Consider the following 115,343-nt stretch of genomic DNA (forward strand, 5'->3'; position numbering starts at 1 on the left):
GAATAACGGTACTGAGACCGTCGTTACCGCCCGATAGGCGTATTAAGATCAGAATATTATCGGTTTCGGCACCTGCAATTGCAGCGGTCAACGGAGACGGGGCAGATGCGGTAAGCATATTACTGCCCAGCATCATTGAGCCAGAACCCGCGATTCCCAAAGCCTGTAAGAAGGAACGTCTGCTCCAATATTTATGCTCCTGATCGTGATCGTCGTTATTGTGATTATTGGGGATATGATGATTGTTACACATAATAGTAGGTTTTATTTTAGTTGAAACTCAGGTTGTCTGGCAATATGCTGTATCAGAAGGTATACTTGTAATGGTACTTCCGCACTCATATCTAGCATCCATAAAGATTGTCCTCCCGGAATATAATCGGGGCTGTAGTACTCCTGTACAACTCCTTCTACCTCTGCAAAGGCAGAAAGTGCATTGCCATATTCATCGTCCAAAATTCCTTTTGGAAGTAGTTTGTTCACAATAGCCCGGGTAACTATATCCGGATTACTTGTACCGCTATTGGCCGGACCTACCGCATCCATGGCGAAAGTCCTGAACTGTTCCTGGTTGTTTTGATAAAAACCTTCCAATATAATTTCGATAGAAAGCCACCTACCTATAATAAAGTTGGTGTTTATCCAACTTCTGTCTCTTTGCCAACCGGCCACGTCTACGGGGTCAAAAAGATTCTGACTCAATAGTCTACTGGCATCTATGGCGTTTACAACGAAGCTATCGTCGTAAGCAAAGTTTGTTTCTTTTACTACGTTCAAATAAAAATCGAACGGGCTCTTAATAATTACTCCTATGGCCTCATCGTCAAAAAAGTGTTGACTCTTGAACAACTGGCTCAATACAGGGGCAATTTCAAAATTATTGGCAACAAAAGTATTTGCCAATTGTTGAATGATCACTTGGGCGTTGCCCGCATCATCCGTAGAATCGGGGTGCACAAAAAACTCATATAGTTTCTTGCATATAAACCCGCCTATTTCATACGGGCGTTCTTCAAACAAAATATCAATGACATCGTCATAACCCCAGTTGCCGGTCCTACCTAATATGGTTTTTGGACCTGCATCAAATGCGGTAGCGTCAAAAGTTACGGGGGTACAATCTACATCACCTCTATTTACATAACCAGATAGCGCCTTGGCGGTCTCAATGATATCTTCTTCGGTATAGTTGTTACCTTCGCCCAAGGTAAAAAGCTCATAGAGCTCACGGGCGTAGTTTTCATTGGGGTTGCTACCATTATTATAAGCGCCATCCAAATAAAAGAGCATGGCGTTGGTAAGTCCCATTTCACTGATAAAGGTCTTAAAATTGCCTATGGCGTTTCGCTGAAGGCAATCCGTATAGTAATAAAGGAATGAATTACAGTTATAGACATCTGTTTCAGTTACTAAATGATTACTCCAGAAAAAGCTAAGCCTTTCTCGTAGGTTGTTGTTTAACAAAGCATTGGTATAGCTTATTTTCCATTCCTCGAGCTGGTCATTTCTCAACTGTCTTGCGGCATCTTCGTCCGCAGGGTAGTTGGCTGCTGTCCAATCTGCCCAAGCGGGGGCAGGAAGCACGGGTAAAGTTAAAGCTTCATTGATCAAGGTATCCACCAAGGCGTCGGCCGTTTGGCCGATAGCAGCATTAATGGTCTGCACAGATGCACTGAAACCTAACCTCCTATACAAATGCGCCGCTTTCTCCGCATCTAACGGAACGGTATATGGCGCTAGGGTAGAGGTATTGCAATTAATGAAAAATTCCATAGTTTTTGGGGCATTAATAAGTTCATAGCTTTGGGGGCTACATTAAAACGCTCGAATACGTGGTATAGTATGGAAGACCATGTATTTTCACATTCGTTACGGCCAATTTACGATGTTGTGTTTGATTCAGACGATGAAATGTTAATTTATTCGATGAACTGCAGGTTTTTTTAAATATTTGCTGAATATTCATGGGAAAACACAACGAATTTGGAAGAAAAGGGGAGGATTTAGCGGCCGAATATCTTGTAAAACAAGGGTATAAGATTAAATATCGAAACTACAGATATCTGAAAGCGGAAATCGATATTATAGCTCAAAAAGAAGAAATTTTAGCCATAATTGAGGTGAAATCCAGAAGCTCCGACTATTTTGAAAATGTAGCCGATACCGTAACCGAAAAAAAAATTAAATTATTACTTACGGCAGCGGATCATTATGTAATAAATCAGGATCTGGACGTGGAAGTACGCTTTGATATAATTACCGTCCTTAAAAATAAAAATGGATTTGAAATTGAGCACTTAAAAAATGCTTTTTATCATTTCTAAAAATTTGTTTTATTTGTAACAATTTGTTATTTTTGCTTCAACAAGCCCTTTGTACAATGAAAACAATATCCTCTGTTGTAGAACAATACATTAAAAAGAAACCTTTTTTGCAAAGTGCCCTGGCGCAGGGCATTATTAACCTAACATCTTTATCTAGGATCGTTAGACCCGAAATTGAGGAAGAACTTGGAAAAGACATCAGAAATGGTGCTATTGTTATGTCCTTAAAACGGCTGTCGGATGATTTGGAGTTTAGGGCTACCCATAAAATTATAAAAGTCCTCAAAAATATTGGGGAGATAACGGTACGTTCTTCGCTAACCGATTATACTTTTTTGGCTTCCGACTCCATCTTGGGCGAGCAAGCCAAACTTTTGGAGGAAATAAATGCCAACCAAGATGTGTTCTATACATCATCGCGTGGCGTAAATGAAATAAACATAGTGATCAGCAATAGTTTGGACAGTATTGTTGAGGAACTTTTTAGAGGGGAAAAATGCACCCAAAAAGCGGAAAACCTGTCGTCTATCACCGTAAAATTACCTGCGGAAAATGTCTCGGTCCCTGGAATATATTATTTTATATTTCAACGTTTGGCTTGGGAAGGCATTGTACTTTATGAGGTTATTTCTACAACCAATGAATTTACCATATTGGTCAATGATGAACAGGTAGATATTGCATTTAAGACCATTAAGGATCTAAAAATGCTCTAGTGCCCTTCCAAAAAAGAAAGCACCTCATCATAGCTGCTGGGTTTGCCTAATATTTCCTTATCCTTATCCAAGATAAAGTAGGTAGGTGTTTGTTGAATTCCGTACAATTTGGCATACTCACTGTCCCATTTGCCCAACGCAAGGGCATGTTCAAAACCGGAGAGTCTCTCTTTTTCCAATTTCCATGTCACCTCATCGTCTTCCAAAGCAATTGCCAAGACCTTGGATCTATTATTGTCCGCCAAGCCCTGTTGAAGTTTTGGTAGCTCGTTAAGGCAGTGGGAGCACGTACTGCTCCAAAAAACCAGAACGTAGTATTCTGCCCCTTTTAGCTCGCTTAACTTTTTGGTTTTACCGGTATTTTCCCAAACCACTTCTGGGGCCCGCGACCCTCTGCGGGTTCTGTTATGCAATGTTATCTGATCGATCAATGCTGTATTGTCCATCTTGCTTGCCAAGTCCTTTAAATGTGAATGGTATAGCAAATCTGCGGTGGAGTTATAACCGTTGGCAGTACTTTGTTGCCACAATTTGTAGTACAGATCAAGGATGTATTTCTCATCAACGCCCTGTAGTTGGTTTGCCACTTCGTCAATATTATTTTGCATTTCCCTTTCCTGCGCTGTCTTCGATAATTGTCCTAGCGGAAGTGCGGTAAATACATAATTGGCTACTTTTTCATTTAGAAAACCGGAGGCCAAGAGCACAGGGTCCTGAAAATCCAAATTGTCGAAATAATGTTCTTTGCGCTGTTTCACATAAGTTTCTATGGCTCCCAAATTTTTGGGCAAATATGTTTTGTTGGCTTTAATAAAATGATGGCAAAGCAGTCCTAGTGATTTTTCCTCATAGCTACTTTGAATATCACCCAGATTATTTACCAACAACAAAAATTCTTCTTCTTTGTTTTTTCTGGCCCGATAAAAGTTGACCACTTTCCTTTCCGCATCTTGTACTTCCCAAAAATAATCTTTGAGGGTGGTGTTTTCTTCCGAAGCTAAAAAGGTTAGTCCAGCTTGTTCACTAAATGTAAATGTGGTGTCCTCCTTGCCGTTATAAAGAATGTCAAAATAAAATTCATCTTGCGGCACGGCATACACCAATCTGTACGTCCCCGGCAAGGCGTTTTCTGGTAGTTGCATCGTAAACTCGCCTTTTTTTATAGCTGTGTCCGCTACGTAAGTTTGGGAGCCAGGAGTTAGTCTGTATGCAATTAACCAGGTATAGTCCCCTGCTGGTGAAAAAGTTCCTTTTATAGTCTGTTGTGCTTGTAGCGAAAGGGTAAATAAGAAAACCATCACCCCTGTTATCATTCTGTACTTTGTCATACCATTATCAATTCAAAAACCGCACCAAAATAATCGTTTTTACCGATTAAAAAAGGTGTTCTACGAAACGACCTCATTTTCGCGAACAAATGGGTTTAAAACGCTCAAGGCCTTTTTTACGGAACTAACCTGTTCAAAGACCAAGATCAGTCTTAAGCCGTTCCTCGTTTGTTTTTCCTTCATTTTACAAAGGCTTGCATTGGCTTGTACAAATCCTAGCACCTTGGTAAAAGTGGCACTTTGGTAAAATTCCGATTGCTGGTCTGCCACAAAATAACCAAGTAATTTGCTTTTTTTCATTACTATTTTTTCCAGACCTATGCTGTTTGCTATCCATTTTATCCGCACCGAGTTTAAAAGATCTACTACCTGCGTTGGCAATTCACCAAATCTATCGATCAGTTCACGCTCAAACTTTTGAAGTTGAGGTTCTTCCTTTATCCCGTTTAACTGGGTATAAAGATTTAGTCGTTCTGTAATGTTATTCACATAATCGTCCGGAAAAAGCAGTTCAAAATCTGAATCTATTTGGGTGTCTTTAACAAAGGTTGTAACTGGCCCTTCAACCTCTTCGTACAATTCTTTAAACTCATTTTCCTTAAGTTCTGCTATGGCTTCGGTAAGTATTTTTTGGTAGGCATCAAATCCTATCTCATTGATAAAACCACTTTGTTCGCCTCCCAACAGATCGCCTGCGCCGCGTATTTCCAGATCTTTCATTGCTATATTGAAACCGCTTCCCAGTTCGGTAAACTGTTCCAAGGCCTGTATCCTTTTTCTGGCATCGGTGGTCATCATGTCATAGGGTGGGGTAATAAAATAGCAGAAGGCCTTTTTATTGCTTCTGCCTACGCGGCCCCGCATTTGATGCAAATCACTTAGACCAAAATTGTTGGCATTGTTAATGAAAATGGTGTTGGCATTGGTTACGTCCAAACCGCTTTCTACAATGGTTGTAGATACCAATACGTCAAATTCACCGTTCATAAAGGCCAGCATCAATTGCTCCAATTTTTTGCCTTCCATTTGGCCATGGCCTATTCCAATTTTAGCATCGGGTACCAAACGTTGCACCATTCCGGCAACTTCGGTAATGTTCTCTATTCTATTATGTATAAAAAACACCTGTCCGCCCCTTTGGATCTCATAGGTTATGGCATCCCGGATTATTTCTTCGTTAAAACGGGTAACCCTACTTTCTATAGGGTAACGATTGGGAGGTGGCGTGTTTATAACAGATAGGTCCCTAGCGGCCATAAGACTAAATTGTAGGGTACGAGGAATAGGGGTGGCGGTAAGGGTAAGGACATCCACATTTTCTTTGATCGATTTTAGTTTGTCTTTAACGGCAACACCAAATTTTTGTTCCTCATCCACAATAAGTAACCCCAAATCTTTAAATTTTACATTTTTGTTCACCAACTGATGTGTTCCAATAATGATATCGACCTTTCCTGAAGCCAAATTCTCCAAGGTTTCCCTACGTTCTTTTGTGGTTCGGAACCGGTTTAGGTAATCTACCGTTATGGGCATATCCTTAAGTCTTTCCTTAAAGGTTCTGTTATGCTGAAAGGCCAAAATTGTTGTAGGCACCAAAACGGCTACCTGTTTACCGTTGTCCACTGCTTTAAACGCAGCACGGATTGCCACTTCGGTCTTTCCAAAACCAACGTCCCCGCAGATTAGGCGGTCCATGGGCCGTTCACTTTCCATGTCTTGCTTAATGTCCTCGGTGGCTTTTGTCTGGTCTGGAGTATCCTCATAGAGGAAAGAAGCTTCCAGCTCGTGCTGCAGGTAACTATCGGGATTGTATTGAAAGCCTTTTTCCAACCTTCGCTTGGCATAGACTTTTATAAGATCGAAAGCAATTTTCTTTACCCTGGATTTGGTCTTCTGTTTTAACTTTTTCCAAGCGGCCGATCCCAGCTTATAAATTTTGGGTACGGCACCGTCCTTTCCGTTGAATTTAGAAATTTTATGAAGGGAGTGTATGCTTACATAAAGAATATCTCGCTCGCCATACATTAATTTTATGGCCTCTTGTTTTTTGCCTTCGACATCTATTTTTTGAAGTCCACCAAATTTACCGATACCGTGGTCTATATGGGTAACGTAGTCACCAATTTCCAACTTGTTCAGTTCTTTAAGGGTAATGGCCTGCTTTTTAGCGTATCCGTTTTTGAGATGAAACTTAAGGTAACGCTCAAAAATTTGATGATCTGTGTAGCACACGATTTTAAGGGTATCATCTATAAACCCTTGATATAGTGGAAATACCAAGGTTTTATAATGTACTTCTTGCGCTACTTCCTCAAAAATGTCATGAAAACGTTTGGCTTGTTGTTCCGTTGCACAAAAGATATAATTGGTGAAGTTTTGGTTGTGATTTTCATTTAGATTGTTGATCAGCAAATTGAACTTCTTATTGAAAGAAGGCTGCGGCTTTGTACGAAATGTTATGGTATCGGATTTTTCCTGGCCCTCATCAAAATTGTTTTCCAAGGATACCAAACCAAAATCTTGTAGTTGGGTTTTTAATAGTTCCGAATTGACAAAAAGTTCTCCAGGGGTTGCGTGTTTAATCTCTTTGGAAAGTTTATCGAACGCTATATGTGCCTTTTCAAAGAACGAATCCAGTCTATCGTAGAGCAGACCAAGGTTTTTAGCAAAGACAAGCGTATTGGGCGAAATGTATTTTAGAAAGCTTTCCCGGGTTTCTTTTAGAAATTTATTTTCCACATTGGGGATAATGCCAATTTTTTTCACCCTGGATGTGGACAATTGTGTTTCCACGTCGAAGGTACGGATGCTATCTACCTCGTCTCCAAAAAACTCTACCCGATAGGGCTCGTTATGTGAAAAAGAGAAAACGTCCACGATACCGCCGCGAACGGAAAATTCTCCAGGTTCGGTAACAAAATCTACTCGCTTAAATTGGTATTCGAATAAAACCTCGTTCAAAAAATCCAAGCTCAAAGTATCATTAAGCTTAATTTTTAAAGTGTTGCTGTTCAATTCCTTTCGGGTAACCACCTTTTCGAAAAGAGCATCCGGATAGGTTACAATTACTGCGGGTCTCTTTTTGGAGTTGATGCGGTTAAGTACTTCGGCCCGCAGCAGCACATTGGCGTTATCGGTTTCTTCAATTTGATAGGGTCTACGATAACTCCCAGGGTAAAAGAGTACGTCCCTTTCGCCTAGTAATTGCTCTAGGTCATTTAAGTGATAGGCCGCTTCTTCCTTATCGTTTAAGACTACCAAAAAAGGGGCTTCCATTGCCTTAAAGGCATCGGCAATAACAAAGGAAATTGCAGAACCGGTTAACCCTTTTAAATTGATGTGTTTTTGATTTTGGGCAAGGGATTCCCTCAGTTTCTGCTGTTGCGGAGACTTTGAGAACAGTTGTAGAAGGGTAGACTGGGTCAACCGTTAAAATTTGTGCAAATATAAACACTCTTGCTTACTAACAAAAGGAACCTTGCCGGTTGATCACAAGTTTAAAAACAAGCTAACAATTTATTAAAGTCTTCTTCAGAATTGTATACGTTACAAGAGACCCGTATTGCTTGGCCTCGATAGGAAACGTAAATGTTCTGATCTAACAACCGTTGTTTAATTGTCTCTAGGTCCATAGTGTCTGGTAGGTACACTCCAAAAAGGTGGTTGGCCCTGGACGATTCTTCCTCTACAAAACAATTCTTGGTCCTCAGTTGGGTAATGGCCTTTGTTGATATGGAGGCACAGTAATCTTGTATGTTGGCAGGCTTCCATTCCAATAACTGCTCTATAGATCTTATGAGCATGGGAACGGTAATAAAATTACTGGATTCCCCCATGGAGTATCTACCCGCCTTTGGTTGAAATTGATCTTGGTAACTGGTCAACTCCGAAAAATTTTCGCTATACAAACGGTTCATCCAACTATCTTCAATAGGGTTGCCTTCATTAAAGCGATCGCTGTAATAGGCCACGCCAAGTGAATAAGGCCCTAACAACCATTTGTAACCTCCACAAACCAGAACATCTGGCTCATACTCTTTTACAGAGAAGGGGAGTGCACCTACACTTTGGGTGCCATCGATTACCAGAAGGGCATCTACTTTTTTTGTTTTTTCGCGGATGTTTTTTAAATCAAAAAGAGAACCATCTGCCCAGTGTATATGGGGCATGGCCACAACGGCTGTCTTTTGGGTAATGGCATCTAAAATTAGCCGGTTCCAGTTTTTTGTACGGTCTTTAAAGGATTGGGGTGGCGCAATGACGTTGATCCGGGCGCCATACTTCTCCGCAGCTCTTTGCCAGGAATAAACGTTACTTGGAAACTGTTCATCTACCAATATAATTTCGTCACCGGGATTTAATTTTACATTATTGGCCGCGGTGGCAATACCGTAAGAAACGGAAGGAATTACGGCTACATTCCTGTAATCCGCAATATCCGTCAACTCTGAAAATCGCTGTTTTAGTATCTCTTGTTTGCTAAAGAAATCTGTTGCGCCAATGGTATAAGGTTCGTTTTTTCGTTTTAGGTTCTCTATCCCTATCGTTTCCACGGTTTTCAACTGTGGGGCCATGTAAGCGCCATTTAAATAGGTTGCTTTATTGGAAATACTGAAAAGATGCTTCTGGTTTGTTAACATAGAATAGCTTTAATCTGACACTAAAATTACCTCATTTTTTGTAATGGCGTATACTTTGTTTTTCTTATTGGGTTTAAGCACATGGTTTCCGGTAAATTCGCCAAAAGCGGGAAGAATAAGTTGTTGTGGACTTTTAAAAAAGCAAGCAAGTTTTAAAGACTGTCTGCCAGATCCTTTGAGTCTGACCGCCGGATGAATATGTCCGGAAAAATTGTAAAGTCCTTCCCGTGTTTCCGGATGGTGGGTCAATAAAAAAAGGTCCAATACCAATTGTTCTAGCACGGTTATGCCCAATGCCTCGTACCTTAGGGGAGAGATTATATCATGGTTGCCCGATACCAACGTAATATGGGCTTGGGTCTTGGCTACCCATGCCTCAAACAAATGCCACTCCTTATTCATGGCGGAATGGAACAGATCGCCCATAAAACAGATTGCCTTTGGATTAAAATAGGTGGCTACCTCATCCAACAGTTCAAAGTTTTTTAGGATGGCTTTACCCGGGACTGCTGATCCGTACTTTCTAAAGTGCGATATTTTCCCAAGATGAACATCACTGATCAATAACATGGATTTTTCTTGCCAGTATAGGGCTCCCGTTGGATGCAGTATAAAGTTTTGATTTTGTATCTCAATAGTCTGGGTCATGCTTCAAAATTAGGAAAAGTTAAAGACCCGATTATTTTTTAGTTAGGAGCGCGGTCATTCTTCTAATTCTATCGGCCAGTTTTTCACTCGATAGCTTTTCGCGTAGTCGATCGGTAATGATTGGAAATGAAAAGGGCGTGGGGTTTTCACAGGCTTTCCATACAATCTCTTGTTGGTTTATCCTTTCTAAAGCCATCCTTAACCTACCCTCCTCCAATTGATGCTCAAAAGTTTCCGTAAAGGCCTGTCGGTACAACAAATTATCGGGTTCGTAATCTTTGAAAACCTCAAATAAGAGTTGTGAGCTACTTTGTAGGTGTTTCATTTTAACCCCTTTGTCCGGATAACCGGTAAACACCATACCACTGATAACAGCAATGTCCCGGAATTTCCTTCGTGCCATTTCCGTGGCGTTTAAGCTTTTTTGAAGGTCGTCCAATAAATAATCGTTGGTAAAAAGATCATTGTCCAGTACCTGCTGCATATCAATTTCTTGATCGGACAGAAGTTCAAACCCGTAATCATTGAAGGCCAGGGAAAAAGTAATCGGGGCCAAGAGGCTTATACGGTAACCCAATAGGCTTCCCATGGCCTCATGTACAAACCTACCTTCAAAGGGATAAAAAATATAGTGATATCCGTCTCTGGTCTTAAAAGACTCTATCAAGAATTCATTGGGGCGTGGTACAATGCTCTCTGCCCGTTGTTGTTCAAAAAGAGGATGAAGCGATCTTATCTCTTTGGATTGCAAACTACGGTCTTCGGAAGCCGAGTATAGCTCATTGCGCAAAAGTTCCGACATTTGTGCGGAAAGGGTAAGCCTGCCACCCATCCAACTAGGTACCTTCTTCGTTTTTTTGGAAGAATTCCGAACATGTACCTGCATGTCTTTTATTCGTATAAACTCCAAATTTCTTCCGGCAAAGGTAAACACGTCCCCTTTCGTTAATTTGGAAATAAAAAATTCTTCAATAGATCCAATATACCCCCCCTTTTGATATCTAACCGACAAATTGGCGTCGCCAACAATGGTCCCTATCTGAAAACGATGACGCATCGCAATACCCCTGTTGTTTACCTTAAATCTGCCGTCTTCGGCTACTTCTACCTTCTTATATTCATCATAGGATTGTAAACTTTGACTGCCAATTACCACAAAATTCAAAAGCCATTGCCATTGATCTAATGAAATGTCCTGAAAACAAAAAGTTTCTTTTATTTCCTTAAATAGCTGGTTGGGATAAAAACCATCCGAAATGGCAAGGGTTACCAGATATTGTACAAGCACATCAAAACTGTTGAGGTAAGGAATACGATCTTCAACAGCTTTTTGTTTTACTGCTTGTTGTAGGGCCGAGGCCTCTACTAATTCTATGGCATGGGTAGGTAAGAAGTAAATTACACTTTCCTTTCCTGGCCGGTGACCACTTCTGCCAGCACGTTGAAGAAAACGGGCTACACCCTTTGGCCCCCCAATTTGCACAACGGTTTCTACAGGGGCAAAATCCACTCCAAGGTCCAAGCTCGATGTGCAGACCACCGCTTTAAGACTTTCGTTTCTAATGGCCTGCTCTACCCAAAGTCGGGTTTCTTTATTGATACTACCGTGGTGCATTGCCATTTCTCCTGCATATTCGGGGTGTTTCTCCAAAATTTTCTGAAACCAAATTTCGCACTGGCTTCGGGTGTTTGTGAACAACAAGGTGGTTTTACTGCCATTGATTATCGGTACCACCTCTTCCAACAGGTGAAGGCCTAAATGACCCCGCCAAGGAAAGGTTTCCATTTGTTTGGGAATAATGCTTTTTACCGTAATTTTTTTGTTGAGATTAGCTTTTATAAGGGTCGAATTTTGAAGCGCATCGGAGGTAGGCCCAAGTAATACCTGCCTGGCTTGATCTAAATTTCCTATGGTCGCCGAAATGCCCCATATCCGCAAATTTTTTGAAATATTTTTTAAGCGAGACAGACCCAACTCCATCTGTACACCCCGTTTGGTGCCCAGAAGCTCGTGCCACTCGTCCACCACGATCGCGGAACAATTTTGGAACATTTTATCATAGCCTTTGGTTGCCAGTAGTAACTGCAGGCTTTCTGGGGTGGTTATCAACAGATCGGGCATTTGTTTTCTTTGTTGTGCCCGTTCCTTGGTAGACGTATCACCGGTGCGTATCCCTACAACAAGTTTGGTGCCCAGATCCAAACTAACCCTTTCTGCCGATTGCCTTATTTCTTGCGAAAGTGCCCTTAAGGGGGTAATCCATATCGCTTTTAACCCCTTTCTGTGCTTGGTTTTATAATTGGGGTTGTCCTTTATATAATTTAGAACAATGGGGAACCATAGGGCATAGGTTTTACCGCTGCCTGTAGGGGCGTTTAGCAAACCATGCTTACCCTGTAAAAAAGCTTTCCAGGTTTGTTTTTGAAAGGTAAAAGGTTTCCAACCTTGCTTAAGGAACCATTGTAGTGCTATGTCGTAAAGTTGATCCCTGTTCATAATGGAGAAATACCTTCCTTATAGCAATAAATACTTTTAAACATAAAATCTAGAAGTAGTTCCCCCATAGCAAGGTGAAGTTAACAATTTCCGATTTAATTTACTTGTTCTTGATGTCTAGTTTAGACTTAAAATAATCATCGGGTTTTAAAACTATGACCTTTAAAAAAATTATATTTGTCGTTAAATTAAACAGAACAGAATGTCTTTTAAAGATTTGTATTACCATAGTGGTCAAAGAAAGAATTTGGCCCATTTTGCCGCCCTAACATCTTTAGCCGCGGTTAACGGTGAAGTTAAACCTGAAGAATTGAAACTTTTGGACCGTTTTGCACAAAAATTGCATATTTCCGAGGAAGAGTATAAAAAAGTCATGAAAGATCCTACGCAATATGCCATAGAGCCCGAAGCAGATTCCAAAGAAAGATTAAAGCGTTTTTACGACCTTTTCAGAATTGTACATGCAGATATGGTGGTTGATGAAGGAGAACGAAATCTGATTCGAAAATATGCGATTGGAATGGGTTTTAAAAGTGAAGAGGCCGAGGTTTTGATTGAGCGGTCCATTGCTATTTTTGGGGGCAATATAGATTGGGACGATTATCTATATATGATCCAAAAAGAAAAAGAGCGAAACTAGTATTGGGTTTACCCGTTAAGGCCGATAAATTCCTCTACTTTTTCAACCATATTTCTACTACCGCAAAAGAAGGGAACCCTTTGATGGAGTTCAGTAGGCTCCAAGTCCAAAATACGTCGGTATCCGTCGCTGGCTTTACCATTGGCCTGTTCGGCTATAAGTGCCATAGGATTGCACTCGTAAAGCAACCTTAGTTTACCATTGGAAGCCATACTGCTCTTGGGATACATATAAATTCCTCCCTTTATCATATTTCTATGGAAATCCGAAACCAAGGAACCTATGTATCTAGAAGTATAAGGCCTATCTCCTTCTTCTTTTTGGCAGTATTTGATATAGTCCTTTACCCCTTGCGGAAAATGAATATAATTGCCTTCGTTTACCGAATAGATTTTACCTGTTTCCGGAAATTGCATATTGGGATGCGATAGATAGAACGTTCCCAAGGCCGGGTTAAGCGTAAACCCGTTTACACCATCCCCGGTTGTATATACCAACATGGTAGAAGTACCGTAGATAATGTAGCCCGCCGCAACTTGGTTTTTCCCAGGCTGCAAGAAATCTTCCATGGTAACGGGAGTGCCTATAGGGCTTACTCTGCGGTAAATGCTAAAGATGGTACCTACGGACACATTAACATCTATATTGGAAGAACCGTCCAAAGGATCTATCAAAACCACATATTTGTTTTGATGTTGTTCATCATTACTATTTATGGTAATGTAGTGGTCTTCCTCTTCCGAGGCTATTCCGCACACAATTTCGCGATTCTTTAGGGTCTGTATAAATTTTTCATTGGCCAACACATCCAATTTCTGTTGATCTTCGCCCTGCACGTTGGTGTCCCCGGCAGCACCCAAAATGTCGATCAACCCTGCCTTGTTCACTTCGTGGTTCACTACTTTGGCCGCTAAGCGTAGCGCGTTGATTAACTTGGACAATTCACCCGAAGAATATTGAAAGGAAGACTGATTCTCTATAATAAATTCGCCAAGGGTTCTATTTTTCTTGTCCATTTTTGGGAGCATGTTTTATTTGGGCACAAATATCGTTTTTTTTGTTAAACTATAACGATTTCGTGAATCATTAGTTTTTTAAATTTATAACTTTGTGTTTTATTTGTAACAACCATGAGCTATACAATTAGAGATGCCCGGGCAGAGGATATGCAGAGGGTGTTAAAACTAGTGCAAGAACTTGCAGAATTCGAAAAAGAGGAGAATGCCGTAGAAATAACTACGAACGACTTAATTCGGGATGGCTTCGGCCTAAAACCCTTGTTTCATTGTTTTGTTGCAGAATCTGACGGTGAAATAGTGGGTACGGCACTTATATACCCCCGCTATTCTACCTGGAAAGGCCCAATAATCCATCTAGAGGATTTAATAGTCACTAAAGAAATGCGAGGCAGCGGATTAGGCAGCGCTTTATTGACAGAAGTAATAAAGTATGGACATAATCTAGGGGTTAAGCGTATATCTTGGGAGGTGTTGGACTGGAACGAACCAGCGATTAACTTTTACGAGGCGAAAGGAGCAAGGGTATTAAGGGATTGGGATGTTGTTCATATGGATGAGGGCGGAATACAAAATTTTATAAATAATTTATGAGGGTTTTTAAATTTGGCGGGGCATCGGTGAAAGATGCCAATGGCGTAAAGAATTTAGTAAAAGTATTGCAAGAAGTGGGTCATGAGAACACTTTGTTGGTAGTTTCTGCCATGGGCAAAACCACTAACGCCATGGAAAAGATAGTTAACACCTATTTTGAGGATAACGCTGCCTGTACCGAGGTAATTAGGGAAGTAATTACATATCACAATTCTATTTTAACAGAACTATTCAGTAACAACCAGCATCCTATATTTAAACAGATCACAGATTTGTTTAACGAGGTACGAGGCTTTTTGGCGTGGAACAAATCACCTAAATACAGTTTTGTATATGATCAGGTCGTGGGTTATGGAGAATTGGTGTCTACCAATATTCTAAGTGCCTATCTTAACGACATTGGTATAAAAAACAATTGGTTAGATGTCCGTAATTTTATAAAGACAGACGATAGCTATAGGGATGCCCATGTAAATTGGGAAACTACCCAAGAACGGATTTCCAAGGATATAGATAGAAGTACCCTAAATATTACCCAAGGATTTTTAGGAAGCGATGACAACAACTTTACCACTACCTTGGGTAGGGAAGGGTCCGATTATACGGCGGCCATTTTTGCATACTGTCTAGACGCCAATTCCGTAACCATTTGGAAAGATGTACCCGGAGTGCTCAATGCGGATCCAAGGTATTTTGAAGATACACAACTTCTGAATAAAATATCGTATAGGGAGGCTATTGAGCTAGCTTTCTATGGTGCTTCGGTAATACACCCAAAGACGCTGCAACCATTGCAACGAAAAGAAATTCCATTGCAGGTGAAGTCGTTTTTAAATCCAAAGAACGCAGGTACGGTGGTGGGTAAAGGAATTGGTATAGAACCAGAAGTCCCATGTTTTATAGTGAAGAAGAACCAGGTGCTAATGAAACTATCTTCCCTGGATTTTTCCTTCATTGTGGAAAACAGCATCAGCGAACTTTTTAAAATGTTGCACGATTATAAAATGAAGGTAGATTTAATACAGAACTCCGCCATTAGTTTTTCGGTTTGTGTAGACAATAGATTTGATAGGTTGCAAGGGTTGTTAGATGAGTTAAAAGGCAGATTTAAAGTAGTTTGCCATGAAAATGTTTCGTTGTATACCATTAGACACTTTAATTCAGCGGCAATAGCCTCCTTGCAAAATGGACGAGAAATTTTGTTGGAACAACGGGGAAAAGAAACCGTTCAATTAGTAGTAAAACAATAAAATTCCATTTCATATCCAACGGTTAAGTAGGTGCCATCTGCCGTTTTTGCTATATTTACCGTTATCTAATTTCTAGATACCATGGGTTTAGTAACCGCAAAGGAAGTAGCCAGGGCAATTAACCTACACAAGTACGGCTTTGTAGGGACTTTTATCGGATGGATCTTGATGAAGGTCACCAAAATTTCCGGCATCAACCGTTTTTATGATAATCATAAACATTTAGAGGGAATCGATTTTTTAGATGCCATCCTGGAGCATTATGAAATAGATTTTGAAATCCCGGAAGAGGACTATAGACGCTTACCCAAGGAAGGACCCTATATAACCATCTCCAACCATCCCTTGGGTGGTATCGATGGGGTACTTTTACTAAAATTATTGCTACAACAGCGGTCCGATTTTAAAATCATTGCAAACTTTTTATTGAACAGAATAGCACCCATGGCACCTTATATAATGCCTGTGAATCCTTTTGAAAACCATAAAGATGCCAAAAGCAGTATCGGTGGGTTTAAAACTGCCCTACTTCATTTAAGGGAGGGGCATCCGTTGGGTATTTTTCCTGCGGGGGAGGTCTCCACTTATAGGGATGGAAAATTAATTGTAGATAGACCTTGGGAAGAAAGCGCCTTGAAACTCATCAAAAAAGCTAAAGTGCCCGTAGTACCTATATATTTCCATGCCAAAAACAGTAGGTTGTTTTATCGGTTGTCTAAGATCAGCGATGTGTTCAGGACCGCCAAACTTCCTTCGGAAGTGGCTTCCCAACGGAATAGATCTATTAAAGTAAGGATAGGGCAGCCGATATCCGTACAGACGCAGGAAGAAAATGAGAGTTTGGAGGAATTTACGGAGCTACTCCGAAAAAAAACCTATATCCTGGCCAATGCCTATGAAAAGGAAAGGCTAATAGATATGGTGCCATCGAGCCTAAAAATTCCAAAACCGCCAAGAAAAATTGCCTCGGCCGTAAGAACCGAGGTCATTGAAGGGGAGATTGAAAAACTGAGGGAAAAAGATTGTCGACTGTTGCAAAGCAAAAATTATGAGGTTTTTTTGGCAACGGAGAACGACATGCCATTTATCCTTAAAGAAATCGGTCGGCAACGAGAAGTAACTTTTAGGGCTATTGGGGAGGGCACCAATAATGCCATAGATTTGGACGAATTTGATTCTTACTACTATCATTTGTTTCTTTGGGACGATAAAGAAAAAATGATCGTTGGCGCCTATAGAATGGGTATGGGAGCAGACATTTTTGATAAATACGGTATTGATGGTTTTTACCTTCAAGACCTATTTAGAGTAGAACCAGAGCTGCATGGTATGATGTCCCAATCCATAGAAATGGGTAGGGCCTATATCATAAAAGAATATCAGCAAAAACCTATGCCCTTGTTCTTATTATGGAAAGGTATTGTACATACCACCCTAAGGCACCCGGAGCATAAATATCTTATTGGAGGGGTAAGTATCAGCAATCAATTCTCCAACTTCTCCAAATCGCTTATGATCGAATTTATGAAATCGCATTATTGGGATCCATACGTTGCGCAGTACATAAGACCAAAAAAGGAATTTAAGGTAAAACTTAACGATGCCGACAAGGAGTTTGTTTTTGATGAGACCCAGGCAGACCTTAACAAGTTTGATAAATTGATAGATGAGGTAGAGCCGGGAAGCCTTCGTTTGCCGGTATTGATCAAAAAATATATAAAACAAAACGCTAAAGTGGTGGCTTTTAATGTGGATCCACTCTTTAACAATTCCGTAGACGGTTTAATGTACATTAAAATTGCCGACTTACCAGAAAGCACAGTAAAGCCTGTGATGGAAGAGTTTCAGGCAGAACTGGAGCGGAAATTTATGGAAGCACAGACCAACGGCGATACTTAGGCCAATTCTTCAGTGATAAATTTTTGGCAGAACTGCTTAATTTCGTTTCGGGCCTTCAAAAAAGCATCATGTTTTTCTTCTTCCGTTCCTACTACTTTAGAGGGATCAAAAAAATTATGATGAATCCGTTTTGCATCCTTTGAGGGGATGTATGGACAATTTTCTTTAGCATGGTCGCATACGGTAATAATATAATCCCAGATAATTCCATCATATTCCGTTACATTGTTAGATGTATGATGGGTTATGTCTAAACCATCCTCTTGCATAATGGCCACGGCACCCGGATTTAAACCGTGGGTCTCTATCCCGGCACTATAGATGTTAGCTAATCCATCTTGTAGATTTTCCATGTAACCATGGGCCATCTGACTTCTACAGGAATTTCCTGTGCACAATACCAATATGTTTTTCATTGCTTTATTTTTGTTAAGAGATGCCTATTTTTTTACTTCTTCGCTCAAACAATAAATTATCTTTCCATGCCCCATTTAACTTGCCTATACGTTCTCGTTTACCGATAAACCTAAACCCCATTTTCTCGTGTAGTTTAATACTACCTATATTTTCTGGAAATATACCCGATTGCAAGGTCCATAATCCACAGACCTCACTTTCATCGATCAAATGTTTCATAAGCAGTTTGCCCACGCCCAGGCCCCAGGCCTGTTGTGCTACATACACACTTACCTCGGCCACCCCTCCGTAAACACACCTACTGGATACGGCCGACAGGGCCGCCCAACCCACAATGGTATCTTGTATAGAGGCGACCATTCTGCATTTCTTTAAATGGGCCTTGTCCCATGCATCAAAACTTGGAACCTCTTGTTCAAAAGTGGCGTATCCTGTAGCAATACCTTCCAGATAAATGGTAGCAACAGCTTGCCAGTCTTCTTGGCTCATTTCACGTATAAGGGTGTGGGACATTTTGTTCCTAACTATTTAATGTGCGAAATTTAGCAACAACCACTTCCGGGAGCGCAAGAATTTGCCGCGCTTGTTTCCAACTCGGGAACACCGCAGGTTTCTTTGGCCTTGCAATCTGTTTTTTTTACGCCCAGTTTTATGACAAGTGCATCATTGTTCAGCTGAAAGTCGTTAACAAAGAGTTGGGCGGTATGGAAGCTGGCGTTACTATATTCGAACTTCACCTCGGTGTCCATTTCCATTGGTTTTATCTTGTTTACTTTTTGAAGGATTCCTAGAGCTTTATAGGCAGACATATATGTTGTCTTTTCTATTTCGGATGGACTCTCCCAAAGCTGTATAATAGTCTCTTTCCAAAAATCTACCCCGGCCCCGCAGTCTACGGAGTCTATGGTCACATTCTTTACTTCGGTGATATGGTAATTGGCACCAACGGTTTGCCCTGGTTTATATTCAAAAAGTAAGCTTTTGTTTTGATGTTCTTGTAGCAGTGCTAATAATTCCTTGGTTTGCATAATGTATTGTTTATGTGATTGCGATTAACAACAGTTAAACTTTGTTTTATTAAAAAAGGTGTTTAAAAGGTCTTGTATTGCCTCCCATTTTTCTAGGTTGATGCAGTAACAGATCTTTTTGCCCTCAATTTCGCCTTTAATAAGGTCTATACTTTTCAGTTCCTTTAAATGCTGGGAAATGGTAGGCTGGGCCAAACCAATTTCTTCAACGATATCGTTGCATATGCAGGCCTCCTGATTGCTGATGTATTCCAATATGGCAATCCTTGCCGGATTTGCCAGGACTCGGAATATGGTGGCCAATTCATTTTGCTTGGCGTTGAATATTTGTGTTTTGGTTATACCCATTTCGTATTTATATATTGCAATATTACGATAATAGAACGAATAAAAAAAGCCAGATCAAAAAAATCTGACTTTTATGTTTTTAGAACCAAGGTTTTTTACCTACTTGATAGGTGTTATAAAAATCCTCATCTGACTTGGTAATATAGATAATACCTTCTATGAACCCAATAAGTCCAGGAATCCAAAAGAAAAAGGCCCCAACCACCAAACAGGTAGTTGCGTAACCTACAAGGGTTACCGCAGCCATTATAATACCTTCTTTGTTATATCCCAAAATAAACTTATGTACACCTAGGGAACCGAATAAAATTCCAAGGATACCCGCCAATATTTTTTTATTGTCGCCCCCGGCATCTTTTAATCCTTCGGTGAACTCATTAGCGGTTTTTTTGGCTTCTTCCTTAAAATCGCCTGCGGCTTCCTTAGCATCCTCCGCCGCATCTTGAGCAGCTTCTTTGGCATCTTCGAACGCATCTTCGGCTTTATCGCCCAAATCTTTATCTTCGTCTGACATTGCTTTTGTTTTTGGTGGTTAATATCAGCTTAAATGTAACAATTATTTTTATCGGTATAAAATTTTTATTCAACTGATCATGAAATGGCAGAAAGCAGCTACAACACTCATGACATTTCTTTTTTTATTGCTCTGGGCCGCCAGATAAACAAAATGTAAAAGATAACTTCTAAGGTAAAGGGTTAAATTAAAGGAAAGCTTTGTCCACAGGTTCCCAAAGTTCCAGTTTATTGCCTTCGGGGTCTAAAATCCATCCAAACTTTCCATAATCGTACGTTTCCATTTCACCTACTACGGTAACGCCTTCCTCTTTTAAGACTTTCAATAGCTCTTCTAAATTTTCTACCCTAAAATTCATCATAAACTCTTTTTCGCAAGGTGCAAAGTAGTTGGTGTCATCATTAAAAGGACTCCATTGTGTTGAGCAATCGTTTCCTTCTTTATCTTTCCACCAAAAGGTCCAGCCGTATTGATCCGTTGGAATTCCCAAATGCAGTTTGTACCATTTTTTAATGGCATCGGGGTCTTTGGTCTTAAAGAAAAACCCACCTAGGCCTGTAACTCTGTTTTTCATGATATTTAATTGTTTTTAGTTGCTTTTTCGTATAAAATTATCCATTCCTTGGGCGTTATCTTGGTGCAAAGCTCTCCGATAAGGGCAAATGGAATTGCCTTGATATTTTTAAAGCGAATACAGCTTTTGCCCATATCCAATTTACTGGTTGTATGTTTTGCATACGCTTTGGTAAACCATGCCAAAAGGGTTTTGTCTGAGTACACTCCCATATGATAAACGGCAATATAATTTTTTTGTGAGGCCAGGTTCATAAAGGGCAAGGGTAACTTGGGATCGCAGTGATAACCATTGGGGTATAGACTATGGGGAATTACATACCCTATCATTCCATAATTCATGGTCTCATTAAAACCGGTCGGGAGATTTTCCAAGATTGTTTTTCGCAATTTTCTTATTGCGGGTTTTCTGTCTTCCGGAAGTTCCTCTATGTAAGCTTCGGGCGTGGTTGCATTGGATCTCATAGTAAGTCTTGTTTTAATTTTTGTTCTGTAATATAAGTGCCGATAGCAACGAAATTATCAGTCCAATAATCATTACGGTAAGGAACATGATCATGGCCATAAACCCGCTTCCGTAATCTGGGATTTCTCCCTTGTATCCTTCCTGGCGCATTACTGCGGTGTATTCTTTAAAAAAATCTGGATTTATAAGTGTGGTGTAAATAAAGTCGGCCAACGCTATTCCGGCAGCGGTGAACAAAGAAATCAATAGGCCTATGACCACTGCTTTGGTGAAGGTTATTGTGCCTCCATTTTCCTTGTCCCTAAAATGTTTAATGCCAAAATAAACAAAACTAAGGGATGCTATCATGGTTGCATATCCAATAACCTCGCCCCAGGAATAATCCACATCCTGACCAAAATAGAGTCCGGAAAGAAACACCAATAGAGCAAATACAAAACCGTAAACGCCGAACTTAATTACCGTATTTTTCATATTTTTTGAATTTAGTACTGGTGGTTAAAACTATTAAAATGAGGGTTTATGGGCCTCATACTAAAGTACTAAATTGTAAGCTGACCGAAGAAAAGTTATATGATCTGCATGGTTTTGGCTATCTGAATGGCCTGTGTTCTTCGTTTGGCATTGAGTTTTACCAACAGATTGGATACGTGCGTTTTTACGGTACTTTCCGAAACAAAAAGGTGGTCGGCAATTTCCTTGTTGGACAATCCCTTGGAAATCTCTTGCAGCACCTCATATTCGCGCTTGCTTAAAGCCAGGGCCTTAATTTTTTCGTGGTTTATTTGGCCTGTAGGCAATTGGTTTTTTTGAAGGCTTTTCTTGTGCAAAACCACGCCTACAACAAAAAACACAATGGCTACCATAGCTATAGCAAATTCAAACTTTAAACTACCACTAACAATAGAATACTTGCTTATTTGGAATAGCAATAACAACGCAATGATCAATAACCCAAAGGTGAGTACGGTTTTTTTCACGTACTAAATTTAGCAAAATTCAACCTTTATTTTATCCACTATGGTTTGGGCAAGTTTTTCTTTACTTTCTATTGTCCATCCGGCCACGTGGGGAGTTAGCAGTACATTTTCTGCTTGCAATAGGTATTTAAAGGCTTCGGGCAGATGAGATAGGGTTTCGTTGGTGGTTTGTGATGTATCTAAGGTATGGAACATGTTTTCGAACGATTTTTTTTCATATTCCAGCACGTCCAATCCTGCGCCCAAAACTCTTCCAGATTTTAACGCTGCTACTAAATCTGCCGTCACCACGCATTTGCCCCGAGCGGTGTTCAATAGCCAAAAGGGGTTCCGAAAACCTTTGATAAATTTGGCATGTATCATTCCCAAGGTTTCCGAGGTTTGGGGAACATGTAGACTAAGCACATTCGTTTTCTGTTGTAATTCCATAATACCCACCTGCCTGGCATTTTCATCCCCAACGCCTCCTATGATATCATAACAAATAACATCAACGTTAAAACCTCTGAGTTTTTGGGCAAAGGCCTTTCCGGTATTGCCGTATCCTATGATACCCACGGTTTTCCCATCGAGTTCCAATCCACGGTTACCTTCCCTATCCCATTGGCCATTGCGAACCTCATGATCCGCTTTATTGAGTTTGTTGAATAGGGAGAGCAACATGCCCAGGGCATGTTCTCCAACAGCATTGCGGTTGCCCTCTGGGGCTGCGGCCAAAAAAATGTTCTTTGCCTTTGCATACTTCACCGCTATGTTTTCTAGGCCTGCCCCTACACGTCCAATGAATTTTAAATTAACGGCTTTGTCCAAAAAGGCCTCATCTATGGTAAACCTACTTCGGATAATCAATCCATCATAGGAATGGATTTTTTTTCCCACTTCTTCTTTAGAGGAGGCATAATCCTCATCATTTACAAAGCCTAAAGCGGTCAATTGTTCAATAAGTAGCGGATGGTTGGTATCCAAATGAAGTACTTTCATGCTAAGATTAAATCTTTGGGTAAGACGTTTGTGTCATTTCATGGTTCACCTCACCGGTATGCGCTGTACTCAACTTTTCAAAAAGTAGTAAGTGTACCTCCTCATCGTTCTTTGTAGCGGGGCAATGTTCAACACCTTTTGGTACTACAATAATTTCACCTTCTTTTACGATTTCTGTGTGATCCCTGAATTGCATATACAGGGTGCCTTTTAGGACTTGGAAAAGCTCGTCCTCATCCTTATGGGCGTGCCATACAAATTCGCCCTTAATCTTAGCAAGGATCACCTGCATATCATCTACCACGGCAATTTGATGTGGGTGCCATTGCTTGGTAAAGGCAGCATGTTTTTCTTTTAGGTTTATAGGTTTCATTTAAAAATCAATTATGGAATAATAGTGGGGGTTAATATCCGAATAATTGCGCTTGTCCTCAAACAAAAAGCACTTTTTAATCAATATTTCGCACTTACCCGCCCTCTAGATTCCATAAATGGAGTTCACTTACGTGCGCTTAACATTTTTAGGATCCATATACCTATTGCGATCCTTACTATAGGTTGAAGGTAAGGGTATATCCATTGGTACCACCCATCTACTATTGGGTTTAAAAAACTTAGTCCAAGGTAGTACCTCCCAAATGAAAATAGGCTAAATAATCCTATGGACACAAGGGCGCCGCCAATCCATTTTGACAGTCCGTTCTCTTTAACAAATGCCAGTCCGTAGAGCAGGCTTCCCAGACCAAAACCATAAATTACCAGAAAGTATTTACTGTCCGAAATTCCGTCTGCAGCTTTTATCAGTGTAAAAAATGTGTTTTTAGAGGTTTCGTCGGCGGCATGGAGATAACCAGGGCGCCAAATTTGGTTAAGGCTATCTATGAGCAGCGCTTGTTGAGACATTTCCGTATAGGCCCATGCGATGAGGAAAAGCGTACCTATTATTATTTGGAAAGGGTATTTTTTATATAACAAAAAAGCGATACCCAAGCTTGCCAAAATATTCACTTGCGGGTGTATAAAGAGTATCCACAATTTGCCGATATAAAGGCCATTTTGATGTAGCATAATGCTCGATTCAAAATCGGAGGCCGAAGGATTTGGCAAAAATATTAGCAAGGTGGTGGTAAGTGCTCCAAGGAAAGAGCAAATAGCCGCTGTCTTTAAGAAAAGTGTCTGGTTTGTGCTGGCCATTTCCGATAAATGGTTTTAAGGGTTGATAAATTACCTAAATCCCCAAAATAAGTTTGGCAATCCAAAAATAGATCAAGATCCCAAAGATATCGTTGCTCGTTGTTATAAACGGACCTGTTGCAATGGCAGGATCTATGCCTCGCTTGTCCAAAAACAGGGGAATAAACGTTCCTATAATTCCGGCAACTATAATAACCGCTACCAATGATAGGGATATGGCCAGGGCCGTATTAAAATCTCCGTTCCACCACCAGGTGAACAACAATAATATCATGGCCAAAATTAGGCCGTTTAGTGTTGCCAAGAGCATTTCTTTGATAAGGCGGTTGCTAACACTTCCCTTTAAATCATCATTGGCCAAACCTTGGACAATTATGGCGCTAGATTGCACCCCTACGTTACCTGCCATAGCCGCAATTAACGGGGTAAAGAAAAACAAAATAGCATGTTTGCTTATCATCTCTTCAAAACCGCCCATAATGGCTGCGGCTCCCACACCTCCTATAAGTCCTAAGAATAACCAGGGTAAACGTGCACGTGTTAACTCCCAAATATTGTCATCGGCTTCCACTACCTGCGAGATACCTGCCGCTAGTTGGTAATCCTTGTCCGCTTCCTCTTTGATAACATCCACAATATCGTCTATTGTAATACGCCCTACCAACCTACCCATTTCATCTACTACGGGGATAGCTTCCAAATCGTATTTAGACATAATTTTGGCTACCTCTTCGGAATCTTCATTTACATTTACCGAATCTACCTTGGAGATGTAAACGTCTTTAATATGGGTTTTTGTGGAAGTGGTGAGCAAATCTTTCAGGGACAGTCTGCCCAGAAGAACATCGTCATCGTTTACTACATAGATAGAATGTACCCGGGTTACATTTTCTGCCTGTTCGCGCATTTCCTTTACACAGGTAAGCACGTTCCAGTTTTCGTTGACTTTTACAAGTTCCTTGGCCATGAGTCCACCAGCCGAATTCTCATCATAACGAAGTAGGTCTACGATATCCTTGGCATGATCTCTGTCCTCTATCTCCGAGATTACTTCCTGTACTATCTCGTCCGGTAGCTCTGCCACAATGTCGGCAGCATCATCGGTGTCCAATTCCTCTAGTTCTCCTGCAATTTCCTTAACCGAAAGGTTGTTTAAGATGGCTTCCCTTACGTCATCGTCCAACTCGGTAAGTACGTCCGAGGTTTTATCGCTATCCAGGAGTTTTATAAGGTAGGTTGCGTCGTCTTCATTGAGTTCATTAATGATCTCTGCTACATCCGCATAATGAACCTCCTCCAAAAGGCCCTCAAGTTTTGTATTCTTTTGGTTCTCTATGAGTTGCTCTATTTCAGCTATCAGTTCTTCTGTGAGCTTAAAGGGTATCATGCGCTATCTTCTTGGTCAGTGCAATGAAATCGGCCACGGCCAATTGCTCCGGACGACGGTCAAAGATAGCATCTTCTTTTAGATTATCGGAAAGGTTAAATGTTTTTAAACTGTTGCGCATTGTCTTCCTGCGTTGGTTGAAGGCTGTTTTTACCACCCTAATGAATAACTGCTCATCACAGCCGAGGGTATAGTTCTCTTTTCTGGTTAACCGGAGCACTCCCGATTGTACCTTGGGAGGGGGGTTAAACACGGAAGGTTCTACGGTAAAGAGATATTCGGCCTTATAATAAGCCTGTACCAATACAGAAAGGATGCCGTAGGTTTTATTGCCCTCTGTCTCACAAATGCGTTGGGCCACCTCTTTTTGGAACATTCCGGAAAACTCTGGAATCTGTGCTTTAAGTGTTAGCATCTTAAAGACAATTTGCGAAGAGATATTGTACGGAAAATTACCGGTAATGGCAAAAGGTTGGTTGCCAAATATTTTTTTAAGGTCGTACTTCAGAAAATCGGCCTCCATAACAGTGAATTTGCCAGCTTTGCTCATTATATCCGGATACTCCAAGGGAAAACTATCGTTTAGATACCTAATGGATTCGGCATCTAGGTCCATGGCCACTAAATCAATATCATTTCGTAAAAGGTATTTGGTAAGTACGCCGGTCCCGGGGCCTATTTCAATTACATTCCTATAGCCGCTAAAAGATAAGGTATCCGCAATTTTTAAGGCGATGTCCTCATCAGTAAGGAAATGTTGGCCCAAGTGCTTTTTGGCCTTTACCGGACTATCTTGTCGCCAAGTGGTATGTTTACGCCGCGTACCTTTGTTATGTCCTTTCTTGCCCATGGATGTTTTGCGGTTTGCCTAAATTGGTTTTTCAATATATACCCAAGCTTGGTTGCCAGAGTTGAGCGTAACCTTAATTCTTTGATATGCTCCTCCCTCGTATGCATCTGCCCGTAAAAGTTCGTTATGTGTAAGCGTATATACTTTGCCGATTATTTGATCCGAAGGGTCATTGGAATTCACTATTACCGGATAAATATCAGCTACTTTTTCTTGGGATAGGGTATATCCAATAAGGCTGTCTGGATGCGCTTTTGGTTTTCTTAGAAAAACGTCTTGTTGAACCATTTCGTCCTGAAGGGTTCCGTAAACAAAAAGATGTTCTGTAGCACTTGCGGGTACCACCTCATGATCACTTATTACTTCCAGTTCCGTTCTAAAGGCCACAAATTTGCCCGCGAAAAGTGTATTGCCCTCTTTACGCATGTGCTCGGCATCTTCTTTATAATAACGTTCCAGAGTTTCTCTATTGGGCGCGGTATATTGTATGGAATAGGTAATGCCGCCCATTTCTTCTTCTACAAGCACCCTACACATTTTTGCCTGGGTAAATTTGCCTGTTGCCAATACATTGGGGATATGCACATTTCTCATCCACTTAACCCATTTATCGTGCACGGATTCTTCAATATTTATGGTAACGTTATAGATATGTATCATACTTAATAAATACGATATTCGTGATTTGTAGTTTAATGATCAAAGATGGTCTTAAAGCTGTTTAACCCCGGCTCTAAATCTAATTAATGGCATCTCCCCTTAATATCCGATAATTTCTTTTGGCCAGTGGAAAATAATAACTGTCCTGATGGTCATATATGATCTTTTCATAATGACTTTTGGCCTTTTCAGGTTCGTTAAGCACATTTTTATAGAGCTCGGCGAGTGCAAAAAGGGCATCATCAGCTAAAATATCGAAGGCATAAAACTCAACAATCTTTTGATAATTAAATTTTGCGGCCTCATAATCTTTGATGCGTTCCAAAAGCTGCCCTTGCTTTAACAATGCTTCATCCTCTATTTTTTCGCCTTTATGGTTTTCTAGTATATCATTGAGTTCTTCTATGGCCTCTTTTGTATTATTTTGATAGGCCAGCAGATCTGCCCTAGCATATTTTTTTAGTGCTGTTTGGGTAGAATCTTCCAGTGAATTGTCGGAGATCAGTAAACTAAGTTGCATGGCATCATTGGCTATAAGTTGGGAAGTAGAACTTCGTAATACTTTGAGCTGGGTAAGTGCCCAATCGAAATCTCCTTTGTAAAAACTTGTCTGTGCTACTTTAAACCGGGCATTTTGGCCAAGCACATCGTTCTTAAGATCCTTTTGGGTCTGCGAAAAGTAGATCAATGCCTGGTTAAACTTCTTGTCGAAAACCAGAATGTCTCCGAGAGCCATTTTTACATAGCCTCTATCAAACCTGTTCAGAGACAATTCCAGGCTTTTTTTCAGGATATTGATCGCCTTTTCCGGATTTCCTTTTTTGAAGGTCAAAAAATTGGCATACGCTATTTGCAAGCGCAATGATCTGCTTTGGTAACCATAATTGGCCAATAAGGTTTCAAAAGTTTTTTGGACTTCGACCAGTTTTTTGTCGTTGGCATCCAAAAGCTCAATATCTATTAAATTTAGCTTGGCTTTAAGAATGGTACCCAGGTCATTACTTTTTTCCGCTATATATTCAAAGATGTCCTTGGCCATTTCTGGTTCCTGATCTTCCATGGCCAAATTCCCTAAGCCTTCCAAACGTTGCATGGAGTTTTCATCCGATCTTTTGTAAATAGCCTTCTCTTGGCCAAAGGCACTGTTATATTGTTTTTGCTGAACAAAAAGCCAACTGAGGAGTTCGTTCCAAAGCAAGTCCGGATCTTTTTGTGCTTTTTGAAGCAATATTCTCTTTAATTTTATATTGTTCTGGTTGTCCGCATCCGAGGTAACAAAATCACTAATGTTTCTAAGTACATTGGATGTTGATGATCTGCCTAAGCGAATAAGTTCTAAATAGGATTCGTACATTTTTTCAATATTGCCCTGCTCACCGTAAATCCTGGCCAATTGAAAATTATAATCTAGGTCCGGATTTAGCCGCATGGCCTTGGAATATGCTTTTATGGCATAATCCAATAACACGTATTTATGAAATCTGAAACCAATACCGTATCCATAATTTGGGTTTTCTTCTATTTTATTAAGGGCCTTTTCGTAGTATTCGGCAGCTTTTTGGGGAAGGTCTTGCAGACTGTAGTTATGCCCCAGCTCTATCAATAGTGTAGGATAGGTATTTTTTTCGCTAATTTTTTTTAATAGGAAGGTCTCTGCCTTTGTATAGTCTTCCAATTGCTGATAGCAAAGTACAAGACCTTCGGCATAATCCGTTCTACGCGGATTTTTTTTGACAAGCTTCTCATAAAAGACCAGCGCCTTTTTGTATTCGCCATCGTTTATATATTGTTTTGCCAGAAAATCGTCTTGGGAAAACAACGCTTGCATGGAGCAAAAAGCAAGAATAAACAGAATTATTCGCAATCTCGATTTTTTTCAAAGATACGCAGATTGTAGAAAGTTAGTGTTAAGGGTTTTACAAAGAAATATCCATAGATATTAATTTGGGAGGTGTCTTTCCTAAGGATTGTTCAGTGCAAGCCCATATTTTAGGGTACTTTGGAGTAGATGAACTACTATGGTCAGTCTATTCTTTCAAAACCGGTATAGGGTATCAATACCTCTGGGATTTGTATGCCGTTCCCATCCTGATAGTTTTCCAAGATTCCGGCCAAAACCCGTGGTAGGGCCAGGGAACTACCATTTAGGGTATGCGCCAACTGCGTTTTTCCGCGTTCATCTTTATACCTAAGTTTTAACCTATTACTTTGATAAGTCTCAAAATTAGAAACCGAACTAATTTCTAGCCATTTGTCCTGTGCTGTAGAAAATACTTCAAAATCATAAGTTAAAGCGGCCGTAAAGCCCAAATCACCACCACACAATCGTAAAATTCTATAAGGCAGTTTTAACTCGTTAAGGATTTCCTTAATATGGTTAACCATGTTGTCCAAAGCGGTGTAGGAGTTATCAGGATGTTCTATCCGCACTATTTCTACCTTGTCAAATTGGTGCAAGCGGTTCAATCCCCGCACATGCGCGCCATAACTACCGGCCTCTCTCCTAAAACACGGGGTATAGGCCGTACAACAAATTGGGAAATCCTTTTCACTCAAGATCTGATTGCGGAACATATTGGTAACGGGTACTTCAGCAGTGGGAATTAAATAAAGGTCATCTGCCTTTACATGGTACATTTGCCCTTCTTTATCTGGCAATTGCCCTGTGCCATAACCCGAAGCTTCATTTACCAGGTGTGGCACCTGCATTTCGGTATAACCGGCCGTGGTATTTTTATCTAGAAAATAGGAAATCAATGCACGTTGTAATTTTGCGCCTTTACCCTTGTATACGGGAAACCCCGCACCGGTGATTTTTACCCCAAGCTCAAAATCTATGATATCGTACTTTTTTGCCAGTTCCCAATGAGGTAGGGCTTCGGCCGTTAACTTAGGAATATCCCCTTCCCTAAAGATTTCTTCATTGTCTTGTTCCGAACTTCCCGCAGGGACAGATTTATGCGGTACATTGGGGATTTGATACAGTAAGTTTTGAAGCTCTTCCGCGGCTAGGTTTAACTCTTCGTTAAGCGATTTGGAAACTTCCTTTAGATTACCTGTCTGTGCTTTAATTTTATTTGCTTCCTCAGTTTTACCACTTTTGAAAAGCATGCCTATTTCCTTGGATAGCTTATTGGCATCTGCCAGTGTATTGTCTAATTTAGTTTGTAGGGAGCGACGCTTTTCGTCTTGTACTAGAATGGCCTCTACTAGGGGAGCAGCCTCTAGGTTTCTCTTTTTCAGAGCTTCTATTATATTGTCTTTTTGTTCGCGTAAGGCCTGGAGCTGCAACATTTACTTTCTGGTTTAAGGGGCAAATTTAATGCTAATTGGTCAATGTATCAATGCTATAGTGAAACAAATGATATGGTTTTAGAATGATAGGACAAGCAGTGGAAAACTACTCCGCTCCGTTTTTGGTCTTTTCGGATGGAAGAATCCATTCATGATGGCCAAAATGGTTCCAAGGTTCACTGGCAAGATCAATTTTTGGATCTATAAGTGGTTGGTAGGGCTTACCGTTAATGCTTGCCTCGCAATTTACATATACGGCAATATCCTGCCCTTTTTTGGCATGCTCTTTTTTTAGATATTGCGCAAACTGCCAAATAAAATCGGGATGGGAGCCTACTTTTCTCGCTTGCTTTTTTGTAAGGTAGTCGTGGATATTTATCCGTTTTTTTTCTCCATTTTCTTTGTTAACCAGCTTAAATTGTATGTTTCCCGATCTACTTCTTAGCATCATGCGCCAACTCATACGATGTCCTTCCTCTGTCCAGAGTACGTCATCTTTTATGAAATGATGCCTTATGGGAAGTATCAGTTGTAGTACAAAATATCCGCTAAGACCTACCAACCATAAATTTTTGTGTTTAGGGATAATAATTTTATCCTCTGTATAGGGCTTCTTCTTTTTAAAGAACAGCTTGCGTATGCTTTCTGCTTCAAAAAAGAATACGGTAAATGCCAATGCCAAATATGGAAAAATACCGATTTGAAATACAATGGAGTTGAACAAATGGAAGACGATGGAAAAAGCAAAGGCAATTTTACGGGTAGGTTTCCAAAGTAGTGCCGGAACGATCAATAAATCGAACAGTATGCCAACGACTCCTACGGTATAGATTACCCAAGTTTGTTGTAACAGCTCTCCGATAACGTAATAATGGGCCCTGCCTTGCATCAGTATTTTAATAATGCTAAAGTCTAGCCAATCGCCATATAATTTTGCTATGGAAGCATAAGTGTAGACCACAAAAAGTTGCAATACCACGGCCCATTTTACGTAGCTGGGCATATAATCTTTCCTTATAGTAGCATTTTGCCTTGCGTCTAGGGAATACGAGGTATTTGCGGGCATAAATATCATGATAAACGAAATCAGTGCCAACAAATAGTAGTGATTGTTATAGGAGGTTTTTTGCATTAGATAAACCGCCGTCCAGAGTAGAGTGAAAGATATAATGCTGAAACGGTATTTATACCCCAAGGAAATAAATATCCCAAGGGTGCCCATAGCAAAAAAGTAGAAGTACATACCATTGCCCGGAAGGGGTTGTAACCATTCGAAACCAATGAAGGTAAAGGTAAAGGAAGGTTCTATAAGTGTTCTTCTTACCCAACCGGTTAAAATTGCCCCGTAACATTCCAAGCTTATCAGTATCCCGAAAAAGATCCGGAAAATAATGAGGGAGCTATTGTCAATATTTCTAAAAAGAAATCGGTTTAACATCGGACATTTCGTATTATGGTTTGCCTATCAATGACAAGGAGGTAATCTTATCTTTCTGCAATTGTATCTTAAGTTCCTCTACGGAATCAAATTTGTGCTCATCACGAATTCGATTTAAAATATCTATTTGAATCTTTCTTCCGTAAAGGTCTTCATCAAAATCGAAAAAATGAATTTCTATACTTTTCCTGGTGCCCGAAACTGTAGGGTTAAAACCAATATTCATCATACCGTGTACTTCAGAACCATCTAAAACGCTCTTTACAAGGTAAACCCCAATTTTTGGAATAAGTTTATAGGTTTCCTCTATATGAAGGTTTGCTGTTGGGAAATTTAGTTGTCTTCCCAGTCCTTTGCCCCTTTGTACCGTTCCGGTAAGCATATAATCATACCCCAAATAACGGTTGGCGGTTTTAACGTCGCCGGCTAACAATGCTTTTCTAATTTTTGTGGAGCTTACGGATACTTCGTCTACTTCCTGTGCAGGAATTTCCTCTACCTCAAAATCTAAGATACCTCCAAAAGCGATCAAATCGTTTATATTGGCGTTTCTGTTTCTTCCAAAGCGGTGGTCGTAACCTATGACTATTTTTTTTATCCTTAAATCGTTAACAAGGATATCTCTAACAAATTCGGTAGCCGAAAGTCTAGAAAATGCTTTGGTGAAGGGATGTACAATTAGATAATCCAAGCCCGTTTTTTCTAAAATCTGGGTCCTTTCGTCTATAGTGTTCAAAAGCTTTATATCGGCATCTTTTTGAAGGACCATTCTCGGATGAGGGAAAAAAGTAAGTACCGTAGCCTTTAAATTTAAAGCTTTGGCATCATTTATGAGACGTTTTAGCAGTTGCACATGGCCAACATGAACACCATCAAATGTACCAATGGTGATAGCCGTTGCATGCTTTTTGTCGTATTTAGAAATGCTTTGGACTGTTACCACTTAAATTAAATAAGAAAAAGGCTTACATTTGAATCTTTATAAAAACCCAAGATGATTACAAAATTACGTCTTGTTTTTCCAATAACCATATTTTTTGCCTGCTTTTACGGGTTTTCCCAAACCAACTACTGGAGTCCCCAAATTTCGCAAAATGCAGTAACGGCAAATTCCCTAAAACGGTTAGATTTTAAAAAGGCGAAAGTCTTCTCTTTGGAAAAAGAAGCATTTGCTAAACAACTGTCATCTTCAGCTTCCTCTAAACAAGCATCAAAAGTGGTCTATTTCCCGGATGAAGAAGGGAAATTGATACCATTTCAAATTTCCGAGGCACCGGTTTTATCCCCACAATTGGCAAAAAAATACCCCCAGATAAAATCTTATGTCGGGTATGGTGTAAACGATAGGAAAAACAAAATACGGTTCAGTGTATCCCACAATGGTATACAGAGTATGATGCTGCACGCAGATAGTAGAACCACTACGTTTATGCAAAAAGTGGCGAAACAAGGAAGTAACTACGTGGTCTACAATAGGGATGCCGGGCTTAACTCGGATACCAATTTTATCTGTGACACCAAATCGGGTGTAGAAAAAAGTCTTACGGGCAAGGGGAGTACCCTTAAACTGGTAGATGATCAAACGCTCAGAAAATATAGAATTGCGGTCTCTGCCACAGGAGAGTATACACAACATCATGGTGGGACCATTGCAGATGCCTTAGCGGCCATAAATGCTACACTTACAAGGGTAAACGAGGTCTTTGAGACAGATTTGGGCGTTACTTTGGAATTGGTGCCAAATAATGATTTGGTAATATTTACAAATGCGCTTACCGACCCCTATAGTGGAAACCTCAATGCCGAGGTACAAAATGTACTTACCTCCACAATTGGGGAAGCCAATTATGATGTGGGGCACCTTTTTAATAAGGATAATGATAACGGTAATGCCGGGTTTATAGGATCTGTATGTAGGGATAACCAAAAAGGGAGTGCCTTTTCCTCTGGTACCGTACCCGAAGGAGATAAGTTTGATCTAGATTTTGTATCGCACGAGCTTGGTCATCAATTTGGGGCCAACCATACCTGGTCTTTTGAATCGGAAGGCACGTTGGTGCAGGCAGAGCCGGGCAGTGGTACCACGATCATGGGGTATGCAGGTATTGCACAGGCCAATAATGTAGCACCTAATGGGGATGATTACTTTCACTATTACAGTATTTTTCAGATAATTGAGTATTTGGAAACCACCAGTTGTGCTGTAGAAACTCCCCTAACGAACAATGCGCCTATTGTTGACCCTATAGGGAACTATATCATTCCAAAATCTACGGCCTTTGTTTTGTCCGCATCCGCCACGGATGTTGATGGCGATATACTCACCTACGCTTGGGAACAAATAGATGATGGCGTAGTAACAAATACTTCTTTTGGACCTACCAATCCAAGTGGCGCCAACTTTAGGTCCCAAAGGCCTTCATTGAGCCCGCAACGGTATTTTCCGCAATTATCTAGTGTTATATTGGGCAATCTTACCCAATCTAATCCAAGCATCAATTCTGCTTGGGAAACAGTTTCCGACGTAGAGCGCGAAATGAAATTTGCGGTTACGGTAAGGGATAATGCCAGTGGAGGAGGGCAAGTGGCTTCGGGCTTTACCGATGTAAGTGTCATAAATGGTGCAGGGCCCTTTGCCGTTACTTCCCAAGCAACCGCTGTTTCTTATGTAGCTGGTACAACACAAGACATTACTTGGGATGTTTCCAATACGAACAGCACACCAATAAATGCTGCTACGGTAGATATTTATTTGTCGGTGGACGGAGGTGTAAGCTTCCCAACGCAATTGGCAACAAATGTACCCAATGATGGATTACATGCCGTTTTATTGCCAGGTGTGGCTACCGCTGCTGCAAGAGTTATGGTAAAAGCAAGCGATAACATATTTTTTGCGGTCAACGCGGCCAATTTTAGCATTACAGCTTCCCAGGTAGTACTGAATTTTTCTCAATTGGAATTCTCAGCCTGTCAGCCAGATGATATTGTGGTCCCTTTTAACTATGAGACCTTCCTAGGGTTTGCAGAAGAGGTTACCTTCTCTGCAGTTGGTACACCTGTGGGCATGGGTGTGGTCTTTTTGCCGGCTACCGCTACTGCCAATAACACTCCAGTTAGCATCACATTTTCCAATACCGCTGGCGTGACTGCAGGGAATTATCCGGTTCAAATAACCGCAACCTCCGCCAGTGTTAGTGAAACGGTGGAAATAGATTTAAATATATATAACAATACCTTTAGCGATGTGGTTTTAAGCGCTCCTGCAGATGGGCTTTTAGATACAGGTATAAAGCAGGTTTTTCAATGGGAGGATAGCCCTAACGCTACGGCCTATGACATTGAAATAGCTACCGATGCCGGATTTACCAATATTATAGAGTCTACATCCGTAATATTCAATTTTTATTTAGCTTCAAACTTAATAGAGCAGACTACCTATTTTTGGCGGGTTAAACCTAAAAATGATTGTGGCGAGGGTACTTTTGGAACTCCTTTTAGTTTTACCACTATCGAAATTAGTTGCGATGCTAAATCTGCCTCAGGATTACCCGCAGCCATTTCTGCAATAGGCACACCAACGGTTATTTCTAAAATAGCCTTTTTTGAGGATTTGACCATTGCCGATGTAAATGTAAATTTAGATATTACACATACGTTTCTGGCCGATTTGGAGATAAGTTTAACTTCTCCCTCGGGAACAACGATAATACTTACGTCGGGCTCTTGTGGTAATTTGGCAAATATAAATGCCACTTTTGATGATGAAGCCCCAAGTTTTGTATGCGGTGGTACCCCGGGGATCAGCGGTATTGTAAAACCTTTGGGATCATTGGCTTCACTGGAAGGAGAATCCTTGTTGGGCGAGTGGATATTGCAAGTTAAAGATAATGCTGCCGTAGACGGCGGGGCGTTAAATTCCTTTTCCTTGGATGTATGCGTTGAAGGTGTATTTAGACCAGATTCTGATAATGATGGGGTATTTGATGATGGAGACGATTTATGTCTGGGAACTCCCAAAGGTACTGAAGTGGATTTAACAGGTTGTCCGGTTTATAGATTCCCTAGCGATAATTTTTCCGTAGCCATACAAAGCGAAACCTGTAGGAACAATAATGATGGATTGTTGGAAATTGATGCTACGGACACGTCCATTACCTATTCCGTAACTGTTGATGGAAACGGCGTAAATGTAAGCGAGGACTTTACAGAGAGTTATACACTGGCAAACCTTACCGCTGGCACCTACAATGTATGTATTACAGGTACGGACGGGGCAATAGATTATGAAGCGTTTTGTTTTGATACCGTTATAAATGAACCGGCTCCCCTAGATGTAACGGCGGTAGTAACACCAAGCGGCAAAGTGGCATCTTTAACCTTAAATGGCGGTGGTCTGTACAATATTGAACTGAATGGTGTGGTTACCCAAACTACGGATTCGGAAATAACAGTGAATCTAAAAGAAGGGGTTAATACCTTAAAAGTCACCACTAACCTGCCCTGTCAGGGAGTTTATGAAAAACAAATATTTACGGCTAACGAGCCTATTATTTACCCCAACCCTGTAGAGGATATTGCAAAAGTGTTTTTAGGGGCGGGCAATGGGGCGTTTAACCTAACCATATATACTGCTGATGGTAGATTTGTTGGCACAAAAACGTACAGTGGTAATAGTAGTGAGGTCGATTTGGATTTTACCGGGTTACCTTCTGGGATGTATTTCATAAGTTTTGATGGTAGTTCCGTTAAAAGGACTTATAAAGTGATAAAGCGATGAAGAAACCTTTGATCTTTGCCATACCGTTTTGTTTATTTCTGCTATCCTGCGGCGGCGGTGGCGATGATGCCCCTCCACCATTGCCCCAAAGTGCGGTTTTGGAATTTCCGTTTCAAAACTCCGAATGTACAACAGGTGTTAGCTTAAACGAAACTACAAGTCAAGTAGAGTTTAGATGGCGAGCCGCAACAAATACCGATTTGTACGAATTACGTGCCATAAACCTCAATACAAATATAACACAGACTATTAGTGTGCAAACGCTGTTTGCCCAGCTTCCCTTGGAAAAGGGAGCACCTTATTCTTGGATCGTTGTCAGCAGAAATTCTGAAGCAAACGGAACGGCAACTAGCGAAACATGGCAGTTCTACAATGCAGGTTCACAGACTACCTATGCTCCTTTTCGGGCGCAAGCAACAACGCCTACTTCTGGTACTACGGTATTTAAAGATATAAACAACGAAGTACTGCTCAGTTGGTCTTCAGCTGACGTGGATAACGATATAGAGGGATATGAACTTTACTTTTCCGAAGTTACCCCGCCCACAACCTTGGTAGCTTCCCCTGCCGCTGCCACTACAGAATTTAAAGTTAGTGTAACCTCCGATACGGCTTACTATTGGCGTGTGGTTACCCGCGATGCTGAGGGCAATACCTCAGATTCCGGGGTTTTTGAGTTTAAGGTGCAGTAAAATGTTTAAGTACCGTTAAAGACATTCATAGTGGTCTTTACTCCTGCAAAGACGAAAGATCGTAACAGATCCGTAGATTTTTTTAAGCGTTCCGATAAGGTCTGCAATTCCTCATCGGTCCATTCACCAAGCACGTAATCTACCTGTTTTCCCTTGCTGAAATCCGAGCCTACGCCAAAACGAAATCTATTATAGACCGAAGTCTGTAATACCTGTTGAATATCCTTCAGTCCGTTGTGACCACCATCACTGCCTTTAGTTTTTAGTCTGAGGGTGCCAAAAGTGAGGTTAAGATCATCGGTAATGATCAAAAGGTTTTCTTGCGGTATCTTTTCCTTCTCCATCCAATACTTAACAGCTTTTCCGCTGCGGTTCATATAGGTAGAGGGTTTTAACAGCAAAACCGCCTTCCCTTTTATTTTTGCCCGGGCAATGGTACCGAGCTTTGCAGTCTCAAAGGAAAGCGTTTCTTGCTCAGCTAGGGCATCTATTATTCTAAAACCGATGTTGTGTCTGGTATTTGCGTATTCATTACCTATGTTTCCCAAACCTACAATCAAAAATTTCTTCATAACATCCGTTTCTTCAACTATACTTTTTTCTTTAAAAAATAATTTTAAAAATCGGAACATAACGGCAGCTTCATGTGTATAAAAATACAAAAGCATCCGCCATGGCGGATGCTTTTAGTTATGATTATTTAGACGAAATTAATCGTTACTCTCTGCAGCGGCCTCTGTAGCAGGTGCTTCAGTACCTTCTGCGGTAGTCTCAGCTCCTTCAGTTGCTTCAGCTCCTTCCACTCCTTCTTCTTCCTCTTCTTCCTCAACAACAATAGCAGCACGAGCGGTTTTAACCTGTACTACAACCGTAGTGTCCGGGTGAAGAATTGAAAATTCGTCATTTAATAATGTGGATACGGCTATGTTATCACCAATTTTCAATTTTGAAATATCGATGTCAAAGAAATCGGGTAACATATCTGGCAAGGCCTTGATTGCCAATTTTCTTTTTCTGAACAACAGCCTTCCACCATTCTTAACACCTGGAGAATTACCTACCAGCCTAACAGGAATGTTCATGGTAACCTCCTTGTCCTTGAAGAGTTGGTAAAAATCGATATGCAATATTCTGTCCGTCACCGGATGAAATTGTATATCCTGCATTACGGCATCTACTTTGGTACCACCTTCCAAATCAATTGCAACGGTATGCGCATTTGGAGTGTACACTAAATTTCTGAACGCTAGTTCATCTGCTGAAAAGTGTAATGGTTTATCCCCTCCGTATACTACGCAAGGAACCTTTCCAGCATTACGTAGGGCTTTTGTTGCCTTCTTGCCCACGCTTTCTCTTTCTGATCCTTTGATTGTAATTGACTTCATTGTATATATTAAATTAAACTTTGTTTTTACATTAAAAATTTGGACGCTATAGAGGTGTTATGGTGTACTCTATGCATTACATCTGCAAATAAGTCTGCACAACTCAATACTCTTATTTTTTTGCTCTCCCTGGTAGTTGGGATAGAATCGGTAACGATAAGCTCCAATAGTTGGGAGTTTTCTATTTTTTCGTAGGCATCTCCCGATAGTAGGGCGTGTGTTGTAATTGCCCTGACACTTGCAGCACCCCTTTCCATCATTAAGTCGGCAGCTTTGGCCAAGGTACCTGCGGTGTCTACCATATCATCTACCAATACCACGTTCTTGCCTTTTACATCCCCAATAAGTTCCATATGCGATATAACATTGGCCTTGGCACGTTGTTTATAACAGATAACCACATCACTCCCCAATGCCTTGGAATAGGCGTAGGCTCTTTTAGAGCCACCCATATCTGGGGAAGCAACGGTTAAATTGTCTAAATTCAGATCCTTTAAATAGGGCAGAAATAAGGTTGATGCAAACAAATGATCCACCGGTTTTTCGAAAAAACCTTGTATCTGATCTGCATGCAAATCCATGGTAATTATCCGAGTTGCCCCTGCGGCTTCCAACATTTTTGCCACCAACTTTGCAGCAATGGGAACCCTAGGTTTGTCTTTTCTGTCTTGTCTTGCCCATCCAAAGTATGGCATCACCGCTGTGATATGTCTGGCAGAAGCCCTTTTGGCAGCATCCAACATCAACAACATTTCCATTAAGTTTTCCGAGCTCGGATTTGTAGAACCTATGATAAAAATTCTTGCGCCTCTCACAGATTCTTCAAAGGAAGGCTGAAACTCCCCATCGCTATATCTAGAAAAAATAACATTGCCTAAATCTGTTCCATAAGAGGCTGCTATTTTTTTTGCCAAGGCTGCACTCTGGGTACAGGCAAAAATTTTAGGTTCGGGAACTGTATAGGACATGCTTAACGTATTGTTATTTAGTTTATTAACGGCCCTCCGGATTAAGGAGGTGCAAATTTAAAAATTTATTTGGGTTGCTAAAGGATAAAAGTTGATATTTTTTGGCTGAAGAAGGAAATATTTTTTAGTTTTGCGGTCCCTATTGTAATAGGAGGCCAAATATGGTATGCCTTGGTGGCGGAATTGGTAGACGCGCTGGATTCAAAATCCAGTTTCGAAAGAAGTGTGGGTTCGATTCCCACCCAAGGTACCAAAAAGCTTAGATGAAAATCTAGGCTTTTTTTATGCTCAGGTACAATATAGGTACAACAAATCACTGTTTTAGAGGGTCATTTGGAATTGTATATTTTGATGTCTTTTAATAACAAAATTTATTAAAGAGTATAATAAGGCGTCCCTTAAAATCTTAGTTTTACCGAACTTGATTCTTACACTTTTAATAGTTGTCAAAGACATTCTATTGGTCATTCAATCCGAGTTTGGACCTTACCATTTTTAAACACGCTATTTATTTTCAAGGTATTGCTAATCGATTCTATAGGATTTGCATCTAAAAGTACCATATCCGCAACTTTACCTTCTTCAATAGATCCGAGTCGATCTTCAACTTCTAACATTTTAGCGGCATTTAAAGTTCCCATCTTGATTATTTGCGCAGGATCCATACCACCTAGTTCCAATAGTTGCATTTCTTCGTGCAAGCTATACCCAGGTAAAATGAAATCATTTCCTGTATCCGTTCCAAGAACCATGTTCACTCCATTCCTTGTTAGCTGAATAAAATCCTCCACCTGAAAGCCTATTACTTGTTTCAGCGTAGGATCATCAAAGCCGTAGTATTCCTGAAAGAATTTCACAAATTCCTCGGCACGAAAAATATAGTCCGGATTGTTCACTTTTTCGAATTCTTCCGGAGGATAGATTTCTTTAAGGCCTTCCACATCAAACCATTCAGGGTTTTTAGGGTACATCATGCTCTTGTCTAACATTAAAGTGGTAACCCATGAAATACTGTCGTTATATATACTTTGAATCAGTTCTTTGTCCTTCTCGAAATCCAAATCTACACCGGTATAATGCAACAAGTTCTTGATTCCGGCGTCAATGGCCATTTTAAGCTCATGATTATCACTTACGTGTGCGAATACCCTAGTTCCGTTCTGTAAAGCCTCTTTGTTGACATGATTTACAAATTCTTGTGGCATACGTTCCACGAAGGGAGGATAAGGTCCATCTTCGATGGTCAACTTGATGCCTGATATGGGATATTCCGAGACGCTCTTCACCAATTCGGAAATCTGCGCGGTATCTTTCAAAATGAAGAAAGACTCTCCCTCTTTCCAATTGTTACCGGTATACGTCTTGACCGGGTGGCTACCTTCTACAATGAAATGTTGACTAGTGTGGAACACCCTGGGCCCCGGAACGGAATCCTGTTCGCCCATATCACGCATTTGACGAAAATAATCATTGGTGCAAGTGCTTCCCCCGGTTATGAGTACCGAGGTTACTCCATAATGCATGAATCTTGGGAAATCTGCTTTATAATCTCCAGTATGCGCATGACAATCAAAAAAGCCTGGGACAAGGTACTTACCCTCTCCATTGATAACGTTCTTTTGCTCATTTGATCCGAGGGCGACCTTATCAATTTTTGCGATTTTGGAATCCTTGATATAGATATTCACATTTTCTTGTAAGTCTTTCCCGGTGCCGTCGATTAGGTTGACCTTCGAAATGACCAAATCATAATTCGTTTTGGCCGCTACCTCCTTTTTGCAAGAAGCACCAATGATCATCGATATTATGAGAATGATATGTGTTGGTACGTTCAAAAGTTTTTTCACGACTCGGTTTTCACTTTATGTTATTTTTATAAATCTTACCTTCCTTCATAACAAATTCGACATTTTCAAGCACGGTAATGTCTTCCAAAGGATTTCCCTTAACGGCGACGATATCCGCCCATTTTCCTTCTTCGATGCTTCCCGTTTTATCTTCAATTCCTATAAGCTGGGCAGCTATAATCGTAGCCGATTTTATGGCATCGATTTCGGTCATTCCAGCTTGAACCATCAAATTGAATTGCTCTGCATTACGCCCATGTGGGTATACCCCCGAATCTGAACCGAAAGCCATTTTCACACCTTCGTTATAGGCTTTCTGAAAATTGTTAAGAAATCGAGTATATAATTCATTGTTACTCTCCCCTAACTTTCTATCACTATAATCTTTGTTCAGTTCGATATGGGAGTAATGGGCCGCAAGTAGATCCATCACAAGATAAACACCCTGTTCCTTCATCAATCTGATGGCTTCTTCGTCCATCAAACTTCCATGTTCAATTGAAGTAATACCCGCTTTTACGGCATTCTTTATTCCATCGGCTCCATGGGCATGGGCCGCTACTTTTAAACCTTGTTTCTTTGCTTCATCTACGGCTGCTCTAATTTCTTCTTCGGTATAAGTAGCAGCTCCCGGTATGGACCCGCTCGTCCCAAAACCACCCGTCGCCGTAATTTTTATAAGATCGACTCCCTGTTTGATATGTCGGCGCACTTGTTTTCTTACTTCATCAACTCCATCGGCAATGGCTGCAGGATTCTCCTTTAATTGGAGATGGGGGGCCATCCAGCTCTCCCAATCCCCGTGGCCCCCGGTCATTGTGATGGCCGGACCGCTGACATACATTCTAGGTCCTGGGATCATTTCCCTGTCGATAGCATCTCGCAATGCGACATCGCTATAGAAAATACCCCAAATGTCCCTGACCGTTGTAAACCCTGCAACGAGCGTTTTTTTTGCATTTACTGTGCCCATTATACCGTAGTTGGCAATCGGCAGTTCCCATTGATCTATGGATTTATCATAAGAGTTCAACACTAAATGGGCATGGCAATCGATGAGCCCCGGAAGAATGGTGTATTCAGAAAGGTCTATAATGTTTTCATAATCATCTTTGGTGTCTGCTCCATCGACCTTAACGATCTTTCCAGCCTCTATTAGGATAAGTACATCTTTAGTTATTTGGCTTTTTTCCACATCGACCATGGCACCCGCCAGAATTACATGGGTAGGTGTCGATTTTAGGGGTTTGCTCTGCTGCGATAGTGTTTTGGAGCTAAATAATAAAATAGACAGTATAAGGAAAAAATTTCTGGTGAAATCCACAATGAGAATATTTAAAAGTTCTACTATTGGGGGAAGAAACAAACAAGGTATTAAAAATATTTATTCAGGAGTTATTTCCGTAGAATATTTTATGGATGGGTGTTTATAATGTGTGATTGGCCTTAAATTAGCTAACGTAGAGATTAGCGTATGTCTCAAAAAACGTTCTTTTTATGGAACACCCGTTTTTGTCAAATTTCTCCATATTATAATCTTTGGTATCTCATAACTTCCTACCATTTTTTACTGAGATAACCCTATTCAAAGGTCTATTCCATTTTTAAGCTATCTACCGGGTTATTGATTGCGACTTTAATAGATTGAAAGCTCACGGTCAAAAGTGTAATGGCTAAAGTACCTATTGCAGCCACCACAAAAATCCACCAGCTCAATTCGGTATGATAGTTATATTCTTGAATCCATTCATTCATATAGTAATAACCAAAAGGAATAGCGATACAACAGGATATAAAGACCAATATGACAAAATCTCGGGAAAGCAGTTTCCATAAACTTAGTGCCGATGCACCAAGCACTTTTCGGACACCGATTTCCTTAGTTCGCTGTTCCGCTACGAATACCGAAAGCCCCAAGATGCCTAGACAACTGATAAAAATGGCCAGCAATGCAAAAAAGGTCACTAATTTCCCCATGCGCTCTTCATCAATGAAATTACGGGCATATTGCTCATCGAAAAAGTTATAGCTGAACAGGCTTTTGGGGTCATGTTTGTTAAACACTTTTTCAATATGTGCCAATGCTTCTTGGGTATTATCCGCATTATTGATCTTTACGTTGATGAGATTTAAAAAGCCTCCATAGTGCACTGTAAAAATTGTTGGTCTGACCTGTTCATAGGGTGAACGCGTTACCATATCCTTCACCACACCAACAATCTTAAAAGAACCGTTTTCTCCCCATTTTACAAATTCTCCTACCGGATTCTCAAGATTCATATATTTGGCTGCCGTCTCGTTTATGATAAAGGCAAGGGAATCACTTTTAAAATCACGGGAAAAGTCCCTCCCCTCCATGATTTCCCAATCGATCATATCGCCAAAACCATATGTAGATCGGAGCGTACTGAACTCTTCGCTCATTGCGGGGTCTTTTCCTTTCCAGTCGAAGCCGCTATTGGTAACAAAAGTTCCTGTAACCAAGACATCGGAAGCCGCTACTTCCGCTATGTCATTGGACAACATAAGTTCGCTGCGTATGGTTTCAAAACGATCACGGACCTCTGGACCATTAATAGGTACGTATAGAAGCTGGCTCTTGTCGTAGCCAAGAGGTCTGTCCTTTACATGTTCTATCTGCCTATATATGGTGACGGTGCCTATAACAAGTACCACGGAAATGGTAAATTGGAAAACTACCAAGGCCCTTCTTAGATTTGAAGCTCCTTTTCCCCCACTAAATGTCCCTTTTAACACTTTTACGGGTCGGAAGGATGAAAGATAAAAGGCAGGGTAACTACCAGCAATACATCCCGTAACCAAAATAAAGAGCAAACATAACAACCAGAATAGAGGGTTGGCGTAAGGTATGGTCATCGTTTTGTCGGTAAGGTCGTTTAAAAAGAAAAGGCCTGCGAAAACCAATATCAAAGCGATTGTAAAAGCCAAAGATGCCACCAAAAAAGATTCGCTAAGAAACTGGAAAATCAACTGATTTTTGAACGATCCGATCGTTTTTCTAATACCAACTTCCCTTGCCCTTTTCACGGATTTGGCCGTACTGAGGTTCATGAAGTTGATACAGGCCAACAAGAGAATAAAAATACCAATGATACCGAACATCCATACGCGTTCTATCGCTCCGCCTGTATTTGCCCCATTTTCAAAACGGGAGTACAGATGCCATTTTTCCATTGGATGTAAATGAATGACCGGTCTTGTATCGGCACCACCGGAATCACCTTCGTTTTTAATATTATCGTATTTTACATCTTTAATCAAGGTAGATACCTGATCGATATCTGCCCCATTAGATAATTGCACATAGGTCTGAAACCAATTGTTGCCCCAGCCTAGACGTTCCTCAAAATTCGCCGTTTTCTTCAGTAGTTCCCAAGGCGCAATAAAAGTAAGGTCAGCAAAATCAGAATTTTTGGGAATATCTTGGTAAACTCCGGCTACTTGAGCCTCCATCATGGTGCCGATTTGTACGCTTTGGCCCATTGGATCTTTGTTTCCAAACAATACCTTTGCGGTTGTTTCCGATAATAGCATTGATGTAGGATCCTTGAGTGCATCCATGCTTCCTTTTAACATCTGTAGGGATAGCATATGCGCTATGCCAGGCTCCATAAAGTTTCCACTTCGGGAAACTTTGGTCTTGCCATTCTCTCCTACGGTCAATAGTTCATTGTTTATAAAAGAACTGGTTACCACATGTCTGAAATGATCCCCGTACACAGTTCGGAGCACAGGCGCTAATTGCATCGGTTGGTTCACACCGGTCTTTACTTCCCCGCTAAAAGTCTGGGTCTGCATGACCCGTGCAATGGAATCATAGTTGTCAAATTTTTGATTATATGAAAGTTCGTCATATACCCAAATACCGACAAGTATAGCGGCGGCCATTCCTAAAGCAAGGCCACCGATATTCACAAGGGAATACCATCTGTCCGATAGAATATTCCGATATCCGATTTTGAAATTACTTCTGTACATTGTGTAATTCATAGTTGTAAAAGAAATTGATTTTCGTAAGGCAAAAGGTCTTAGGTAATTTAGAACTTGATACCAGTATTTGAGCCGGGCCCGGAGCATTGATGTTGTACTTGCATCTTCATAAAATCTTTCTTCAAGATCGCCCGAGACTTCCTCGATCAATTTGTCTTTGACGAACCAGTTCAGTAGCCTTGTAGCCAATTTGGGCGGTATTCTTTTTCTTTCGGACATTTTTGTGTTTATGCTTGGAACGTAAATTTTGTAAATGCGGGATATTGTTTCCAAAGGGAGGTTCGCAACTCCTTTGATGTCTCCAAAGCCCTTTGGCCACTGGCCGAAATGGTATAAATCCGTTTTCTTCGGCCCCCTCTTATCGCAGTAGGTTCACCCAGCTCAGAGGTCAAAAATCCTTTTTTGCACAGTCTGTCCAAAGTGGAGTGAGTGGCGCCGATGGACACTTTCCTGCCGGTCTGGGATTCGAAATCATCGGCAATTTTAAAGGCGTATGCCTCTTTTCCGAGTATACCCACCAACAGGAGGATTACCTCTTCAAATTCTCCTAATCGTGTTTCTTTCATCTATAGATGTTATATATAATTCTTCTTGAAGCGTATAATTTTGCGATACCAAAATATGAATAGAACTCTTATTATACTAAATTGTAGAACAAATATATAAATTCTTTTTATTTATTCTACAATTTAGTAACTAATATCAAAATTTGTGTTCTATAAGCTATAATTTTATGATTCCTTAATCAGCTTATGGAATTATGAAATGGAAGTGTCACGAAAAAATGGCCAGTAGACTGAACCGAATGATGAAAATAGGGGGAGTCCTGTAAAATTGCAAGTTAAAAGAACTAAGCGAAGGAATAAGTCAAGTACCAAGAAACGTTCATTTTAAGAGACTACTTTTCTTCATAATAATGTTTTTATAAGAAGGTCTCATTCCTGGTCTTTTTTAATAGTTTCGTTAATTGACTTTTTATGGAACTGGAAGGGTTCGCCTAAATGATAATTATTTTGGAAATGATCCAGTTCTTTTTCTGTTCAGAATTCTATTGCAATGTTTGCATTTAGCTAAAAAATGGTATTAAAATCTAAGTTGAGATGAAAAATACAATTCGGGTACAATATAGGTACAACAAATCATTGTTTTAGTGGGTCATTTGGAATTGTATATTTTGGTGTCTTTTAATAACAAGATTTATTAAATAGTATAATAAGGCGTCCCTTAAAATCTTGCTTTTAATGGACAATATTTAAAAAAGAAGAAATTAATACAACAGAATTGTGTTGTAAATAATTATCAACTGTTTAATTCTTCAACAGCCTTTTTGGCTGATTGGGCAGCCGCATGAACGGAAACCCAGTCATTGCCGTCAGTATAAGGTCCGCCAGCAAAATACACTTTATTAGCTACCGCTTGTCCAAGTTTTTCCACGGTTTTCCAGTTGGCATGATCTGTCATATAACCTCCTCTAATAAAAGGTTCGTTATTCCAATTTTGCGTAATGTGCTTCATATAATTTGGGGTAGCCTGATTGGAATAAATACCGTCTAGTTCGCCTAAAACAAAATTTTTCAGATCATTATCAGAAAGATTAATATAATCAAGAGCTGGTTTACCCACAACGAACAACCCTAGAATATGTTTTGATGTGTTTTGACCAAAAGAAGCATTGTAATATATTTTTTGTCCGTTACTTGGTGGAGTGATTTGAAATCCAAAATCATCATCATAAAATTTCATGGAAAATTCAAAAAAAGCCTTAAACCCTTCCCAAATCACAGTATTGTTTATGGCATTTAATTTATCTTTTGGTAGGCTTGGTGTAAAACGAATATCCCCATCTTGAAGAATTTTAAGGGGAACAGATATAATTACTTTATCGGCTAGATATTGTCTATTATCAGCAGTAATTACAGTTTGTTCGTTAGAATAATCTATGGACTGCACTATGGTATTATAAGAGATTTTATCGGCAATGGAAGGCACTATATATTCCTCAAAAAAATTGTACCAGGAATAATTTACGAATTTTCGGTCCGGCGCATCTTCAACGGTCTGGATATTTACCGGAACAGAAGAATTATTTACAATTTCCTGAAAAATATTAGTACTGGTTTCCAACCATTCGGCACCTAATGGAATTGGAAAATCTGCAAAGTCCGTATCTATTTTCATTCTTCCTCCATAACTTGCGGAAGCTTCAAGAATTTCAAAATCTATTCCTAGTTGATCCAATAAGTATCCGGCTGATAGTCCTCCAGCGCCAGCACCAATTATTATTACTTTACCACCAAACGCTTCAGGATTATTCTCTTTTTTTTTGCAAGACATACATAAATACTGCACTGGAAGTCCAATTCCAAGAATGCCGCAAATTTTAACAAACTCTTTTCTGGTCATATTATTTTAATTGTTCACAGTGTTAAATTAACGAATAGCAACGGTTTTTTACACACTAACTTTTTGGTTTGCACTGCCTTTTATTTTGTGCCATGCTTTCATATGCATTGTTATAGGCTTCTATCTTGCTACTTTAATAGTTTCATTACTTTGGTTGTTGTTGGGTAACGCAATGAATCGCACCTCCATCTTCCCACAATTCGTTAACAATAATTCCAATGACTTCTCTATCTGGATATAATCCTTGGATAATGGCATTAGCTTCAGAATCAGTAGGTTCGTTATAATTGGGAACAAGCACTACTTCATTTCCAACGTAATAGTTCAAGTAACTTCCTTCCGTTCGTTCTGCAATGGGTAATTCCACAATAGTATATGGTTCACCATTGGCGTTTTTAGCAGTTTCCAGTACTTGGTAATCGCTAATTATCACCTCTTCCCCATAGTTTTCGGCAAATTCTTTTGAAAAAGTAGCAATGGTATGATTACCAACAAATCTGGCAATTCCATCAATATGCATATCTGTAATATCCAGACCAGCGATTCCGTCGAGCCAAATAAAATTGATGACGCCTAAATAGTGTTTAAAGAAAGCTTCTGCTTGTGCCTCAGTTAAGCCTGGATTTCTATTATTATTGAGAATGGAACTCCTTGTAGCCATAAATGTGCCTTCTCCGTCCACTTCAATTGCTCCTCCTTCGAGTACCATATCAATATCTACTTTTGAAATACCGATTGCACTGCTGACATGAAAAGGGATTTGATTGTCATATTGAAAACCATGCTTTCCTCCCCATCCGTTGAATTCCCAATTGGTAATCATTAAATTATTATTTTCATCGCGAACAAAAATAGGCCCGTTGTCCCTGACCCAAACATCCTCTGTTTTTTCAAGGAGAAAATCAATTTGACCCATATCTACACTGGCGTCTTCCAAAAGCTGGGTAATTCTATTTTTTTCCTCTTCATTATAAGCGACAATATGAACTAGCTCACCAGTATGCAACGCTTTGGTCATATCAATCCATATTTGGTCATATCTATTAGGTGTACTTTGACCATAGGTGTATTTATGGGGCCATTGCAACCAAGTACCTTCATGTTCTGCTTCTTCACTTGGCATCGTAAAAGCGATGGTACTGTCTGGCGGTGAAATAGAAGGTAGATTCTCTATTTCATTTTTATCGCAGCTTGCAACCACTGTTAGAGATATCATTAAAACACCGTTTGAAAAAAACCTTTTGGTTTTCATAATTTTATATTTTAGTAAAACAATACTTCGAAAATACTTCGGCCAATCTCATGGATAAAGATTTTTCCACCAAAGCAGCTTTTTTGGGAGTATAAGACTGAATTGGTGGTTTTTACTACTAAATGATATTTCATTACTTAAATCCGTGCTTTCATGGATTATATTTATTTCTTTGAAGATATACCAATACATTAGACAGTTCTATACCGTTTTGTAATGAAAAAAAATGTTGCCTATCATATTTTGTTTTGGCTCTTCATCTTTGGAATGATTCTGGATTCCATGTTGTATGATTACGAGTTGGAAGAAGCCATTTTGTTTAGCCTCCTAGAATGTTTTATCAACGCTTTTATTGCTTACGCAAATTTGCTTTTTTTTATACCAAAATATTTTGAAAGAAAGGGAAAGCTTGTTTATATCATTAGCATAATTGTTTTTTTCGTATTCCTTTTTGTCCCTTACTATCTAACAGGTTTAGAATATTATTTGCTGGATGTTATTTCATTTGCCCTTGAATTCACCTCTTTTATTTTAGTTTCTTTCTTGTTTTGGAGGGTCAATCAATATGAGTTGGAAAAAAAAAGAGGCTTGGCATTGAGCAACGAGAAATTAAAAGCGGAGTTGCTACTTTTAAAGTCTCAGGTAAGTCCGCACTTTTTATTTAATACCTTAAATAATATATACTCTTTAAGCCTTGAAAAACATGACCACGCGCCAATAATGATTGAAAAATTATCGGAAATTCTGAGATACCTCATTTACGAAGGTAAAAAGGAAGTTGTGCCATTGGAAAAAGAAGCCAGTTTGGTTAAAGAATACGTTGCCTTACAATTATTAAAAAACATGAAGGGGAAAGAGCAAATAGAACTGGCAATTGAAGGAGTTGAACAACATCATAAAATAGCGCCACTAATTTTGGTTAACTTAGCGGAGAATTGTTTTAAGCATGGCGATATTAACTATAATCCTAACGGTTTTTTACAAATTAAGCTCACGGTGAAAGACGATGTTTTATATTTTAAAACCATAAATTCCTTTCAACAAAACAAGAAAGATGTTGGAATCGGAATAACCAATATTCGAGAGCAGTTGAAGTATAGTTATCCAAATATGCATCAATTTGAGATTCATAAAGAATTGAAGACGTTTGAGGTGTCATTAACCATAGATCTACTCTAATTGGATAAGTATAAATGTTTAATTGTCGAAGATGAGGTTTTGGCGCAAAACCTTTTGAAAAATTACCTTTCAAAAATTCCTGATATTGAGGTAGCTGGCACCTGCCAAACTGCTATGGAAGCGCTTTCTTTTATTAAAAACGAAACTATTGATATACTACTGCTTGATATTCAAATGCCCGACTTAACTGGGATAGAATTAATGCGAGCCATTCAAGACCCACCTTTGACCATACTAATTACTGCTTACTCAGAATACGCTTTAGAAGGTTATGAGTTGAATGTAGTAGATTATTTATTAAAGCCTGTAAAATTTGATAGGTTCTTTATGGCTATCGCAAAAGTGTTGGAGTTGTTAAATCAAAAAAAGTTAAAAAAAGATAACTCCAGCCCAGATACCGATATTGCACTTGACTATATTTTTGTAAAATCGGGCTACAAAGCCATAAAAGTAAGATTTGAAGAGATACTGTACATTGAGAGTTTGCAAAAATATGTGCAATTTAAATGTAAAGACACACAGGTAACCACTTTAATGAGTCTATCAAAATTGGATGAAATTCTACCAACAAAAGATTTTCTACGAATTCAAAAATCATTTATCGCCAATTTGAACCATATAGCTGGTATTGAGGGAAACCGGTTAATCATGATCAATAAGGACAAAATTCCTATTAGTAAATCTATAAAACCATATTTAATTCAACTCTTGGATAAGAACAAGCTTCTTTAGATACTTTTATGTTCTTAGATCATTTTCAACAAAGCACAACAAGCATATTAATTGATGATAATATGCCCACTGTTTCATTAAACCGCCGATTTATTGTACCGGTTGGAAAGCATAGCAAAGCTCCTTAAAACCATGCCTCAGGATTAACTTAAAAAGACTTGTTTCTTAACTCAATTCTTTGGCGCAATAGAAATTAAAAATCATAGGCCACATAAGCTTGATTGATTACTCTAAATTCAGCTGTTTCATTTATTACATTATCAAATGCTGCATAATCAATCCAAACAAAACCATTATCTCCCCAATCTGTTCCCCAGGAATTGACAACTTTGAAGGCATTGTACTTATCTGAATAACCAACAACTAGCATAGCGTGGCATCTGCCTAAACTATAATCTACCAAATGTTCTCTGTACGCTGTAAGTCCAAAATTATCGGTCTTACCAAATTCAGAAGATAAATATGCCAGGATGATAACAGGTGTTTGTTGATTGATAAGACCTTTCATTTCATTAACCATATTTTCCCCACTCAAACATTTATAGTCACTGATTCTATTTTGTAATGCCTGTTCATCATGTTCTTCTGTTGGTTGCCTATCACAATTTGTATCTGAATACGGAAAAGAGCTCCAAGAACAAACGCCTTTGGTTTTAAGTAGATCAAGGGTTTCCACTATTGCAGTTTCCGCACAATTCCCTTTGGTGATCTGATTGTATGTATAGGCGGGACTCGTTACGTCCGAAACGGTAAAATCTGTTTCAGATTCTATTTTTTCTTGAAGTGATTTCATGTAATAACTAATTGCCCAGGAAACACAGGAACCTTGCTGTCCCTGATTTCTTATTGGGGGTAATAAATGTGATAGATCAAAATTATCTGGCAAATCATCCGGAACATCAAAATTCACAAGCACACTAGCATTATGATTCCCATATTCTCCATTTCCAATGCATATTCCACCTGTTGCAAATTCAGAATCCTCATTTGAACTTTCTAAAAGTGAACCTGAACCCACAGGCTCAAATTCGCAGGAGATCATTAATATTACAATTAGGCAAAAGAATTTAGTCTTTCTCATTTCGGTTCGTTCAAATTATTTCCTATGAGCGTATATGATAAAAATATTCAATTCAGTTCAATGATTCTTCCAAGCTAAAAGTTTCTTGAAATAGCAATTTTGACCTAGCTTAATAACGTAGACCCTGTCCTTAAATTGTTCTATTTACAGAACAAGACCAGGTTTTTATTGGTGTACTCCCCTAATGAAATGGTAACTTGTAAAGGTATTGGAAGTTGAGATTACCTTTTGAGTGTGTTTGGTACGATAGGTATTCTGTTAAAAGCTTAAAATCTTTTTTGTCCTGAAAATTCCATAGCCTCACCTTTCCCGAAACCAAAACTGATTCCGAAAGTTACAAAACGACCCCGCTGACTGAAATTCCTAAGATAGAAATCGGGTTGATTGGTGACACTTTCCCTAATCCGGGATGCAAATACATCTCTAATGCTCAAGTTTAAAATGGCCTTTCCTTTTAAAATCTTCTTTCTTGCACCAAAATCCATAAATAGGTTTTCAGTGATTTCTTGTTGAAAAGTTCTAAAACCAGAGCGATAATTACCCATTAGTTCAATATCGATATCCGAAGGAAGTTTAATCTTACTGGTAAGCCTTGTTGACCATTGGTCGCCCTTGAAATCAAAGGAAGTACCCTCAAACGAGCCTTTACGCACAAAATGTCTAAGGTTGAAATCGTTGGTAAACGACAGCCAATTGGTAGGAATGTACTTTGCGTTGAACTCGATACCTGTGGTATTATTTATGCCTATGTTCTCTGGGCGCGAGATACTTACATTATCTTCGAAGACGACCACTCGCTCCACCACATCTACGGTATGGCGATAGAATACGCCCAAGTTCATGGAGACCTTGCCCAGCGTGTATATACTCGTAATTTCGTAGCTATCGGTAAACTCGGGCTGTAGGTTGGGATTTCCAGTACGGATATTAAAATTATTACGAATGTTAAAGAAAGGATTTAAGTCCCATAATCTTGGACGAAATATCCGTTTGGAATACCCAGCTTGCAGCGAGAGATTATCGTTCACTTTATAAGAAGTATGTCCGCTAGGGAAAAAATTGGCATACCTTTGATCGTTACTTTCATTTGTGTTCTGCAAGAGTGTCCCTACATCGGTCTCCTCAAAACGCCCTCCCAGTTTCAATCCCCATTTATCACCTTCATAAGCAGCCGTTACATAAATGCCCAACACCTTTTGTGTCCATTCAAACACACTGGTCAAATCAGGATTCTCCACAAAACCAATCCCGTCAAAATCACTAATGGCAAAGTCGTTCTTTACATCATTGATTTGATATTGACTCCCGGTTTCAATGGTATATTTTTCTGCCCAAGGATGTGTATAGTCGAGTTTGAAGATGTAATCGGCTTGACTAAAATCTGTTCGAGTCTGTTGTTGCATGTCCTCGTTATTGCCAATAGTGGTGGTATTTGTAAAATCGGAAGACTGGTCTTTGGCAAAGAGATTACCTGTTGCACTAATCAACAAAGATTGATCTTCGTTTCCTTCAAAATCTTTTTTGTATTGTAGTTCATAGGAGTATTTAGGGTTGGTGGCGGTCGTTAACTCACGACGATCAAATGCATCGGTTATGGAATTTCCCGAATCGAAGGTGCTGAAAACTGCATCAGAATTTTCCTTTTCCCATTCGTATGCAAAATTCCCAGAAAGGGTCAGTACGTTATATTCATTAATATGGTAATCAGTGCCAAGAATGAGGTTGAAAAAGGTTTCGTTCTTATCGCTTTGTCCGGAACTGTTAATAGCAGTATTTTCAACCAAATTTCGATTTTCACTTTCATCGTCACTTGGGAAGGTTCTACGACCAAAACCCAACTGACTAAATAAATTGAATTTCTCGGTACGTCTATTTAAGCTAAGGCCAAGGCTGTGGTTATTGGGGACGCCCGTGTTCAACGTAACCGAACCATTCAGTCCTTTTTTCTCCTCCTTCTTCAAAACGATATTGATGATACCCGAAGTTCCTTCGGCATCGTATTTGGCTGATGGGTTGGTGATTACTTCAATACGTTCTATCATGTCTGCGGTAAGGGTGCCAAGGGCATTGCCTTGTTCATTGGCTATGACCGAAGGTTTTCCATTGATGAGCATCTGTACACCCTGGCTACCCCGTAAGCTTACCTGTCCTTCGATGTTAACATTGACAGATGGTACATTGTTCAATACCTCCAGGGCACTTGCCCCGGTACTGCTCAAATCAGCTCCCACATTGAAAACGCGTTTGTCAAGTTTGAATACTGTTTGGGAAATTTCACCTTCAACTACAACTTCCTTCAACTGTTGGGTATCTTCCGCAAGCGAAATCGTCCCCAAATCTATTCTAGCGTTTACCACCTGGGCATTATCGATGCGGTTGGTTGTAAAACCTATGAAACTTACTTCGATATAAAAATCGGAGGCATTGGTTTCCAAGGTAAAAGTACCGTCTTCAAGAGTAGTGGTTCCGGCAATCGGTTTTTGGTCAGTTGGGTTGCCTACAAGCACCGTAGCAAACTCAATGGGGTTGCCACCAGTTTCTTCAATTACTTTTCCAGAAATAGTAATAGTTCCGTTTTGTGCGGATGCCTTATGGATTCCAAAAATGAACATTCCAACAAACCAAATGAAACAAAACTTCCTCATCTTAAAAACTCATTATAGATTGTACTTCAAAGATGCTTTATAGTAAAATTATAGGTCCTCTATTTTCTGCAAACGACGAAAAGGGCATCCCAAACGACATACGTTTCACTCTTCTGCTGTTTACCCCCTTCAATCCGTCGATGACAGTATTGTATAAACACGGCGTATTATAAAATGGTATTTTTATATCATGGCCGCCAAGCAAGCTTTTTTTAGCAGTACTTCGAAAGAAATGTTTTTTCAAGTGATATTGCATGTCGTTTTGTTTTTGTTCTTTTCTTTCGACCGTAATGAACCTAGTATTCAGGAATTCAAGGTGGTAGCTTTTATAAATTACGCATTGGGTGCATTTGTTATCAATTATGTATTACTGCCCCATTTTTTTTACCGTAAAAAGTACTTGCTTTTCTTTGTTTTTGTATCTATTATGGTGGCGGTGATTATCGCAGTAGAAGAATTGGTGCTCGAACAGATTTATTATCCCGATACCAGGGGCAGCAATTTTCCGGGAGTTATTTATAGTTTATTGGATGTGATGCCGGTGATTGCCATCTTGGCAGGTTTTAAATTTGCGTGGGATGCTTCGATCAAGCAACGCGAATTGGAAAAATTACGTTCTTCAATACAGGAAAGTGAGCTTCAATTCTTGAAATCACAAATCAATCCGCATTTTTTGTTCAACAACCTTAATAACCTATATTCTTATGCTATGGTACAATCGCCGAAAACACCCTCCATCATTTTGGAACTTTCTTCGGTACTACGGTATATGCTATATGATTGTAAGGAGAAATATGTACCGTTGCAAAAGGAAATAGAACACCTAAAGAACTTCACCAAACTCAACGAACTTCAAATTGAAGAGCGGGGAAAGGTGAATTTCAAAACAGAAAATGTCAAATCTGGCTATAAAATCGCTCCTTTAATATTGACGGTCTTTGTTGAAAATGCGTTTAAGCACAGCACTGCAAGCCAATCTGACAATATTTTCATTGAGGTGAATGTTAAGGTTGAGGAAAATGGGCTACTTGATTTTGAATGTAGAAATAGCTTTCGCCCCGTTACCAATACAGACAGCCTTTCAAAAGGCATTGGATTGCAGAACGTAAAAAAACGGTTACGTCTGTTATATCACAACGCCCACGAATTAAACATAAAAAACGAACAAAATGTCTACAGTGTGCATTTAACCATGCAGCTAAAATTAGAAGGCGAATGATACGTTGCATCATTATTGAAGACCAGCCACCGGCGCAAAGGGTATTGCAAAAATACATTTCAGACTTTGGAATGATAGAGTTAAAAGGCACCTACGCCGATGCACTACAGGCAATGGATTTCATAAAGACCGAACCAATTGATTTAGTCTTTTTGGATATTCATTTGCCGAAGATTTCCGGTATCGACTTTTTGAAGACCTTAAATCCAAGGCCTAATGTAATTCTTACCACGGCATTTTCAGAGTACGCATTGGAAAGTTATGATTACAACGTACTGGACTATTTATTAAAACCCTTTTCATTCGAACGTTTTGTACAGGCGGTATCTAAAATGCCCTCACCAAAAACACTCCCAAAAGATTCAAAAGAAGAGGTGCGGTCGATATCCTTTGAAGAGGTCATCTTCATTAAATCAGGATACGAACATATCAAAATTGCGGTATCGGACATTCGGTTTATACAATCCGATGCCGACTACACAGAAATAGTTACCACCAAAAAAAAGTATCTTACCCAAGAACCCTTGAGATATTGGGAAGAAACTCTTGATCCCAAAAAGTTCATTAGAGTACACAAATCGTATATTCTTAATCTTTCAAAAATCCAAAAAGTCGTAGGCAATCAGGTCCGATTGGATGAGAAGACTATTCTTCCTATCGGAAGGGCCTTTAAGGATGGCTTTATGAAACTCATTTTAAAATAGGATAACCCACTGCATATTGCCTGTAAAAGGTTTCTTCCGAAAGTGGAGGGTTAGAACCGAAGCCCGTACGTACTGCAATTAGACTATATTTTTTAAAAGTACTTTCTTACTCGGAATGGACCAATGACGGGAGGTGCCGCCATATTGGGTGCCAATTGGGAATGGAAGGGCACTTCAGCCTAAAGGGAGCATAATAACCTATTAGCAAATCAAATGCCAACCACCATGTTTTGTGAGTTCCAAAACGTTCGTTTTATAAACGCTTCAAAATGGACTGAATTCTTCATGACAAGGCTCTATATAGTATTGTAACCATTTCAATATTGTAAATACCCCCGTTAAACGCATATTACCTTTACTCTAAGTTTATTACGTGGAAACAGTGAATTAAATTCCTAATGACAACTGGGAAAAAAGTCCTTAATGATTTATATCATTTCTTAAATAGCTGATAGATAGTAGATTTAGTGCTCAAACTAAAAACTTAACACTAATGAAAACTATAACTATTTTGCTTTTTGCGTTCTACGCAATGATGTTCTTTGGTAAGACCGAAAATACCGGAGACAGTGTAATTAATACAACACAGATTGTTCACACAGCAAAAATGATAAAAAATTTAAAGGGAAAACTATGAAAATAGTAGAGGTTACAACAGAAAATGCGGTAAAGGAGACTTTCTTTTGCATAAAAGACACCAAAAGACAAGGATTTAAGGATAAAGTTAATTGGTTTGAAAAGCGTCATAAAGAAGGCTTAAGAATAAAAATCTTGAAAAATGATGAAGACAAGATGATTGGCTTTATTGAATATGTTCCGGCCAAAAATGCTTGGCGTCCTATAGATGCTGATAATTATATGTTTGTTCATTGTACCTATGTCTACTCTAAAAAAGAGCGAAGTAAAGGTTATGGTTCAATACTTATTGGAGAAGCCGAAAAAGAAGCAAAAGCGAAAGGTATGGATGGCGTATGTGTAATAACAAGCACGGGTGGTTGGTTGGCCAACAAAAGCCTTTTTGAGAAAAATGGGTTTGAGCAGATCGAAGCAAAGGACAGGTTTGAACTACTTTCCAAAACATGGAACAGGGACGCAAAAAAACCGAAATTTTACAATTGGACCAACCAGCAAAAAAAGTACAAAGGTTGGCATTTGCTTTATGCAGATCAGTGCCCTTGGAACGAGAAGTCTGTAGCAGCATTATTAAACGTTGCGATGGATTACGATGTAGATTTGAAAGTGTCTAAAATAAATACCGTAAAAGAAGCAAAAATGGCACCTTCTGGTTTTGGCGTTTTCAATCTTTTGCACAATGGCAGATTGCTAGATGATCATTACCTAAGTGCAACACGGTTCAGAAATATTTTAAAGAAAGAACTCAATATGGCAAAATAATAGAACGATTGTGACAAGACGGAGTACGAAAGACCTGGAGGCAGCCTTGGCAGAGGCTTTGTTTGTATTAATTTTCCATTGTATAACCTTCTTTTGCTCTTCAACATTCTGCGATGTTTTACCAATAAAACCTGCTACAACCACTACTTGGTTCAAATCGGTCATTTTTAAAGGTTAAATCTTAAGTTTAATTACTGAAGTGTGCAGTGTTTCGGGAATAATGAAATTAGGTTTTGACCTACCCGAAATATAATGCGCATTTATTATTATTGTAAATTTAGAGAATCCAAAAATTGAAATTATGAAAAAAACGTTCTTTATTCTTGCTTTGCTCCTCGGTTTTGGCTCCCACGCGCAAAATACAAATAAGGTATCCATAGAAAGAGTGATCACAACATTTTACGATGGCTTCAATGCCAGGGATTCCGTAAAAATGAAACTAATGCTCTCTAAAAATTTCCTGTATCAGGATGTAGATGAAGTTTATGGAAAAAAAATAGTTAAGACAGAAGATATAAACACAGTTATAAAAACAATTTCGGGCATTCCAAAAACGACCCAATTTAGACAGGAATTGGGGGAATTAAAGATAAACATGGACGACCAGATTGCCAATGTATGGGTAGCCTATAAATTTTATCTCTATGACGCCTATTACCATTGTGGCGTTAGTTCTTTTCAATTGGCCAAAGAGGATGGGGACTGGAAAATTATTTCGTTGCTGGACCATCATTCCAAGGAAGGATGTAAATAGCTTGTGCAGCAATTAACTTTACGACGGCATAAAGAATCTGGTATTTTTAAGCTAATTCCATTTTGGAAAGGTAATCAATGGCGCATTGGCATCATAAGTTCCTGGAAAGTGAGCTAAAAACTTGGATTTTCAATTTTGGGCGCGCAATAAATAAGTCAAAGCCGCTCAATGGAAACTTCTTTGCCATCAAAAATATATAGTACCCTTTCGATCTCGTCAATGATAAAATTATCTTGCTGGGTATTTATTTCCTTCAAAACCTCTTCTGCGCCCGTATCGATTTTCAAATCGATTATCTGTATTTTACCATCTTGGGGAACAGCGATAACCATGGAATCGTCATTTTTTCTACTTTTCCTTAATCGTTTAAAAACGTACTCTAGGTTAGAACCCAGATCTACATCAAAATCTGTTAGGCTGTTTAAGCCTCGGGAATAAGAATGATACGTACCGTATATACCGGAAACTGCCATACCAAAACCACCTAAATTGTTGGATACGATTGTATTTCTGAACGCACGATTTGCTTGGGTGGGGGCAAAAAGTAATGTGGCCGATGTAATTTGAAGGCCTCTTCCAAGCCAATAAAAAGAGTTACGGAGAGATCTGCGAACCAAAGAACCAGATTTCAACACCGGATATTCTTTTTTGTAAACCAAGCTCCCCGAAAAATTAAACAAATAGAAATTATTGCTTTCAAACAAAAGATAGGCATCGTCCCTAATTTTTAGTTCTGGAAATCTTCTTCCAAAATCAAACTTATGTAGTGATTGTGGAGCTAGGGTGTCCCGATTGTTGAAAAGATAGAAGTTGTTTTCGCTAAATACGGGAAACTGTCCGGTTTCAGGATTGAACCATACACGATGGTGGGGCAATTCAAGTTTTAAATTTCTGTTGATGAAATCGGCATCAAATAGGGCAAGGTCTTCTTTCCATATTTTCCTGCCGGATTCAATTTGAATCCTATTTGCTCTTGAAGGTGTTATAAAAAGGGCGTACGGATCATCGTCAAAAATATGCACCGGGTTTTCGTTGTTTGCATACGTAATCTTCAATGGAGTATCCCAGGTATTATGGCCGAACCGGTCAATTCGGGTCAACATGTTTTCTTGCACAACCAAATAACTGTCCTTAGTAGGGACAATTTTTTTGATCAAGGGTAAGGGATCCGATTTGCCCCATTTTTTCTTTCCATTATCCGCATTGATGATATTAAAACCTTTGGAGGTAATCACCACCAACTGGTCTTTATCTAAATTGGTCTCCATGATGTTTCCAACAACACGCACGGGAGGTCTAGACCACAAACTGTCCATATTCTTGGGGTCTACGGCATATATTACAGTTTCCTGATTAAGTTTTTTGCCGCTTAGATGGTTGGAAGATATATAAAACTTATTTCCATCCTCATTGGATAAAATGCTGGTTATTCCTTTTTTGTCATATTTAATGCTCCCGGTTTTAAGGTCGATTTTTAGTAAATGCCTGTTCTTAAGCCAAAAAATGTTTTGATCTGCATCTAAAATAACTTTTTCCTCGTTTAGGATTGCACCTTTTGTCCTTGTGAAAAAATCACTGGCTATGTTCGTCATCCATATTCGATTCCCAGTCTCGAAATCGAAAAGACCAATTCCGAAACCCTCATCAATTTTACCATCAACCAAAACCGCATTGATTTCGGGTAATAATAAGGTGTTAAAAACGGCTTGAAATCCATGTTCATTGGAATTAAATATGATTTTCCCATTGGTAACATCTACTATAGCTCGGGAAATACCCTTTGTATTTAAAGTTTTGGAAAGAAATTTGGAGTTTATTACGGGTTTGTCCTCAAAAAAAGCATAAGAGGTAAATGGAATCTCGGAATACCGGTTAAAGTCCAATTTTCCTATTTTTTCATTCTCCCAGATAATATCTTGTTCTTCCGGGTCTATCCCATAGACCGACTCCGAAGTTTTAACCAGTACAATTCCGGTATTGGTATTAAGAGTGTTTTCCTTGACCCTGTGCTTCAGCAAAATTTTTTGTTGGGCAAAGACTGTCAATGAATGTACGAGTAAAAGGAATAAAATAAAGTTCTTTTTGATTAACATTCTACTTTTATATATATGAACAGATTACCTTCTTTTATGCAAACAGCATAATTAAGATAGGGCTTTTAACTTAAACCCAAGTTAGTTTAAATACAGCATTTAGATCCACGCTTATGGGTAAGATGCAATTAAGGGGAAAAACGCTTCCAACAATGTGTGTTTGCTGGAAGAGGTAGATAAATAATTGTGTTTTGCAATTACCCAGCAGCCATTATAGGTTGCTTAGATGCTTAATTTTTATCCCAACCATTTCTTTCGAACACGCTCTTCAATAAAAGGTCATATTTTTTTAAATAAAGTCCAAATTGTTCCTCGTTTAAAATAGCTTTAACCTCGGAATGTTGTTTGGCGAGCAAAGTGTCAAATCTTGTTCGTATTTCTGTAGGGGTAAAATCTCTGTCCTTATCATCAAGACGTGCCATTTTAAAAGAATGATACAGGATAATATTGTAGTATTCCTCGCGGATGTCGTCGGAAAGTCCCATCGCCGTAGCACGATTGTAAAACCAGATCTGCATGCTATCGCGTTCTTTGTCGGTAAAGAGCCAAACTTTGTTGGTTTCTTCGTCTTTGGTCGTTTGCGTTTGGCCAAAAGAGTTTACGGAAAGAAATAGGCATAATGCAATGGCTGCAAATTTCACTAGTTCCATGTTTGGGGTGTTAGGGTTTTTTCAAATATAACGAATAAAACTTAGGTATGTGTTTGGAAAGGAAACGGGAAAAATATTTTACAAAATGGAATACGAAAAGACCAGGAGGCAGTCTGTGGTGGCGCACGTATAAGGCAATAAACACCGCCCTAAAAACATTTATTATATAAGACTTTTATTCTCCATTTTGAAGGTATTAAATTACAGATAAATGTAATTACTTTTTGGCTCTAAGTGCCATGGTCACCTTAGGAACTGCTTGGTCATTTCTTTGCAGGGAGATTTTTTATCATGCTTTTTTGGGAATTGGACTATTGCTTCTATTTTGTACCTTTACTGATGTCACCAATCCATGCGGTTTGAACATGTTTTCTACATCAAGTGTTTGTGATCAGATCTCCATTTTCTGCTTTTATCGCCTAAACATTTAGCAAATTGACTTTGAAGATTAAAACATTACTTATTACGCTTGTTTTAATAGTATCGGTAGCCTGCAATAAAGAGCATAATCCGACAACTAGCGAAACTATGGATACCCAAATCCGGAAAGAATACGGAGCCGGAGTTTCCAGTAATGATTTTGGAGCTTTGTCCAATATATCAAATACCTTAGATTTAAAGTATTCGCTACAACAACTGGACAATAGTGTGGGACTTTCAAACAGTTCCGTCAACACTATATTTCAGGATTCGGAAAATTTGCTATGGATCGGTACTTGGGACGGCCTAAACCGCTATGACGGTAATACATTTAAAATATTCAGGCCAGGGCTGAACAGTGAAAACGGCCTCAGCAATCAGGTTATACTGAAAATAGCCGAGGATGATACCGGTCATATCTGGGTATTGACCATGTACGGTATAAATCGGTTCGATAAAAAAACGAATACATTTCGGCCGTATTATTTTTCAAGAAAGAACAGACCCCCTATCTCGGAATCGGAATTTAATATGGCCGTTGATGGCTTAAAAAAAGTGTTTTGCGCCGTTAAAGGTTGGGGCGTGGGCTATTTTGATGGTGCTGATTTTCAAAAACTGCCGGTTAACGGGCTTCCCACAGGTACCATTAAAAAGATGAGGTTTACCCCTTCTGGGAAACTACTGTTGCTGTTCGATAACAATGAGTTATATGCTTTGGAAATACAAACCAACGCAACAGGTAAAAAAAGCGTTTCCAATATGGCACGAATTTCCAAAAACATTAGGGCCTTCGGAATATTGCCAGACCAAAAGATGTGTCTTATTGATTTTGCCGGAGAAGTTGGTATATATTCATTTTTGGATAAAACCAGCCGAACACTTCCCTATAAAAATATGCTTGATGTGATAGGACAGACCGCTAACGGACTTCTACTGTCCGGTAAGGCGGGATATTTCAGTTTAGACGTTGAGGGGGAAATGTTCGTTCCTCCGTGGCAGGAGTATCTTGGTGATCGGGAGATTACAACTTTGGCAACAGGAAGCGAAAATGTAATTTGGGCCGGCACGGATGGGGATGGGCTGCTGAAGATGTATCCTCAAAGAAAACCGTTCAACCTATTATCCACCACCCAAATACCTGAATTGAACAAGAGTATTGTTAGGGCATTTACCCAAGTTGACGGGCAATCCTTTTTTGTGGGAACTAAAGGCAAGGGGCTGTTCCGCTTCTCTTCCAAATTTTACCAAGATCCCGGTAAAAAACTGGAATACGAAATTTTTAATGAAGACAATAGCTCAATCAATAATTCCGTTTTTGCGCTCCATAAGGGGCAAGACAACTTGGTTTTTGTAGGTACGGATGGCGATGGTATCCATGTTTTTGATTCTATGAATCGGAAGTTGATCAATTGGTCAGAAATGTTGGGTAACGAGTTATGCAACTACTTTAGGTCTACCTATGCCATTTACCAAGATAAAAAGGGTTTTATATGGCTTGGTACCAATGGCTATGGCTTGGTGCGGTTTAAATTGGAACGCAAAGGTAGAAAGTTCAAAATAACGCATTTTAAAATATACCAGGCAGGAAACGAACAGGACAATACCCTGAGCAGTAACATTATCTATTCCATTGTTCCGAAAAATGAAGATGAGCTTTGGATAGGTACCAGATTGGGCGGGTTAAACCTTTTCAACAAGAAAACAGCATTATTCAAAGTATATAAGAACAGCAACAACGACCCAAAGAGCCTATCTAACAATGATATTTTATGTCTGCATGTGGATGAGGACAAAAAACTCTGGATAGGTACAAGCCTAGGATTAAACGTGTTGGAAAACATGGATAGGGTGGAGCCGGTTTTTAGAAACTTCACGGTTATGGACGGGCTTCCGAACAATACCGTTCATGGCATTGTTTCTGACGGCGATTCCAATCTTTGGATAAGCACAAATTTAGGGCTTTCCAATTTTTTGATAAACGAGTCCAAGTTCATTAACTATACAAAAAATGAAGGATTGCAAAATAATGAATTTGCCGATGGGGCCGCCTATAGGGATTCCACTACGGGTTTTATTTTTATGGGCGGTATTAAAGGGTTCAACTTTTTTTCACCTTCCCAAATAGAGACATCTACCCATATTCCGGATATTCTTATCGATAAAATTAATGGCCAAAATCAAGAGGAGCCATATTACCAAGGGTTGGTAGTTTCTCCGGGTGCAAAAACAAATCCGTCCATCGTTCTAAAACATGATCAGAATTTTTTCGATATCGAATTGACCGCTTTGACCTATGTTAACAGCGAAAAATGCCAATACGCATATCAACTGGGCAATTTTGACCAAGATTGGAACACAATTAATAACAGAAAGAATTTTTCCTTTACCAATGTACCATCCGGCAAGTACTCGTTGTGGTTAAAATGGACAAACAGCGATGGTATTTGGGGAGATCCCGTAAAAGCGATCGATATTCATATTAAGCCAATTTTTTGGCAATCTACCCCCGCTATCTTCCTGTATATATTATTGTTGTTCCTTTTATTACTGCTTGTTTTTAGCTATTACAAAAAGCGACAATCCTTAAAACAAAATATCCTTTTTCAAAAAAGAGAGCAAGAGATCCATCGGAACCGCCTTACATTTTTTACGAATATAGCCCATGAACTTCAAACCCCCCTAACGCTTATCGTTGGGCCGGTACAGAAGCTTTCACAATCTCTGGATATCAGTGAAAAAAACCAACGGTTCATTAAAATGATTCAACGAAATTCATCAAGGCTACTTTTTCTAACGCAGCAGTTGTTGGAATTTAGAAAAGCGGAATACGATCATTTAGAAGTAATGGTAAAACAATTTGACCTAGTTAATCTGGTAGAACAGATTGCCGAACTGTTCGATGAATGGGCGCTACAAAAAAACATCGATTACAGTGTTGATATCCCTTCGGAACTAAAAGGTTGGTTCGATAAGGATAAAATTGAGAAAATAGTGTTCAATCTTTTGTCCAATGCTTTTAAGTATACACCGCAAGATGGCAAAGTGCACCTTAAATTTTTAATTGAAGATGATAACTCTAAAAGGCTTACAATTAGAACAACAAATACAGGTAGCGGTATTCCAAAGCATAAATTGAATTCCTTGTTCGACCGGTTTTCTTCATCGGATATAGTAAAAAGTTCCGAGAACGATTTGTTTAGAACGGGCATTGGCCTTGCATATATTAAAAAATTGGTCAGTGTTATGAGGGGAGAATTATTGGTTTCCAGTAAAGAAAACGGACGCACTACCTTCAGCGTTCTTTTGCCCTGCCATAAGGAGGCGTTCGATGAGAAAGAACAAGACGCCGAAGTACAACAGGTCTATATCTCACATCACCTTCAAAATATATTGGCGGATGTTTCCTCAGATCCAGAGGAAGCCAATAATAAAATCTCTACGCTCGAATCTATTTTAAACGAACGAAGAACAATATTGATCGTAGAGGACGAAAAGGAGATACACGGTTTGCTAATAGAATTGCTAAAAGAACAATATACGATCTTAACCGCCTATAACGGTATTGAAGCCCTGGAAATTATAAAGACCAAGATGCCCGATATTATTATAAGCGATGTAATGATGCCCGAAATGGACGGCATTGAACTCTGTGGTAAAATAAAGGGCGACACCAAAACTTGTCATATACCTTTTGTTATGCTCACGGCTAAAACCTCGGTTTCCCATCGGATAGAAGGTTTGGAAAGCGGCGCCAACGCCTACATACCCAAGCCGTTTCACCCAGATCATCTACTGGTAAGGATTCAAAAGCTTCTTGAAGAAAAAGAACTGATCTTCCAACACTTTGCACAAGATACGTTCGGGGAAAATCTATATCAACTTCCCATACTAAATGAGGATAAGGATTTTATGGGTAAGGTAATTGCCCTTATCCGTGATAACATAGACTGCGAAAATCTACAATCGCAATATCTTGAGAAAGAACTTGGGATGAGTAGCTCTCGTTTATACAGAAAAATCAAGCAGATTACTGGTTTTTCATTGGGTGATTTAATCCGTACAGTACGATTAAAATTTGCGGCAGAGCTTTTACAAAATGGCACATTATCGGTAACCGAAGTTTGTTATAGATCGGGGTTCAACAATCGCTCCTATTTCTACAGGGAGTTTAAAAAAATATATCATATTACACCCAAGAATTATCAGCTAAAATATAGATCTGGCCATAATATTTAATTTAAATCATTGATTTTAAGCCATTTAAACTGTAGTGTACACTATTGAATACATAGTGTACACTATTGTATGTGCTACCCATTAAGTTTGCTGAACAAGATGTAGGATAACCAACTACCAAATTGATTCATAAAGAAAACCAACCAAACTAATTATCAACCTAATTCATGACCGATTATGAAGAGAAAAAACATTATTAGTAAACTATTTTTTATTTTGGGCTTGTTATGGGGAAGTGTTTCTTACGCGCAGACCGTAACGGGTACAGTTTCCGATAGTGAAGGTCCCTTGCCAGGTGTAAGTGTGGTGTTAAAAGGAACCACCACTGGAACGACGACCGATTTTGATGGACAGTACATTCTTGAAAATGTAGATTCCGCAGCTATTTTAATCCTTAGTTATGTAGGCTATGTTACCCAAGAGATTCCCGTAGGTGTAAAAAGCACCATTAACGTTGTACTGGCCCAGGATATGCAAGCTTTGGACGAGGTTGTACTGGTGGGCTATTCGGCAAGGAAAAAGTCTACTTTAACAGGTGCGCTTTCTGTTGTGGATATTGATGATCTTGAACGGACTAGGGTCGCAAACGTTTCACAGGCGTTACAAGGCCAGATTGCAGGGGTACAGGTAACTTCCAGCTCGGGAGCTCCCGGAGATCCGGTTCAAATACGTATACGGGGAGAGGGCACCATTGGAAATAACAATCCATTATTTATTGTGGACGGTATTCCTTCCCGAGATATCAATTTTTTAAATCAGTCGGACATCATGACCATGACCGTTTTAAAGGATGCAGCGGCATCGGCAATTTACGGTTCCAGAGCTTCCGGGGGTGTGGTATTGATTACCACGAAGAACGGGAGAAAAGGAAAATTAAGTTTTGATCTAAACTATTTTACCGGGGTGCATACGGCGTCCAACCTACCCAATATGTTGAATACAGAGCAGTATATAAATACGTTGGAGAAAGCATGGAACAATTCGGATAGGACAGGAGAAAATCCGTATACGGCGGATAGAGGTAGAGCCGATTTTGCCGATACGGACTGGTTAGATGAGTTATTTGAACAGGGAAGATCCAATAATCTACAGTTAACGGCCAGCGGAGGAAGCGATAAAATGCAGTTTTTGTTATCCTTGGGCCATTACGGTCAGGATGGTATTGTAGTCTTTGATAATGACAGGTACAAACGAACAAATTTTAGGGCTAATATAAATGCGGACTTTACGGACCGTTTAAAGATTGGCTCCAATTTACAGCTATCGCATGAAACGCAGGATAAAATAGCTTCAAAAGGAGAAAGCCTCATACGGTTTGCATTGTTAAGGGCACCTGTTATACCGGTTTATAAAGATGTCGGCGACCCTACCTATTCCGAACGCGATCCTTTTACGGATATGCCCTTTTTTACACCTACCGGATATGACGTAGGACTACAGAGAACAATGTATGAAATGGTTGGTAACCCAGTAGCAAGGGCATTTTTTACCGATGATAAAAGAAAAATCTATAAAACTTTCGGCAATGTGTATGGGGAATATGCCTTTTTAAAGGACAAGGAATTGAAATTCCGGACCAATGCCGGAATCGATTTAACATTTTTTCACAACAAAGCGTTTAATGAGAATTTTGGTGATGATGATGGAGGGGGAAATGCAGAAGACCAGGGCTTGGGAAGGCAAAATAGGCCCAATAGTTTAAACGAGGAAAGAGGAGAGGCCTATACCATTACGATAAACAATACCTTGAACTACGCAAAGATCTTTAACAAGCATGATGTTAATGTATTGATAGGTACGGAGTATATCGAAAATTTCGAATCTTCCATAGGTGCAAGCAGAGCGCGTTTCCCATTTACTACTGGTGAATTTAGATACTTGGATTTTGGGGGTACGGAAACCGATCTATGGAATAGCGGTACGGCCTCGGAATGGTCTTTATTCTCTTTGTTCGGCTCAACATCTTATGTGTTCGACAGCAAGTACATGGTTACGGCGAACATTAGGGCCGATGCTTCCTCAAGATTTTCCGAAAACAATAGGTGGGGATATTTTCCCTCGGTTTCCACTGGATGGAAAATTTCCGATGAAAATTTCCTAAAGGACGTGGACTGGTTGTCCAACTTAAAATTAAGGGCAAGTTGGGGGAAACTTGGTAACCAGGAGATTGATGATTATGCGTATCTAACTTTGGTAAGTCAAGAGAACGGTATTGTAAGAACAAACCGGTTTGGTAATCCAGATTTAAAATGGGAGAGCTCTACACAGTCTAATATTGGTGCCGATATTGGCCTGTTCAATAATAAAATGGCCATAACGGTGGAGTATTTTGAAAAGAACACCACGGATATACTATTGCCTATAAGTTTGCCCTCTGTAGTAGGAGATGTAGCCCCTACTATTGTAAATGCAGGAGAAGTAAGCAATAAAGGTTTCGAATTTTCCCTGAATTACAGAAATTCGGAACACGAATTCAAGTACAGCATAAATGCCAACCTTGCCACGTTGACCAACAATGTGGAAAAACTACATCCCAATGTTCCCAATATTGTAGGGGAGGTAACAAGAACTGAGGTTGGCCAATCCCTAAATGCCTATTACGGATATAGTATGATTGGAATTTATCAAAATCAGGCGGAAATAGACGACCACCTGAGTGGAACACCAAATTCAAACGTAAAGCCTGGGGATATTAAGTTTAAGGATATAAACGGTGATGGGGTAATCAGCGCCGATAATGACAGGGAATTTATTGGGAATCCAATTCCGGAATTAACCTATGGCCTTACCTTTTCATCATCCTATAAAGGGTTTGATTTCTCCTTTCTTTTCCAAGGGGTAAACGGTGTTGATAGGTACAATCAGGGAAAACAAATTTTGGATTTCGATACCCGCCCCTTTAATTACACTACTGCTATTTTGGGTGCATGGGACGGCGAAGGAAGCAGCAACACCATCCCACGGGTAGCATTTGAAGACAATGGGAGCAGTAGGGTGTCCAGTATTTTTGTAGAAGACGCCTCCTATTTGCGCCTTAAAAACATAGAACTGGGTTACACTTTAGAATCCATAATCGGTATTCAGGATATACGTTTTTATATATCGGGTCAAAACCTGTTAACATTTACAGACTATACGGGTTTAGACCCGGAATCCACGGACTTAATGGATCTAGGCACATTTCCATTGTCAACGACCGTCTTGTTCGGTATAAACGTTACATTTTAATCTTCAAAATCATCAACTATGAAATACATATATAAAAGCATTTTCGTTGTTTTCTTCCTCATGGCGATACTAAGTTGTACAAATGAACTGGATAATGACCCTATAGGGCTTCTAACAATAGATCAAGTAGATTCCAACCCTTCGGTCACTACCCTGGAGTCTTCGGTATTTGCATCGTACCAACCCCTTAAAAATACCTTGAACGGTATTATACCCGATTGGAGGTGGGATTTGGGCACGGTATTCAGAAATGATATTGTATTGCAAGACATGGCTTCCAACGATATGAACAAAAAATGGAATCCCGATGGGGACCAAGCTTGGATGGATAAGATCCCCGAGTTTAGCTTCACCTCAGAAAACCAAGCTTTTAATGGTATTTGGGTCTATGATTATGAAGGGGTCAGCAGAGCAAACCTTGCTATAAGTTTTTTAACGGATTCCGAACTGGTAAATACCACCGGAATGCCCGAGGCGCGTAAAAACCAATTATTGGCGGAGGCCTATTTTTTAAGAGCGTTCTATTATTTTGATCTGGTCAACAATTTTGGCGATGTGCCTTTAGTACTTAATTCCCCCGATTCGTTCGAGGAAGCTTTCTCCGTTTCGGTTAGGGCACCTGCCGATGAGGTCAGGGCGCAGATAAACTCGGATTTATCGGCTGCCAAGGCAATTGCACCTAACGCAAAACATGCGGATGCCTCCGAACCATGGAGGGCATCAAAAGGTGCTATTATCGCTTTACAGGCCAAAGTGGCGTTGTATACAGAAGATTGGGTAACAGTACTTAGCCTGATCTCGGAACTAGATGCCCTTGGGTTTTATAGTTTGAACGCCAATTATTTTGATAGTTTTGATGCCTCCCTTGAATTTTCGGATAACGAAGTCATTTTTGCCTACGACCATCGTTCGGGTGAAAACCCAAGAAACGGAAATGGATTTGGTGCAGTAACCAGTTGGGGCTTTTTTGCACCTACCGACGATTTTCTCAATGCTTTTGAAGCGAATGACCCTAGATTATTATATACAATAGATGTGGAGAATAGGCGCTCATCCAAAATATTGGGATCCACCTCGGATTTTTTAGGAAATGACGATTCTCCTGGGAACAAAGTTTTTATCCGCTATGCCGATGTGTTGCTTTGGAAAGCGGAAGCATTGAACGAAACAGGGGATTATGCAGGAGCCATTGCCATTATCAATCAAATAAGAACTAGGGCCCGGACGAGTGCCACTGCAGATGGTTCCACTATTCCTGTGGGAACTTTGCCGGATAGGGAAAGCTCTACAAACCCAGTTGAAATAGAAGGGTGGGTCATGTCCGAAAGAAGAGTAGAATTGGGTTTTGAATCCCAGCGGTTCAATGATTTAAAAAGATGGGGTACGGCCAAAACGGTACTTACGGCATTGGGGAGAAATTTCCAGGACCATAACTACCTATATCCAATTCCCCAAAGGGACATTGATAAATCTGGAGGGTCCATTCAGCAAAATGCGGGCTATTAGCCAAAACAGTTTAAAGAGTATTGTTTATTTAAGTTAGTTTAATTTTCCTTGGAGAAGTAGTATTATACTACATACTACTTCTCTTTTTTTTGTAAAACCTTTCCGGTCTTCCTGTTTTTTAACGCTAAAATTTGATCCTTATATGGCAGATATATCCATTCGGCACAAAAATAACCCTTTACTGTCCCCAAAAAATTTGATTCCCAGCGATCCAAGCATGATCATTGAATGTTTACTAAATCCTGGTGTGTTTGAATTTGATGGTAGAATAGGGCTATTGGTACGTGTAGCGGAACGCACAGCCCAAAAAGAAGGCACGGTATCCGTGCCCATTTATAATAGTAAGGGCAATGTAGAGATTCTAAATTTTGATGGGGCCGACCCCAAATTGGACACCTCCGATGCAAGGCTGATTTCGTATGACGGAACGGTTTACCTAACCACCATATCGCATTTGCGATTACTTTTTAGTGATGATGCAACTACTTTTTATGAATTGGATGAATACCCTCCCATTTTTGGGGAAGGGGAATATGAGTCCTATGGCATAGAGGACTGTCGTGTTGTCAAGATCAAGGACACTTACTATTTAACCTATACGATGGTTTCCCCAAATGGAGTGGGAGTGGGATTGCGAACGACCAAGGATTGGAAAAATTTTGAACACAAGGGAATGATCCTGAGCCCCCACAATAAGGATTGCGCCATATTTGAAGAAAGGATCAACGGAAAATTTTACGCTTTGCATCGCCCCAGTAGCCCGGAGTTGGGCGGAAACTACATTTGGCTTGGAGAGTCGCTTGATGGGGAGCATTGGGGAAATCATAAGTGCATAGCAAAAACAAGAAAAGACAAATTTGATAGCAAGCGCTTAGGCGCCGGTGCAGCTCCAATAAAAACGGAAAAAGGATGGTTGCAGATCTATCATGGTGCCACGGCAGAACATAGGTATTGTCTAGGTGCCATCTTACTAGACCTTAAAGATCCCTCCATAGTAATTGCACGTTCTGAAGAGCCTATTATGGAACCTTCGGCAGATTATGAACGAACAGGTTTTTTTGGTGAGGTAATTTTTACCAATGGCCATCGTGTTAGTGGTGATCAAATTGAAATGTATTATGGGGCGGCGGACGAGTTTGTAGGTTTGGCCACTTTCTCTATCAAGGAAATATTAAAAACACTGGAACAATAATGGGAACTTTCGCAAGGGTAGGATTAAAAGATTTTACAAGGAGTGCAAAAATATTGATACTTACCAATATAATATACGCCTTTGTACTTCCGGTCATAGATATTTTTGTGGCATCCTATATTATGAGAAATTCAAACGATCCCACCAAGGTAATATTCTATCAATTGGCTATTTACACTGGGATACCCATTACCTTTTTTATAAATGGTTTTTTGTTAAATCGCGTTAGCGTTAAAAAATTATTCTCCATAGGTATGTTGTTGAGTGGGGTCTCCATGGTTTTTATGATGTCCTTAAAGGAAATAAATTATTTTGGATTGGTATCGGCCGGATTAATTATGGGAATGTCCTTTGGTTTTTATTGGGCCAACAGGGATTATCTAGTGCTGGCTACCACACGGGATAGAACCCGAAATTTTTATTATGGACTGGAAACTTTTTTCTATACCATTATCGCATCGGTTGTCCCTATTGTTATAGGTTGGTACTTGGTCAACGGCAATGGTAATTCCAATGAAGGTGTTAACCATGGCTATAGGGTTGTTACAGGGGTGGTTTTTGTAATTACCATCTTGGCGTCAATAGTTTTCCATTTTGGCACCTATGCTAAGCCCAAGAGCGAGAAATTCCTGTACTTTAAATTTCATAAACTCTGGAAAAAAATGCTTCAGTTGGCATTGTTGAAAGGTTTGGCCCAAGGGTTCATAGTAACGGCACCAGCTATGTTGATGATGAAGTTCTTTCGTTCGGAAGGTGCATTGGGGACGGCCATATCCATAGGAGCGATCATTTCAGCGATCATTATGCTACTTTTAGGGAAGTATACAAAACCAAAACACCGTTTGGTTATCTTTAGCGTAGGGATAATTTGCTTTTTCCTTGCATCTTTGTTCAATGGTTTGCTTTTTAACCCGTTAGGGGTCATTATTTTCATGTTTCTATTGTTAATCGCAAGGCCCATTCTGGATATTGCCTATTTCCCAATACAGCTTAAGGTAATCGATCTACTATCGGAAATAGAGAACAGAAATGAATTTTCCTATATCCTAAACCATGAATTTGGTTTATATGCAGGCCGTCTAATAGGAGCCGGGACTTTTATCGGGATTGCCTATTTTATCAATTCGGATATTGCACTGAGATATGCGCTTCTGATTATAGGAGCACTTCAGTTGCTTTCCGTACATATTGCCAAACAACTTTTAAAACAACAGAAGACACTTAAAAATGAATAAACTAGTTTATTTAATGGCACTGGGACTAGGTCTTGCACTTGGTTCGTGCAATACAAAAAAATCGGAAGACCTTACTGCAAAACCGGTAGAGCAAATACAATTGGAACGTATCCGATCTATGCCCAACTTGCCCAAACCTTTCAAAATATTGGATTTTAAAAAAATGGCTAGGAATTTTGATTCGCTGGTATTCGATAAAAACCAAACGGGGGAATATTGGCCATTGATATGGGACGATGATTCTCGTAAAAACTATAATCAGCAAACCTTTGGCATCTATACCGCCATGGGAGATATAAGACAGGGGGGAGAAAACCACAACGGTATTTTTCACGAATCTTTGGCGACCATAGGTACGGTACTTGGAGCAAGCTTAGTGGGTATTGATAAGTCAGATCAAGATGGCAAAAATTATGTTGCCATGTTAAGGAATTATTTTAATTCCGAAACTAATTGGGATATCGTGATGAACAATACTTGTCCTGAGGTTGCTATGTTGGGCGGAGGTTATGCAAGGGATTGGTGGTACGATGTATACCCTAACGTACTGTTTTATGGGGTGGCGGACCTTTATCCGAAAGAAAAGGATTATACCGCCATTATGCGTTCGGTCGCTAATAAATTCTATGAGGCCGATTCGGTATTGGCAAGCAATTACAAGTATTCGTATTTTGATTATGCCACTTTGGAACCAAAAGAGAGTTGGATCTGTGCACAGGAAGATATCGCGGCAGGTCATGCATACATCTTATTTTCGGCATATCAAAAATTCCATGACCCTAAATATTTAGAAGGGGCCAAATCTTCCTTGGAAGCTCTGCTAGGGCAGCAAGATAACCGCTTTTATGAAATATTGATGCCGTTTGGGGCGTATGTGGCTGCAAGGCTCAATGCCGAAGAGGGAACGGATTATGACTACACAAAAATTCTTGAATGGACCTTTAATGGAACATCGGACTGCAGGGAAGGATGGGGTGTTTTAGCCGATAATTGGAACGGATACGATGTGTCCGGTCTGGTAGGTAGCACAGTTGATCACGGGGGTTTTGCTTTTTTGATGAACACTTACGATACTATGTGGCCTTTGGTACCCATGGTCCGATATGATCAAAGATATGCCGATATTATCGGAAAGTGGATGCTGAATGCAAGTAATGCCCTTAAATTTTTCTATCCTTATGAAATGCCAGATAATCACCAAACCATTCCCGAACAAAAGCACCATACTAAAGGGGTAATAGCCTATGAAGGTCTGATCAAAGAAGCCCATTTTGATGAATATAAAAATATGGAAGCACCTATAGCCATAGGAGACGGGCCACATTGGATCGAGGGCAATCCCGATATTTCCCAGTTTAGTGTATACGGGAGCGGACATGTAGGTATCGCAGCCTCGATAATTGAAAAAACCGATGTTCCTGAAATTCTAAAATTGGATTGTTTAGCAACGGATTTTTACCGTAGGGATGCGTATCCAACATTTCTGCTCTATAACCCCCACCCGCAAGAAATGCAGATAACATATAGATGCAACAATGCTACAAGGGTAGATTTATACGATGCAATTACCCATAAAATAATAGCGCAGAATGTTAGTGGTTCGATAAAAATAACCATCCCCATGGAATCATCCCGATTAATTGTTGAAATTCCGTCCGGTTCTCCGGTGATTTTTGCCAATGGAAAATATTATGTTGATAAAACCGTAATAGCATATAGGTAGAGATGTTTCTGTGGAAATTAAACTAACTCGCGGCTTTACGATCTAAATTCACTTTTTAGGTGTGCCTATGTTATTTTCTTTAGAAGTATAATTTATGCTAGGTTTATTTGCGTAAAACCAAATTCCCATAAGAATAGTTTCTAGAATAAAAATTCCAATTCCATACATCACTATTTTTTGGTGTTTCATTTCCTTCATCTCTGTATTATGTGGTGCCAATTACTCTTCCATCCCTTTAATAAGTTCATCAATTTTTTTCAACCTAGGTATGAATTCTTTTTTGACCGCTCTTTTATTAAAGAAGTGACCCAGGATGGCCATTATTATGAATCCTCCTCAGCGGTCTTCCAATTCTTCACTTAGTCCTCTAATTTTTGTGCGATATCTGCTTCCTGCGGCTATAGCCGTCTGGAGTGCCAAATGTTCGGATTGAAAGACCTCAATAGTTTAAAAGCTGATTTCCAATCTGCTTAAACATGTTGCGGCAGTACGTAGTTCCTCATTAAGAACTGTTCTTCAAAACCTAGCTTTTCGTACAACCCTTTCCCCATTGCAGAGGCTTGAAGCACGGCATAATTATATCCTTTATCAACCGCTTCATATAACATGGAATGCATCATTCTTTCGGCATACCCTTTTCTTCTCATTTCAGGAATGATTCCCATGGAATGGATTCCAACAACCTCTTTTCCGCTGCAGTACATTAAAGCCGTGCCTACTGGAGATGTCTTGTCATACGCAATGAGATAATCTATTTCGCCATAGCTTTTTAGGAGTAGTTTATGGTTAATTTTGTAGTTAAAGGCTTTTTCAAATAAGGATTCCCATAATAGTGCCGTGCCTTCGTCTTTTACTTTGTTGAGGTCAATTTCTGAGGGAATAAAATTACCTTTTGTAAGATCAGTGGCCATTCCTACCTGTTCCAAAACTTTTTCAAAACCATTTTTTTTCAGAAGGGGCTCGTAATCATTCCCGTCAATGTCCCAATAGGGAACCGTAATTTTGGTCGTAGCCGTAGAAATAGTTTTTTTCACAAGATCCAGGTCACCTTGATTAGGTCTATTTATAAACCACAGCCTATTGGGCCAGTCGGAGTAATTTACAATTCCATAGTCAAAAATATCTCCGACTACATAAGCGTTGGCCCTTCTATTTACTAATTTCCATAACGAGGTTAAATTATCTATGTTACGTTGCTTTAAGTTCATTTTTTATGTGTTTTTAATTAATATAATTCCTAAGGTCATGGCAAGAACGCCAAAGACTTTTTTATAGGCTAGAGGTTCTGTAGGCAATCCAAACCAGCCAAAGTGCCCAGCTATAACAGAAAACAAGATTTGTCCGAAGAGGCCTATTGAGATCATTGTTGAAATACCCAATTTTGGTATCGTATAATAATAGAGGCCAATACCTGCCACACTGAATAACGCTCCCGAAAACCACAAGTAGTAGGGTATGTCCTTCAATTGATAGAAAGAAGGAAAATGTCTGGTATTGATGGTCACAGCCAAAAAAGCTATCACCGTACTTACAATATAGGCTACAAGGGAAGTCAGCATCGGACTTTTAAGTTGCTCGCTCAATTGAGAATTGAAGCCTCCATGCAAGGCCAAAAACACCCCGCCTACAAATGCCAAAAGAATTGGTGCCGACTGACTCATAATTCAAAATATTAATGATTTATAGGCCAAAATTAGGGTAGTTCTTAACCCCCTGCATTTACATATGTTGATAAATGAATTTTAAAGATCTTTTCTTATTCTGCTAAGCTGAGTTGGTGTAATTCCGAGATAGGAAGCTATTAACCATTGGGGTACTCTCTGGGGTAATTTGGGATACCTATTAAGGAAGGAGATGTAGCGTGCTGTAGCATTTTCTGTGGCAAATGAAATCTGTCGCCTTTCATTCTCAATAATCCAATTTTGTTCTAGATTAACGATGTAATAATTCTTTAAGTCATCATGATTGTAGATTACTTCCTTATAGCGCTGATAGTTCATTTCGAGAATGATTCCGTCCTCAACGGATTCTATACCAAACCCGGAAGGGGTATTTGTAAGCATGGAAACCGTGGAACCGGCTAAATGACCCTCAACGAAAAAGTTTTTGACATATACGTTGGCTTCATCATCCATCCATTGGGATACGAGTATTCCCTCGCAGACAAAATAAACATTTCGCGCGGTCTGTCCCCGTAATAAGATACTCTCATTTTTTTGGACACCTCTGACTTTTATAAAGGGAAGGAACTCTTCAAAAGACGTTTGGGAAACAGGGGCAAATCTGTTTAGGTACGTATAAAAAAGTTGTATATGTGGATCGTCCCAAGAAACCATGGTTGAAGCTTTATCAGTGCTTTTTCGTTATTTGGTGCACTTAGGATTGTTTTATTTAGTGTTGTGCCAGTTAAAGATACCAAAAAAGATGACTATGGCGATGAAGGGGCCACTGGCTTAAAATGGGTTGTTCTAAACCACTTAGATATTGCCGCAGCAATTTCCGTAGGGAAATCTTCCTGCACATAATGTGACTCCTTTAAAAAGCCTTTTGAGCTTATTCCAAGATATTCCGTATGAAGGTTCGGATAGCTTTCTTGCATCTGTATAACATGCCATGGCTTTATAAGTACTCCTGGTTTTACCCACAGTAATAATTTTGGTATGGAAGTCTTACTTAACCAATCGTGGTTACTTTTGACCATCTCGTATACATCCCTCGGTTTCTTATTGATCGGAATTTCGTTGGGAAAAACATAAACGGGCTTTCTGCTACTCTTGGAAAGAAAAGGCGCCGCATAGTATTCTCTTTCTTTAGCACTCAATTCTCTCTTTGTCCCCATATGTAGCAAGATTTTCTCAACGAAGAAATTATTGTTTATAATCATCCATTGACCAATAAAGGGTGTTCTGAAAAGTCGGAAGATGAGCCTGGTACCGGCTTTCCCAAAGTCCCATTTTTTTGGTTTTATAACACCCTCCATAAACGCAACTCCCTTAACCCTATTTTCGTTCTTGCGCGCAAAAGCCAAACCCAGGGCCGTTCCCCAATCGTGCAGCACGAAGACAATGTTGTCCAATTGCAGTATGTTGATGAATTCCTCGATGTACCTTTCGTGGGTAAGTACCTTGTAATCAATTTTAGGTTTATCGGACTTGCCAAAACCTATTAGATCTGGTGCAACCACCCTTCCTTGCTTGGCAAGTTCGGGAACAATGTTCCGCCACAGGTAGTTGGAGCTGGGGTTGCCATGGAGCAATACAAAGGTGGTTTGGGGAGTGTTTTTCTGATTGTTTTCGTCTATATAATGTAATTTGGCCCCGTAGACTTTCAGGAATTTGGACTCAAACGGAAAGTCGGACGTTATTTTAGTTTTCATGCTATTTGTTTTTAGGTAGGGTATAACTTGGTGTAAAAAATCCGTGGTTTATTCAACTGCCAAGGCACTTGCTGTAACTTTTTGAGCTAGAAATTCCTTGGTCGCCTTTATAAGGTCAGTGGGTTTATCCATATGCACAAAATGTCCGGCGTCCTCTATAATTTTGAGGCGGGCATTGGGTAGTTTTTCTGCCAAAAGCTCTGCTAGTTTTACATTGATAAAACGGTCGTGCCTTCCCCAGACCACCAATACGGGCTGCTGTACTTCATGAATCCTACTTTCCAAATAGGCCTGCCCGGGGGCGTTGTTTTGAAAATAGGACAGAAAAACCTTTTGGGTAGTTTTGTTGTAGCCATCCGCAAGGAATTTATCCTGGATTTCTTTGGGTATGTTACTGCTTTTGTAAAATCCTTTGTTATAAGCGATCTTGGCAGAAATTCTTGGGAACCATTTGATTAGTGCTTTGGCCCTAATAGAGTTCTTGCGTCCAAAACTCCTTACTTCCCATGAAGAATAGGCAGTGGTAGGGAAAGGGATTCCGTCCATAACTATGATCTTGCCAATCCGGGTAGGGTTTTCTACCCCCATGATCAACGCCGGTGAAAGCCCAATGTCGGTAGCCATAACATGCGCCTGTTGAATTTTGAGCGTATTCAAAAAATCTATACCAACCGCCGCAAAAGTGCGGGGATTGTGTTTTTTTAGATCAGTAAAGGCCTCACTACCTCCAAAACCGGGCCAGTCGATGGCCAGAACATGATAGTTCTTGGATAAAGATGGCGCAATAGCGTACCAGGTCTGAAGATTTTCGGGAACCCCGTGTAGGAGTAGTATTGTTGGGTTATTGGGGCTGCCGAGTTCTGCGTATCGGATGGTAAGTCCAAATTTTTGAATGCGCACTTGTTTTGTGCTAAATAGTTTCGAATTGTCTTGATCTGTTTTCATTATAGTTTTTATTATTGATTTGAATATATGTTGTATATGCAACTTAATGTTTAAATTTTTTCAACGCATTCTACTTTCTAGGTTTTGGAGGCTTTGTATTCCATCATTTTGCAATTGTTCCACCAGCACATCCATGGCTTTTTCCCATTGAGGAATAAGTACTTTTACCAAATCCAGGCCTTGTTTTGTTAGTTCAACTTCTGGCCTGTATGCTACGGTTCGCAATACCAAGCGTTGTTTTTCAAGGAGTTTAACGTTTCTACTGATCGTAGATCGTTCAAGACAAAGAACTTCTCCCAATTTTCCTTGCTCTACCTTGCCTAGTTCGTGCATCGTAAACAGAATAGTCATTTGGTTTTCAGTAATTTTGTGGTCGCCCAAGTACTTTCGGATATGCCCGTCCGCAATTCGCGATAAACGTCTTAGTCTAGACCCAATACAATGCTCTAACCGATACTTCATGGCACAAAGATAAAAACCAAAGTTGTATATGCAACATGTTTAACCGTAAATTAACACAATCCCTGTTATTCGGACATAACCACGTGCATAGTGTTGGCAAGTGGCTACTGATATTTGTCATTTTGTGGAATTGAAAGTTTCATTATTTTTGAATTTAATACCTTCATGTAAATTAATATTATGATAAAGTATGTAATAGCGGTATTGTGTGTAATTTGTTCGTTACCCATCACAGGACAGGTAACCCCTACCGTACAACAGCCAGTTATAGGTGATGTTTTTCAAATTGGCGAAGCGGCAAGTCCAGGGTATACTCATATTGATTTTCCACGTGCCCATACAATCATTAAAAGGGGAGGCATAGCCAATTACAAAAGTGTAAGGGGCAATCTTGTAGTAGTAACCAATATTGGCGAAAAGACCAATGGCGAGGTGGTAATTACCGTAGCCCGTAAAGACGGAAGACGTTTTTTTAGAAGCTTTCGTACCGTAAAGATTGACCTTGAAAAAGCCTTGGTAAGCGGGGAGTTAAAAAGACAGGGTTAATCTTAGACATCAAAAAAACCACTATTCTAAAATGTTGTCCTTATAAAGACATAAATATAGTGCTTCGCTATAATCAAGGATCCGTGCTGCATATCATCTCCTAATGGCTTCTGCCAGGATTTAAATTGCTAACTAAGCAATGAGTTTGGACCTAACAGCGTCCATTTTTTTTACATTATCTGTCCATTTTTTTTACACTTTACTTTCGGTTATAAATAATTTGGTGTTTAATACGCTGATTATCATTTATTTAAAATATTGGCATAGCTATAGTATATAATTTGACGTGCTAGTAATAGATAACATATCACGATTGGACATGAAGTTGATGACCCTCAACAGCAGTAGGGAAGTTAAAGAAATAGTTTTAACATAAAAAAATGTAACATTTCATGAGTTGGTGTAGTCCTTATAACTAAACCACAAATCCAATCTAAAATGATTACTATCCAAAATTTGAAAAAAAGCTTTAGAACCGAAGATATAGAAACCTTGGCCTTGAACAATACAACCCTTAAAGTAGAAGAAAGCGAATTTGTTGCCATTATGGGCCCCTCAGGATGTGGAAAATCTACCTTGTTGAACATTATTGGTATGCTAGATAATCCAACGGAAGGCAGTTATAACTTTGCCGGTAATGAGGTAGGCGGACTCAAAGAAAGCCAACGCACATTATTACGAAAGGGCAATCTTGGTTTTGTATTTCAGAGTTTTAACCTCATAGATGAACTAACGGTTTATGAGAATGTAGAATTACCCCTTATTTATCTTAAAATGGGAAAAAGCGAACGTAAGAAGAGGGTAATGAAAGTATTGGAGCGAATGAAAATAGCTCATAGGGAAAAGCACTTTCCACAACAACTATCGGGAGGGCAACAACAACGCGTTGCAATTTCCAGGGCTGTAGTGACCAATCCAAAACTTATTCTGGCCGATGAGCCCACCGGAAATTTGGATTCCAAAAATGGCGTGGAGGTTATGAATCTTTTGACCGAGTTAAACCAAGAAGGTACTACCATTGTTATGGTTACGCATTCCGATAGGGATTCGCACTATGCACATAGGGTGGTAAACCTGTTCGACGGTCAGATTGTAGCAGAAAGCCAAAATAGGGCCCTGGACGCCATGATATAACCATATAACACTATGAAATAAAAGAGAGTTTATTCATCAATCGCCCTTAATCGATAATAAAAAGGGCCAATCAAATCAAAAAAAACGAACAACAATTAAACCATTCAAAAAATACGATAAACCATGTTCAAGAACTATTTAAAAATCGCTTGGCGAAACCTCCTGAAAAACAAAGCGTATTCCGCCATTAACGTTGGGGGTCTTGCTTTAGGAATGGCCGTTACCCTTATCATTGGTCTTTGGATGGAAGACGAGCTTTCTCACAATGAGTACTTTACAAACAAGGATAAAATTGCGCAAATTTTTCAGTCACAGACCTTTAACGGACAAACGGGTACCGGACCGGCAATACCAAGGCCATTGGAAATGGCACTACGGGAAGGTTATCAAGATAATTTCAAACATCTGGTCATGTCCTCGTGGAATAACGATCAGTACCTAAAATATAAAGAAACCAGTATCTCTAGATCAGGTAATTTTATGCAACGGGAAGCACCCGAAATGCTGGACCTTAAAATTCTAAAAGGCGAAAAAGATGGTGTAAGGGAGATAAATTCCATAATGCTCGGTCAATCTACCGCTAAAGCCTTGTTTGGAGAGGAAGATCCTATCGGTAAGGTGATTAAGGTAAATAGCGAATATGATATGATGGTGACCAGTGTTTATGAGGATATTCCTTTTAAAAGCTCTTTTACCGACACCCAATTTATTATGCCATGGGAAAAATATATTACTGAACGAGAGTGGGTAAAACAGGCAGTGGATAATTGGGGAAACAACTCCTTCCAATTGTTTGTACAAATTGCCGATAACACCACCATGGAAAAAGTAACCGCGACCATTAAGGACGTAAAAAAGGATTTAAACGAGGATACAGTAGAATTTAATCCCCAACTGTTTCTTTTTCCCATGAAAGACTGGCATTTACGGGGTAATTTTGAGAACGGAAAACAAGTAGGTGGCCGTATAAAATATGTTTGGTTATTTGGTATTATTGGAGCCTTTGTGCTGCTATTGGCATGTATCAACTTTATGAATCTAAGTACGGCAAGGTCCGAAAAAAGGGCCAAGGAAGTCGGTATAAGAAAATCTATAGGCTCCCAAAGGGGCCAATTGATCTATCAGTTTTTAAGCGAATCTTTTTTAGTAGTATTGTTTGCTTATGTAATTGCCATCCTAATAGTGTTGTTGTCATTAAATGGGTTTAATGAGTTGGCAAGAAAACAAATAGAATTCCCTTGGGGTGCAGGCGTCTTTTGGTTCATTTCCATATTATTTGTTTTGTTTACCGCTTTATTGGCGGGGAGTTATCCGGCCCTATATCTATCTTCATTTAGACCGGTTCAGGTATTAAAAGGTACTTTTAAAGGAGGTAAATATGCAGGCACTCCCAGAAAAATTTTGGTTGTACTTCAATTCACCGTTTCGGTTGCATTTATCATAGGAACCGTTATTGTAATGCAGCAAATTAACTTTGCCAAGAACCGTCCTGTGGGTTATGACAAGGAAGGCCTAATACAGGTGCCTACCATGAGTCAGGATTTTAGGGGTAAGTACGACCTTATGCGAAGCGAATTCCTGGGCTCCAATGCCGTGGTGGAAATGTCTACCTCTAGCAGTCCCACTACACGTATTTGGTCTAACCGAAGTGGGTATAACTGGGAAGGTAAACCAGAGGGTTTTCAGGAAGATTTTGCCTGGACGGAGGTTTCCGCCGAATACGCCAAATCGTTAAATTTGAAAATTGTTCAGGGCCGTGATTTTTCGCGTGAGTTTGCCTCAGATTCCAATGCTATTCTTATTAATGAAACTGCTGTTAAGTATATGGGTATTGTTGATCCAATAGGTAAATTTTTAAAGGATGATGACGAAGAAGATCCGGATGAACCCATGCAAATAATTGGTGTTGTAGAGGATATGATCGCTCAATCGCCCTATGAACCGGTAAAACAGGGCTTGTATGTGTTTGATAAGAATGAGAATGCAAGCTATTATAATCTAAGGTTAAACCCTAACCAAAGTGCAAGTCAAAACTTGGCCATTGTAGAGCGGGTCTTTACCCAGCATTTCCCCGATATTCCGTTTCAGTACGAATTTGTGGATGAGCAATATGGTGCAAAGTTTGCATCCGAGGAACGTGTGGGCAGACTATCGGGCATTTTTACGGCCTTGGCCATATTAATCAGCTGTTTGGGATTGTTTGGTCTTACATCATTCGTAGCAGAGCAGCGCACCAAGGAAATTGGTGTGAGGAAAGTATTGGGAGCTTCTGTTTTCAATGTATGGAACATGCTTTCCCAAGACTTTTTAAAGTTGGTGATCATCTCTTGTTTTATTGCCGTCCCCATAGCATATTATGTTATGAATGGTTGGCTACAAGAATATCCATATAGGGTAATCCTTAAGTGGTGGATTTTTGCCTTGGCAATGTTGGGTGCCATGTTCGTAACTGTTGTAACGGTAAGTTTTCAGGCCATTAAAGCCGCAAAAGCCAGCCCTATCAAAAGTTTGCGTACCGAGTAAACCTAAAATGTAAGAAAACGGAGGGGCGGTGTATTGGGGTATCGCCGATTTATGGAAATCCAAATTGTTTTAGACTTTGGTGATGAGATAATTGGGAAGGTGACTTACTTTTTCACAGCATATCTGTTCCATAACCTGTTTCAGTTCTGTTTTAATAAGAGATATGGTATGATCGCCGCCTTTTTTACCTAAGGCGGCTACACCGTACATAAATGTGCGTCCCATAAAAGTAAATTGTGCCCCGCTGGCCAGCGATCTGGCCACATCTGGGCCGGATCGTATGCCGCTATCCATCATTACCGTTATCTTATCCCCATAACGGTCCGCGATTCTCGTAAGTGGTTTTATGCTAGATTCGCCGGCATCTAACTGCCTTCCTCCATGGTTGGATACGATAATACCATCCAATCCCAACGCCACGGCCTTCTCCGCATCTGCTTCGTTGGCGACTCCCTTAAGTACTAATTTGCCCTTCCACATATCTCGGATGGGGGCAATCTTTTCCTCGTTTAATCTACCCGAAAAAGTTTCGTCCATAAATTTACCAAGCTGACTCAGGTCCAAGTTTTTGGGCATGTAGGGTTTTAAGGTTTCAAAATTTGGCTGTCCATGCAACAAGGTCTTAAGGGCCCAATTAGGTTTTCCAAATATTTGAAGGATATTGTTCAAGGTCATTTTTGGGGGCATGGATAGCCCGTTTCTTATATCTCTTGGACGAAACCCAAATGTTGGTACATCGCAAAGTATAACCAGCACGGGACAACCGGCAGTTTCTGCACGTTTAATAATGTTGTTCCTAAGCGCATTTTCCTTAGGGTGGTATAACTGAAACCATGCTTGGCCTTCCGTAATTTCGCTTATCCGCTCAATACTACTTGTGGTTACGGTACTAAGTACAAAGGGGACATTGTGTTCAAAAGCTGCTTTTGCCAATATTTCTGGTGCGTTGGGCCACATTAAACCTTGCAAACCAACAGGGGCGATACCAAAGGGAGCATCATAGGTATGACCAAACAGTTGGGTCCGGGTATCCGCATTTTTGTATTCTTTAAGATAATGTGGTTGTAGTTCAACTTTGCGCAGCTCGGAAGTGTTTTTATGAAGGTTTATATCTTCGTTACAGCCACCGTCCAAGTACTCGAAAGCAAATTTTGGAATTCGTTTTTTGGCCCTATCTCTAAGGTCTGCCGTTGAGGGAAACCTAGAACTGAATTTTATTTCTTTAGGGTTGGACATCTTTCTTGGATTGCTTGTTTTGACTCTAGGACTCTTTTTTTAATTCAAATATTTTGCTCATAAGTGACCATTTTTCTCCGGGCTTTGCAATAGAGAGTCGCTGTTGATAACGTTCCATCAGATCTTCCCATTCCTGTGTTTTGGAATTTTTTTGATCGGCAATCGCTTTTTTTTCGAATGAGAAATCGTCCTCCGTTTCTATGCTCATAAACAGTCTTGTACCCAAACGGTATATCTCCATGCCAACAATTCCCGAGTCTAAAATAGCTTGTGTTATTTCTGGCCATACATTTTTATGATAAGCTTCATATTCGGCTATCAGTTGGGGATCGTCTTTTAGATCCAAGGCAAGTGCATATCGTTTCATATCAATCTGTTTGTAAGCCTTTCCTTTTATAACGCTCGGTCCAAATGGGTGTATCCACCATCCACAAAGATGAGCTGGCCCGTGGTATGACTAGACTTGGAAGAGAGCAAAAAGGCCACGGTATTGCCTATTTCCTCAACAGTTGTCATTCTATTTTCCAGAGGGATTTTAGATGTAATTTCCTTTAATCTTTCCTTAGGGTTTGGAAATGTATTTATCCATTTATGATATAGGGGTGTTAGGCATTCTGCAACGATTACGGCATTTACACGTATGGAGTACTTTAGCAATTCTAGACTCCACTCTCTGGTTAAGGCATTTCTACCCCCATTGGCAGAAGCATATCCCGAAGTTCCGCCTTGCCCGGTAAAGGACGTTTTAGATCCAATATTAACAATGGCTCCCTTACTCTTCTTAAGTTGGGGAAGCGAATAATGAGCCATTAAATAATAGTGGGTTAAATTTCTATTTATGGATTGTAAAAATTCTTCGTAGTTGCCGTCCTCTAAACCTACACCATCATTTACACCTGCGTTATTCACCAAACCATCGATTCTTCCATATTTTTGAACGACCCGCTCAACTGCAGCTCTGCACTGATTGGGGTCTGTAAGTTCCGCTAGGGCATAATATGCCTCTCCAAACGTATCTTCGATGTGTTTTACCGCATCCAATACATTCTGTTTGTTTCTACCCACGATTACAGGTATGGCCCCTTCAGATGCCAGCACTTGGACTATGCCATTACCAATTCCTTTGGAACCTCCAGTAACTATGATGATTTTATCCTTTAAGTCTAAATCCATTCTTTCATCGATTTGAAGTAATGATCCCTATTTCACCAAAAGAAGCCCTTTTATCTTCCCCTGCTATGTTTACAGCCTTCAATTTAATAAATCTGGCTTTGATGGTATTGAAGGTTATCGATTGTTCTACAGGATTATTGACAATATTGCTAAATTCTCCTTTGGCAACCCTTGTCCAGTTGATACCCTTATCACTTACAAAAAACTCATAGTTCGTTATAATCCCAAACGACCAACGCTCTTGCATGGGCCAGTAGGTAAAACCGTTTAGGTTATGTTGCTTCCCAAGGTCTAACACCACCTCTTTAGGGCCTTCTGTACCCTTGTCCATGGCCCAGAAAGTTTTAGGGTCGTCGTCTATCATTTTAAATGCTTCTTCCAATTTTCCCGATGAGGTTTTCACCACGTTCCAGTCTTCTTTACTGAAATCAAAGTATTTTACGGCAACACTAGTCTCTCTCTTATCATTGGGGTCAAACGCCATAGCTTTTATAGTGGTAGGCGTGTTTATCAAAAAGGGCTCTTGGTATTTTAAGGAAGAGGTTGTAGGTGTGGTACCGTCCAAGGTATAGAAAACAGTAATGTTCTTATCGGGTACTTCTAAAGTAACCAATCCGCTCCGGTTTCTTGTAATTTCTGGTTCCGTTAGTAAATTTGGCGCTTGGTAACAAGAAATGTTAGCTATGGTGGGTGGCCCTTTGGCCTCGAGGATATTCACCTTTAGCTTGGTGGTCGTAACCGCATCAAACCGTAAGATACGTTTATATCCTATAGTGGTCTGTTTATCAATTTCTTTCCAGTCTCCGTCAACCTCCGCTTCAATACTAAATTTACTTACCCGTTGACCCAAAGGAATATATTCTTGCAAAACAATTCGGTTCACCTGGGTAGGGTTTTCAAATGAAATGGTAATAGATGCTTCCGTTGTACCGTCATTGGGCGCCCAATAGGTCTCCGCATTTTCGTCATTGATATTTTCAACGGCAAAATCACGGCTATTGCCTCTTACCTCCGTTGCAGATACCTTTTGTCCTTTGGCAAGATCTAGTGAAAAATCTTTGTCTATCTGTTGTCGAAGCAGCAGTAACTGCTTTGCATCTTTTTCGTGTACCAAACCTCTAGGGTCTACAGGAAGGTTCAATAAAAAATTACCATTTCGTCCAATGGATTCGTAGTATATCTTTACCAAATGCGCCAGTGATTTTACCTGATGGTCTTCGGATGGATGATAGTACCACCCGGGGCGTATGGATACGTTTACTTCCGATGGTAGCCAATGCGTGCCATCTTCATGACCCGATCTAAGCTCTACATATCTGGGCCAACCCGGGTATATCTCGTCTCTCCTCATAATACTCCAGTTGGTTTCATTGGCCCAACCTTCTTCGTTCCCCACCCATCGGATATCTGGTCCGCCATCACTAAAAATAACCGCGTTAGGCTGCAGTTCTCGTACAATAGCGGTAACCTTGTCCCATTCGTAATAGGTTTTATTGTCTATTTTTCTGTCTTCATTGGCACCTCCATAATATCCAGAACCTCCATTGGCACCATCAAACCAGACTTCAAATATTTCTCCGTAATTGGTCAATAGCTCACGCAATTGTTCATGATAATCTGCCACATATTTTGGCTTGCCATAATCTTTGTGGTTTCTGTCCCAAGGGGAAAGGTAAACGCCAAATTTAAGGCCGTATTCCCTGCAGGCATCGGAAAGGTCTTTTATTAGATCGCCCTGACCGTTTTTCCAAGGCGAATTTTTTACTGAATGCTTCGTGGTCTTGGTGGGCCATAAGCAGAACCCATCATGATGTTTAGCAGTGATTATGATACCTTTCATACCTGCTTCACTGGCTATCTTTGCCCATTGCCTGGTATCTAACTGAACCGGATCGAACAGTTGGGGAGATTCCCCGCCAAGGCCCCATTCCATATTGGTAAAGGTGTTCATGTTAAAATGTACAAAGGCATAATATTGCAGTTCGTGCCATGCCAATTGCCTTTCAGAAGGCACCGGTCCAATAGGGGCTGGGGGTTTGGTCTTAGAACAAGATTGAACAACAAACAGTATTGCCAATAAGGCAAACAACTCAGTTTTTTTCATGGGCCAGAATTTCATCAGGGAACGGTATCTGTACCCCGGTTTTTTTGTTCGATGGCATTTGTGCATTTACCGTTCTCAGATAGTTCGATAGTACCTCTGCCAACTCTTTTGTTTTTTCAGAATTTACCAGGGCCAAATTTTGGGCCTCCCCAATATCGTCATTCAGGTTATACAATTCCAGGTGTCCGTTCTCATGGAAGTGGATAAATTTCCACGCACCCAGTCTAACCGCACTAGATGCCCCTATCCCCGGTCCTGAAGGGCCCCATTCATTTGGATAATGCCAAAACAAGGGACGGGGTTCGGCGATTTGCTTTTCTTCTGTAAGTATCGGCACAAAACTTTGCCCGTCTATAGTTTGAACAACCTTTGGGTTTTTAATTTGTGCCATTTCTAGTATGGTAGGATAGAAATCTTCGATAATAACGTATTCCTCGGAAACGGAATTGGGTTTTACTTTCCCCGGCCATTTTACAAGCATAGGTTCCCTTATACCACCTTCATAAACAGATCCTTTTCCGCTAGAAAGGGGTTTGTTATGAGTGTGTAATTCTCCACCACGAGCCACGGCACTAAGTCCGCCGTTATCCGACATAAATAAGATAATGGTATTTTCCGTAGCGCCTTTTTCCTCCAAAAAGTTCATAATGTCTCCCAAACTTTTGTCCATGCCTTCTACCATGGAGGCATATTTCGCTTCGGTAGAATCTAACCCTTTTTCCAAGTATGGTTGTAGAAAACGGTCATCGCCCATTATTGGTGTGTGCACCGCGTAATGGGCCATGTATAGAAAGAATGGTTGTTTTTTGTTCATGGCCGAGTCAACGGCCTTTAGAGCTTCTTGGGTAATGGCTTCGGTTAAAAAAATATCTTTACCATGATATTTTTTTAAACCGGGAACAGCCCAAACTTTGCTCTCTGACGGATTGTTTCCAAAGCTTTCCGTACCCAAATAGCTTTCGGGTGCCCCGGCCGCGTGGCCTCCTATGTTAACATTAAATCCAAGATTTAATGGGTTGGCTCCGGGTGTTCCAATGGCTCCGAAATGCGCTTTTCCGGAATGGATGGTAAAATACCCATTATCTTTTAACAACTGTGGTAATGGGGTGGCGTATACAGCTTTGGTATCACCCTCCACCGGGCTTAGCCCATTAACATTCCATTCGGGAAATGTAAGTGTTTCATGGTTTGTTTCCATTGGTTGCAATAGGTCTTTCTCTAACGTCCAATTGGTAACTCGGTGTCTGGCGGCATTCATCCCCGTCATTAGACTTACCCTTGTAGGCGAACATACCGCGGTGGCATACGCCTGGGTCATTTTTATACCTGAAGCTGCCAAACGTTCCATGTTTGGGGTTTTATAGAGGTCGTTGAAAGGGGTTTTTTTAGACCAAAACGGCACGGAAGTATCTTGCCATCCCATATCATCTACCAAGAACAATACAATATTGGGGGCATCAACCGTAAGTTCTTTCTTTTGGGGCGCACAAGTGGTCATTAAAATTAGGCCAAATAGGGCCAGTATGTTATTTCTCATTGTTAAAGATTTCGTTAATTGGTTCTCCTCTCCAAAAGGGTGGCGTCTCCAAACCCAAGATTTTGGCGATGGTGGGCGCCGTGTCGTAGGTGACAATACTAGATTTTAGTGCCCCTTTTGCAGGAAGGTTGCCTCCATAAGCGATCCATGGAATCTCTACTTCTGCCAAGGTTTTTCCTCCATGACCTTTTTCTACCCCTCCGTGGTCCGAAGAAAAAAGAATAACGGTATCCTCTAGCATATTGTTTTTTTCGAGTGTGTTCAGCATGTGACCTACAAGGGCATCTATTTCTTCCACAGCACTAAAGTATTCTGGGGTTCCATGACCAATGGAATGTCCGGCACCATCTGGCTCGTCAAAATGTACAAAGGTAAGTGCAGGCTTTTCGTTTAAAATAAAATCCAACGCCGCACTCATCGTAAGGGAGTCTGTTTTTCCGTTATAGTCTAGATCGGTCATGTTTTTTTCGAAAAGATAACCAATACCTCCCCAGGTATAGGAAACGCCCTTTTTTGCCTTAGGAAGTTGCTCATGGATTAAACTAAAAATTGTGGGGTATATGTTCCCTTGACCGATGATTCTGGATGGTAATTCGGGAGTTTTGCTACCCCATTCCATATATCCGTGCAATTCCGGACCAGAACCCATGATCATGGACGCCCAGTTTACAGCGCTTGAAGAAGGCAATACAGACCGAGCTTTTAATGAATAAGACCCCTTGCTCATCATTTTTCGCAAATTGGGTATTTTGGCTTCCTTAAAAGCATAAGCTCCAAAACCGTCGGAACCAATTAATATAACATGTTTGGCTAGTTGTTTGCTGCTTTCATCTTCCTTTACGGTCTGACAAGAATAAAATAGACCCAATGTAAAGAGCACAATGGCACATTTTATAAATACGTTTCTGGTAAATCGGATTTCAATTACGGTAAACTTCATTTGTTCTATAGCTTGTATATGTTTGCGGCATTTTGCCCCATTATTTGTTTTTGATCTGCTGACGGCAGGGTTTCTATGTAATTGCTGATGACGGATAATACGTCCTTGTAAGATCCGGCTAGTAGGCACACTGGCCAGTCTGATCCGAACATCACCCTGTCCGTGCCAAAAGCTTTCATAACGGTATCTAAAAAAGGAAAAAAATCTTCTTTTTTCCAACGATATCCTTTGGTTTCCGTAACCAACCCCGACAGTTTGCAATATACGTTTTGGCAGGCTCCTAGTTGTTCTATATGGGATTTCCATTCATTTTCTAAACCGTCTGAAACCTGGGGTTTTGCCATGTGGTCCAGTATAAAAGTTTGGTTGGGAAATCTATGCGCCAATTCTATTGCTGCCGGTAGTTGGTGTTTATAAATTAAAATATCGTATGTGAGCCCAAACTTGGACAACAGGCTTATCCCCCTTTGAAAATCGGGCCTAAGCATAAAATATGTGTCCGGTTCGTCTTGTACAATATGTCTTACCCCCTTAAACAAATTGTTTTGGGCAAAGGCTGTTAATTGTTCTTCTACGTCTGTTTTTAATAGATCTACCCATCCAACAACACCCTTAATAAAATTGTCATTTTCTGCGCAGGCCAATAAAAACTCAGTTTCCTCAAAAGACTGATCTGCCTGGACTGCTATGCACCCATCAATTTTATTTGCTTGTAGAACAGGGCGTAAATCCGAGGGAAGAAAATCTCTTCGGATCGCCTTCATAGAATTGTCTATCCAAGCATGTTTCTCGGCATTGTATTTCCAAAAATGTTGATGGCTATCGATGATCATGCTCAGACGTTTAGATGGTGTTTGTTTCAAACAATTTTTCGTACATCGAAGTTAGGTCTAACGAATCTCCCATATCTTGTTGTAAGTTCAAAAGGTCTTTAAAAAGTGCCTTTAACCTTTCGGATTGCTCTGATTCTGAGGCTATATTGTTCAGTTCCAGCGGATCCTTTTCAAGATTATACAATAGTACTTTTTGAGCCCTTGGATAGATGATTAGTTTAAACCCATTTTTTCGTATCATCCGTTGGGATTCCTTTTCATAGCAACCGTAAATGGCCTTATAATGACTTTTGATCCTCTTTCCTTTGGCAAGGTCCATTACGCTGTTGAATTCTAAATACGAGGGCTTTTCAATACCGGCGATGTCCAAAGCAGTGGCCATTGCATCTTGCAAATAAATATCAGCCGCTACTTTTTTACCCTTGGGCAAATCTGGTCCTACAAGAATAAACGGTACTCTTATACTATGGTCGAACATGTTTTGTTTCCCCATAAGTCCATGCTCTCCGATGGCCAATCCATGGTCGGAAGTAAAGAAGACATAGGTATTTTTATTGAGCCCCTTTCTTTGAAGAGCGTCCATGATCTTCTTGATTTGATCATCCAAGTGGGTGGTTATGGCATAATATTCTTGTCGGTTTACCTTAACGGCATATTTGGTCCTAGGAAATGGCGCCAATTTTTCATCTCTAAGATCCTTGCCTGCACCCATTTCCTCTGCAAATGGGTATTGTGGCAAAAAACTTTTAGGAACCTCCATACTATCTAATGGGTATTGTTCCACATATTCTTTCGGGGACTGTCTGGGATCATGGGGTGCGTTAAAGGCAATGTACATAAAAAATGGATTTTGCTTCTGCGATGCACTATCAATGAACGCCAAGGCATCGTCCCTTACCAATTCACTCCAGTGCTTACCGCCTTTCCAAAAACCCCCAAATTCTTTTTTCCAAGGCTGCCAAAGGGTATCATTAACATTTCTTGGTCTATGATATCCTTCAGGGGTATCCCAAGGCATACCCCTAAGTACACTTTTGACATTGTTAAAAATACTGTCTGGAGGAACCTGCACATGCCATTTTCCGGTCATATAGGTATCATAACCTGCACTTTCCATCAATTTTGGCCACGTTTTTTCTGTCTGCTGGTTCTTCGCATAGTTGTTAGAAATTTGTTGGGCTCTCCATATAGATCGGCCACTAATGATCATGGCTCTGGAAGCAACGCAAATGGCACCGTTCCACCCACCCATATTATAGGTATTGGTGAAAGTAACTCCATTATCGGCAAGATTGTCCATAGCCGGAGTTCTTATTTCATTGTTGCCCAAAGCGCGCAATGCTTTATAGCTTTGGTCGTCCGTTAGAAGTAAAACAATATTGGGTCTGTCCTCGGCCGCTATTTTGGAAGTATTGGAAGTTGGCTGGTCTTTGCATCCTACCATTCCCAAGACCGTGAACAACGCACAAAAAAAACCGTTCTGTTTACTTAAGATCATGGTCCATAATTTAATCGTAGGCCTTGGCCAACTGTTTAGAACTGCCTAAACCATCGATACCCAACTCTACCACATCCCCTGCTTTTAAGTACTTAGGTGGGTCTAATCCCAGACCTACACCGAATGGTGTCCCGGTAGAAATGATATCACCAGGGAGGAGGGTCATAAATTCACTGATATAGCTTATCAGCTTAGGGATTCCGAAAACAAAATCGGAAGTATTGCTCTGTTGCATGGTTTTGCCGTTTACCTTAAGCCATAAGTTAAGGTTATGGGGGTCCTTTATTTCATCCTTGGTAGCCATAAAAGGCCCCATAGGTGCAAACGTATCGCAGCTTTTGCCCTTTACCCATTGCCCTTCACGTTCTAGTTGATACTCCCTTTCGCTATAATCATTATGCAATACATAACCGGCAACGTACCCCATGGCTTCCTTATTGGTAACATAGGATGCTTTTTTGCCTATAACGATCGCCAGTTCTACTTCCCAATCGGTTTTTTTGCTTCCCCGAGGAATAATTAAATCATCATAAGGACCTACAATAGCGGAAGTGGCCTTAAAGAACAATACGGGTTCTTTGGGAATTTCCATGCCGCTCTCTGCGGCGTGTTGTGCATAATTGAGTCCAACACATATCATCTTTGAAGGACGGCATGTTGGTGGTCCCAGGCGCACTGTTTTATTTAATACGGGGCAGTCAGCTTCGTTTTTAACGACCCATTTTTGCAAACGTTCTAATCCGTTGTTCTCAAAAAAACTCTCATTATAATCTTGTCCGAAACCACAAGTACTTATGCGCGTGCCATTGGCAAGCTCAATACCGGGTTTTTCGTTCCCTACGGGTCCAAATCTAATTAGCTTCATTTATCCATTAAGTTTAATAAATCCTCCATCTATTGGAAAATCGGTTCCTGTTATAAAAGATGCCTCCTCCGAACATAAGTAAAGGGCCAAGTTAGCCACCTCTTGTGGTCTGCCCATTCTGCCCAGGGGCTGCGTTTTAGAAAGCTTTGCAAACATTTCCTCCTCTTTTCCAGGATAGTTTTTCTTTATAAAATTATCTACGAAAGGTGTGTGTACGCGGGCCGGGGAAATACTATTACAGCGTATTCCATGGTCCAAATAATCCTTGGCTACCGAATAGGTCATCGTAAGCACGGCGCCCTTGGTCATGGAATAGGCAAATCTGTCGGAAATACCTACTGATGAAGCAATGGAAGCCATATTTATGATTACACCACCATTTTTTTTCATTCCTTGAATACAGGCCAAAATGCAGTTGTAGACCCCTTTAATGTTTACTTGGTATAATCTGTCCATGTCCGCTTCTTGGGTAGTTTCAATATTACCAACATGGGCAATACCGGCATTATTGACCAAAATGTCGATGGCGGACCGAGCCTCAATAGATTTGATAACATCTATAACCTTCTTTTGTTTGGAAACATCGCATTGATGTGCATGGGCAATGCCACCAGAACCTCTGATTTCTTCAATAACGGATTCCGCCAATTCCAAATTTAGTTCCAATACATGCACAACGGCGCCTTGCTTGGCAAAAGTTTTGGAAATTGCCAAACCTATTCCACTTGCCCCTCCGGTGATTACCGCCGTTTTATTTGCTAAACTAAAAACAGACATTATTTTAATGTAATTTCTATTATGGTATCCAATTCATCTTGCTCACTTTCAGGTATTGAAAACGTTAATTCACCTTTTCTTTGTTTAAAGCGTATCGGAGATTTGCTTCCAAAAAAAGACACTTTCTTAATTTTCTGACTAAAATTAGGAATAACTACCTCGGTTCCCTCCAATTCCAAAAGATGTAAGTACATGGTATCTCCCTTTTGGGTAGATACAATCTTGTTACCCAACTTTACTGCTCCCTGCCTGGTTCCATAAATAGTTTCACCATTGGTTTGGAGCCATTTGCCTATGGCTTTCAACCGGTCTTTATGTTCTTTTTGGATTTCGCCATTGGGCATAGGGCCAACATTTAGAAGAAAGTTGGCATTGTTACCAGCCGCTTTTACCAGATATAGAATAAGATCTTTAACGGATTTATGTTTTCCATCCTGCAAATTAAAACCCCACGAATGATTAATGGTCTCACAGGTCTCTAAGGGTAGTCTTCCTATTTCTGCACCTCCAAAACCAGTAGTGTTATTACCTGGGAGGTCTTTTTCGAACATTTGAAAATCTTCCCCGGGGAACGGCAGTTCATGATGATTGTTCCCGATCAGTAGTTTAGAGTCTACATCATGGATCATTTTATATGTTTTTTCCAAATTCCATTCTATTCCTTCAAGACGGTACTTCACACGTTTCTGCCAGTTTTTCTTATCTGGGGCCTGGTCCCACCATCCATCAAACCAAAAACCGGCGATATCATAGTTTTCTGCAAGTTCCTTTATTTGCGCATCCTGGTAATTTAAATAGTTGTTCCATTCCCCAGCTTCTGGCCTTCCGGTTTTTCTGCCTGTCCAACCACGAGGAAAATAATCGGGATGGTGCCAATCCAATTGCGAATAGTACGCAAACAACTTTATCCCTTGTTTTTTGCACTCTTGCTCCAACATCCTAAAAATATCCTTTCCATAAGGCGTTGCGGCTACAATGTTGTAATCGGATACCTTTGAATCGTACATGGCAAAACCATCGTGATGTTTTGTGGTAATGGAAATGTATTTCATTCCGGCGGCTTTGGCCAGTGCTACAATTTCTTCAGCATCAAAAGCGATCGGATTAAAAAAAGCGGGTAATAACTCGTACCTGTCTATGGGTATATCCTGATTTTGCATTACCCATTCGGCATCTCCCAAAGTACTATAGACGCCCCAATGGATAAACATACCGAATTTGGCATCCTGAAACCAAGTCCTTGCCTCTAGGTTTTCTTTTGACGGAATGTAGTTCTCTTGTGCAATTAGAATTTGGCAATTAACGATTAGAATTATTGCAAGTAATTTTTTCATACTGTTTCTATTTAGGGTTATGGGTTAATTCTGTCAGCCAGAGCGCACCTTCAGGGTAACAATACTGCTCTAAAGAACTTTCCTTCATGGTGATGCTGTAGCCGGGCGATGTAGGGGGCATATAAGCCCCTTCATCTATTATCACAGGGTTTACAAAATGTTCGTGGAGATGATCCACATACTCTATTATTCTATTTTTTTTAGAACCACTTATTGCGATATAATCGATCATGGATAGGTGTTGTACATACTCACAAAGCCCAACTCCCCCTGCATGCGGGCATACGGGGATGTTATATTTTGCTGCCATGAGTAGGATGGCCAAAATTTCGTTCACTCCTCCAACTCTACAACTATCTATTTGACAAATGTCTATAGCATTTGCTTGCATCAGTTGTTTAAACATAACGCGGTTCTGACAATGTTCTCCGGTGGCCACTTTTATGGGACGAACTGCTTCGGCTATTTTTGCATGGCCTAGAATATCATCCGGACTAGTTGGTTCTTCTATCCACCAAGGGTCAAACTTTTTCAATTCTTGCATATTGGAAATAGCTTCGTCCACATCCCATTTCTGGTTAGCGTCCATCATCAATTTTAAGTCGACTCCTATCTCTTCCCGAATAATGGCCGCTCTTCGCATATCATCTTTAAGGTTGGCGCCTACCTTTATTTTCATATGTTTAAAACCTAAAACCTTTGCCTCCCTACATAATCGTCTCATTTTTTCATCGGAATACCCTAGCCATCCGGCGGATGTGGTATAAGCAGGATAACCCCTTTTAAACAGGTTATCTATACGTTGCTGTTTTGAGGACTCTCTGCTTTTTAGTAGTTCCAAAGCCTCAACAGGTGTTATGGCATCGGTGATGTAAGTGAAATCTATGCAGGAAACCAATTCTTCCGGACTCATGTCGGCCAGTAATTGCCAAAGTGGTTTACCCATTACCTTGGCATAAAGATCCCAAACAGCGTTTACTATAGCACCAGTTGCCAAATGTATAACACCTTTTTCCGGCCCCAGCCATCTCAATTGACTATCTCCAGTGATCATTTTCCAAAAATCGCCCATGTTGGCCGTAAAACTTTCCAAGGACTTCCCTACAATTAAATAGGACAAGGATTTAATTGCTGCAACACATAGCTCATTGCCCCTACCAATAGTAAAAGTTAGCCCATGCCCGCTATGGCCCTCCGGATGATCTGTTTTTAATATTACGTATGCTGCCGAATAGTTGGGGTCTGTATTCATGGCGTCCGAACCATCCATGGTTTTACTGGTGGGAAAACGAACATCTTTTACCAAAATTTCAGAAATTAAGGTTACGCGAGACATAGAATGGAGGTTTTAAAACAAAACTATCAACTGACCGTCGACATTACCACCTAATAAGCTGCAAAGAACGATACTTTTTTTGCCTATTAAATCTGTAATTCTAATTTTTGGGCATGAAATTGAGCATAAATGCTCGGGGATTTACCCATTATGGTTTTAAACTGCCGGTTAAAATTTGAAATGTTGTTGAAACCAGATTCGTAGGCAATGGCCGTAATATTGTATTTATCTTCGAGCAGTTGCCTGCACGCATATCCAATACGCACTTCATTGAGATATCTTGTAAAAGTTTTCCGATGCACACGCTTAAAAAATCTGCTAAAGGCCGATGCGTTCATACCTATCTCGTTGGCCACATCACTTGCCTGAATACTCTTTTTGAAGTTCTTAAAGACATATTCATAAATCCTATGTAAACGTTTGTTTTCCGTTTTCAAGAAAGAATTTACGTATCCAATACTTGCTAATTGCTCATAGTGATCGTGTTTGGCAAGGGTATTCAGGATTTCAATAAATTTTACCATTCTGGCGAATGGATCCAGATATAGCAAACTTTCAATATCTTCCATAACCTGTTGGTCTAACCCCAAGAACTTAATGCCTCTTTTAGCCTTTTCCAATAAGTCTCGGATCATGGTAAATTCTGGTGCCAACAAAAAACCCTCCCCTAAAAACTCCTTTTTAAAATGAACCGCAACGGCTTCTGCGCCCAGCCCAGAAGATTCTTGGAAATAAATTTCATCATTAAGCCACATATGTGGAAGGTTCTCCCCAATTAAAATTACCTCTCCCTCCGTAAATTTTTCTATACTGTCTCCTATAAAACGGGTTCCTGCGCTTTTCTTAATAAACGCCAGTTCTAGTTCTATATGATAGTGCCATATTTTTATGAAATTAGGATAATTATTATGGCTAACGCTAAATGAGCTGTGCTTAAGATTGGTTCTATCTAATAAATGAAGCTTCATAGCCCTTATGATTTGTAGGTTTAAAATACGGCAAAATACGCATTAATTATACTCTTTTGGAAATCTTATTGATTTAATAGCAAAAAAAGTATCACCATTGGTATAGGGTTTAGTAGATAATGTATCCGAATTAATGGACTTTAGGTTTGTCTAAAAGCGCTTTTTAAATATGTCTTATAAAAAATTACAATCCATGAATACCCTATTAAAAACTTTAATGTTTGTTATTTTGGCATGTGTTCAATTGAATTGCAACTCCAAAGCTCAAAATCGGGTTATAGAGGAAACCAACCCCACAGCCATTGGTATAACCGAAGCGTTTTCTCCATGGCAAGAAGGGTATTTAGATATTCATCATATAAACACCGGAAACGGAGACTGTAGTTTTATGGTTTTTCCTGATGGTACCACCATGTTGTTTGATGCCGGTATCATAGATAAAGGGAAATTTGAAGAAAAATATGCCCCGCTTAAAGCTACTTCAACTGTTCCAAGCGATTCCCTTTCTGCCGCAGCGTGGATTGCAAATTACATCAAACGCATGGCTTCTGAGGATAGTAAGGCACAGATAGACTATGCATTGGTCTCACACTTTCACAGTGACCATTACGGAAGTCTACCGGATTTGGCAAGAATGGTTCCGGTAAGAAAAATAATAGACCGCAATTATCCCGACTTAAATTTTCCTTTTGATCTTCGCAAGAAACTTGCAGAAGATGAGTTTTTTCAAAATTATCTTTCTTTAATCTCCAACAAAAAAATTGCAGCGGAAGCGTTGGACGTGGGTAGCGATTCACAAATATATTTGGTGAATGATAAAAGAAGTTATCCCAATTTTAAAGTACGTAACGTAAAAAGCAATGCTACTATTTGGACGGGCCATAACAATGAGACCATTGAATTTTTTAAGGCCACGGAAATGACCGATTTTTATAAGGGAGGGTATAATGAAAACCCCTTAAGTCTTGCTTTGAAGATCAGCTATGGGAAATTCGACTATTTTACGGGAGGAGATAATACTGGCCTACAAGGTTTTGGATTACCCTATTGGTTTGATGTGGAAACGCCTATGGCCAAAGGGGTTGGTAAGGTAGAGGTTGTTACCCTGAACCACCACAGCAATAGGGATGCCACCAATGAATTTTTTGTTAGGACATTAGATCCTAAAGTGGTTGTGCAGCAGTCCTGGTGTTCGGACCACCCAGGGCAAGAGGTATACCAACGACTTATCTACAAAGATGATAAAATGGAGGAAAGAGACATCTTTGCCACTAATATGCATCCAGAAACTTTAGTAACCTATGGCCCATGGTTTAAAGACAATTACAAAAGTATGCGTGGCCATATTGTAATACGGGTAAATCCAGGTGGTGAAAAGTACAAGGTCTTTATTCTTAACGAAGCTACCATGCAAATTACCCAAGAATACGGCCCATATTCATCTAAATGACTACCGATAAATAAGAGGATCCTTTGATAAAAATCTGCTATTGATATGCATAACCTTTTATTCATTCGAAAAGTGGAGCTGCATCAATCTATACTGTAAGGGAGAAGTTTTCTTTAATAATTTAAATTTTCTGTTGAAATTGGAAATATTGTTAAACCCAGAAAGTTTGGCTATTTCCGAGATGGTCAAATCCTTATTAAGAAGCTTACAGGCATGGTCTATTCTGAGTTCTGTCAAAAATTGAAAATAAGTCTTATTGGTGCGTTGTTTAAAATATTTGCAGAATGAGTTGGTAGTCATGTTGGCAACATTTGCAATTTGTTGTAGACTAATGCTTTCATCAAAATGAGCCATCGTATATTCGAATACCGCACTCATTCGTCTACCTTCATTGTTGGTATAATTCTTTTGGTATACGAAGGAAGACAATTTTTTCGACTTCGATTTTCGGATAAGGCTAAGAATCTCAATAAAAATAATGAAACGATCCAATTGAGAAGCTTTCTTAAATTTCAAGAACAACTGTTTTAGGGCTATTTTATTGGATGTTACTTTAATACCGTAAGCACTGTTTTTAAAAAAGGGAAGGAGCGTTCTAAATTCGTTCAATTCAAAAAATTCCTTGCCGAAAGAATCCTTGCTAAAAAAAAGGGATATCATAATTGACTTTTCCCCTTCCATGATATCACTTTTAAAAACATGTGGAAGATTACTACCTATAATTAATATGTCATCCGACTTAAACTCGTTTACAGAATCTCCAATGACAAGGGTACCCTCGCCTTTTACTATTAGACTTAATTGAATTTCCCTGTGTTGGTGCAACCTTCCATAGAAGAAATCCTCATAATCCTCTTGATAGACAAGGGCCGAATTTTCGGGTTTTGGTATCTTAAATGGTAAGACCTTCATCATTCAAAAATATGCAAATATTATTCGGAATAAAACTTAAACAACAAAAAATGAATAATATAGTACAATTAGTGGATAAAAACCCATCATCATCGCAGTTGGTTTTTAATTAATTTTACAACTCAAAATAACTTTATTATGAGTATAGAATGGAAGGGCGTTATGCCAGCAGTAACCACCAAGTTTACCGATGATGATAAACTGGATATGGAAAATTTTGAAGTAAACATACACGCACAACTCGAAGCGGGCGTCAGCGGAATCATTCTTGGAGGAACTTTGGGAGAAGCAAGTACTTTAAGCGATGACGAAAAGAAAACCTTAGTAGTAAGAACAGTAGAGCTGGTGCAAGATAAAGTACCGGTGATTATAAATATTGCAGAGCAATCTACCCGAGGAGCCATTGAGGCGGCACGTAAAGCGGAGGCATACGGCGCCAAGGGATTAATGCTTTTACCACCTATGCGATACAAGGCAGATGACAGGGAAACCGTCACTTATTTTAAGGAGGTGGCGAATAACACTACCCTACCGATCATGATTTACAACAACCCGGTAGATTATAGTATTGAAGTTACATTGGATATGTTCGCAGAATTGGCCGAATGTAAAAATATACAGGCCGTTAAAGAATCTACCAGAGATATTACCAATGTCCTTAGAATGCGAAATAGATTTGGAGATCGTTTTCAAATCCTATGCGGAGTGGACACTTTGGCGCTAGAAAGTATACTGATGGGAGCCGACGGCTGGGTGGCAGGTTTGGTATGTGCCTTTCCTGCCGAAACAGTGGCCATATGTAATTTGGCCAAATCGAACAGGGTTGAAGAAGCCATTGAGATATACAGATGGTTCCTTCCCTTATTGGAATTGGATATAAGCACTAAATTGGTACAGAATATTAAATTGGCAGAGGTGGCCACTGGTATAGGAACGGAAAACGTTCGGGGCCCAAGGTTGCCTTTGGCAGGAGAAGAAAGAAAACGTGTGTTGCAAATTATAGAGGATGGATTAAGGAACAGACCGGTGTTACCGGAATATAAGAGCCTTAGCGCCGTGGTATAAATAGGTAAGATGGTCCTGTATAAAGTTAAATGCTTTGCGTGAACCAAAAAAGAAATGAAGAGAATGATTACAGGAAAAAACTATATAGGGAATAGATTGTCTGGTGAAGGTGTCAGTTCACATAGAACCGTGGATCCAAAACTTAATATCGAAAACCCAACAGCTTTTATGGAGGCCACCGAGGATGAAATTAATGAAGCGGTGGACTTGGCGGCTATTGCCTTTCAAACATTTAAAAAGACATCGGGGGAACAAAGAGCAGATTTTTTAAACGCTATTGCCGATGAAATTTTGGCTTTGGAAGATGAATTGATTCAAATGTTTTGTTTGGAATCGGGATTGCCCGAAGGTAGAGCGGTTGGTGAGCGGGGAAGAACAGTATTTCAACTGCGTTCCTTCGCCGAATTGGTTTCCAATGAAGAATGGCGGAATAATGTCATCGATAAAGCAATACCGGACCGGCAGCCATTGCCAAAGCCCGATATCAGAAAAACATCCATTCCCTTGGGGCCAGTGGTAGTTTTTGCGGCCAGTAATTTCCCTTTGGCTTTTTCTACGGCAGGGGGTGATACGGCAAGTGCGCTGGCTTCTGGCTGTCCCGTTATCGTAAAATCCCATGCCATGCATTCCGGTACAGGCGAGTTGGTGGCCTCGGCAATTATTAAAGCTGCGGAAAGGACCGGAATGCCCAATGGGGTGTTCTCTAACATCACCGGTAGGGGAAGAACTGTAGGTACGGCTTTGGTAAAACACCCCAAAGTAAAGGCGGTTGGCTTCACCGGAAGTATTTCTGGAGGGAGGGCGCTATATAATTTGGCCGCACAGCGAGAAGAACCCATTCCTGTTTTCGCCGAGATGGGTAGTATAAACCCCGTGGTAATTACACCACAGGCAATAGCTGCCAGATCAGAAGAGATAGCGTCTACCTATGCAGGGTCCATAACCTTGGGAACGGGGCAATTCTGTACCAATCCGGGACTAATATTGACCGTGGAAAGTGAAGGTGTAGAAGATTTTGTTGAAGACCTGGCGGCAAAAACAGTTGCTATTGATCCCCAATGTATGTTGCATCCGAGTATTAAAAGCGGATTTGTACAGAACGAAAATATCGTTACCGGTCAGAAAGGTGTTTCCGTGGTAGGACGCTTGGAAGAATCAATTGATCCAAACTATGCCCCCTCCCAGATAAATGCAACATCCGGGGCCGATTTTTTGGCCAATCCTAAAATGCACACAGAGGTATTTGGGCCGTTTTCACTAGTGGTAAAAAGTAAGGATGAAGAAGAATTAATTGCGGTTATCAACAGTCTAGAAGGGCAGTTGACCGGTACTATACTAGCAGAGGAGAGCGAGCTGGAAAATCTTGAAGGAATTATAGATGCCCTACAAAACAGAGTGGGTAGGATTATTTTTAACGGTGTACCTACCGGAGTAGAGGTGACCGGGGCTATGACACATGGTGGGCCATATCCGGCATGCTCTGATTCTAGATTTACCGCGGTTGGCCTTGGAGCTATAAAAAGATGGGTAAGACCTTTTAGCTATCAAAATTGGCCAAAAGAGTTGTTACCCGATGCGCTAAAAGATTAATAAACAATAAAAGATTTTAAATAAATATTGGAACTTAAAGATAGAAGCTATAAATTAACTATATGTTTTGGCGGTTAACCGCCCCCCACTTATTTTTTAACTTAAGGAAGACATTGGAAAAATAAGTGCATTACCTACGGAAAATCTCCGTATACCTTAATCAATATAGTTGATTTGGTGTACGGAGATTTTGTTTTATCGGAAGTTTTTGACACCCTTCGTCCTAAGTAGTTTGATTGTTTCTAAAAAGAACAAAGATGAAAATTACAAGAACAAAGTTATGGGTTGTTTTACTGGGACCGTGGTTATTTCTGTCCTGTAAGGAAGTTTCCAGTAAGAACCATAAGGAAGAAAAAACCATCGCCAACAGTGCTATGCCAAGTCCTGTAATCGCTTTCTTTTCGGACCGCGATGGTAATCCGGAAATTTATACTATGCGCTTGGATGGTACCGAACTCGTAAGGTTAACAAATAACCCTGCTGAAGATTCGTACCCTGTCTTTTCCCCAGATGGTTCAAAAATTGTATTTGAATCCAACAGAACGGGAAACTTTGAGATTTACACCATGAACCACGATGGTACCGATCAAAGGAAATTAACCAACACTGCGGAAGATGAAGTGTCTTCATCATGGTCTCCAGATGGATCGCAGATTGTTTTCGTTTCATTTAGGGATGGCAAAACATCGGAAATCTATGTAATGGACCACGACGGTTCTAACCAGACACGATTAACCCATAACGATTTTGATGATGAAGCACCCCACTTTTCCCCTGACGGAAGGCTTATTGCCACGGAGTCTGGAAAAAACCGGGAAAGAAGACAGATTTACAAAATGAATGCAGATGGATCGGACCATGCACCGCTGACCGCTATGGAAGCATATCAGGGGTACCCCACTTGGTCCGCTGATGGTTCAAAAATCTTCTTTGATTCTACCTTGGACGGTGGAGGAATATATAGTATAAATGTTGATGGATCCGATCTTAAGAAAGTTACTGATAAAGGTATGGGGAGTTTTATCAATGTTGCACCAAACGGTTCAAAAATCTTGTTTACGGGAATGAAAGCAGGTGAAGAAAAGCCTCATTTGTACACCATGGACATGGAAGGCAACAACTGGGTAAAAATTACGAATACCAAGTTTGAAGAAATAGCACCTACCTGGAATCCGGCAAGTTTTAAAGGAGCACCTACAAATAATGGGAAGATTCAAAAAATTGTCTTTCATTCCAACAGGGATGGCAATAGCGAGATTTATTCCATACACGCCGATGGCACTAATGAAAAGCGATTAACGGAGAACAACTACTACGATGGTTTCCCTTCCTGGTCTCCCGATGGGTCCAAAATTTTGTTTCAATCCGATAGAAGTGGTGAGGCGGCCATATACGTTATGGATGCAGACGGGTCTCATATACAACAAATACCCAATACACAAGGCGGCAATTACGCCAAATGGTCTCCAGATGGCTCTAAAATTGCCTTTTTTGCCCCAAGGGAAGGCAATACCGAGATTATCCTTATAAATTCGGATGGTTCCGGTGCATTAAATCTGTCGGATAATGCCGCGACCGATGAGACACCCAGCTGGACCAAGGATGGGACCAAAATTGCATTTCAAACCAATCGAGGGGCACAACCCCCACCTTCAGGCGAGGAAGAGGCACGGTTAAACTACGGTATCTATATTATGAACGCCGATGGTACGGATCAAACACAAATCACAGATTTTGAGACCAACGATGAAAACCCTTCAATTTCCCCCTCCGGAGAACAGGTAGTATATCAATCCTATATAAATGGAGGCCTCGCTATTGTGGTCATAAATACCGATGGCACCAATAAAACAGTCCTTACCGTGGCTGATCCACCCTGCGGATCTCCCGCATGGTCCGGGGATGGTAAAAAACTTGCATATGACTCCATGGCAGATGGAAATTTTGAAATATTCAGTATGGATGTTGATGGCACAAATAAAAGACAACTCACTTTTACGGAAGGCGAAACAGAAAATTCGGGAGCATCCTGGACACATTGATCTAAGTGTTGAAAAATAGTAAAAGAGAAGGATTGAACATAACAAGTAATATAACACAACAATGAACGCAAGGAGAACATTTTTGATAACGATGATAGGAATCTTTGCAATAAGTTCTATCTCAACATGCCAGACAAAGCATGCCCCTGCGGGTATGGTTTTTATCCCTGGAGGGTCTTTTATGATGGGCGATGCCAATGGTCAGGATATGGAAAAGCCCGTGCATGCCGTTGAAGTAAGCCCCTTTTATATGGATACCCATGAAGTTACCATTGCGGAGTTCAGAAAATTTGTTGCCGCCACCAATTATGTTACAGATGCCGAAAAGAATAATGGAGGTTACACATGGGGAGGGGAGGAATGGGTTATGAAACCAGGAATTAACTGGAGATTCGATGAGATGGGCAATTTGCACACACCTAAAAAAGATAACCACCCCGTTACCCATTTAAGTTGGAACGACGCCAACGCCTATGCCCAATGGGTAGGGAAGCGTTTGCCCACCGAGGCCGAGTGGGAATATGCTGCCCGTGGCGGCTCAAAAGGATATAGATATGCTTGGGGCAATGAATCCTTGGGCGCTGAAGTAGTAGCCAACGTATCCGATGAGAACCTGATAAAAGTGGTTACCAAATGGCCATATACCAAAGGATATGATGATGGGTACACCTTCTCTGCACCCGTAGGCTCTTTTAAACCCAACGTTTTTGGTTTATACGATATGAGCGGTAATGCCTGGGAATGGTGTCAGGATTATTTTGATCCCGATTACTATAGTAGAAGTGGAGAAAAAGATCCGATCAATAAGCAGCCCAGTGAACGAAGAGTATTGCGCGGAAACTCGTGGGACGGTAGGCCCGGATTGATGCGGTGTTCCAGACGTACCAGTGATGAACAATCCAACAGTTATGTGGATACAGGTTTTAGATGTGTAAAGGATATAAAATAAGCACATTGGATATATGGCAATTGCCGTTGATAATGCGAAAGGTTAAGAATGATAAATAAAAACAAAACGGATGAAAACATATAGGAGATTGATCATTTTGTCTTTAGTGTGTATGGTTATTTCCTCATGCGCCATAGCCCAGGCCGATGCAAAGGAACAAGTAGATATCGAAATGGTGAATAAGATCAAAGCAGAGGCGATGGACAACTCCAGCGCAATGGATAACCTGAATTACATTGCGGACGTATATGGTCCTAGGGTCACAGGCTCCCCTCAGTACTATGAGGCGGCTAAATGGGCCAAAAATCGTTTGCAAGAATGGGGTTTGGAAAGTAAACTGGACGATTACCCGACCGATTTAAGGGGTTGGCATTACGAATCGTATTCTGTACAAATGACGGAACCAACGTTTATGACCATAAATGCTTTGCCGTACATCTGGAGCAATGGCACCAATGGAGTCATTGAGAGTGAAATTGTTTTAGTAGACCCCGAAGATATTACCGCACTTAAAAAGCTTAAGGGAAAATTGAAGGACAAGATTATTGTATCCCCTAACAATGAATCCCTGGATGATATAAGTATAAAACCATTCTCCGAAGAGCAGCTTCTAAAAGCCTCGGAAAGTAATTTGGCCAATGACCCGGAGGGTTTGGATAATAGTGGTATAAAACCGCTAGCGGATTATTTGAGGGCAAAAAAGGAGCAACGGACCAAGGTACCCAATGAAGCGGATGAGGTTCATCAGTTTTTAATAGATCAGGGGGTGGCGGCGGTAGTTGTGGCGAGCAATCATGGGCTGGGGGTGGTCAGTGCCAATACCTTGCCTTATAACGCTATCGGGGACATAAAACCAGTTCCTCATTTTTCTATCGCCAAAGACCAGCATAAAAGGATATTGACCCTTGTTGAAAAGGGATACCTTCCTAAGTTGAAATTGCATTTGAATGCTACTTTTAATACTGAAAAGAAGTATCACGTTAATATTTTGGGCGAAATAAGAGGAGTAGACCCCAACTTGAAGGATGAAGTTGTAATGGTAGGGGCCCATTTTGATTCTAAAGTAGGAGGCACAGGAGCAGCAGATAATGGTGCTGGGTCTGCCACCATTATGGAAGCGGTCAGAATTCTTAAGGCCATTGGCGTAAAACCTAGAAGAACCATACGGATAGCACTATGGGATGGAGAAGAGGAAGGCCTTCAGGGATCTTTAGGATATTTAAAAAAATATGTAGGTGATATTGTGGAGGGGACTTATGAGGAGGAGCAATCTAAAATATCCGTTTATTTTAATATGGACCAAAACGGACATGACCTACGTGGCATTTTTACCCAAGGAAATAAAAAAATCCGTCCCATTTTTGATGCTTATTTAAAACCATTTCATGAATATGGGGCAGCCACAACTACCATTCAGAATGCCTGTTGTACAGATCATCTTGGTTTTGATGCCTTGGAAATTCCTGCCTTTGAATGGATTTACGACCCGCTTTATTATTTCAGTCACCAACTTCATGTAAACACGGATACTTCGGATTTGGTAAAGGAAACGTCCATGAAACGTAATGCGGCTATAGTAGCTGGGTTTATTTATCATGCGGCAATGCGCAATGAAATGATGCCTAGAAAATAAAAAAGAAAACCAATTAACAATTATGAAAAAAATTGTCCTTGCTCTAGTCGTAATAGCCATCATTTTTGTGGGGGTACAGTTTTACTTCCCTGATATACTCTATAGTTCTACCTGGGGGCAAAGGATAATGTTGCGATTGGAAGGAGATCAGGTGGCAGAATTTTACTTTGAAGGGGATAAAGAAACCAAAGATACTGTTTATATGAAAGGGGTAATTTACTCGGGAACCTTAGATGATATCAAGGAAGTGCTCCAAGATAACCCGGAACTTACGACCTTGGTAATGGTAGATGTGCCCGGGTCCATAGATGATGAGGTAAACTTGGCGGCATCCAAGGAAATAAGAAAACAAGGTGTTGACACTTACATTCCCAAAGATGGGATGGTAGCTTCCGGGGGTACCGATATGTTCTTAGCTGGCGAAAAAAGAAAGATACACCAAACAGCCAAATTGGGAGTACACTCATGGGGAGGAGGTGAAATGGCCGCTCTGGACTATCCGCGTGATCATAAGGAACACAAAAAATACTTGGAATATTATGCTGTAATGGGCATACCCTTGGATTTCTACTGGTATACGTTAGAAGCTGCCCCGGCAGAGGATATCCATTGGATGACCGAAGGTGAAATAGAAAAATATGAGGTGGTTACTTCAGCCACTTCAAAATTACTTCAAAATCAAAAGAAATTAGCATCCGACGCTTTTGGTGGTAGAGCTACCGGAAACAATTTGTTGGCACAAGAACTGATCACTTCTTATTTTACGGAAATAGGGTTGGGAAAATTTGATGATGACTACAAACAACCGTTCACTTTTATTGATGAAGAGACCAAAAAGCAAAGAACCGGAACCAATATTGTGGGTTTTGTAGAAGGGACAAATCATACCGAACAATATATTGTTATGAGCGCCCATTATGATCATTTGGGTGTGGTGAACGATACCATTTACAACGGCGCGGACGATAATGCGTCTGGGACGGCAGCACTGATGGAGCTTGCCGGTTATTTTTCAAAAAATCCCCCGGAACATTCCATAATTTTTGCGGCCTTCGATGCCGAAGAACTGGGATTGCACGGCTCAACTCATTTTGTAGATCATTCTCCCATTCCACTTCAAAATATAATATTGAACATAAACATGGATATGATCAGCAGAAATAGCAATAATGAAATTTATGTGGTTGGTACTTTTCAATATCCCGAGTATAAATCCATGGTTGATAAGGTGTCTCACGATAGTAAACTAAACGTTTCCTTTGGTCATGATGATCCTACTGATTCTACAAGGGCATTCTGGATGAACTCCTCGGACAATGGCCCGTTTTTTAAAAAAATGATACCGAATATCACTTTTAGTGAAGAGGACCATCCGGACTACCATAAACCTTCCGATGATTTTGAAAATATAGACCCTAAATTTTATAAGAATGTAGTGCAATTGATTTTGGAATTTACGAAAGAAATAGATCAAAACTTCCCCAAGGCGCAATGATAAAAACTTCGGACATATCAAACGCTTATCAAAATATCAAAAATGATATTGATAAGACTCCGTTGTTGTTTTCGCCGGCGTTGAGCAAGTTGTCAGGTGCCAAGGTATATCTTAAAATGGAACACTTGCAACGCACGGGATCTTTTAAGATACGCGGGGTCCTCAATAAGATCATCAGCTTGCAAACTAGGGATTTTGAAAAACTCTTTGTAGCGGCCTCAACAGGAAACCATGCGGCTGCATTCGGATATGCTGCCGAAAAATTTAAGTTTAAGGGTACTTTGTTTCTTCCCGAAAAAACCAATGAAACCAAGGTCAAAGCCATAGCCCATTATGATTTGGAAAAAGTTTTCTTTGGAGATAACAGTCGAGAAACTGAAGCAAAAGCTACTGCCCATGCCCGTGAAGTTGGAGGTGTTTTGATTCACCCATATAATGACAGGCAAATTATAATCGGTCAGGGCACTCTTGGTTTGGAGATAAAACAACAATTGCCTCAACTCGATGTTGTTTTGGCCCCGGTAGGCGGCGGTGGATTGGCGTCTGGTCTAAGTACTTTTTTTGCGGAAGATGACACCGTTTCAGTGGTGGGTTGTCAACCAAAAAACGCTTCGGAAATGTATGATTCCATTGAAAACGGCCATATAGTTCCCTCAAGTACAAAGGAAACTATTGCAGATGCTTCCGCAGGTGGAGTAGAGGAAAACGCGTTGACGTTTGAAATTTGTAAAAAGCACCTTTCCGGATTTGAGCTTTTAGATGAGGAAGACATAAAAAAGGCAGTGGCCTTTGTTTTAAAATACCATCAATCCGTAATAGAACCTGCCGCAGCACTTCCGGTAGCGGCATTGTTAAGGGGTAAAAAATACCGGGGGAAGCATGTTGTTCTGGTATTGACCGGAAAAAAAATAAGCATGCCTTTATTAACAACAATAGTGAATACATATGGCGATTATTATTAATAAAGAAGAGATATTTTCTATAGTAAAATCCATCGATGTGGTTTCGGCTATGGAAGAAGGGTTTGTACAGTACAGCAACGGAAATACGGTGGTACCCCCTGTTGCCGAGTTACTTTTTGATAACCCTAAAGGGGAGACCCATATTAAGTACGGTTATATAAATGATGATGACTATTTCTGCATTAAAATTGCCTCTGGTTTTTATGGCAATACGGCAATGGGAATTTCATCGAGCCAGGGAATGATGCTTTTGTTCAGCCAAAAAACTGGAGAGACAAAAGCGGTCTTATTGGACGACGGGCATCTCACCAACATACGTACCGCAGCGGCAGGAGCATTGGCAGCTAAGTATTTTGCCCCAAAAAATATTAAGGCCATCGGAATTATTGGTACCGGAATCCAAGGCAGGTTACAACTGCAGTTCCTTCAAAAAAGCACCACATGCCGTACGGTATGGATTTGGGACAGGAACAAGGAGATAGCATTACAATACAAAGACGAACTGAAAGCGGATTTTGACATTCATATAGCAGAAGATCCGTCGGAGGTAGCAAAACATTGTAACGTTATCGTAACAACAACTCCCGCGCAAGAACCGCTATTAAGAGCGGCGGATATTCTGCCGGGCACCCATATAACGGCAGTGGGTGCCGATACTCCTGGGAAACAGGAATTGGAGAGTACACTTTTTAAAAGGGCCGATTTGATCATTGCGGACAGTATTTCTCAAAGTAAAAGCAGAGGTGAAATATATAGAGCATTCAAAGACGGCTTGCTTCCGGCAACAAAAGTAGTAGAACTGGGTACGGCGATACAAAATAAAGCTTTACAGAGAACCGGCGAAGATCAGATTACAATAGTTGACCTAACCGGAGTGGCGGTGCAAGATATTATGATTGCCAAGGCAGTTTATGAAGGGTATATAAATCGATAAAAACTAATTATTAAAAGGAATCATTATGAACACATTAAAAAACAGCGTTGTAAGCAGATTTTTGTTTTTGGTCTGTTTTGTTATGGGGAAATCCGTTATGGCAAATAGCGTCCAAGATTCAAAAATCCTTTTTACAAGTACCAGGGACGGAAATGCAGAAATTTATACCATGGATATGGATGGAAGCAATCAAACAAGACTGACAAACAATAGTTCCTACGATGGCGATGCCACTTGGTCACCAGATGGCACACAAATAGCATTTGTATCGGACAGGGATGGCGATTTGGAAATATATATAATGAATGCGGATGGCACGGCCGTTAAAAGAATTACGAACAGCCCAGGAGAGGATAACTCCCCAGAATGGTCGCCGGACGGCTCCATGATTGCATTTAATACAAGTCGTTTTGGCAATGGAAGTAGCGAAATATTGAGACGGAACATTGAAGGCGGAGAAACATGGGGATTAAACCCTACCCGCCTAACCTTTGCAGTACCCACGCACTCGGCCAGTGCAAATAACTTTATATCGTGGTCCCCAGATGGTCTGCAAATTGCATTTGAATCCGATAGGGATCGGGACGACCCGGAAATTTACTTGATCAACGCTGTGGATGGATCCAATATGCAACGCCTAACATTTACCAGAGCCTTGGACGAGGTACCTTCATGGTCTCCGGACAGCAAACAAATTTTGTATTCCACGGACACGGACGGTGAACCACAAAATGGCAATTACGAAATATATATCATGAACCGGGATGGTTCCGGAAAAACTAGATTAACAAGTAGTCCAAACTCGGATACCAACCCATCCATGTCCAATGATAAGAAGTACATCGTGTTTGAATCGCACCGCGACGGGCATCCAGAATTATACAGGATGGATGCGGATGGATCCAATGTAACTAAACTCACGGATTTTAAAGGCGAGCAGCCCACAGGGGAGGATGAATTTCCAAATGGAAATATGGATCCAGTGTGCTCTCCCTTCTAAGTATTTAAAAAATGGAACGATAGTATAACAGATGAAGTCCTACAGCAAATATCGGAATGAAGCCGTCGTCGCCGCTAAAAAAGCGGGAGAGCTTTTGTCATCGCTCTTGCCGGCAAATTGCGATTTAAATTCTGATGAACGATTGCAGTTAATGGACAGTGCGGATCGTAAAGTTCACGATTGCCTGCTTCAAACCTTGTTACGGAGCTTTCCGGACCATTCCTATATTTCTGTTTATACCGAAAACCAAACCTTTTTTACCGATAGACCGCTATGGGTATTGGATCCTATCGTAGGCCTAGGTAATTTTTCGCATGGCGATCCGCACTTTGCCATATCCATAGCACTTATGTTAAACGGTGTTACCGTAACTTCCGTAATACACAATCCGGTTTTTGGGGAGCTGTTCAGTGCCGAAAAGGGGCAAGGGGCATTTCTTAACAATAGACCGATTAGCGTCTCGGTTACCAATGAACTAAAGCATTCGTTACTGGCCACCAGATTTCCTTATGACATTAGAGAAGCGAAAAGAACCAATCTGGAACTTTTCAATATATTGATTTTAAAAGCTGAAGGAGTCTTAAACCATGGATCGGCTACGTTAGACCTTGCCTATGTGGCATCGGGACGATACGATGGTTTTTGGGCAATACATATGAACCCATGGGACTTAACCGCAGCGGTACTTTTAATAGAGGAAGCTGGCGGTATGGTTTCAACGCTTTCAGGGGAAGACTATTTCACCGAATCTGTTGAAATATTGGCCACCAACGGAAAAATACATCAAGAAGTTTTAAAGACCGTGGAGGCAGTTGTAATAAAAAAACAAAAAACCATTAGTTAAACCTTGCTACTATGAAACGTTATTCCGTAACATCAAAAAGGCCGACACATTTACTTGGGAAAATTATGGCCGTAGTATTTTTTGTATGCTTTTCACTACAAGGAATAGCTCAAAACAATACACACAAAAAAGTGCTGTTAAATTGCAATGTCATTGATTGTACAGGAGCAAAACTTCAAAAGAATATGACCCTAGTACTCGAAGGCAATAAAATTGTTGAAATAAAGAAGGGGCCTTACACAGGTGATACCAATGAAGAGAACGTAACCGTGATCGATGTTGAAAACGGATATGTGGTACCAGGCCTCTGGAATATGCATACACATTTATCCGCGCTATTGCCCGATCCAAAACACATTGAAGAAAACGAAAGCCTGGCTTCCGCATCCATTAGGGCAGGTCTCAACGCTATGGACGGGTTACGCCATGGGTTTACCAGTGTACGCTCTGTTGGTGAGCGCGACTATTTGGATGTGGCCTGGAGGGATGCCTTCGATCAAGGATTTTTTATGGGCCCTAGAATTTTCGCAAGCGGAAATTTTGTTTCCCCCACTGCAGGGCATAGAGGTTATGTGGAGCACGGTGCAGATGGTGTTGCGGAAATAAGAAAATTGGTAAGGCAACGTGTTCAAAAAGGGGTAGATCTAATTAAAATATTTAGTGTGGAAATGCTCCAGGATGAATTGGAAGCTGCCATACAAACGGCCCATAGTCTGGGAAGACATGTAACCACGCATACACGCGAACCGGATATTTATAGAGCCGTAAAAGCGGGCATTGACTGCATAGAACATGGGTATGGCATTACCGATGAGACCATTGCACTTATGGCGGAAAAAGGCACTTTTTACGACCCCACCATAATATGTAATCTTAGCGATGCATATATAAAAGAACGGGAGAACAGGCTTAAAACCCTGGGTTATGCGAATGATAAAGAGATATCTTACTACCGTACCCTTATCAACTATGCGGACGAAAGATCCCAAGAACATGCACTGTATCAAAGACAAGCATTGAAAAAAGCCGTTGATGCCGGGGTTAAGGTAGTATTGGGTTCAGATTCCATGCCCATTGGGGAGATTGGAATTTTGGAAATGGAACAATTTGTACTTTCCGGAGTGAGCGAAATGAATACACTAATTGCCGCTACTCGAAACTGTGCAGATTTATTGGGCGTATTAGATAAATTGGGTACCGTAGAGGAAGGGAAATTGGCCGATCTTTTGATAGTTGCCAAAAATCCTTTGGATAATATCTCCAATATCCGAGAGGTAAAAATGGTTTTCAAAGATGGCGTATCGGTCAATTTGGATCAACCCCAAGGAACCGCTTCCTATTGGGATTATTTTAGCACGTCCAATTTAAAAAAAGGATTCCTTAAAGAGGCGGAAAACGCAGCAGGTTTTCAACGTGGTAAAGCAAAACAGGATTAGTACTTAAAAATAACTGAAATGAAATTTTTGGTAGGAAATAAAATATGGGGCTTGTTGTCGATCTGTTTTTTTGTTACGCCTGTGAAAATGCAAGCTCAAAACGAGGCTGGAAAAAGTGACCCTAAAGTCATTTTTCAATCCAATAGAGATGGTAACATGGAGATTTATATTATGGACGCCGATGGCTCAAATCAGATCCGAATTACCCATCACCCTGCAGAGGACAGTGCACCGGCATGGTCACCAAATGGGGATAAAGTTGCCTTTGATTCTGATCGGGATGGTAATTTGGAAATCTATACGATGAACGTTGATGGAACGGATGTATTAAGACTCACGAATAACACAGGTGCGGATACGGCACCAAGATGGACCCCTGACGGAGAGCAAATAATGTTCAGCTCCAAACGAGGGAAGGTAGGCGGTGCCTACATT

At 40.2% G+C, this 115,343-nt stretch carries 97 protein-coding genes, 1 tRNA gene and 1 pseudogene (2 of these 99 cut by a window edge); 38 read left to right on the top strand and 61 right to left on the bottom strand.

Annotated elements, in window-relative coordinates:
• Positions 1-253: the start of a DUF1501 domain-containing protein gene (locus tag ACEQ81_RS04510; protein ID WP_411029654.1), read on the bottom strand. 1,433 nt of this gene lie to the left of the window's left edge; the window shows 253 of its 1,686 coding nt (coding positions 1-253); its start codon is at positions 251-253; its stop codon lies off the left edge, out of view.
• Between the two features lie 11 nt (positions 254-264).
• On the bottom strand, positions 265-1,773 hold the full coding sequence (locus tag ACEQ81_RS04515; RefSeq protein ID WP_411029655.1) for a DUF1800 family protein: 1,509 nt from the start codon (positions 1,771-1,773) through the stop codon (positions 265-267).
• A 191-nt stretch (positions 1,774-1,964) separates the two neighbouring features.
• Here ACEQ81_RS04515 and ACEQ81_RS04520 point away from each other — a divergent pair, with 191 nt between their 5' ends.
• Together ACEQ81_RS04520 and ACEQ81_RS04525 are read left to right on the top strand one after the other, a co-directional pair.
• Positions 1,965-2,324: a YraN family protein gene (locus ACEQ81_RS04520; RefSeq protein WP_411029656.1), complete on the top strand. Its 360-nt coding sequence runs from the start codon at positions 1,965-1,967 to the stop codon at positions 2,322-2,324.
• 56 nt (positions 2,325-2,380) lie between these two features.
• Positions 2,381-3,040: an aspartate kinase gene (locus ACEQ81_RS04525; RefSeq protein WP_411029657.1), complete on the top strand. Its 660-nt coding sequence runs from the start codon at positions 2,381-2,383 to the stop codon at positions 3,038-3,040.
• Here the strand turns inward: ACEQ81_RS04525 and ACEQ81_RS04530 are convergent.
• The 5 genes from ACEQ81_RS04530 to ACEQ81_RS04550 all read right to left on the bottom strand — a co-directional run bounded on the left by ACEQ81_RS04530 (position 3,037) and on the right by ACEQ81_RS04550 (position 12,153).
• Positions 3,037-4,368: a TlpA family protein disulfide reductase gene (locus ACEQ81_RS04530; protein ID WP_411029658.1), complete on the bottom strand. Its 1,332-nt coding sequence runs from the start codon at positions 4,366-4,368 to the stop codon at positions 3,037-3,039. The two genes, ACEQ81_RS04525 and ACEQ81_RS04530, sit on opposite strands and share 4 nt — an antisense overlap.
• A 60-nt stretch (positions 4,369-4,428) precedes the next feature.
• Positions 4,429-7,794, bottom strand: coding sequence for a transcription-repair coupling factor (gene mfd, locus ACEQ81_RS04535; RefSeq protein WP_411029659.1), 3,366 nt, complete (start codon positions 7,792-7,794; stop codon positions 4,429-4,431).
• A gap of 71 nt (positions 7,795-7,865) precedes the next feature.
• Positions 7,866-9,008, bottom strand: a complete 1,143-nt coding sequence (locus ACEQ81_RS04540) for an aminotransferase class V-fold PLP-dependent enzyme (RefSeq protein WP_411029660.1) — start codon at positions 9,006-9,008, stop codon at positions 7,866-7,868.
• 9 nt (positions 9,009-9,017) lie between these two features.
• Positions 9,018-9,656, bottom strand: coding sequence for a ligase-associated DNA damage response endonuclease PdeM (gene pdeM, locus ACEQ81_RS04545; RefSeq protein ID WP_411029661.1), 639 nt, complete (start codon positions 9,654-9,656; stop codon positions 9,018-9,020).
• Between the two features lie 31 nt (positions 9,657-9,687).
• A complete protein-coding gene (locus ACEQ81_RS04550) occupies positions 9,688-12,153 on the bottom strand; it encodes a ligase-associated DNA damage response DEXH box helicase (protein ID WP_411029662.1) in 2,466 nt (821 codons plus the stop codon).
• Between the two features lie 202 nt (positions 12,154-12,355).
• Between ACEQ81_RS04550 and ACEQ81_RS04555 the strand changes: the two genes are divergently transcribed.
• The gene (locus tag ACEQ81_RS04555; protein WP_411029663.1) at positions 12,356-12,793 is read left to right on the top strand and encodes a TerB family tellurite resistance protein; all 438 of its coding nucleotides are present in this window, start codon (positions 12,356-12,358) and stop codon (positions 12,791-12,793) included.
• An 8-nt stretch (positions 12,794-12,801) separates the two neighbouring features.
• On the opposite strand, the gene fbp is transcribed toward ACEQ81_RS04555, so the two are convergent.
• On the bottom strand, positions 12,802-13,809 hold the full coding sequence (fbp, locus tag ACEQ81_RS04560; protein ID WP_411029664.1) for a class 1 fructose-bisphosphatase: 1,008 nt from the start codon (positions 13,807-13,809) through the stop codon (positions 12,802-12,804).
• Positions 13,810-13,923: 114 nt separating this feature from the next.
• Here fbp and ACEQ81_RS04565 point away from each other — a divergent pair, with 114 nt between their 5' ends.
• The 3 genes from ACEQ81_RS04565 to ACEQ81_RS04575 all read left to right on the top strand — a co-directional run bounded on the left by ACEQ81_RS04565 (position 13,924) and on the right by ACEQ81_RS04575 (position 17,552).
• A complete protein-coding gene (locus tag ACEQ81_RS04565; RefSeq protein ID WP_411029665.1) occupies positions 13,924-14,403 on the top strand; it encodes a GNAT family N-acetyltransferase in 480 nt (159 codons plus the stop codon).
• Positions 14,400-15,653, top strand: coding sequence for an aspartate kinase (locus tag ACEQ81_RS04570; RefSeq protein ID WP_411029666.1), 1,254 nt, complete (start codon positions 14,400-14,402; stop codon positions 15,651-15,653). Before ACEQ81_RS04565 ends, ACEQ81_RS04570 begins: the two co-directional genes overlap by 4 nt.
• 81 nt (positions 15,654-15,734) lie before the next feature.
• Entirely contained in the window at positions 15,735-17,552 is a 1,818-nt protein-coding gene (locus ACEQ81_RS04575) for a GNAT family N-acyltransferase (RefSeq protein WP_411029667.1), read from the top strand.
• On the opposite strand, the gene ACEQ81_RS04580 is transcribed toward ACEQ81_RS04575, so the two are convergent.
• From ACEQ81_RS04580 to ACEQ81_RS04675, 20 genes and pseudogenes are all read right to left on the bottom strand, one after another.
• Complete coding sequence (locus ACEQ81_RS04580) at positions 17,549-17,968, bottom strand: arsenate reductase ArsC (protein ID WP_411029668.1); 420 nt, start codon at positions 17,966-17,968, stop codon at positions 17,549-17,551. The two genes, ACEQ81_RS04575 and ACEQ81_RS04580, sit on opposite strands and share 4 nt — an antisense overlap.
• Positions 17,969-17,981: 13 nt before the next feature.
• On the bottom strand, positions 17,982-18,482 hold the full coding sequence (locus ACEQ81_RS04585) for a GNAT family N-acetyltransferase (protein ID WP_411029669.1): 501 nt from the start codon (positions 18,480-18,482) through the stop codon (positions 17,982-17,984).
• A 29-nt stretch (positions 18,483-18,511) separates the two neighbouring features.
• Entirely contained in the window at positions 18,512-18,997 is a 486-nt protein-coding gene (locus ACEQ81_RS04590) for a DUF6428 family protein (protein WP_411029670.1), read from the bottom strand.
• A gap of 24 nt (positions 18,998-19,021) precedes the next feature.
• A complete protein-coding gene (locus ACEQ81_RS04595; protein ID WP_411029671.1) occupies positions 19,022-19,345 on the bottom strand; it encodes an ArsR/SmtB family transcription factor in 324 nt (107 codons plus the stop codon).
• Between the two features lie 79 nt (positions 19,346-19,424).
• On the bottom strand, positions 19,425-19,859 hold the full coding sequence (locus ACEQ81_RS04600; RefSeq protein WP_411029672.1) for a TM2 domain-containing protein: 435 nt from the start codon (positions 19,857-19,859) through the stop codon (positions 19,425-19,427).
• A 187-nt stretch (positions 19,860-20,046) separates the two neighbouring features.
• Positions 20,047-20,433 (bottom strand): VOC family protein, encoded by a 387-nt coding sequence (locus ACEQ81_RS04605; protein ID WP_411029673.1) that lies wholly within the window; start codon positions 20,431-20,433, stop codon positions 20,047-20,049.
• A gap of 5 nt (positions 20,434-20,438) precedes the next feature.
• Positions 20,439-20,897 (bottom strand): DUF1801 domain-containing protein, encoded by a 459-nt coding sequence (locus ACEQ81_RS04610; protein WP_411029674.1) that lies wholly within the window; start codon positions 20,895-20,897, stop codon positions 20,439-20,441.
• Positions 20,898-20,910: 13 nt separating this feature from the next.
• Entirely contained in the window at positions 20,911-21,372 is a 462-nt protein-coding gene (locus ACEQ81_RS04615) for a DUF4199 domain-containing protein (protein ID WP_411029675.1), read from the bottom strand.
• A 95-nt stretch (positions 21,373-21,467) separates the two neighbouring features.
• On the bottom strand, positions 21,468-21,878 hold the full coding sequence (locus ACEQ81_RS04620) for a response regulator transcription factor (protein WP_411029676.1): 411 nt from the start codon (positions 21,876-21,878) through the stop codon (positions 21,468-21,470).
• Positions 21,879-21,887: 9 nt separating this feature from the next.
• Positions 21,888-22,859: a 2-hydroxyacid dehydrogenase gene (locus tag ACEQ81_RS04625; RefSeq protein WP_411029677.1), complete on the bottom strand. Its 972-nt coding sequence runs from the start codon at positions 22,857-22,859 to the stop codon at positions 21,888-21,890.
• A 7-nt stretch (positions 22,860-22,866) separates the two neighbouring features.
• Entirely contained in the window at positions 22,867-23,232 is a 366-nt protein-coding gene (locus tag ACEQ81_RS04630; RefSeq protein ID WP_411029678.1) for a cupin domain-containing protein, read from the bottom strand.
• Between the two features lie 125 nt (positions 23,233-23,357).
• Positions 23,358-24,053 (bottom strand): hypothetical protein, encoded by a 696-nt coding sequence (locus ACEQ81_RS04635; RefSeq protein ID WP_411029679.1) that lies wholly within the window; start codon positions 24,051-24,053, stop codon positions 23,358-23,360.
• A gap of 34 nt (positions 24,054-24,087) precedes the next feature.
• Positions 24,088-25,440 carry a magnesium transporter gene (gene mgtE, locus ACEQ81_RS04640; protein ID WP_411029680.1) on the bottom strand — a complete coding sequence of 451 codons (1,353 nt, stop codon included), beginning with the start codon at positions 25,438-25,440 and terminating at the stop codon, positions 24,088-24,090.
• Positions 25,427-26,290, bottom strand: coding sequence for a 16S rRNA (adenine(1518)-N(6)/adenine(1519)-N(6))-dimethyltransferase RsmA (rsmA, locus tag ACEQ81_RS04645; protein ID WP_411029681.1), 864 nt, complete (start codon positions 26,288-26,290; stop codon positions 25,427-25,429). Before rsmA ends, mgtE begins: the two co-directional genes overlap by 14 nt.
• An 18-nt stretch (positions 26,291-26,308) precedes the next feature.
• Positions 26,309-26,635 (bottom strand): gamma-glutamylcyclotransferase family protein, encoded by a 327-nt coding sequence (locus ACEQ81_RS04650; protein ID WP_411030371.1) that lies wholly within the window; start codon positions 26,633-26,635, stop codon positions 26,309-26,311.
• 3 nt (positions 26,636-26,638) lie between these two features.
• Positions 26,639-26,950 (bottom strand): annotated as a pseudogene (locus ACEQ81_RS04655) (DUF4286 family protein); the annotation flags it as partial.
• Positions 26,951-27,029: 79 nt separating this feature from the next.
• Complete coding sequence (locus ACEQ81_RS04660) at positions 27,030-28,778, bottom strand: tetratricopeptide repeat protein (RefSeq protein ID WP_411030372.1); 1,749 nt, start codon at positions 28,776-28,778, stop codon at positions 27,030-27,032.
• Positions 28,779-28,972: 194 nt separating this feature from the next.
• Complete coding sequence (gene serS, locus ACEQ81_RS04665; protein ID WP_411029682.1) at positions 28,973-30,244, bottom strand: serine--tRNA ligase; 1,272 nt, start codon at positions 30,242-30,244, stop codon at positions 28,973-28,975.
• A 106-nt stretch (positions 30,245-30,350) separates the two neighbouring features.
• Positions 30,351-31,682 carry an HTTM domain-containing protein gene (locus ACEQ81_RS04670; RefSeq protein WP_411029683.1) on the bottom strand — a complete coding sequence of 444 codons (1,332 nt, stop codon included), beginning with the start codon at positions 31,680-31,682 and terminating at the stop codon, positions 30,351-30,353.
• A 13-nt stretch (positions 31,683-31,695) separates the two neighbouring features.
• Positions 31,696-32,625, bottom strand: a complete 930-nt coding sequence (locus ACEQ81_RS04675) for a bifunctional riboflavin kinase/FAD synthetase (protein WP_411029684.1) — start codon at positions 32,623-32,625, stop codon at positions 31,696-31,698.
• A 51-nt stretch (positions 32,626-32,676) separates the two neighbouring features.
• On the opposite strand from ACEQ81_RS04675, the gene ACEQ81_RS04680 reads away from it, so the two are divergent.
• Positions 32,677-36,459, top strand: coding sequence for a reprolysin-like metallopeptidase (locus tag ACEQ81_RS04680; RefSeq protein WP_411029685.1), 3,783 nt, complete (start codon positions 32,677-32,679; stop codon positions 36,457-36,459).
• A complete protein-coding gene (locus ACEQ81_RS04685) occupies positions 36,456-37,151 on the top strand; it encodes a hypothetical protein (protein WP_411029686.1) in 696 nt (231 codons plus the stop codon). The genes ACEQ81_RS04680 and ACEQ81_RS04685 overlap by 4 nt, the downstream gene beginning before the upstream one ends.
• A gap of 5 nt (positions 37,152-37,156) precedes the next feature.
• Here ACEQ81_RS04685 and pth read toward each other — a convergent pair whose 3' ends face one another.
• The 3 genes from pth to ACEQ81_RS04700 form a co-directional block, all read right to left on the bottom strand.
• A complete protein-coding gene (gene pth / locus ACEQ81_RS04690; RefSeq protein ID WP_411030373.1) occupies positions 37,157-37,783 on the bottom strand; it encodes an aminoacyl-tRNA hydrolase in 627 nt (208 codons plus the stop codon).
• Positions 37,784-37,861: 78 nt separating this feature from the next.
• Positions 37,862-38,536 carry a 50S ribosomal protein L25/general stress protein Ctc gene (locus tag ACEQ81_RS04695; RefSeq protein ID WP_411029687.1) on the bottom strand — a complete coding sequence of 225 codons (675 nt, stop codon included), beginning with the start codon at positions 38,534-38,536 and terminating at the stop codon, positions 37,862-37,864.
• Between the two features lie 26 nt (positions 38,537-38,562).
• Complete coding sequence (locus tag ACEQ81_RS04700; RefSeq protein WP_411029688.1) at positions 38,563-39,504, bottom strand: ribose-phosphate pyrophosphokinase; 942 nt, start codon at positions 39,502-39,504, stop codon at positions 38,563-38,565.
• A 168-nt stretch (positions 39,505-39,672) separates the two neighbouring features.
• Here ACEQ81_RS04700 and ACEQ81_RS04705 point away from each other — a divergent pair.
• Positions 39,673-39,757: transfer RNA gene (locus tag ACEQ81_RS04705), tRNA-Leu, on the top strand.
• A 211-nt stretch (positions 39,758-39,968) separates the two neighbouring features.
• On the opposite strand, the gene ACEQ81_RS04710 is transcribed toward ACEQ81_RS04705, so the two are convergent.
• The 6 genes from ACEQ81_RS04710 to ACEQ81_RS04735 form a co-directional block, all read right to left on the bottom strand.
• Entirely contained in the window at positions 39,969-41,351 is a 1,383-nt protein-coding gene (locus tag ACEQ81_RS04710) for an amidohydrolase family protein (protein ID WP_411029689.1), read from the bottom strand.
• A gap of 10 nt (positions 41,352-41,361) precedes the next feature.
• Positions 41,362-42,675: an amidohydrolase family protein gene (locus tag ACEQ81_RS04715; RefSeq protein WP_411029690.1), complete on the bottom strand. Its 1,314-nt coding sequence runs from the start codon at positions 42,673-42,675 to the stop codon at positions 41,362-41,364.
• Between the two features lie 269 nt (positions 42,676-42,944).
• Entirely contained in the window at positions 42,945-45,581 is a 2,637-nt protein-coding gene (locus ACEQ81_RS04720) for an ABC transporter permease (protein WP_411029691.1), read from the bottom strand.
• Between the two features lie 8 nt (positions 45,582-45,589).
• Positions 45,590-45,928, bottom strand: a complete 339-nt coding sequence (locus ACEQ81_RS04725; RefSeq protein WP_411029692.1) for a PadR family transcriptional regulator — start codon at positions 45,926-45,928, stop codon at positions 45,590-45,592.
• Between the two features lie 733 nt (positions 45,929-46,661).
• Positions 46,662-47,765, bottom strand: coding sequence for a flavin monoamine oxidase family protein (locus ACEQ81_RS04730; protein ID WP_411029693.1), 1,104 nt, complete (start codon positions 47,763-47,765; stop codon positions 46,662-46,664).
• Between the two features lie 145 nt (positions 47,766-47,910).
• A complete protein-coding gene (locus ACEQ81_RS04735) occupies positions 47,911-49,017 on the bottom strand; it encodes an agmatine/peptidylarginine deiminase (protein WP_411029694.1) in 1,107 nt (368 codons plus the stop codon).
• A 300-nt stretch (positions 49,018-49,317) separates the two neighbouring features.
• Between ACEQ81_RS04735 and ACEQ81_RS04740 the strand changes: the two genes are divergently transcribed.
• Together ACEQ81_RS04740 and ACEQ81_RS04745 are read left to right on the top strand one after the other, a co-directional pair.
• Positions 49,318-50,196 (top strand): sensor histidine kinase, encoded by an 879-nt coding sequence (locus ACEQ81_RS04740; protein WP_411029695.1) that lies wholly within the window; start codon positions 49,318-49,320, stop codon positions 50,194-50,196.
• The gene (locus tag ACEQ81_RS04745) at positions 50,197-50,928 is read left to right on the top strand and encodes a LytR/AlgR family response regulator transcription factor (protein WP_411029696.1); all 732 of its coding nucleotides are present in this window, start codon (positions 50,197-50,199) and stop codon (positions 50,926-50,928) included. It abuts the gene before it with no gap.
• Positions 50,929-51,121: 193 nt separating this feature from the next.
• Here the strand turns inward: ACEQ81_RS04745 and ACEQ81_RS04750 are convergent, their stop codons facing one another.
• Together ACEQ81_RS04750 and ACEQ81_RS04755 are read right to left on the bottom strand one after the other, a co-directional pair.
• Positions 51,122-52,009 carry a C1 family peptidase gene (locus ACEQ81_RS04750; protein ID WP_411029697.1) on the bottom strand — a complete coding sequence of 296 codons (888 nt, stop codon included), beginning with the start codon at positions 52,007-52,009 and terminating at the stop codon, positions 51,122-51,124.
• A 266-nt stretch (positions 52,010-52,275) separates the two neighbouring features.
• The gene (locus ACEQ81_RS04755; protein ID WP_411029698.1) at positions 52,276-54,654 is read right to left on the bottom strand and encodes a TonB-dependent receptor domain-containing protein; all 2,379 of its coding nucleotides are present in this window, start codon (positions 54,652-54,654) and stop codon (positions 52,276-52,278) included.
• Between the two features lie 190 nt (positions 54,655-54,844).
• Here ACEQ81_RS04755 and ACEQ81_RS04760 point away from each other — a divergent pair, with 190 nt between their 5' ends.
• The 5 genes from ACEQ81_RS04760 to ACEQ81_RS04780 all read left to right on the top strand — a co-directional run bounded on the left by ACEQ81_RS04760 (position 54,845) and on the right by ACEQ81_RS04780 (position 58,726).
• Entirely contained in the window at positions 54,845-55,873 is a 1,029-nt protein-coding gene (locus ACEQ81_RS04760) for a sensor histidine kinase (RefSeq protein ID WP_411029699.1), read from the top strand.
• The gene (locus tag ACEQ81_RS04765; protein WP_411029700.1) at positions 55,870-56,577 is read left to right on the top strand and encodes a LytR/AlgR family response regulator transcription factor; all 708 of its coding nucleotides are present in this window, start codon (positions 55,870-55,872) and stop codon (positions 56,575-56,577) included. The genes ACEQ81_RS04760 and ACEQ81_RS04765 overlap by 4 nt, the downstream gene beginning before the upstream one ends.
• A gap of 493 nt (positions 56,578-57,070) precedes the next feature.
• Positions 57,071-57,214, top strand: a complete 144-nt coding sequence (locus tag ACEQ81_RS04770; protein WP_411029701.1) for a hypothetical protein — start codon at positions 57,071-57,073, stop codon at positions 57,212-57,214.
• Positions 57,211-57,972: a GNAT family N-acetyltransferase gene (locus ACEQ81_RS04775; protein ID WP_411029702.1), complete on the top strand. Its 762-nt coding sequence runs from the start codon at positions 57,211-57,213 to the stop codon at positions 57,970-57,972. The genes ACEQ81_RS04770 and ACEQ81_RS04775 overlap by 4 nt, the downstream gene beginning before the upstream one ends.
• A 301-nt stretch (positions 57,973-58,273) precedes the next feature.
• Positions 58,274-58,726 carry a hypothetical protein gene (locus ACEQ81_RS04780; RefSeq protein ID WP_411029703.1) on the top strand — a complete coding sequence of 151 codons (453 nt, stop codon included), beginning with the start codon at positions 58,274-58,276 and terminating at the stop codon, positions 58,724-58,726.
• Between the two features lie 155 nt (positions 58,727-58,881).
• On the opposite strand, the gene ACEQ81_RS04785 is transcribed toward ACEQ81_RS04780, so the two are convergent.
• Positions 58,882-60,744 (bottom strand): hypothetical protein, encoded by a 1,863-nt coding sequence (locus tag ACEQ81_RS04785; protein ID WP_411029704.1) that lies wholly within the window; start codon positions 60,742-60,744, stop codon positions 58,882-58,884.
• Positions 60,745-61,049: 305 nt separating this feature from the next.
• Entirely contained in the window at positions 61,050-61,469 is a 420-nt protein-coding gene (locus tag ACEQ81_RS04790) for a hypothetical protein (RefSeq protein WP_411029705.1), read from the bottom strand.
• A 528-nt stretch (positions 61,470-61,997) separates the two neighbouring features.
• Between ACEQ81_RS04790 and ACEQ81_RS04795 the strand changes: the two genes are divergently transcribed.
• The 6 genes from ACEQ81_RS04795 to ACEQ81_RS04820 all read left to right on the top strand — a co-directional run bounded on the left by ACEQ81_RS04795 (position 61,998) and on the right by ACEQ81_RS04820 (position 75,009).
• On the top strand, positions 61,998-66,125 hold the full coding sequence (locus ACEQ81_RS04795; RefSeq protein ID WP_411029706.1) for a two-component regulator propeller domain-containing protein: 4,128 nt from the start codon (positions 61,998-62,000) through the stop codon (positions 66,123-66,125).
• Positions 66,126-66,302: 177 nt separating this feature from the next.
• Positions 66,303-69,353, top strand: coding sequence for a SusC/RagA family TonB-linked outer membrane protein (locus tag ACEQ81_RS04800; RefSeq protein WP_411029707.1), 3,051 nt, complete (start codon positions 66,303-66,305; stop codon positions 69,351-69,353).
• A gap of 18 nt (positions 69,354-69,371) precedes the next feature.
• A complete protein-coding gene (locus tag ACEQ81_RS04805) occupies positions 69,372-70,859 on the top strand; it encodes a RagB/SusD family nutrient uptake outer membrane protein (protein WP_411029708.1) in 1,488 nt (495 codons plus the stop codon).
• A gap of 142 nt (positions 70,860-71,001) precedes the next feature.
• Positions 71,002-72,051: a glycoside hydrolase family 130 protein gene (locus tag ACEQ81_RS04810; protein ID WP_411029709.1), complete on the top strand. Its 1,050-nt coding sequence runs from the start codon at positions 71,002-71,004 to the stop codon at positions 72,049-72,051.
• A complete protein-coding gene (locus ACEQ81_RS04815; protein WP_411029710.1) occupies positions 72,051-73,286 on the top strand; it encodes an MFS transporter in 1,236 nt (411 codons plus the stop codon). Before ACEQ81_RS04810 ends, ACEQ81_RS04815 begins: the two co-directional genes overlap by 1 nt.
• The gene (locus ACEQ81_RS04820) at positions 73,279-75,009 is read left to right on the top strand and encodes a hypothetical protein (RefSeq protein WP_411029711.1); all 1,731 of its coding nucleotides are present in this window, start codon (positions 73,279-73,281) and stop codon (positions 75,007-75,009) included. The genes ACEQ81_RS04815 and ACEQ81_RS04820 overlap by 8 nt, the downstream gene beginning before the upstream one ends.
• A gap of 470 nt (positions 75,010-75,479) precedes the next feature.
• Here the strand turns inward: ACEQ81_RS04820 and ACEQ81_RS04825 are convergent, their stop codons facing one another.
• The 6 genes from ACEQ81_RS04825 to ACEQ81_RS04850 all read right to left on the bottom strand — a co-directional run bounded on the left by ACEQ81_RS04825 (position 75,480) and on the right by ACEQ81_RS04850 (position 79,792).
• Entirely contained in the window at positions 75,480-76,217 is a 738-nt protein-coding gene (locus ACEQ81_RS04825; RefSeq protein WP_411029712.1) for a GNAT family N-acetyltransferase, read from the bottom strand.
• A gap of 3 nt (positions 76,218-76,220) precedes the next feature.
• Entirely contained in the window at positions 76,221-76,670 is a 450-nt protein-coding gene (locus ACEQ81_RS04830) for a DMT family transporter (protein ID WP_411029713.1), read from the bottom strand.
• Between the two features lie 81 nt (positions 76,671-76,751).
• A complete protein-coding gene (locus ACEQ81_RS04835) occupies positions 76,752-77,345 on the bottom strand; it encodes a Crp/Fnr family transcriptional regulator (RefSeq protein WP_411029714.1) in 594 nt (197 codons plus the stop codon).
• Between the two features lie 92 nt (positions 77,346-77,437).
• The gene (locus ACEQ81_RS04840) at positions 77,438-78,385 is read right to left on the bottom strand and encodes a haloalkane dehalogenase (RefSeq protein WP_411029715.1); all 948 of its coding nucleotides are present in this window, start codon (positions 78,383-78,385) and stop codon (positions 77,438-77,440) included.
• Positions 78,386-78,433: 48 nt separating this feature from the next.
• Positions 78,434-79,330 carry an alpha/beta fold hydrolase gene (locus ACEQ81_RS04845; RefSeq protein WP_411029716.1) on the bottom strand — a complete coding sequence of 299 codons (897 nt, stop codon included), beginning with the start codon at positions 79,328-79,330 and terminating at the stop codon, positions 78,434-78,436.
• 60 nt (positions 79,331-79,390) lie between these two features.
• On the bottom strand, positions 79,391-79,792 hold the full coding sequence (locus ACEQ81_RS04850) for a MarR family winged helix-turn-helix transcriptional regulator (RefSeq protein ID WP_411029717.1): 402 nt from the start codon (positions 79,790-79,792) through the stop codon (positions 79,391-79,393).
• Between the two features lie 180 nt (positions 79,793-79,972).
• Here ACEQ81_RS04850 and ACEQ81_RS04855 point away from each other — a divergent pair, with 180 nt between their 5' ends.
• The 3 genes from ACEQ81_RS04855 to ACEQ81_RS04865 all read left to right on the top strand — a co-directional run bounded on the left by ACEQ81_RS04855 (position 79,973) and on the right by ACEQ81_RS04865 (position 83,995).
• On the top strand, positions 79,973-80,338 hold the full coding sequence (locus ACEQ81_RS04855; protein ID WP_411029718.1) for a hypothetical protein: 366 nt from the start codon (positions 79,973-79,975) through the stop codon (positions 80,336-80,338).
• A 438-nt stretch (positions 80,339-80,776) separates the two neighbouring features.
• Positions 80,777-81,472, top strand: a complete 696-nt coding sequence (locus ACEQ81_RS04860) for an ABC transporter ATP-binding protein (protein ID WP_411029719.1) — start codon at positions 80,777-80,779, stop codon at positions 81,470-81,472.
• Between the two features lie 123 nt (positions 81,473-81,595).
• Positions 81,596-83,995: an ABC transporter permease gene (locus ACEQ81_RS04865; RefSeq protein WP_411029720.1), complete on the top strand. Its 2,400-nt coding sequence runs from the start codon at positions 81,596-81,598 to the stop codon at positions 83,993-83,995.
• Positions 83,996-84,064: 69 nt separating this feature from the next.
• Here ACEQ81_RS04865 and ACEQ81_RS04870 read toward each other — a convergent pair whose 3' ends face one another.
• The 13 genes from ACEQ81_RS04870 to ACEQ81_RS04930 form a co-directional block, all read right to left on the bottom strand.
• Positions 84,065-85,231 (bottom strand): alpha-hydroxy-acid oxidizing protein, encoded by a 1,167-nt coding sequence (locus tag ACEQ81_RS04870; RefSeq protein ID WP_411029721.1) that lies wholly within the window; start codon positions 85,229-85,231, stop codon positions 84,065-84,067.
• A gap of 25 nt (positions 85,232-85,256) precedes the next feature.
• Positions 85,257-85,598 (bottom strand): L-rhamnose mutarotase, encoded by a 342-nt coding sequence (locus ACEQ81_RS04875; protein ID WP_411029722.1) that lies wholly within the window; start codon positions 85,596-85,598, stop codon positions 85,257-85,259.
• A gap of 26 nt (positions 85,599-85,624) precedes the next feature.
• The gene (locus ACEQ81_RS04880) at positions 85,625-86,404 is read right to left on the bottom strand and encodes an SDR family oxidoreductase (protein ID WP_411029723.1); all 780 of its coding nucleotides are present in this window, start codon (positions 86,402-86,404) and stop codon (positions 85,625-85,627) included.
• Positions 86,405-86,408: 4 nt separating this feature from the next.
• Positions 86,409-88,508 (bottom strand): alpha-L-fucosidase, encoded by a 2,100-nt coding sequence (locus ACEQ81_RS04885; protein WP_411029724.1) that lies wholly within the window; start codon positions 88,506-88,508, stop codon positions 86,409-86,411.
• Positions 88,495-90,045, bottom strand: a complete 1,551-nt coding sequence (locus ACEQ81_RS04890; protein WP_411029725.1) for a sulfatase — start codon at positions 90,043-90,045, stop codon at positions 88,495-88,497. The genes ACEQ81_RS04885 and ACEQ81_RS04890 overlap by 14 nt, the downstream gene beginning before the upstream one ends.
• The gene (locus ACEQ81_RS04895) at positions 90,035-90,985 is read right to left on the bottom strand and encodes an alkaline phosphatase (RefSeq protein WP_411029726.1); all 951 of its coding nucleotides are present in this window, start codon (positions 90,983-90,985) and stop codon (positions 90,035-90,037) included. Before ACEQ81_RS04895 ends, ACEQ81_RS04890 begins: the two co-directional genes overlap by 11 nt.
• A 5-nt stretch (positions 90,986-90,990) precedes the next feature.
• A complete protein-coding gene (locus ACEQ81_RS04900) occupies positions 90,991-91,818 on the bottom strand; it encodes an amidohydrolase family protein (protein ID WP_411029727.1) in 828 nt (275 codons plus the stop codon).
• 10 nt (positions 91,819-91,828) lie between these two features.
• On the bottom strand, positions 91,829-93,316 hold the full coding sequence (locus tag ACEQ81_RS04905; protein ID WP_411029728.1) for a sulfatase-like hydrolase/transferase: 1,488 nt from the start codon (positions 93,314-93,316) through the stop codon (positions 91,829-91,831).
• A 10-nt stretch (positions 93,317-93,326) separates the two neighbouring features.
• Entirely contained in the window at positions 93,327-94,181 is an 855-nt protein-coding gene (locus ACEQ81_RS04910) for a fumarylacetoacetate hydrolase family protein (protein ID WP_411029729.1), read from the bottom strand.
• Positions 94,182-94,958: an SDR family NAD(P)-dependent oxidoreductase gene (locus ACEQ81_RS04915; RefSeq protein WP_411029730.1), complete on the bottom strand. Its 777-nt coding sequence runs from the start codon at positions 94,956-94,958 to the stop codon at positions 94,182-94,184.
• A complete protein-coding gene (locus ACEQ81_RS04920; protein WP_411029731.1) occupies positions 94,958-96,292 on the bottom strand; it encodes an alpha-L-fucosidase in 1,335 nt (444 codons plus the stop codon). The genes ACEQ81_RS04915 and ACEQ81_RS04920 overlap by 1 nt, the downstream gene beginning before the upstream one ends.
• A gap of 7 nt (positions 96,293-96,299) precedes the next feature.
• Positions 96,300-97,628, bottom strand: a complete 1,329-nt coding sequence (locus ACEQ81_RS04925; protein WP_411029732.1) for an L-fuconate dehydratase — start codon at positions 97,626-97,628, stop codon at positions 96,300-96,302.
• Between the two features lie 86 nt (positions 97,629-97,714).
• Positions 97,715-98,596 (bottom strand): AraC family transcriptional regulator, encoded by an 882-nt coding sequence (locus tag ACEQ81_RS04930; RefSeq protein WP_411029733.1) that lies wholly within the window; start codon positions 98,594-98,596, stop codon positions 97,715-97,717.
• A 193-nt stretch (positions 98,597-98,789) separates the two neighbouring features.
• Between ACEQ81_RS04930 and ACEQ81_RS04935 the strand changes: the two genes are divergently transcribed.
• On the top strand, positions 98,790-100,046 hold the full coding sequence (locus tag ACEQ81_RS04935; protein ID WP_411029734.1) for a ComEC/Rec2 family competence protein: 1,257 nt from the start codon (positions 98,790-98,792) through the stop codon (positions 100,044-100,046).
• Between the two features lie 57 nt (positions 100,047-100,103).
• Here ACEQ81_RS04935 and ACEQ81_RS04940 read toward each other — a convergent pair whose 3' ends face one another.
• Positions 100,104-100,961, bottom strand: coding sequence for an AraC family transcriptional regulator (locus tag ACEQ81_RS04940; protein WP_411029735.1), 858 nt, complete (start codon positions 100,959-100,961; stop codon positions 100,104-100,106).
• Positions 100,962-101,096: 135 nt separating this feature from the next.
• Here ACEQ81_RS04940 and ACEQ81_RS04945 point away from each other — a divergent pair, with 135 nt between their 5' ends.
• From ACEQ81_RS04945 to ACEQ81_RS05000, 12 genes are all read left to right on the top strand, one after another.
• Positions 101,097-102,023 carry a dihydrodipicolinate synthase family protein gene (locus tag ACEQ81_RS04945; RefSeq protein ID WP_411029736.1) on the top strand — a complete coding sequence of 309 codons (927 nt, stop codon included), beginning with the start codon at positions 101,097-101,099 and terminating at the stop codon, positions 102,021-102,023.
• A 63-nt stretch (positions 102,024-102,086) separates the two neighbouring features.
• Positions 102,087-103,613 carry an aldehyde dehydrogenase (NADP(+)) gene (locus tag ACEQ81_RS04950; protein ID WP_411030374.1) on the top strand — a complete coding sequence of 509 codons (1,527 nt, stop codon included), beginning with the start codon at positions 102,087-102,089 and terminating at the stop codon, positions 103,611-103,613.
• Positions 103,614-103,870: 257 nt separating this feature from the next.
• Positions 103,871-105,655, top strand: a complete 1,785-nt coding sequence (locus ACEQ81_RS04955; protein WP_411029737.1) for a DUF5050 domain-containing protein — start codon at positions 103,871-103,873, stop codon at positions 105,653-105,655.
• 61 nt (positions 105,656-105,716) lie between these two features.
• On the top strand, positions 105,717-106,604 hold the full coding sequence (locus ACEQ81_RS04960; protein ID WP_411029738.1) for a formylglycine-generating enzyme family protein: 888 nt from the start codon (positions 105,717-105,719) through the stop codon (positions 106,602-106,604).
• Between the two features lie 70 nt (positions 106,605-106,674).
• Positions 106,675-108,237, top strand: a complete 1,563-nt coding sequence (locus tag ACEQ81_RS04965; protein ID WP_411029739.1) for a M20/M25/M40 family metallo-hydrolase — start codon at positions 106,675-106,677, stop codon at positions 108,235-108,237.
• 22 nt (positions 108,238-108,259) lie between these two features.
• The gene (locus ACEQ81_RS04970) at positions 108,260-109,732 is read left to right on the top strand and encodes a M28 family peptidase (RefSeq protein ID WP_411029740.1); all 1,473 of its coding nucleotides are present in this window, start codon (positions 108,260-108,262) and stop codon (positions 109,730-109,732) included.
• Positions 109,729-110,694 (top strand): pyridoxal-phosphate dependent enzyme, encoded by a 966-nt coding sequence (locus ACEQ81_RS04975; protein ID WP_411029741.1) that lies wholly within the window; start codon positions 109,729-109,731, stop codon positions 110,692-110,694. The genes ACEQ81_RS04970 and ACEQ81_RS04975 overlap by 4 nt, the downstream gene beginning before the upstream one ends.
• On the top strand, positions 110,678-111,628 hold the full coding sequence (locus ACEQ81_RS04980; protein ID WP_411029742.1) for a hypothetical protein: 951 nt from the start codon (positions 110,678-110,680) through the stop codon (positions 111,626-111,628). Before ACEQ81_RS04975 ends, ACEQ81_RS04980 begins: the two co-directional genes overlap by 17 nt.
• Positions 111,629-111,653: 25 nt before the next feature.
• The gene (locus ACEQ81_RS04985) at positions 111,654-112,628 is read left to right on the top strand and encodes a TolB family protein (RefSeq protein ID WP_411029743.1); all 975 of its coding nucleotides are present in this window, start codon (positions 111,654-111,656) and stop codon (positions 112,626-112,628) included.
• Positions 112,629-112,659: 31 nt separating this feature from the next.
• Entirely contained in the window at positions 112,660-113,472 is an 813-nt protein-coding gene (locus ACEQ81_RS04990) for an inositol monophosphatase family protein (protein WP_411029744.1), read from the top strand.
• A gap of 11 nt (positions 113,473-113,483) precedes the next feature.
• Entirely contained in the window at positions 113,484-114,908 is a 1,425-nt protein-coding gene (locus tag ACEQ81_RS04995; RefSeq protein WP_411029745.1) for an amidohydrolase family protein, read from the top strand.
• 18 nt (positions 114,909-114,926) lie between these two features.
• Positions 114,927-115,343 carry the 5' end (the start) of a hypothetical protein gene (locus tag ACEQ81_RS05000; RefSeq protein WP_411029746.1) on the top strand. The gene runs 516 nt beyond the window's last position, so only the first 417 of its 933 coding nucleotides appear in the window; it begins with the start codon at positions 114,927-114,929; the stop codon falls past the right edge of the window.

It is taken from the genome of Spongiimicrobium sp. 3-5 (genome assembly GCF_046557915.1).
GTDB lineage: Bacteria > Bacteroidota > Bacteroidia > Flavobacteriales > Flavobacteriaceae > JBHEBG01.

Excerpts from the sequence above, each read along its gene's own strand:
- ACEQ81_RS04515 (WP_411029655.1), bottom strand. The coding sequence starts at position 1,773 with ATGGAATTTTTCATTAATTGCAATACCTCTACCCTAGCGCCATATACC.
- ACEQ81_RS04520 (WP_411029656.1), top strand. The coding sequence starts at position 1,965 with ATGGGAAAACACAACGAATTTGGAAGAAAAGGGGAGGATTTAGCGGCC.
- ACEQ81_RS04525 (WP_411029657.1), top strand. The coding sequence starts at position 2,381 with ATGAAAACAATATCCTCTGTTGTAGAACAATACATTAAAAAGAAACCT.
- ACEQ81_RS04530 (WP_411029658.1), bottom strand. The coding sequence starts at position 4,368 with ATGACAAAGTACAGAATGATAACAGGGGTGATGGTTTTCTTATTTACC.
- ACEQ81_RS04540 (WP_411029660.1), bottom strand. The coding sequence starts at position 9,008 with ATGTTAACAAACCAGAAGCATCTTTTCAGTATTTCCAATAAAGCAACC.
- pdeM (WP_411029661.1), bottom strand. The coding sequence starts at position 9,656 with ATGACCCAGACTATTGAGATACAAAATCAAAACTTTATACTGCATCCA.
- ACEQ81_RS04550 (WP_411029662.1), bottom strand. The coding sequence starts at position 12,153 with ATGAACAGGGATCAACTTTACGACATAGCACTACAATGGTTCCTTAAG.
- ACEQ81_RS04555 (WP_411029663.1), top strand. The coding sequence starts at position 12,356 with ATGTCTTTTAAAGATTTGTATTACCATAGTGGTCAAAGAAAGAATTTG.
- fbp (WP_411029664.1), bottom strand. The coding sequence starts at position 13,809 with ATGGACAAGAAAAATAGAACCCTTGGCGAATTTATTATAGAGAATCAG.
- ACEQ81_RS04565 (WP_411029665.1), top strand. The coding sequence starts at position 13,924 with ATGAGCTATACAATTAGAGATGCCCGGGCAGAGGATATGCAGAGGGTG.
- ACEQ81_RS04570 (WP_411029666.1), top strand. The coding sequence starts at position 14,400 with ATGAGGGTTTTTAAATTTGGCGGGGCATCGGTGAAAGATGCCAATGGC.
- ACEQ81_RS04575 (WP_411029667.1), top strand. The coding sequence starts at position 15,735 with ATGGGTTTAGTAACCGCAAAGGAAGTAGCCAGGGCAATTAACCTACAC.
- ACEQ81_RS04580 (WP_411029668.1), bottom strand. The coding sequence starts at position 17,968 with ATGAAAAACATATTGGTATTGTGCACAGGAAATTCCTGTAGAAGTCAG.
- ACEQ81_RS04585 (WP_411029669.1), bottom strand. The coding sequence starts at position 18,482 with ATGTCCCACACCCTTATACGTGAAATGAGCCAAGAAGACTGGCAAGCT.
- ACEQ81_RS04590 (WP_411029670.1), bottom strand. The coding sequence starts at position 18,997 with ATGCAAACCAAGGAATTATTAGCACTGCTACAAGAACATCAAAACAAA.
- ACEQ81_RS04595 (WP_411029671.1), bottom strand. The coding sequence starts at position 19,345 with ATGGGTATAACCAAAACACAAATATTCAACGCCAAGCAAAATGAATTG.
- ACEQ81_RS04600 (WP_411029672.1), bottom strand. The coding sequence starts at position 19,859 with ATGTCAGACGAAGATAAAGATTTGGGCGATAAAGCCGAAGATGCGTTC.
- ACEQ81_RS04605 (WP_411029673.1), bottom strand. The coding sequence starts at position 20,433 with ATGAAAAACAGAGTTACAGGCCTAGGTGGGTTTTTCTTTAAGACCAAA.
- ACEQ81_RS04610 (WP_411029674.1), bottom strand. The coding sequence starts at position 20,897 with ATGAGATCCAATGCAACCACGCCCGAAGCTTACATAGAGGAACTTCCG.
- ACEQ81_RS04615 (WP_411029675.1), bottom strand. The coding sequence starts at position 21,372 with ATGAAAAATACGGTAATTAAGTTCGGCGTTTACGGTTTTGTATTTGCT.
- ACEQ81_RS04625 (WP_411029677.1), bottom strand. The coding sequence starts at position 22,859 with ATGAAAGTACTTCATTTGGATACCAACCATCCGCTACTTATTGAACAA.
- ACEQ81_RS04630 (WP_411029678.1), bottom strand. The coding sequence starts at position 23,232 with ATGAAACCTATAAACCTAAAAGAAAAACATGCTGCCTTTACCAAGCAA.
- ACEQ81_RS04635 (WP_411029679.1), bottom strand. The coding sequence starts at position 24,053 with ATGGCCAGCACAAACCAGACACTTTTCTTAAAGACAGCGGCTATTTGC.
- mgtE (WP_411029680.1), bottom strand. The coding sequence starts at position 25,440 with ATGATACCCTTTAAGCTCACAGAAGAACTGATAGCTGAAATAGAGCAA.
- rsmA (WP_411029681.1), bottom strand. The coding sequence starts at position 26,290 with ATGGGCAAGAAAGGACATAACAAAGGTACGCGGCGTAAACATACCACT.
- ACEQ81_RS04660 (WP_411030372.1), bottom strand. The coding sequence starts at position 28,778 with ATGCAAGCGTTGTTTTCCCAAGACGATTTTCTGGCAAAACAATATATA.
- serS (WP_411029682.1), bottom strand. The coding sequence starts at position 30,244 with ATGTTGCAGCTCCAGGCCTTACGCGAACAAAAAGACAATATAATAGAA.
- ACEQ81_RS04670 (WP_411029683.1), bottom strand. The coding sequence starts at position 31,682 with ATGTTAAACCGATTTCTTTTTAGAAATATTGACAATAGCTCCCTCATT.
- ACEQ81_RS04680 (WP_411029685.1), top strand. The coding sequence starts at position 32,677 with ATGATTACAAAATTACGTCTTGTTTTTCCAATAACCATATTTTTTGCC.
- ACEQ81_RS04685 (WP_411029686.1), top strand. The coding sequence starts at position 36,456 with ATGAAGAAACCTTTGATCTTTGCCATACCGTTTTGTTTATTTCTGCTA.
- pth (WP_411030373.1), bottom strand. The coding sequence starts at position 37,783 with ATGTTCCGATTTTTAAAATTATTTTTTAAAGAAAAAAGTATAGTTGAA.
- ACEQ81_RS04695 (WP_411029687.1), bottom strand. The coding sequence starts at position 38,536 with ATGAAGTCAATTACAATCAAAGGATCAGAAAGAGAAAGCGTGGGCAAG.
- ACEQ81_RS04700 (WP_411029688.1), bottom strand. The coding sequence starts at position 39,504 with ATGTCCTATACAGTTCCCGAACCTAAAATTTTTGCCTGTACCCAGAGT.
- ACEQ81_RS04720 (WP_411029691.1), bottom strand. The coding sequence starts at position 45,581 with ATGTCCGAAAGAAAAAGAATACCGCCCAAATTGGCTACAAGGCTACTG.
- ACEQ81_RS04725 (WP_411029692.1), bottom strand. The coding sequence starts at position 45,928 with ATGAAAGAAACACGATTAGGAGAATTTGAAGAGGTAATCCTCCTGTTG.
- ACEQ81_RS04730 (WP_411029693.1), bottom strand. The coding sequence starts at position 47,765 with ATGACCAGAAAAGAGTTTGTTAAAATTTGCGGCATTCTTGGAATTGGA.
- ACEQ81_RS04735 (WP_411029694.1), bottom strand. The coding sequence starts at position 49,017 with ATGAAAACCAAAAGGTTTTTTTCAAACGGTGTTTTAATGATATCTCTA.
- ACEQ81_RS04750 (WP_411029697.1), bottom strand. The coding sequence starts at position 52,009 with ATGAGAAAGACTAAATTCTTTTGCCTAATTGTAATATTAATGATCTCC.
- ACEQ81_RS04755 (WP_411029698.1), bottom strand. The coding sequence starts at position 54,654 with ATGAGGAAGTTTTGTTTCATTTGGTTTGTTGGAATGTTCATTTTTGGA.
- ACEQ81_RS04760 (WP_411029699.1), top strand. The coding sequence starts at position 54,845 with ATGGCCGCCAAGCAAGCTTTTTTTAGCAGTACTTCGAAAGAAATGTTT.
- ACEQ81_RS04765 (WP_411029700.1), top strand. The coding sequence starts at position 55,870 with ATGATACGTTGCATCATTATTGAAGACCAGCCACCGGCGCAAAGGGTA.
- ACEQ81_RS04770 (WP_411029701.1), top strand. The coding sequence starts at position 57,071 with ATGAAAACTATAACTATTTTGCTTTTTGCGTTCTACGCAATGATGTTC.
- ACEQ81_RS04775 (WP_411029702.1), top strand. The coding sequence starts at position 57,211 with ATGAAAATAGTAGAGGTTACAACAGAAAATGCGGTAAAGGAGACTTTC.
- ACEQ81_RS04780 (WP_411029703.1), top strand. The coding sequence starts at position 58,274 with ATGAAAAAAACGTTCTTTATTCTTGCTTTGCTCCTCGGTTTTGGCTCC.
- ACEQ81_RS04790 (WP_411029705.1), bottom strand. The coding sequence starts at position 61,469 with ATGGAACTAGTGAAATTTGCAGCCATTGCATTATGCCTATTTCTTTCC.
- ACEQ81_RS04795 (WP_411029706.1), top strand. The coding sequence starts at position 61,998 with ATGGATACCCAAATCCGGAAAGAATACGGAGCCGGAGTTTCCAGTAAT.
- ACEQ81_RS04800 (WP_411029707.1), top strand. The coding sequence starts at position 66,303 with ATGAAGAGAAAAAACATTATTAGTAAACTATTTTTTATTTTGGGCTTG.
- ACEQ81_RS04805 (WP_411029708.1), top strand. The coding sequence starts at position 69,372 with ATGAAATACATATATAAAAGCATTTTCGTTGTTTTCTTCCTCATGGCG.
- ACEQ81_RS04810 (WP_411029709.1), top strand. The coding sequence starts at position 71,002 with ATGGCAGATATATCCATTCGGCACAAAAATAACCCTTTACTGTCCCCA.
- ACEQ81_RS04815 (WP_411029710.1), top strand. The coding sequence starts at position 72,051 with ATGGGAACTTTCGCAAGGGTAGGATTAAAAGATTTTACAAGGAGTGCA.
- ACEQ81_RS04820 (WP_411029711.1), top strand. The coding sequence starts at position 73,279 with ATGAATAAACTAGTTTATTTAATGGCACTGGGACTAGGTCTTGCACTT.
- ACEQ81_RS04825 (WP_411029712.1), bottom strand. The coding sequence starts at position 76,217 with ATGAACTTAAAGCAACGTAACATAGATAATTTAACCTCGTTATGGAAA.
- ACEQ81_RS04830 (WP_411029713.1), bottom strand. The coding sequence starts at position 76,670 with ATGAGTCAGTCGGCACCAATTCTTTTGGCATTTGTAGGCGGGGTGTTT.
- ACEQ81_RS04835 (WP_411029714.1), bottom strand. The coding sequence starts at position 77,345 with ATGGTTTCTTGGGACGATCCACATATACAACTTTTTTATACGTACCTA.
- ACEQ81_RS04840 (WP_411029715.1), bottom strand. The coding sequence starts at position 78,385 with ATGAAAACTAAAATAACGTCCGACTTTCCGTTTGAGTCCAAATTCCTG.
- ACEQ81_RS04845 (WP_411029716.1), bottom strand. The coding sequence starts at position 79,330 with ATGAAAACAGATCAAGACAATTCGAAACTATTTAGCACAAAACAAGTG.
- ACEQ81_RS04850 (WP_411029717.1), bottom strand. The coding sequence starts at position 79,792 with ATGAAGTATCGGTTAGAGCATTGTATTGGGTCTAGACTAAGACGTTTA.
- ACEQ81_RS04855 (WP_411029718.1), top strand. The coding sequence starts at position 79,973 with ATGATAAAGTATGTAATAGCGGTATTGTGTGTAATTTGTTCGTTACCC.
- ACEQ81_RS04860 (WP_411029719.1), top strand. The coding sequence starts at position 80,777 with ATGATTACTATCCAAAATTTGAAAAAAAGCTTTAGAACCGAAGATATA.
- ACEQ81_RS04865 (WP_411029720.1), top strand. The coding sequence starts at position 81,596 with ATGTTCAAGAACTATTTAAAAATCGCTTGGCGAAACCTCCTGAAAAAC.
- ACEQ81_RS04870 (WP_411029721.1), bottom strand. The coding sequence starts at position 85,231 with ATGTCCAACCCTAAAGAAATAAAATTCAGTTCTAGGTTTCCCTCAACG.
- ACEQ81_RS04875 (WP_411029722.1), bottom strand. The coding sequence starts at position 85,598 with ATGAAACGATATGCACTTGCCTTGGATCTAAAAGACGATCCCCAACTG.
- ACEQ81_RS04880 (WP_411029723.1), bottom strand. The coding sequence starts at position 86,404 with ATGGATTTAGACTTAAAGGATAAAATCATCATAGTTACTGGAGGTTCC.
- ACEQ81_RS04885 (WP_411029724.1), bottom strand. The coding sequence starts at position 88,508 with ATGAAAAAAACTGAGTTGTTTGCCTTATTGGCAATACTGTTTGTTGTT.
- ACEQ81_RS04890 (WP_411029725.1), bottom strand. The coding sequence starts at position 90,045 with ATGAGAAATAACATACTGGCCCTATTTGGCCTAATTTTAATGACCACT.
- ACEQ81_RS04895 (WP_411029726.1), bottom strand. The coding sequence starts at position 90,985 with ATGAAGTTTACCGTAATTGAAATCCGATTTACCAGAAACGTATTTATA.
- ACEQ81_RS04900 (WP_411029727.1), bottom strand. The coding sequence starts at position 91,818 with ATGATCATCGATAGCCATCAACATTTTTGGAAATACAATGCCGAGAAA.
- ACEQ81_RS04905 (WP_411029728.1), bottom strand. The coding sequence starts at position 93,316 with ATGATCTTAAGTAAACAGAACGGTTTTTTTTGTGCGTTGTTCACGGTC.
- ACEQ81_RS04910 (WP_411029729.1), bottom strand. The coding sequence starts at position 94,181 with ATGAAGCTAATTAGATTTGGACCCGTAGGGAACGAAAAACCCGGTATT.
- ACEQ81_RS04915 (WP_411029730.1), bottom strand. The coding sequence starts at position 94,958 with ATGTCTGTTTTTAGTTTAGCAAATAAAACGGCGGTAATCACCGGAGGG.
- ACEQ81_RS04920 (WP_411029731.1), bottom strand. The coding sequence starts at position 96,292 with ATGAAAAAATTACTTGCAATAATTCTAATCGTTAATTGCCAAATTCTA.
- ACEQ81_RS04925 (WP_411029732.1), bottom strand. The coding sequence starts at position 97,628 with ATGTCTCGCGTAACCTTAATTTCTGAAATTTTGGTAAAAGATGTTCGT.
- ACEQ81_RS04930 (WP_411029733.1), bottom strand. The coding sequence starts at position 98,596 with ATGAAGCTTCATTTATTAGATAGAACCAATCTTAAGCACAGCTCATTT.
- ACEQ81_RS04935 (WP_411029734.1), top strand. The coding sequence starts at position 98,790 with ATGAATACCCTATTAAAAACTTTAATGTTTGTTATTTTGGCATGTGTT.
- ACEQ81_RS04940 (WP_411029735.1), bottom strand. The coding sequence starts at position 100,961 with ATGATGAAGGTCTTACCATTTAAGATACCAAAACCCGAAAATTCGGCC.
- ACEQ81_RS04945 (WP_411029736.1), top strand. The coding sequence starts at position 101,097 with ATGAGTATAGAATGGAAGGGCGTTATGCCAGCAGTAACCACCAAGTTT.
- ACEQ81_RS04950 (WP_411030374.1), top strand. The coding sequence starts at position 102,087 with ATGATTACAGGAAAAAACTATATAGGGAATAGATTGTCTGGTGAAGGT.
- ACEQ81_RS04955 (WP_411029737.1), top strand. The coding sequence starts at position 103,871 with ATGAAAATTACAAGAACAAAGTTATGGGTTGTTTTACTGGGACCGTGG.
- ACEQ81_RS04960 (WP_411029738.1), top strand. The coding sequence starts at position 105,717 with ATGAACGCAAGGAGAACATTTTTGATAACGATGATAGGAATCTTTGCA.
- ACEQ81_RS04965 (WP_411029739.1), top strand. The coding sequence starts at position 106,675 with ATGAAAACATATAGGAGATTGATCATTTTGTCTTTAGTGTGTATGGTT.
- ACEQ81_RS04970 (WP_411029740.1), top strand. The coding sequence starts at position 108,260 with ATGAAAAAAATTGTCCTTGCTCTAGTCGTAATAGCCATCATTTTTGTG.
- ACEQ81_RS04975 (WP_411029741.1), top strand. The coding sequence starts at position 109,729 with ATGATAAAAACTTCGGACATATCAAACGCTTATCAAAATATCAAAAAT.
- ACEQ81_RS04980 (WP_411029742.1), top strand. The coding sequence starts at position 110,678 with ATGGCGATTATTATTAATAAAGAAGAGATATTTTCTATAGTAAAATCC.
- ACEQ81_RS04985 (WP_411029743.1), top strand. The coding sequence starts at position 111,654 with ATGAACACATTAAAAAACAGCGTTGTAAGCAGATTTTTGTTTTTGGTC.
- ACEQ81_RS04990 (WP_411029744.1), top strand. The coding sequence starts at position 112,660 with ATGAAGTCCTACAGCAAATATCGGAATGAAGCCGTCGTCGCCGCTAAA.
- ACEQ81_RS04995 (WP_411029745.1), top strand. The coding sequence starts at position 113,484 with ATGAAACGTTATTCCGTAACATCAAAAAGGCCGACACATTTACTTGGG.